Source organism: Shewanella sp. 5_MG-2023 (genome assembly GCF_030547465.1).
GTDB lineage: Bacteria > Pseudomonadota > Gammaproteobacteria > Enterobacterales > Shewanellaceae > Shewanella.
Map to the genome: position 1 here is coordinate 1 of NZ_JAUORC010000009.1, position 115343 is coordinate 115343.

Consider the following 115343-nt stretch of genomic DNA (forward strand, 5'->3'; position numbering starts at 1 on the left):
CAAATTTGCCGTCGATGTTGATCTGTCTAAGTTCTTTGACCGAGTTAATCATGATCTCTTGATGACTCAACTTAGAAGTAAGGTGCAGGATAAGCGTCTGTTGGCGCTTATTGGTAAGTACCTACGAGCAGGTGTGATGGTCAATGGCCAATTTGAAGCAAGCTTTGAAGGTGTGCCTCAAGGTGGTCCACTCTCGCCATTACTCTCTAACATTATGTTGGATAGTCTGGATAAAGAGCTGGAAAGCCGAGGGCATAAATTCGCCCGCTACGCGGACGACTTTATCATTTTGGTAAAGTCTATTCGAGCGGGAGAACGAGTACTCAAGAGCATCACTCAATACCTTGCCACTAAGCTAAAACTGGTTGTTAATGAACAGAAAAGCCAAGTGGTTAAGGTAAGTCAAAGCAAGTTCCTAGGCTTCACATTTAATCGCGGGAAAATCCAGTGGCATGCTAAAACATTGCACATTTTCAAACAAAAGATGAGACGACTAACGAACCGAAATTGGGGCATTAGTATGGAATATCAGCTGTTTAAAGTGCGTCAATATATGCAAGGCTGGATCAATTACTTTGGCATCGCTAATGCTTATCAAGGGTGTGTCGATTTAGACCATTGGATCCGTCGTCGCGTACGTATGTGCTACTGGCGTCAGTGGCGAAAACCACGGACTAAGGTGCAAAACCTACTTAAACGTGGCGTCAAAATTCAAGTGGCCGTTGGTTGTGGTATCACAAGCAAAGGCCCATGGAGAAGTTCAAAAACACCAGGGATCCAGCAAGCGTTGAGTAATGAGTATCTGAAGAAAGCAGGATTATATTCACTAAGAGATGGATGGGTCGCAGTTCACTATCCTAACCAGAAAGTTTAGTTAGGTGTTCTAAATGAACCGCCCTGTGCGGAGCCGCATGCAGGGTGGTGTGGGGGCTGGAGGTTAGATACCTCCGGCTACCCGATTATAAGCCACTGGCACAACATTGTTTTTAGGCTTTAAACCAAACAAAAACCTTAAAATATTTGATGGTTTAATAAGATACCAACAAATTAGGGAGGTAACTAAAAAGGATAAAGCGAAAAGAGAAATAACCTTTAATAATATTGGTGCTTGCCATGCGATGACATAATAGCCTATTACCACAATTACGGTTTGGTGAAAGATATAAAAAGGGTAGATTAACTCGTTACTAAGACTTATCCATTTTGGTGTTTTTGTAAAATAGAATTGCGCATAACCTAAAATAGTTAAGAATGCAGACCATGCAACTAAGCAACAAACCAACCACCAAATAGACCAACGCATATCTAGTGACAAGTACTCACTTAAGTCAGGGGAGTAATAATAAGAATAAAAAAGTATCGTGCTAAATACTAACAACAGTAAATTATAAAATCGTTGGTCACATATTGCTTGCCAAATAATGTTGCTACGAACAAAGAGCATGCCGGAAATAAAAAAGAAAAAATAGAAAGCTGAGGAAGATAAATTTTCTATCTTTTTATCTTCAATTGGAAAAGTTAACGAAAAATACACTTTTATTATTATGAGTAATGTTACAAGTAGATATAGCCCTATTTTGTATTTTGACAATTTTTGTACAAAGTTAATTATTGATGCGCCTAAAGATGAGCTAAATAATTTGTTTAATGGGATAGCAAGCAAGAAAAACACAAAGAGATACTCTATGAACCAAAGGTGATTAGTTTCGAATTTTAAAGCAAGAGATGGGTATTCTTGCCAATATGATTGCATCTCAACAATATTTTCCATGTAAACTTGTGGAGGAATCACTAACAAAGAGCCAATCAAAAGGGGAATAAATAATCTTAGAAATTTGTCCTTGACAAATTTCACTACCGTTACCTTTGATAGCAAGATAACAGAGCCAACACCTGAAATAAAAAATAAGATTGGCAATCTAAATTGTTCAAAATACACCATGATATCATCGAGCATTTTGCTCGAATCGTTATTCATAATGTGCCAACCATCTCCATTAAAAGGCATGCACACATGATGAAGGAATACTGCAAAAATCAATATCACTCGTAGCCAATCTAATTCGGAAAACCTTACAGTGTTTTTCAATTCCATTTGATAACCTTATAATTTAACAGGTGCCATAATCTGCGTGGCTTATAACGCCGCAATATGGGGCGTCTTAAGCTTGGCTAAAATTAGCGAAGAATGAGCGTCAGCCAAACTTAAGACGTCCCATCCATAATTGCCTTGTTATACGGCTACTTACCACCTGCAATATCTACAAATGTACCAGTAACAAACGATGCCTCATTTGATAGTAGAAACGCAATCGAAGCAGCAACCTCATCAGGCGTACCACCACGTTGTAAAGGTATTAATGACTTTACACGATCAACTCTATTGGGTTCTCCACCATCTCCATGCATGTCAGTATAAATAAAGCCTGGTCTAACACAATTTACTCGAATATTTTGATTAGCAACTTCAAGCGATAAACCCGTTGTTAAAGTATCGATTGCGCCTTTTGATGAAGCGTAATCTACATACTCTCCTGCGCAGCCTAACCTTGATGCGGCTGAAGATACATTAACAATTGAACCACCATTTTTCATTCGGTTGATTGCTTCACGGGAGCATAGAAAATAACTTGTAATATTTGTAGTGAGTATTTTGTTAATTCTGTCTGCCGTCATTTCTGAAACACGCATTTGCGGTAATAATATACCAGCGTTATTTACCAAGTGTGTAATTGGACCTAATTGGTTATCAATTGTATTAAAAAGGCGAATTACATCATCTTCTTTTGAAACATCAGCTTGTACAGCGATTGCTGTACCGCCATCTTGAATAATATCTGTAACTACTTCATTAGCTTCAGATTCATTTGAGAGGTAATTAACACAAACAGCATAATTCTGCTTTGCTAAATATTTGGATGTTGCAGCACCGATCCCTCGACTACCGCCTGTAACTAAAACTATCGGCTTCATCAATACTCCATTTGCCGTATAACGCCTCGCTAAAGCGCGCGTATTTTTGCGTCGCCTTTCAGCGACTTGTTATGACTTTCGACCCATTTACCTATATTTGAGATTTGAGTCTCTAAGTCTTTCTTTAAATGAGGTGCACTACTACTTGTCCAAGTATCATCACACCAGTCACAGCTATTATAGAGATTTCCTAACCAATCAGGATAGTAAGCAACGTTATCGGGCAGCCCCCTAGAAGCACCCAAAAAACCACCATCAATTTTACCAACGACTCTACAAACATCCATTGGAGTAACTTCATCATTTAGATATTTAGTAGCTACTTTTATTAAGTGCTTAGCTGCCAAGATTTCAGCACTAATGGATTGCGGTGAAAAATCAGAATCCATTGATTTAGACAATTTTAGAAGAAGGCTTTCAAATTGATATTTATCAGCGTCAAGCAATTCAAATACTTCTTCAGGAATATCATCATTATTCTCAATGTATGAGTAGGCCCATTCCTTGATATATTCAAGATCAACTTGGTCATACCAACACTCAACTAGTATTTCCTGATAATTTTTCATAATTCAATTTGAGTCATAACAGCTTATTCAATAGCAGCACAATAATGTTCCAGGCTGCTCAATTCAAACTTCAAAGATACCATCGCTAAGTTATTGTTGTAAATCGAATATTTTCGCGAATACGTAAATAATGCTCAAAATACTGCCGGAAAAAGAATGCGTCTTTGTTTACGAGGTCTATACAACACTTTAAAAAATTTCGCAGTAGACTGATATGTATGGGTTTTCTAGAATGTTACAAAATTATCGATGCGTAAAAAGCTCATTTTACGCATCCTTTGGCGCCAGAATTATCTCAATTTGGAGAAAATCAGTTATACCTGTATAGGCAACCAGTCATTTGGACGACAAGTAAGGCGGTCATAATCGATTAGAAAAAGTGTAGTGGTATAGCGAATTTGGCCACTCTATTGAAGGTGATATTAGATTATTGAGGGTAAATACAAATGACTAAACCTCGAGAGATATCCATTTCAAACACATATCGGGGCATAAATGCGTTACAGCCACCAACTTTATACTTCGTTTATATTGGCTCTTTTTCAGTAGTCCATTACTTCAGTTTAATCTATTGCCTGCCGCAGGTGCTATATAGAATATACGAATGTCGCGATCACATAGTCAATGATGTTCCCTACATCATAATGACATCTAACCCATATCCCTATGGGTTAGATGTGTAACAGCGACCTTATGTGCAGATACAACTGCGAGACGCTGCACTCTTTATATAAGTCAAAAGGCCCATAAACTTTGCCACAACAAATGCCTGTTTTGGTCATATTTGTTCCCGACAAATAATGACTGTTCCCGCCATCCTTGGCAGTCAGAAGCTCGCTGCTGCATCAACACAGGGGTTATTATCTCTTCGATTTGACTGCATTCGTGGCAATAAAAGAGCTAACGTTAGAAATCTATAACATTAAAAGTCTAAAAGACTCAATTTGAATTGAGGTCATCGAGACTCTTTATTCCGAGAACTCGTGAGCTTGGCATGGAAGCCAATTCAAATTGTAATACTTCATCTAAACAGCAACATTGCCCTGCTTATAACACCTTAAAGCATCATCACCAAGAGTCAGCCTCAAAACGAGCCACTCTGGCTTCAGCCTCTGTGCAGCCGGTGCCTTGTATCAACTCAGCTAAGGTGGTACTCGGGCGTTCAGTGAGCAGGCGCACCAGTTTTACGGCTAATGGTTCTAACTTGTCACTATGTTCAAGCAGTGCGATGTTTAGCTTTTTAATCAGGTAGGCAAACTCATTATTAGTTTGCCCTGATAACTGTGCGGCAAAAGACTGAATATTAATGGCATCTCCCACGAGTTGCCAATTGCGAGAACGACGCACTCGCTTAAGCTCACAACCATATTGCGTAGCCATATCTTTAGCCTGCTTGGCGGCGCTGCCACCGATGCGATGAATAAGCGAAGGCAGTGCAATGGTGATATCTTCATTCATAGGAGGATTGGTTAATACTCATTGAGGGCCTTTGATTAATAATGAATCATACCCCAATAACACCAATCTAAACATGAGAAAGCAGCTTGGCGAGTTAAAGTGCACTACTTTTTCAAAGACTTAAGCTGACCTGTTTAAGTTCAGATAAAAAAACGCCGCATTGCTGCGGCGTAAAGGAGGTTGGAACGAAAAAAGCTTAACGCTATATTCAGACCTCTTGGCCCAATAGCGTAATTAAAACTAGCTAGCCATGGCTAAAGAAGGCTTGTTTTCTGGTAACTTCACCATGAAAGAGATGACGGTTGATAATACGATAAGTCCTAGCATTAAGTAGAAAGTCGGAACAAAGCCACCAAATAACGAAGCGACAATAGAGCCAATGATGCTGCCGATACCAAAGCCAAGATAAATAAAGCCATAAATTTTGGTTAAGTTGTTAAGGCCAAAGAAGTCACTCACTAGCGATGGGAACACAGTAATGGTGCCACCAAAACTAAAGGCGATACAGGCAACGGCTAAGTAAAAGCTCCACGCATTTAAGTGAACAAGTAACAGTGAACCGACACCCGCTAAACATACAATAAGCGCAATGCTGATGACTTTCATGCGATCCATTTTGTCAGATAACACACCAAGAACTAAACGACCTGAAAGGTTAGCCACCGCAATCACTGCCACTGCAGATGCTGCTGTTGCCATACTTAAATGTACGTAACCTTCGCCAATGTCTTTTGCCACACCAATCACGTATAAGCCACTCATACAGATGGTTAAAAAGATTAATGCTAGTACCCAAAACTGTGATGATTTCATTGCTTGCGCCAGTGTAAAGTCTCTGTTTGCAACGCTGTTTTCTGCGGTTGAGACTTCTTGAAGGGGGGCATCTTTCATCATTAATCCACCCGCAATGACTAGCACCATGGCAATCACAGCCCATGTATCAAATGTCATCGCCAAACCTGAATGGGTCAGCATATACATGTTGATGTATTTAAAGCCTAAACTGCCAAGGCCATAAGCACCAATAGCACAAGCAGACACTAAACCTTTACGTTCAGGGAATAATTTAACGCAGTTAGATAGGCTCATTAGGTAACCGGTACCATCAGCAAAACCCACTAACAGGCCACCACATACATATAGCATTAATAGGCTATCTGCATGCGCAGTAAGAAATAAGCTCGCGCCGATTAATAGCCCAGCACCAATGGTGACATTACGAACCCCAAAGCGCTCTTGTAACTTGCCTGACACTGACGAGGCCACGGCTAGTGATAAACTTAAAATACCGAAAGTAAACGCCACATTACTCACTGGAAGCGACAGTTTCTCAGCTAACGGGGCATTGAATAAGCTCCATGTGTATACCGAACCCAAGGCGAACTGCGCCAAAATTGTACCAATAAGCGTCATAATACGTGCTCGGTTTGATATTTGTGCTGACATAGTGTCACTCTCCACAGCAATAATTAATGATTAATTTAACAATATGGTGGTCAAAATACGGCTTTTTGAGAGGAAGACAAGAGTCTGAATTAACTAAAACATGAGCTGTAAAATAGCGGCATCAAATGCAATATATCGGCATGAAATGCATTTATGGGGGTTAAATGCTGAGTGAGCTTATCTGCAGTAGCAAGGGTGGTTGCATCGTTTTTTGAGTCGTCTTTATGGGTAGGCGGTGTTGAATAGTTCGTTAGCTAGCCAATGACAGCAGCGGTTATAAGTTCATCAGTGCTCGAAAGGTTTTTATGTTACTGCGACTCACCAGCACTTCACCGTCAATATCGCGCAGTTTTAACAGATAGGTGCTATTGGTCCAAGGGATGATCTCACGAATTTTATCGATATTAATGCAATAGGATCGATGGCAGCGAAAAAACGATTCGCTCGGTAAAAGTTCCATCAAATCAGTAATGGTATAAGGCACATGAAACGCCCCTTCGCGAGTATATACCTCAGTGATTTTTTCGTTGGCAACCGCATAATAAATATCATTAATATAGCTGACCACAATGCGGTTATTTTGGGTTAAATTAATGGTCCGATTAAGGCTGCTGGCCTTAGGCTTGGGCTTGTCGGTATTCACTGGCAAAGACTCGACATTGATATCTGCCGCTGGTAGGTGTTTTTGAGCTTGCTCAAGTTTTTGCAACACCCCAATAGCCCGCTGCTCATTAAAAGGCTTGAGCAAATAATCAAATGCTTCTAACTCAAAGGCATCTGCGGCGTGCTCTTTATAGGCAGTCACAAACACGATATGCGGCTTTTCAGAAAATTGATGAATGTTTCTCGCCAATAACATACCGTCAATGGATGGAATATTAATATCAAGAAATATCACATCCACTTTATTGCTTTGCAGGTATTTAAAAGCTTCAAGACCATCATCGAAGGTCGCTACCACTTCAATCTGACTATGGGTTGCGATCAAATAAATCAGCTCTTCTCGTGCTAGGTATTCATCTTCTACAATCAAGGCTTTTAACATAGTCCCCCCTATAGTCTTCTAATGAATGAAAAAAGACATCTCAGTGCCTTTTGTCAATGCAGTAATCTCTAAGCCAGCACCATAGAGTAGCTTTAACCTTTGGTGTACATTCATCAAGCCGATGCTCGTGCTGTCTATGGTTCCTTGGTGCAACTTATCAATCAAAGCCGGATCGATGCCAACCCCAGTATCACGAATGGTAATTTTCACCCGATCATCTTGCTGCTTTTTAACCGTAATCAGCACCTCACCAGGATAAGACGCAGGCTGAATGCCATGTAAAATGGCATTTTCCACCAGCGGCTGTATCAGTAAGCTTGGCACACAAGTGTGTACATCATCAATATCAAAGCTGACGGTTAATTTAGGCCCAAATCTCGCCTGCTCAATCGCGGCATAATCCCGCACCTGTTGCAGCTCTTCTTGGATATCTATCAGCTCATCAGTGTGATCTAAATTAAAGCGCAAAAAATCCGCTAGTTTGGCGATCAATTCTCGAGCTTGCTGAGGCCGAATACGTATTAACGTAGAGATAGCATTGAGGGCGTTAAATAAAAAATGCGGATTAATTTTACTTTGCAGCGCCGAAAACTCTGCTTTTGAGGCCATGGTTTTTAACTGTTCGATGCGCGACACTTCCATTTGGGTAGAAATCAGCTGCGATAATCCCACCGCCATTTCCCGCAGTGAAGACTTAATTTGATAAGGCTCACGGTAAAATATTTTTAAGGTACCAGTAACGACATTGTTCTCCATTAATGGAATGATTAACAATGAATGAAAGTCATGGGCATCAAGGTTATTGCTAATAATTTGTTTGCCTGTGGCAACGGCTTGCTCGGTCATCTCGTTAATTTTATTGTGGGGCTCTAGGTAGTTTTCTTGACCTATACCCACATAAGCCAGTACTGAGGTGGTATCAGTTATCGCCACCACATCCGCTTGTGTATCAAGGCGGATGATCTGGCAAACCGCAATTAACGACTGACGATCATTTTGACGAAAATAAGGTAAGGTTTTATTGGCAATATCTAAGGCCAATTTTGCCTGCTGCGCAGCAATCCAATCTTTTTCATCGTCAATATCTTGCACTAACTTGATAATCAGCCCAATGGACACAGTGCCCAATATCATCGGCAAACCAATGTGACGCACAATCACCATTGCCTGCTCATAATCATCTGAAAACACCACAATCAGCACCATGGTCAGCACCTCGCAGATAACCCCCGCTAAAATGCCATACCAGGTATAGTGTTTTTTATCGACACCGACATGTATCCAACTTGCCAGAAAGCCTGCAAAAATACTCGATATTAAACAGGCGGTTGAAGTCGCGCCATCAAGATCAATTAAGTAACGATGCAGCCCTGAGATGATACCTGCTGGGATCCCCACCCAAGGGCCAAAAAGGATACCGCCAGATAACACTGCAATAATACGCACATTAACCAAGGAGCCATCGACCTCAATGCCGGTGTAGGTGCTCATAACCGCAAATAAAGTAAATAACAGCGACATCATCGCCATCTCAATCGGTTTTCGATTTGGTTTGGTGATGATTTTTTGAAAGCTGCGGGTGCGAGTGAGCAAAAACAGCAGCATCAGCATTAAGGCTGCCCGTTCAAATACGGCGATTAACATCATTAATTGCTCGGTATACATAGCAGCGCCTCTAATAAACCTAATTGATAGCAATAGGTATAAGAATTATATGATGAAATTTTTACAATGCCAGTATTTGACCTTAAAGGTAATTGTAGAAAGGTTTATATCGATTAAAGAAGTTTAAAATTTTCCAAGCTTAAAACGCTTGCCAAAAAATACCGAACGAACTGAAAATTGCTACAAACCAAGAAACCGAGCGCAAAGTCGATAGTCCTTTTAAATAAAGTAAATGGTAAACCACTCTGGCTGCCACATGCACCATAGCTAAGCTAGTGACGGTTGCATTAACATTATCGGTTGCGATCGCGGTTAAACTACACAATCCAAAAACGATCAAAGATTCAAAGGCATTTTGATGCCCAGCAACTGCCCTTGCGCCAAAACCAGTTAACTTGGCTTGTTGCGCCCGAGGGTGATCGTTGTCATAGCCGCCCAGTTTTGCCATCGCAACGGCTACTGGCCCTTTAGCTAAATAAGGTAATAAGATTGTGATAAACAGACAAATTAATAACGTTTGCATAAAAGGTGTCCGAGAAAATTTAATGAGGTGAGTAGCTAGTAAATCATTAATTACTTTTTTAGCCCAATGTTTTATTCAGCTAATGTTTTATAAATAATTGATTACCCATGGACCATTCCACCCTGTAAAACCGTTACTACTAACTTATGCACAGTCATCAGAATTTATTTTAAACAAAGTGATTCATTATTAAGCCTTTAAAATCAGAAACACACCTTGGTTAAATTAGCTGTCAGTCATAACAGCCTAGTAACAGCTTCACCAATGCAACTGATACAGCGCCCTGATTGAGGTTACTAAAGGTAATCCTCCAGCAATGAACCCCAGCCTACTGACAGCATAAATCTAACCATTTTATGCACAATATCGATAAGTTATACTTTAGCTAAATTCTTTAGCTCAAAGCTTTAGATCAAAGCTTTAGCTGAGTGCTCTGTTCACTGCAATTTGTGCCACTGTCACGATCGCAACCCTTCACGCGTTCAGGGTTTGTCAGTCATTGCTAATAAATAGATAAACCATTGGCAGATTATGACTCTAATACTCGCCACCCTAGCTGTATCATTATCAAACAACAACAGTTGTTTTTATGCACATTTTTTAACTACTTATTCCTAAAAATCTTTTGACACCTTTGTTAATGAATTGTTAAGTTAGAGCTTGTACTCCAGCTGATAATGAATTGGAGTGACAAAAATAACCTCATGAAAAAGAAGGCTAATTGATTAGTTACTTTTAACCATCGTGTATGTAATGACGTTTATTTCGTGATGGATAATAATAAAAACACCCACAAGGAAGCGCTAAATTATGAACAGATTACTGGTTCTCATTTTACTCTTTGTCAGTTTACAAGTTTCAGCTAAATCGTTACCACCGATACTCGATCATCTGCCTGTGTGCACGCCAACAGTGATCGATGGCATCTATGTGGAAAATACCCTTAAAAATAGCTCAAATGATAAATTAATAGAAACCAGCTTTCGCCTGATCCAGAAAAAAGCCAAACAAAAGCGGGTCGATGCCGTCATTATTACTAATTTAATTGAAGCCAATAAAATTATTATCACTGCTGACTTAATTGATTTTTGCGACGAAGATGACCGGTTATCTTCGGTGAAAACTGCTTATAATCAACTTAGTCGTAAACCCATTAGCTTAAAAAAACCGGCGCCAGCCACTAAGGTTTCAACAGCAGCAACGACCAATCGCATTACAGCTAAACCCAAAACGACCACTGCGCCACAAGTCACTTTAGCGCAGTCACAAATTAGCCCTGCGATTACAATACTGTCAGAAAAAGAATTATCTAGCCTTGCAAGAGAAGCAAGCTTTCCTTCAACTAATGTGACTCTATCTAGCGCCTACGGGGTTAGCATTGATGATTCAACCCAACGTCTGATTGAATTACTAGGTCCTGCCAGCGCTTTATTTACCCTAAAAGATCAATCCCAAGCATGGCTATATGGCCGCGAGCTGTGGTTTATTATCGACAACAATAAAATTCAGCAAATATCCTATAAAGATCGCTCATTACTTAACTACAATGGCAAAAATTTAATTAGCTACAACGAAAGGTTTGATAATAACTGGCTGATTGATGATAAAGCCGGATACCGTGATGAAGTACTGCAAGTGCGCAATAAGCTTGATTATTTAAAGCAAACCAGTACTGAAGAATATATCGTCTCCAATCATAACAACTTACTGACGTTAGAGTTTGATGAGTTTTCTTCTATCACCAGCGATGAGCCTGAATTACTGCTCACAGGTTTCACCTTTAAATCAAGAAAATACAGCCGTGATAATGATGAGATATTATTTTCGGAGCTCAATAGCCAAAAGTTAACTGAAGTACTTTTACCTACTGAGAACAATCAACCCAGCACGCTCGATGCGCTAGTTAACCGTTTTGTGCCTAATGTTATTCAATTTTCAAACAACGGCGTTTGGAGTTTAGTGTCAAAAAATGTGCAGGTTAAGCATTACAATAATGTCATTCAAAAAGTAAAACTCTCTGAGAGTATTAACTACCCTATTGAGTCTGATGAGCAGTTTATGGCTTATTTAAAATCCATTAATATCCCAGCCACCCGTGAAGCTATGTTGGCACACTTTAGCGATCAAGCCAGTGCATGGTATGAGATCATTAATGTCGAAAGTGATGACTTTGTATTAAAAGCCGAGTTCACCTCTGAAGATGATGATGCGATGTTGATTTCATTGGAAGTTGAGTATTTATAAACAGCTCTTATACGTAGCACTTATCAATAACAATCATCACTCGCTTAAACAGTGATATTGTTATTAATACTATGATTAACACTTCAAAAAAGCCCAATAGAGACTATCTATTGGGCTTTCTTTATTCTTACCGTTATTAACTAAGTACGACTACTCATTTGGCAGCCACAATTTAACGCTTAAGCCTTTCTCTTTACGATTTTGCATGGTGATATGGCCACCATGAGCTTCAACTATTTCGCGGCATAAGGGCAAACCAATGCCTGTGCCCGATTGTTTAGTTGAATAAAACGGTAATAAGGCTTGAGATAACACCTCGCTAGACATACCTAAACCGTTATCTTCAATGGTGATCACCACCCCAACTAGCGGATGACTGACCTCTAGAAACGCCACCGTGACCCCATCTTTATCAGCCCCAGATTCTTGGGCATTTTTAAGCAGATTGATTAACACTTGCTCTAATTGCACACAGTCTAAGGCAATGGCTTGTTGCGGCAATGCTGAAGTTAAACTGAACCGATACTGCTGGGCTAACTGCTCGATTAAATTGTCCCAATTAACTGGCGATCTTTTAGGTAAAGGCAGCTTGGCAAATTGGGCATAATGGGAAATAAACTGGCTTAAATGGGCGGTGCGATTTTCGATGGTATCGAATATCAGCGCTAATCTTTGGTTATCAAAATCTTTGGTTAACACTCTGCCAGAATTGACCATTGAAGCAATAGGCGCCACAGAGTTATTCAACTCATGACTGATAATGCGGATGACTTTTTTCCACACCGCTACTTCTTGGCGATTAAGTTCTTTGGTTAATTGTTTAAGTAAAATTAAATGGTGACGTTGATTATTTTGATTAAATTGCCCACGGGAGATATGCCATGTTTCGATTTCACCCGCGCTATCATCGCTTAACCCTTCGCCATTGGCATCAATGGAAAACAAGCCTTCATGTTCACTCTCTAATGCCTGCTTTAACGCGCTTGGTAACACTGCAATCAGCTCTGAAAGCAACATGCCTTCAATTCTAATCCCCTGATTAAATAAGTGTCTGGCAGCATCGTTAGCATAAATAATTCGCTGATTATCATCCACCAGCAACATGATGTTAGGCGAGTTTTGTATCACTTTATCGAGCATTAATTCACGCTGATAAATAAACTGCCGCTCTTTTCGCAGCTTGGCCGAGGCTTGATTGTATAAATCGGCCAGTTCATTAAGTTGCGGCTCAGCATATTCAGGTAATGACACACTAAATTCATTATCTTTAAAGTTAAGTAAGCCGACTTCTAATGCTTGTAAGCTTTCGCCCAGTTGACGAGTCAGGTACATACTGATGAGAAAACACAGGCCCAAGCTCACAGCCACCGCGGCCCATACTGACTCATCCCCAAGCCATTGCCACAGACCGTAAGCCAGCAACAACGACACTAAGGTGCAGGCTAAATTTGACAGTACCAGTTTGTTCCGTAGGCTCATTTAAGGTTTGTTCTCTAAGTTGATTTTCATACTGGTTTTCCATAACCACGTTGCTGAGCAAAATTACTTATTCACTGACAAGCCATACTTTTCCATGCGCCGATACAGTGCTTGGCGGCTTAACCCCAGTGCTTTAGCGACTCTGGAAATAACCCCACTGTGCGCCACTAACGCTTGTTCAATTTGTTGCTTATCAGGCTCTACAGTGGTGTTTGTCGACGTAACTGTGTGGTCTTGAGTTTGAAACTCTTTAGTAAGAGGTACGTTGTGCGATGAAGTCTTTGTTAGTGCATTCTGCTCTGTCAGCGTTTGCAACATTGACAACCCCAAATCAGCACAGCTTAGTTGTGATGATTTAGCCAGTAATACCGCCCTTTTACAGACATTTTCAAGCTCACGTACATTGCCCGACCAAGGATGATTTAACAGCGCTTGCTGCGCCTGTTTATCAAAGCTAAATGTCTCCCCGACAAAGAAACTGGCTAAAGGTAATATGTCATCAATGCGCTGATTAAGCGGCGCTAACGCTAGTTCAATAACATTTAAGCGATAAAATAAATCTTCTCTAAACTGACCATTAGCAATGTCTTCGGCTAAGTCGGCATTGGTAGCACTAATAACACGGACATTAACCTTGCGAGTTTGATGACTGCCTAAGCGCTCAAACTCGCCGGTTTGTAAAACCCGCAATAACTTCACTTGCCCTGATAAAGGCAAGTTACCAATTTCATCTAAAAATAAGGTACCACCATCAGCGGCCTCAAAACGGCCAATACGTGCTTTATTTGCGCCAGTAAAAGCCCCCGCTTCGGCGCCAAACAGTTCAGCCTCTAATAAATCCATTGGTAAGGCGCCAATGTTCACTTTGATAAACGGCTTATCTTTTAACAATGAATTGGCTTGAATAATGTCAGCTATTTTATCTTTACCTGCGCCATTGGGCCCGGTGATCATCACCGACACATCAGAGCGCGCCACTTGCAGTGCTAAGTCAATGCAACGTTGCATGGCGCCGCTGCCAAACACCATACCGCATAAATTAGCGTCTTTAATGGCGCTCATGCGTTCTGAATCAAGCCTAGACAATTGATTATTCTGTTTTGATAGGTGATAAATTGATAACAAATTACTGATGCTATTTAGCAGTTTGGCATCATCCCAAGGTTTACCCATGTAATCAGCAGCCCCAGCTTTAACCAGCTCAACCGCGGTTTCTAGCTGAGTCCAGGCGGTCATTAAGATGATAGGTAAATTGGGTTGTTGTTCCCGTAAGGTATAAAACAACTGGCGGCCTTCTTCACCAGAGGTGGTGTCCTGGGTGAAGTTCATATCCTGGATAACCAGGCTGATATCTTGCTCTGCAACAATCTGCAAAGCCTGCTCTGGGGTTTCGCAGCTTAATGATTTATAGCCATGAATATCCAACATTAATGTCAGAGCGCTACAAATGGCATGATTATCATCAACGACTAAAATACTATCCATGTGTGTTCATTGTTCTCTTTTTTAGGGATACCCTTATGGGGTTCAAACTACCGTAAAATAGCCTCATTTACGAGGGTATCTTACGGTTTACTCGAGCATTCAGTTTAACTAGCTTGCCTACACGCTGCGGGTTGCCATAGCAGGTGAAATACTTGAGGCGCGAACGGCAGGAATAATAACAGCGAGTGTCGTCACCAACAATAAACCCACCACAGCAGAGATGGGGTAAACACTGGGCAGCGTAGGCAGGCTATATAGCGTCATTAATTGTTGACCTAATTGCATCGCCAGTAAGCCACCGATAATACCGCCAGCAATACAAATCAAGTAGTTTTCCACCATAAAGTAACTGACTATATCGCGCTTTTTAGCCCCTAATGCACGGCGAGTACCAATCTGTTTAGTGCGGCGCTGAATGTTAAACATCACCATTCCAGTCAAACCTAATGCAGTAATCAATAGCAATAGCACCACCATCATACTCAGCACTGTCGCCATTAAACGGTGATTACTATAGGTCTGTTTTTTAAGGTCTGACAGCGAGGTAAAATCAGCAATAACCCGATTCGGGTTTTCAGCATGAAAAGCCTTGGTGATGACCGCTTCCAAATCTGCTATATGCTCTGGTAATGCTCGCACCATATAGGTTTTATTGGCACTTTGACCACCAAAATCAATATTTTGCATCACACTGTATTCAAAGTTATCACTATTGATCCAAGCGCCTTGCAGCTTTTCAATCACCCCGATAATTTCAATGGGACTCTCACCTTGATACATGACTTTACCAATGGGTGATTCATCGCCCCAAATCGCTTTGGCTAATGGCTGAGACACCATCGCCAACATACCGCTGTCATCTAAACTGTCATTCATTTCTTCAGGTCTAAAATTACGTCCTTGAACGAGTTTAGCTCCCATGGTATTGAGCAGGTGCTCACTGCCTAAATAAAAAGCAAAACTAGGCGTTTGTTTAGCCGTTTCAGCATCGGGGCCATCGCTATAAATATCTGACCAACCGCTATTACTTAATGGCATCATATTGGCAGATGATGCATCGATGACATTAGGCAAACTGCGTAATATTTGTTGATCAACCTTGTTTTGTTCAAGGTTATCAATGGCTGGGTCAAAGTTATAAACATTAAATTTAAAGATTTGCTCTTCAGCGTAACCAGAGTCGCGCTGCATCATGGTTAAACGTTCATGAATGATAAAACTGGCATTAGCCACAATCGCTACTGAAAGCATGATTTGCAGTAACAACAGTACAGGCGCGCTCTTACTGCGCAATAAACTCGATATAATCGGTTTGATATGTAACATGTCGAATTCCTTTTTTGTTGGCTATTGCGCTTTTAAGTACACACTTGGTTTAGTACGGCACACCACCCATGCAGGATAAACACCCGCTAACACCGCCGTTGAAATGGCAATTAATGGGGTAATAATCCACATAGTGCTATCAAGTCCTGCCACACTGGCATCAACATTAAACTGTGACTCAAGCAGGGTTAATGCTCCCCAAGCCCATAACAGCCCAACCACACCACCGATAAAGCCAATAATGCCCACCTCAACCATATATTGGCTGAATATTTGTCTGCGGCTAGCACCAATGGCGCGGCGTACGCCGACTTCTGGGGCGCGTTTTAAAAATTTAGTGAGTAGTAAACCTAGAATATTGACTAAACATACCGTCAAAAATAATACACTCAACCCGACGAGTATTTTGTTATCCCGTGGCACAACTTCACTATCCACTAACCACTTCTCAATATCGCTAATTTGCACAGCTTCAGCTGGGGTTTTGGCGGTATCAGTAAAGCGGCCAAAGCTGCGCTGTTGTTCAACATACTGGCTAAGCCAACTTTTATACTGCTGCTTCTCTGCATCTGTTTTTAATAGCGCCCAAAAATGAATCCACGCTTTTTCAGAATTTAATCTATCTTGATAGGTCACCATCGGCTCAAATTTCCAGCCACTGGTATTACCCCAGACATCAAATTCTTCTAGCGGGGTTATTGAAAATGGAATGTAGATTTCTTCAGCGTCACTAAAAGGTTCATTGGTTGGGTCGTAATATTTAGGTTGCGGATTCCAGTCCTTAATGACTCCAACGATTTGATATGGCTTGCGGTTTAAGTAAATGGTTTTGCCGACACTATTAACCCCATCAAAAAAGCTTTGATTTAGTTTCTCGCCTATCACCACTTGATAAGTAGGCTGAGCATCGACACTCTTGTCCCAGCGATCACCGTATAAAAAAGGCACCTCAAAAATAGTAAAAAAGTCACTATCGGTAACCCGCACACCTTTCAATACTGGCTGTATTTCTGGATCCTCTGACTGCATGGCCAACCCTGTTCGAAATGAGGCTGCCTTTATCGCTAACTCATTATTATTACGAAGGTTGATCACATCGGTATAAGTGAGGTTAGATTGAAAATCATCCCATGAATCTAATCCTTGGCTCCACAGCTGCACCGAGTTAATTTGCTCGCTACGCTCCCCTGCGGGGTTATAGGACATGGTTTTATAGACATTTAAGGTGGTGATGGTAATACCAATGCCAATAGATATGGCTAATATCATTAGCAATGACAACATGGGTGTTTTCTTGATGCTGCGCCAAGCAAGATCGCAATAGTATAAAAACATAGTGACTCTCCTACTCGGTCATTAAGCGCCGTTAGCGGCTTTTTGTAAGTCGGCTACCACACTGTGGTCAGCTTGTTGATACATCGAAAAATCACAAACCTGGCCATCGACAATTTGGATATTGCGCTGAGCGCGGCGAGCAAGTTCGGCATCATGGGTTACCATAATAATGGTGGTGCCTGACTGATTAATATATTCTAATAACTCCATCACTTGGCGCGCCATTAAGCTGTCTAAATTACCTGTTGGTTCATCGGCAAGTAAAAAGCGTGGCTCACCTGCCAGCGCGCGAGCAATAGCAACCCTTTGTTGCTGTCCGCCAGATAGTTGCGTCGGTAAATGCTTCATTCTGGCAGCAAGACCGACTTGTTCTAATGCTGATTCCACACGGCGCTTGCGCTCAGCCTTATTAAAGCCACGATAGCGCAGCGGTACTTCAACATTTTCAGCTAAATTCAAATCAGGAATAAGGTTAAATCCTTGGAAAATGAAACCAATTTTTTCATTGCGAACTTGGGCACTTTTATTGTCATTAAGGTTTGATACATTGACGCCATCAAGGTGATATTCGCCGTCAGTAAAACCTTCAAGCAAACCTGCAATATTCAAAAAGGTGGTTTTACCTGAACCTGATGGCCCTGTTACAGCAACAAACTCACCTTCTGCCACTTCAAGGTTAAACTCCCGTAATGCATGGGTTTCGACTAAGTCCGTTTTAAATACTTTGCTAATATTTTTCATTGATAACATTGTTGTATTTCCTTGTTTAACTCGGCGGTATTTCATACCACTTCAAGTTCAATTAATTTGTTTAACCTGCCATATATGATCGATATGGCATGATTGAATAGGCGTTAAAAAATCACCACTATCTGTAATACTGAGGAGATGTCGAGCTTGATGAAGGCGTTAACTAAGTCATTCTGAACCGCTTCAGTCGCGCTATCTGACACTTGAACGGTTAAATCAATGAGCTGAAAAGTGAATGACAACCAGTCTAGGCTGGCATCTATACGATAACTCACCGCTAAACTTAAAAGCATCAAAGCCATCACGCTAATAAAGGGTCTAGTTTGTAATTTTTTCATGGTCGTATCCTTACCGAGCTTGGATTAAATTTGTTGGATAAAATTTAAGTTTTTATAAATTCTGATTATCTAATTTGAGCTTATCTAAGCTGAATAGTGTCATCGTTACTAAAAGCTTCGGTGCCTGAAATTACCCACACATCACCTTCTTTACCGCCTTCAATCACTTCCACCTGACTCATACTTCTCACACCTAAAGTCACGGCCGTCTTTTGGGCTATATCATCAGTCAATAAATAAGCTGTTGAGCCACCGCGATTTAAAAAGTCGCCGCGCTTAACCATTAATACATTGGGGCGGTTTTCCAGTAATACTCGAGCCGATAAGCGCTGATTTTGACGTAATGACAATTGCTCATCAGCATCAAAGCGAACTCTGGCAGTGACTTCACGGTTACGCACTTCTGGTGAGATTGAGGACAATTGCCCCATGACATTGATATTGCCAAAGCTCAGCTCTACATCCATGCCGATACCTAAGTCATCAGCATAAGATTCAGGTACGGCGAGCTCTGCTTCAAAGGCACTTAAATCCACCACGGTTAAAATAGGTTGGCTGGCACCAATACGGGCTTTTTGCTCCACCAGCCAGTTACCAATAATGCCTTTCACTGGGGCTTTAATGTTAAGCGCACCAAGTTGACGGGCTAACTCCTTGACCACTAACGCTTGTCTAGACACTTCTTCGGCACGATTTTTAAGCTCAAATGCTAAGGTATCGCCCATTAAGTCAACTTCGGCAATGGCATGTTGATGCAGCAATTTTGCTTTGTGCAGATCATCCTTACCCTTTTCAAAATCGATTCGACTAATCAAACGGCTTTCAATCAGTTGATCGCCGCGGCGACTTTCACGATCTGCCGCCTCTAAGTCCACTTTGGCCATGTCTAACACTTGGCTAACTCTGAGTTGTTCTCGGCGAGCATCTAACTTGGCCCGTTCTAAATTACTTTCCATTGCCCCATACAATGATTGCTGCTGCTCATAAGAATTTTGTAACTTAGGGCTTTCTATTTGAGCAACCACTTGACCAAGTTCAACGATATCGCCAGGTTGGCTCAGCATAGTCACCACACCTTGTTCAGTGCTATATAAAACAGGTGCATTAGCAGCAACGATTTTACCGGTGGTGGCAATATCACGAACCAAAGTGCCGCGAGTCAGTGTCGCTAGCCTTAAGTCAGTTGCATCAATTGAGCGAATATTATTGTCATGTCCTAAGCTTGCCCACACCAACGCACTCATCAACAAGCCAAGGGTACCAATCACTAATGGCATTTTTAGCTTATTGGTTAGCTTTGGCTGAATAACCTTATCTTGTCCGCTGGTATCTTTAATCATCGTCTTTCCTAGAATGTGTTAATGCATGCGCTAATAGATGCTGCATTTATGATTCATATTGCATTGGATATAGCACAGGCTGTGCCATAAATTAAATAATGATATTAATTAGATGCTTAAGATATTTTAATTATACGACCAACAATCGAAAGTGTCCGCGGACACCCTGTAAAGTGTCCGCATTAAAATGAGAAGTGTCCGCATTAAAATGAGAAGTGTCCGAAAACAAAAAAGTGTCCGCGCGGACACTTTTGGGCAATCTATATTGAACAGCTTAATTCAAGCCGCTTTAGGGCTGACGCACTTTATCCAATGCACTACACAAGGCTTCAACACCTAAAATAGCCCGTGGTGAGGCGCGATGCAGTACATCAGCATTGAGTTGATAAATGTGCTGATTTTTAACTGCGGGTAATTCTGGCCACTGTGACCAATCAACACCAATAACGTTGCCCTCATCTTGGCTTTGTAAAATCACTTCTGCCATGGTGAGCAATACATTCTCAACGCTTACTTGCGGGTATTCACTGGCTGCATCGATAAAAACATTTTCACCATGACAAGCTTCGATAATATGCTCTATCCAACTGCCTTTAGATACTGTCATTAACGGCGTTGACCACAACTGGTAAAACACTTTTACTGGCGACTTTAATTGATTTTCAGCGCGGATATCCGTTAGCTGCTGACGATAGTTTGCTGCGACTTTCGCCGCTTTATCTTGATTACCCGTAAGCTCACCCAATTGTTCTAATTCATTGGCTACATCATCAAGGCTTTTAGGATCGCTATTAAACACCTTAAAGCCTAGCTGAGTTAGCTGGGTGATATCGTCCATTTTATTGCCGCTATTCCACACCACGATTAAGTCAGGGTTTAGCTCTAACACTCGCTCAATTTGAATACCGTAGTAACCACCGATACTGGGAATAGACTTTGCTGCCTCTGGAAAATCAGTATGATCAGTAGTGGCAACAATAGACTCGCCAGCACCGATGGCATAGAGCATTTCAACCGCGTGGGGCGAAAGCGCTATGATACGTTTAGCGGGTTCGGCTTCTTTTGTCTTAGCGTCTAAAAAAGGACTTACCACAGTGGTGATGATAAAAAAGATACTGATGGAAATTCGTGACAACATGCTTTTCCTTTGAAAAAATACACTGGGGTTATTGGGTCAATGCTATCCCAGACTCTATCTGCAACCGACTATTACTTCAAACAACTCAGTCAATGAGCTACTCAATGAGTGTATCAGGCCAACCGTGAGTATCGATGTAAGCTTGTAAGTTTTTAGGTCTATATTTCATGTCAGCATCCCATCTTTGTTTCACTGATTGATGTATCCAAATAGGTTTCTCGCAGTCAGTTAGCGGGCGATGATATTCACCACGAATACGATACACATGCTTTTTAGACTTATGCTTGGTCGCCATAGGATTAGGGCGCAAACTGTCATGCAAATGGGTCTCAAATGCTAAGTCAAATTCACTGGCTTGTTGCATCATCCATTTAAGCGCGATATCCGATAAACAGCTCTGATCATCATCAGGCTTATAACTGCCGCCTATATTACTGTGCACCCCTGCAAACCACACTTGTTGAATATTCATGTTGCTGCGAGGCTGCCAAATGGTGGGTCTAAAGTCGTCACGCACTTCATCAATGGCCAAAGCATGGCGCGCTACGCTAACATTACGCCCAAGCTTAGTGTCGTAAAACTCATCTTTATCTTCAAATAAGCCTAAAAATGAGAATGGAATTCCCATGGCGCCGACGGTATCCCACACCCCAACAAATTTGACCTGCCTTGATGGGTAACTGTATTGCTCACGAAAAGCGATGGATTTTGCGCCATCAGGCTTATAAGGTTTTGATTTGGATTTATAGTGCTCAAACGCCGCTTGAATTTGATTGGCATCGGGGCGCTTTAGAATGCCGCAGTTATTAATTAAGCCGCATAAACTGCGCACGGTATAAGCGCCGCGGCTAAAACCAAACAGATATATTTCATCGCCTTCGTGGTAGTTTTGTACGATATAGCGATAACAATCCATAATGTTCTTTTGAACACCACTGCCGGTTATGCCACCAGATACTGAGTCATAATATGAGCCGACGCCCCAATCGTAAAACACCTGTTGCGCCACTCCATCATCGGCAATGGGCTTAATGCCTCTGGCAATACGTAGCACATTGGTGGGAAAGTCTTTTTTAAGATCTTTCTCTGGACGGTTCCAGGTGCCATCGGCACAAATAACAATACGTTTTTTCATCATTTCTTCCTTGAATTACAGTAAGTGAGTGCTAAGCAATTAAATAGTATTAACCCTTACTACCGAATAAAGCTTCGACCTTTAGACAATAGTCAGCCAGCCCTAACAAGGTTTACTCTAACTCAGCTATAAAGTGAGATGAAGCTTATCTGAAGTTTAGTTTAGCAACTCACTTATTGACCCATAGACAAAGGAGTTTTTATGTTAACTGCGGATCAATCTGCATTAGTGATTGTGGATGTTCAAGGTAAGCTTGCACAGGTAATGCAGCAATCTTCGGCGCTGCATCATCAGCTCGCTATCTTGATCCAAGGGGCACAATTATTTGATATCCCAATTTTATGGCTGGAACAACTGCCCGATAAATTAGGCCCTACCACGGCGCAATTGAGCGAGCATTTGTCTAAAACAACTCAAGTGATTGCTAAATCTCACTTTAGCGCATGGCAGTGTCAGGAATTTCAGCAGCAGTTAACGCGTTTAAACCGCAATCAGATTATTCTCGCTGGTATTGAAACCCATGTTTGTGTCTATCAAACCTGTCAGGATTTGCTGGCTAATCGCTATCATGTGCATTTAGTTGCCGATGCCGTGTCATCGCGCATTGAGGCCAATAAATCCCTCGGAATTGAAATGATGCAAGCTTTAGGTGCTAAACTCACTAACACTGAATCTTGCTTATTTGAACTGCAACACCAAGCTACAGGTGAGCGCTTTAAGTCTTTACTTAAATTGATCAAGTAAACAGGCCATAAAAAATACCATAAAAGTGAGGCCACTCTGCAATAAAGAGCACTTAGTGCTCTTGTTACTGCCATCATAATTTTATTTTAAGCTGTTATTTTATCAAGCAAAAAACGCCTAAATGGCTCTATAACGGCCATAACGCGATATCGCTTAACTGCCGATATCACAGTTACAATCCTCTGTATGACTAATATATTTGTTGAAAATATAACCTGTGTATTTTGTATTAAGCTAAACTTACTGATAGTTTTATGGGAAACACAGTAATTCTGTTATTATTTGCACCCAAATAATCATAATTTAATGGATTAGCACTCGCCTATCCAAGTTCATTCGCCACAGGTAAAAATATGATTAACCACTTCACTGTCCTCGGTGTCAAAGCCAGTGCCAAAGAAGACGAAATAAAAAAAGCTTATAAACGTTTATCAAATAAGTTACATCCCGATAAACTGCTTAACGCGTCAGAAGAAGAAAAACATCAAGCAGCCCTGCAGCTACAAAGGGTTAAAAATGCCTATGATATTTTATCTGACAAAAAATTAAGAACTGCATTTATTAAAGATTTTAATAATGTCATCGTGACCAATCCTACAGCGGCAATGACCGAGCTGTGGGACCAATTTTATTCTTGAGAAACCCATGAGCCAAACACTGAATATCTCACGCATCAATGAGTTAAAAAATAATGCCTATGACAATATCGAATCGTACAACGATCCCGATACCCCTGATGCATTAGCTAAATTTACTAACTCAATGAAAGAGATTTTATTAGCCGATCCGTCGATGCTAGCCGCGGTACCCGAGTATTTACCGGTTGCCTTATTTAACCGTATTCGTTTCTCAGACGAAGCAAAAATCAAATGGGCCGGCTGGATCGATAGCGCGGTAATGCCAAGCTGGGACGAGTTTAAAGTCACCATACAGTTTAATAATGCTGATGTGCCTTTAGTACTTGCCGTGCGCAAATATTCAGAAGAGCTATTAATTGAAAGCTGCGCCGTGGTGTATCTGCTTAATACTCAAGATAACGTAGTTGCACCGACTAAATCTTTTGCTACATCTGAAGGTGGTGATAGTGACGATGGCTATGATCCTTATAACAACGATGACGAGCAAGAAAGCGAAGATGAAGAAGGTTATTACGACCAATATGATGATGAGGAGCGTTAATGAACAATCTTATTGAACTTGCCGCAGAAGAGATTAAAGCACTCGCTGATGTCGAGCCACAACAAGCCAGTAAGCGCTTCGAAATCATTGCTAACACAATGAATGATGAGCAGCTTGTTGATGTCATTGAGCATATGGATATCGTTACCTTAACTCAAATCAACAGTCATCATGATATTTCTTGTCCGTCGATCATGTCTGAGCTGATGACTCCAGAGCAAATCCGCGACATAGTGTGTCAGCAACCTTTGTATTGGGAAGAGCAAATTAAAACCAATGTTGATGAATTAATGCATCATACCTTTGAGTTTTTAACCTACCTTATTCGTATTCAGGGCACTGAAGAAAAACAAGCCGCCATTTTAGAATGTATTGCTGAAGATCCTGCTGGGCTATTTTACTTATCAATTCCCTTTATTGAATTGATTCTGGCGCCATCAGGCGAAACAGACCACAACACCATTTTTGATTCTTACGATGACGAAGATGATGGTGAAACAGTCGGTTATGACACCTGGCAAACCGATGAAGAAGCCCATAGTCTGGCGATGGATGACCCGCGCAGTTTATTAGCCTTAATTCATCAAATTACCCCAGATGTCGCTAAATCGATAAAAAACCTACTGCGTAATGAAAGTTCTGGTTGGGAACAAATCATCGGTAAATTCGTTAATGAGCTGGTGTTACAAGCAAAAGATAAAAACCAAGTGGCTGATGAGTACGCTGAAGTCGATGATATGTTTACTTTTCTTGATTAAGGAAACCAGTTAATGCAGTTAGCATTACGTGATAACAATCAAGGCCCATACTTTAGTCGGGTACTTGAGTATGGCCGCCGTGAAGCACTATTAACCGATGAGCATGTCACCCAAATAAAATCGAAAGCGATTTTAATGAGTCTTAAACTTGCTGATAAGTTTTATAACAAGCACAAAATGCATTTGCTGGAGCAAGCAGCCCATGATGTCATTGGCGTGGTTAGCCTAGGGCTTATTGCACTAACCGGTCACGAACCCGTTGGCTCAATCAACTTGCTGAAAACCCCTGATGGCATAATGAAATGCTTTCAAAAAGGCTGGAGCATGTTGACCACTGTGAGTAAGCATATGCATGGCAGTGAAAAATCACTCTATGGTGATATCAATCCAATACTCATGGAAAAAATCTCGACCCCGCCAGATACAGATGAGTGGCTAGGTTGGCAAGATTATCAAAAAGCGCTTACTGACCACAGAAGTCAAGAAGCCACGAAAGTATTGCTTGAAACCTTTTACGCTAAAACTGAACTCGATCCATTATTTAGTCTTGGGCTTGAAAGCGTGCTGGCTGAAGCCGTGCTTTATCGCATGATGTTTGATGATGCTCGTGTACGTGAAGACATGAAAAAGCGCCTGCGTAAAATTGCGTTAGACGATAAGTGGTTTAGTGTTGAAGTGCTCCAAATTCACACTGACCGAGCGCTGTCACTCTTGCCAGAACCACTCGCAGACACCATTCGCCAAGACTTAGGTAAGCATTTTTACCAAGAGTTATTGCGAACGCTTAAGTTTGCCAAAAAATACCGTGAACTTGCCCTTGGTGATGCCAGTCCTGAAAAGCTTGAGCGTTACGAGCAAAAACATGGCCTACAAAGTGTGTTACTCGGTTGGCAAGACACCTTTGAGTTTTAGTGACACCAAAGACACTAAATAGCGCAATATTAAAGGGTAATAACATTACCCTTTTTTTATGCTTTAAACTTCTGATCTGAATATAAATTTCCAACGTATTATCTAACTCAGTATAACGCGAGCAAGTACCGGAGTTGCCCATGAATAGAGATGTTACTGACAGAAATAGCGCGAGCAGTGTAGCCAAGATCCCCAGTAGTCGTTTATCTCGTTTAGGTAAAATGGGCTCATTAGCATCAAGGGTTGCTGGCAACGTACTGTTTGAAGGCGCCAAACAGCTCAGTAAAGGTCAATCACCTCAGTTGCAACAGTTGGTACTTACTCCCAAGAATATGACTCAAGTGGCTGAAAAGCTCGCTCAACTTCGTGGCGCGGCCATGAAAGTGGGTCAGATGATCTCTATGGATAGTGGTGATTTACTGCCTCCAGAAATCAGTGACATCTTAGCGAAACTCCGCGATGATGCTAAAGCCATGCCCCATAAACAACTGGTTGCGATCCTCAAACAACAATGGGGACAAGATTGGTTAGCTCCTTTTGCCCAATTTGAATTACGCCCTTTTGCAGCCGCCTCTATTGGCCAGGTACATTTAGCCTATCTAGACAGTGGTGAAAAACTAGCAGTTAAAATTCAATATCCCGGTATTAAAGACAGTATCGACAGCGATATTGATAATGTCGCGAGCCTGCTAAAAATGGCGCAGTTAGTGCCCGACCATGTGCAATTTGATAAGTTACTCACTGAAGCTAAAGCACAATTACACCACGAAGCTGATTATCACTACGAAGCTATTTTACTGCAGCAATACTACACTTGGGTCGCTGATACGCCACACTTTGTGGTACCAAGAGTTTATTCGCAGCTTAGCACCGACAGTATTTTAGTGATGCAGTTTATCGAAGGCGTGCCAATAGAATCTGTGCTCAATATGGCGCAAAGCATTCGCGATAAGGTCGCCACCCGGTTACTCAGTCTTTTTTTAGATGAGCTGTTTACCTTTAAGTTGGTACAAACAGATCCCAACTTTGCCAACTTTATGTACCAAGCAGATCCTGACAAAATTGTGCTGTTAGATTTTGGTGCTACCCGCAGCATTTCTGATGATTTATCCAGCGGCTATAACATGTTAATGCAAGGCGCTATGACCAGTGATAGTGCACTCATGACCCAGGCTGCAGCGCAAATTGGTTTTTTTCAAAAACACATTACCCCAGAGCAGCAACAAGTCATTGTCGATATTTTCCATCAAGCCTGTGAGCCATTACGATGTGAAGGGGAATATGATTTTGCCAATAGTAATCTCGCTAAACGCATTACCGACTCAGCCAAGGCCATGAGCACCAAACAAGATGAATGGCACACACCGCCAACCGATGCGATTTTTATCCATCGCAAGTTAGCCGGTATCTACTTACTTGCCTCTCGCATAAAAGCAAAAATTGATGTCAGGCAGCTGTATTTAAGCCATCAAAACAACATCTAGCATTCGCACTTAACGCTGACGTTTATTGCCAAAAGGCTTGTTTAATAATAAAACAGTCCCATATAAGAAAGTGACGTTTATTAAAAAATTTATAAACGCCTTATAATTCAACAAGGAGAGTGACATGTTCAGCCACATCATGATCGGCAGTAACGATATACAAAAATCAAAAGCATTTTACGATGCCACCTTCGCCGTTTTAGGTTACGAACCTGGGGTCATCGATGATAAAGGTCGTTGTTTTTACTTCACTGAAAGCGGTATTTTTGCCATCACTAAACCCATCGATGGCGAACCTGCAACCCACGGCAACGGCACCACTATCGGTTTTAGTGTTAAAGATGCTGCTCAGGGCGATAAATGGCATGAAGTCGGCGCCGCTCATGGCGGCACACCTTGTGAAGAACCGCCTGGAGTACGTTCAAACCCTGCGATGAATTTGTACCTTGCCTATTTACGCGACCCTGATGGCAATAAAATTTGTGTACTGCATCGACTTCCAAAATAATCGCAGTCGTAAATACAAAATAGTAACGACTGAAGTTATTTCTACCGCACGATAAACACTGAAAAATGACTTAAAGTCCAACAATCACATAGCCTTGATACTCGCTATGTGATTGTAAAATTGTCAAAGGCTGACATCAGCAACTCAAATAGCGTCTCTCACTCAAAATAGCTCATAATGCCGCTCAACAAAGGCCCTCATACTGAAGCCTATCAACCTCAAGCGCTACCTGTGTAAAATTAGCCACAATAGTAAGCGGCTACACTATCTTAATAGACTGCACCATCTTAATAGCAATAGGGTAAACTCTAGCCTGTAACCACTTTGACAGAGACTGCATGATGAAATTGGCCATAGCATTATTCCTCGCTTATATTTTACTGTTAGTGCCCAGCACCCACGCTAGCCAAGAACAGTTTAAAAGCGCCACTAATCAGCTTGAACCAACAAAAGGCCAATTATCAGTCAAGCCATTAATCGACAATGTATTTCAGTTTACCTCTTACTTCCAAACTCAAGATTACGGCTTTGTATCAGCTAATGGCTTAGTGGTTATCGATGGCTCAGAGGCCTACTTGATTGATACCCCATGGACAGAAAAAGATACCATTCAACTGGTGCGATGGATTAAGCAACAAGGCTTTACGCTGCGAGCGAGTATTTCAACTCATTCCCATGATGATCGCGCAGCCGGAATTGGCTACTTAAATACCATAGGGGTTGATACTAACGCCTCTGAATTAACCAATTCATACTTAAAAGCCAATAATAAGCCTTTAGCAAAACAGGCTTTTACAGGCGACAAGTTGCAATTAGCCCACAAGCAGATTGAAGTAAAATATCTCGGTGCAGGCCATACAGAAGATAACCTCGTGGTGTGGCTGCCTGAGTCGAAATTACTATTCGGCGGATGCCTAATAAAAAGTCAAGCTAGCAAAACTATGGGCTATATTGCACAAGCGTCACTTTCTGAGTGGCCAAATACCCTAGATAAAGCCAAAAGCCGTTATAATGATGCAATCATTGTGGTACCAGGTCATGGCAACAATGGCGGATTAGAACTACTCAAGCACACCCAAGAGCTGATTAGTAACCATTTAAAGTAATTTATTGAAAAAGAAGCTGTAGAAGATGCCAACTGATAATAACGCAAGCCATTCCACTACAAACCAGCACTGCTTTGTGCCATTTAACACCAATGTAGATGGATATACATTGCCGGAAAAATTTACATTCCCCTTTTATTATCAGCCACACCCATTAGCGATTATCGCCGCCGAGCAGCTACAAGAGCATTTACAACAGCAAACAGATTGGCTGCATAATTTTGGCATTACCGATAAAGAACATGATCAGTCAGCACCAACTGAAGCATTGCTTAGAAGAGAAGCATCAAAACACCTTCCTGCCATAGGTAAAATGTTTGGGGTATTAGTGGTCAAAAATACTCAGGGACAACTGGGTTTTTTAGCTGCTTTTTCAGGTAAATTAGCTGATAAAAACCTATGGCCACAATTCGTGCCGCCAGTATTTGATATGCTCAGTAAAAATAGTTTTTTCAAACAAGAAAATATCGAAATCAATCAACTCAATGCCCAGCTGGTTGAGTTAGAAAACGATCCATTATTACAGCAGTTGACCACTAAACTAGCGTTAACGCAGCAGCAAGCTGAAAATGCCATCGCGGCGCAGCGATCGCAAATGATCGAAAACAGAAAGTATCGCAAAGCTCAGCGAGCTCAAGCGCAAAGTCTCAATGAAACTGACTTTAAAACCTTATCAATTGAAATGAGCAGACAAAGCGTTAATGATAAATATTGCTTAGCAGAGCTTAAAGAGCATTGGGAGCTGCAAACTAAACTGGTTGCTGAGCCATTAGCTGAATTAGAACAAGCTATTAGTGCTATTAAACAACAAAGAAAGCAGCTATCTAATGGGCTACAGCATAAGTTATTTAGCCACTATCAGTTTTTAAATGCCCTAGGTGAGAGTAGTGATCTTAATAAGATTTTTAATGATGCGCCCAATCATTTACCACCTGCTGGAGCTGGTGAGTGCGCCGCGCCTAAACTGCTACAATATGCCTTTAAACATAATTTCACTCCTATCACTATGGCTGAGTTTTGGTGGGGCATGTCGCCCAAATCTGAAATTAAACAGCATAAAAACTATTACCCTGCATGCCATGGAAAATGCCGCCCAATTTTAGGACATATGCTTAAAGGCCTACAGGTTGATGAAAATCCACTACTTAGCAACCCTGCTGAAGGGGTCGAGCTTCCCATCGTTTACCAAGACGATCATATTGTGATCGTGAATAAACCAGCGGAGTTTTTATCTGTGCCTGGTAAAAATATCACCGACTCAGTATATAGCAGAATGAAGCAAGCTTTTCCCCACGCCACTGGGCCACTCATAGTACATCGCCTAGATATGTCGACCTCAGGATTAATGGTTATTGCGCTGTCTAAAGAAGCCAATAAGCATTTAGTGCAGCAATTTATCAGTCGTACTGTCACCAAGCGTTATATCGCTAAGATCGATGGGGTCCCACAGCTTGATCGCGGCGATATTACACTGCCATTAAGAGTAGATTTAGACGATAGACCAAAGCAACTTGTCTGTTATTTACACGGAAAAAATGCACAAACCCATTGGCACAAAGTACAGGAATTAAACAACTCTTGCTTAATTCACTTATTCCCCAAGACAGGCAGAACTCATCAATTAAGAGTCCATTGCGCCCACGCCAAAGGCTTGAACATGCCAATTTTAGGCGATGATTTATATGGAAAAAATGCACAAAGACTGCATTTACATGCTCAATTGCTGTCGATTATTCACCCTAATACAAATCACAGAATAACCTTTGAAGTTAATGCTGACTTCGAATAATCACAATATAAAACAATAGTTTTAAACAACTGAATGAATTAGTGTCAATTTTCTGTCTATTTGGCACTGATAAAAACTCTTAAAAATCCCCATTTCCAAGTGGAAATGTTAATCAATATCAGTTAATGTAATAAGTTCGTACGATATGCGATTTAATTGATAACAACCCAATAAGCTAACGTTTTCTACGTTATAAATTTTAGCCTTCCTACAAGCTGTTGATTAAATTAATAAAACTTTGGCTTACTGCACTATTTAAGGAAAAAAGTGGACTATGAAAGAGTGGTATTTCTCAAATAATGGTGAGATCAGCGGACCATTAAGGCTGGCAGAATCAAATAAGTTTATTGCGTCAAATCCAAATGTTTATGCTTGGCATCCTTCTTATGCGCAGTGGGTTCCTGTAAGTGATATAGAAGAGTTCGATGTTATTGGCTCTCCACCACCTGCACCGGCGGAAATCCCGCAACAACTGATAGAGCATTTCACAGCTAAAGAGCGTGAGCTAAATGCTGCGCTAGGCCGAATAGATAATACGATTCAAACTATCAGTAGTTCAATGGCAGATATTGATCGCGACACCAATCGCTTTAAACAAACCACCAAAGATTTAAACGATAAAGTAGAAGCAACGTTAAAAAGCGTTAATGAGCAATATGCTGCATTACAGAAGACTCTTGCTGGTGTTAACTGATTGAGTAAAGAAACCTTATTACTCTGATTTGCATATAACATTTGTTTATAACTAAAACATTAAGAATACGATTATGAAAAAATGGTTTTTTTCCAAAAATGGCAAAATAACTGGGCCATTTACAGAAGTTGAAGCAAAAGAATTTTTACTCAGTGATGGTAACTGTTATGGATGGCACCCATCATTCACTCAATGGAAACCTGCAAGCAGCATTCCCGAATTTGCCGCCTTTGTTCCAGCAGTGACACCACCAGCTGAAATACCTCAAGCATTAATCGCCGAATTTGCAGCTAAAGATAAAGCATTACAAGCAAAAATACTTAGCATGGAAGAAAGCGTTATTTCTACCAAGGCCTACCTGCTTGAGTTTGAGCAAGAAATTACTAATTATAAAAAATTAACGAATAATCTAAATGATGAAGTTAAAAATAATATTAGTCCTTTTGAAAACAAATATAATTCGCTACAAAACTCATTTGACGAATTAGTTAGTGCGTTATCAATTGCTAAAACTGAAGTTAATGAAGCTGTTACTGAATTTAATCAACGAGTCAACAAACGGCTTGCTGAAAGCGGCACCGATACTAAAGCCGTTACCGCAGCTCCTGTAGCTAAAGATGCTGCAGTAAGTTCGGCAGCTTTATCTGTTGATAATGTCTCTGCAATCAGTGATCAAATTCAAAAAGCACTTGCTGAAAGCATGATGTCAGCAGTAGAGGACGTCAACAACTCAGAACTGACAGCGAAGAAATCGTTAGATCCTGTTGCCGTAGCACCTAAAAAAGCTAAAGCAAAAATTGATAAAATAGAATTCTCTGAAGACATCGCTGAAGATACTCAATCTGAAGCTGAAGAAAAAGCGGCTGGTCTATCTGGCGTGAGTAATATCTTCAAATCTGTCTTCAAGGGGGATCCTAAGACACCGCCAAAAAAGTCAGAAACGCCGGATGATGCAGATCAGCTGGTGAAATCAACGAATGCTAACAGCAATGATAAGAAAGCTACTGATAAAAAAGAAGAAGTTGTAGAAACTGAAGATGAAAAAGAAGCCAGAATGAGACGTCGTAGAAGACGTACACATTACATTGCTTCTTAACATTTACAGCTACTGAGGTAATGATACTTAACTGCTGATAGTTGCACCGAATTGAATATCAAAACGGCCTATTTATTAAATAGGCCGTTTTTTATTGAATCGAGTTCGTTGGAATAGTCTTAACAGAGGTGACTCACTGCAGTATTCAGCGACTCAACTTTCCGAGTTGAACATTTGCAATGATTACCACTGTAATCGAATACAAAAATGTCCGCTCACTGCTGCAATCACCTTGTAAATGTCGCTTGGATATTACTCACTGCATATGTTGGCAAAGGTTGCTTGAGTTAACGTTTGCAAATCTGCTGGCGCCAATGAGATTTCTAAGCCCCTGCGACCCGCGCTCACGTACATGGTATTAAGCTCCTTGGCAGAGCTATTTATCACGGTTTTTAAACGCCGTTTTTGTCCTAATGGGCTCACTCCACCAAATACATAACCGGTGGTTTTTTCCGCTAGCCCTTTATCCGCCATGACCGCTTTTTTACCACCAAGAGCTTTAGCAAGTAATTTAAGGCTCAACATTGATGTCATGGGCACAACCGCAACGGCCAATTCCTTGCTGTCTATTGTAACCACTAAAGTCTTAAACACTTGGCTCGCTGACACGCCAAGTTTTTCTACCGCTTCATCACCATAGGACTGGGCATTACTATCATGCTCATATTCATAGATAGTGTGAGGAGTTTTATGTTTTTTGAGGGTGTTAATCGCTGGGGTCATAGTGTCTGTAATAAATCCGTAAATAAGACCACCTAATGCTGTGATCTTTTAGCTGTTAGTATCTGTGATTTGTTGATATTCAAAACTGGTAATTTCAAAAGGATTGCCATCGGGATCTGCAAAGTAAATTGACCAGGTAATTTCATGATCGCTTTCAGTATATTTTATCTTATTCTCAGCAAGTTTTTGTTTCCACATCTGGTAATTATTAGCATCCACCCCAAAAGCGACTGTGGTAAATTTAGGCTTAATACTTTCAAAAAGCGCTAAATGAATATCACCATGCTCGATAGTTAGCGGGCCGTCGCCTTGACTCCAAAAGGCTAACGCTTCGACCAGCCTAAAACCCAGCACTTGTTGATACCAAGCGAATGCCTTTGCCCTATCCCTGACATAAATATGAATATGGTCAACCCGAGTCAGTTTAGGGCCAGTTTGACTGAGTTTTGGCTCATTAGAAACAGACATATTAACTCCGATTAATCCACGTTGGTGCACCAAACTCAGTCAATTGCTTATCGACTAGCACAATTGCATCATCATCTGAACAACACAGCAATGGTTGCTGTTTAGCTAATGGCAGCGACTTAAACAGTGATTGCGTTTGTGCGTCATTAATCTCTGTGGCCGATAGGTGCGGCACAAATAAAAATGGCACTAAGGCTAAAGCGCTGGTATCAATTAATCCCACTTGATTACTATCACCACATAAAGGCGCTGTATCAATTGATGGCGTCATTATCATCGCCCCAGCACTGATCCCAATAATCGCAGTACTAGTTCCTGCACTGTGTTTTACAGGACGATCAATTCTAAGGCGATCAATTTCCGGGCTATCTTGACTTATATCACCCAGTGCCAGTTGATAGAGTAACTTATCTAGCCCACGCTGCTTTAACCAGTATAGGAAACGATAAGTATCGCCACCGGATAAATATATTAGCCCTGCTTGGCGTAAAATACGTTCCGACTCGGTGGTATAGCCATCTTCAAGATCAATATAGTTAACCTTGTCAAAGCCAAGGCCCTTAAACATGGCAGCTACTGGCGCAAAATAGCTTCGCTGAGCATCTGGCTCAGATGCTATATAAACTACGCCAGCTTGCTTTTCAGCAATCGACAATGTCGCCACCATAGCTGCTATCGCTTGCTGGGATGCTATTGATGTTGCATCACTTAATAATGCTAATTTCATTGATCTTGTAAGTCCGTTTACTGTTTTGCATTTATGTCACATTTTGCCGAATAGCTAGACTGCTTAGTCGTCTGCTAAAGCATCAAACTGCTGTCTTTTCTCGTCCATAAACTGCTGCATCGCTGCAGGATCTTGCATCAAATGCGCCATTTGCGACATCACTAACATGTGTGGGGCATCTTGCTGCTGAAACATCGCCATAGCGTGCATTTTACTTTGCGCGACCATTTGCTCGAATGTCTCTGCGCGAAATACTTCATCACAAGCGCCACCAAGCTGTTTACAGGTCATTTTTTTCATCATTATCTCTCTTTTTAATTTATTAAATTTCTATTGTATTGAGCACTTAGGCTTACATAATGTTACCAAGGGATCAGTAACAAATAAATTTGATTAATAATCAAACCCTAGCTGCGCTTTAATGCCATCATTAAAAGCGTGTTTTATCGGTTGAACTTCGGACACTGTATCGGCAAGTTCAATGATTTCACGATGGCAGGCACGGCCGGTAATGATCACATGTTGCATGGCTGGGCGATTTTTTAACGCATTCAGTACCCGCTCAACCTCTATGTAGTGATAGCTCACCATATAAGTTAACTCATCTAATAGCACTAAATTAACTGACTCATCTTGTAAGAGTTTTTCAGCTTCAAGCCAGGCTTCCATCGCCGCTTGAGTGTCTTTTTCTTTATCTTGGGTTTCCCAGGTAAAGCCTGTGCCCATAACATGAAACTCAACCCCTGCGCCTTCTAACAGATTGCGCTCGCCACAGGCCCAAGTGCCTTTGATAAATTGCACTACTGCGGCTTTGTGTCCATGGCCGACGGCGCGAGCAACAGAGCCAAAACCTGAAGTCGATTTACCTTTACCGTTGCCCGTCAGTACCAGCAAAATGCCTTTTTCATCTTGGGCGGCAGCAATTTTAGCATCGACACCTTGTTTTACTTTTTGCTGACGCGCTTTATGGCGATCGGCTTTAGTGGCATCGATATTACTAGTTTGGCTCTGGTTTTCGTTCTGGTTTTCGTTATCACTCATGAGAGACTTCCTGTTAATTTATCCATATCTAAATGCGCTTCAAGCACATCTGCTAATCTTTCTAATTGTTGTTCGCGTATTTGGTTTATATCAATGCTTTTGGCTTGAGCAAGCCCTGCCCACTGCAATATAAGCTCACAGGCATCTGGGCTATCAAATAAACCATGAACATAGGTTGCCAAAATTTGGTTATCATCACTGAGTAGGCCTTCTGCGTACTGCGTATCAGTCTGCTGTGATGTGAGCCTGATAGGCGCTGGCAAATCTGCAGAAGTTAGCTTTTGAGTCACGCCGCAGTGAATTTCATAACCTTCAATGCTTGCTTTAGCTTCATTAAGCGCTAAGTGACCACTTACTTTACATAGGGTTTTATCTGCCGTCAGTGTGGTTTCAATCGGCAGTAGACCTAAACCTTTACTGCTACCAGCCACATCTTCAATGGCATCGGGGTCATGAATATATTGGCCTAACATTTGATAACCACCACAAATGCCTATGACTTTACCGCCATAACGTAAGTGCTTATTAACCTCAAGATCCCAGCCTTGTTGACGCATAAATTCTAAATCTGCTCTGACATTTTTACTGCCTGGTAATATGATTAAATCCACTTTGGGGAAATCTGGATTACTGGATTGGGTTTGCAGGCTAAGATAATGAAACTCAATGTAAGGGTTCAAGCGTAAAGGGTCAAAGTCGGTATGATTACTGATCCTTGGAAAAACTAACACCAGCACTTTGAGCTTATGATTGATAATGGCTAAGTCCTTTTCCGAACCTATGACTTTCCCATGGGAGTCAATCAGCGCATCTTCAGCATCTAAATGTAAATCATGTAAGTAAGGCAAGACCCCAAACACCGGTTTTTGGGTGTAGTTTTCCAGCCAGTCGATGCCAGGTTGTAATAGGCTAATATCGCCACGAAAGCGATTAATCACAAAGCCTTTAACTCTTTGTTGCTCTGATTCACTGAGCAGTGCCAAGGTGCCCACAAGGTGGGCAAATACGCCGCCTTTATCAATATCAGCAATAATAATGACAGGGCAATCGACCGCTTCAGCAAAGCCCATATTGGCGATATCCCCTTCGCGCAAATTGATTTCTGCAGGGCTACCTGCACCTTCAACTACCACCAGCTGATATTGCTGGGTCAAGCGCTCAAAAGACTGTAATACCGCATCCATAGCGAGGGTTTTATAGTGACGACTTTCAGGGCCAAAAAAGGCTTTCGCCTCTAATGTGGTCAAGGCTTTACCGTGGATAATCACTTGAGAGCCAGTATCACTGCTTGGCTTTAATAATACTGGGTTAAAATCCGTATGCAGCTCAAGCTTACACGCCACGGCTTGCAATGCTTGGGCACGGCCAATTTCGCCACCATCTGCGGTAACTGCGCTATTCAATGCCATATTTTGCGGTTTAAATGGCGCGACCTTAATACCTTGACGAGCAAACACCCGGCATAGACCCGCAACTAGGGTGCTTTTACCCGCATCTGACGTGGTGCCTTGCACCATTAAGGTTTTAGCCGCTCCGGCTTGATAGTTATGGGCAGATTTGGCCGTATTGTTAGCGCTAGTCTTAGTTATAGTTTTAGTTTGAGTCATGGTTGATTTTTATCTGTCATTTAAGCAGTTACAGCTATGCAGTGATATTAGAGAAAATGAATAACGTATTGGCATTTTTATCAATGCATATCCGATCTTTGTTGTGAGGAATTAGCCTAAACACCCGCTTAGCGTTTAAGTTCAACGGGCAAACCTGCAACCACTAAGGTGACCTTGTCAGCAATTTTGGCAACGTCTTGGTTTAACCAACCGGCTTCATCGGCAAAACGGCGGCTTAATTCCCCAAGTGGCACAATGCCCGAGCCAACTTCATTACTGACCAATATCACCTGCGCTTCAAGGGTGGGTAAACATGCCAATAACGCCTGCTTTTGCTGTTGCCATAAATCATCAACACCATCACGGTGAGTCTCTTCACTGGCCACTAAATGATTGGTTAAATACAGCGTCAGGCAATCGACAAACAGTACCGTATTCGGGGAGTCATATTTTACTAAGGTATGAGCGACAGCCAACGGTGTTTCAATCAACTCCCAATCAATATTTGAATCGTCTCTATCTTGTTTGTGACGTAAAATTCGCTGCTCCATCTCATCATCAAGTGCGGTTGCTGTGGCGATATAGACGCAACGATGCCCTTGCAAAGCAAAAGGCTCAGCAAGGGATTCACCATAACGGCTTTTACCTGATCGGGCACCACCAAGAACCAGATGGATCATGCAGTTTTTCCTTTATTAACATTCATCTAAGCTAAAAAAACTCTTCAAAAACTTAATTTAAACCTATAACTAAAATAGCGCCATAACAAACCAGTTCAGCAATCTGTTGTGCGGCCCCTAAAGTGTCACCGGTATAGCCGCCAATTTGACGATTTCCGCCCCATATCAAGACTTGTCGTAATAACACTAATAGCAATAACAACCCAAAGGCGATTACACCGTTTAAGCAGGCCAGTACCACAAAGCCACTTAAGCATAGGATCAATAGGTCATTGATGTGCTGATGCTGCGCCAGAGGTTTTGATTTGCTGCCATCATCTTCAGTAACATATTGGCCTGAAAAGATAATGCTCCCTGCAAGTACACGGCTTAAACCATGGGCTACAACAATCGCTATGACCGCATTAATCGGGCTATAAAGGGCAATTTCGACTAACAATTGCCACTTTAATAATAGGCAAAGTACCAAGGCTAAGGTGCCATAAGTGCCTATTCTTGAATCTTTCATAATGCGCAGTTTGTCAGCTACTTTCCAGCCACCACCAAAGCCATCAGCGGTATCAGCAAGGCCGTCCTCATGAAAGCCTCCAGTAATTAATACGCCAGTGATCATCGCCAAGATCACTGCTACGCCATTAGGCAAAACAAACTGACTAGCCCAAAATACCGCTGCGCTTAAGCTGCCAACTAATAGCCCAATTACGCCAAAATAGCGACTAGCTTGATTGAGCTTTTCACTGTCAAACTCAACCCAAGCAGGCACAGGAATTCGAGTAAAAAAGCTTAACGCAATAAGCAATAAATTCAGTTGTTTTTTTAGTGTACTTCCACTTTTAGGCGCTTGATAATCAGTTTCATCAGACTGATTTTTTGCCCCCTCCGATGACGACTGTTGCTCCATGACGTTTCCTTTAATTGGCTATTACAGCTAATTGCCTATCACAGCGTTAATATTTTCTGCTCGATTTACTTCTCGATTTACTTCTCGATTAACAACGCAATTACACCACTGACTTTACGCCGGCATTTTCAAAACTAGCCATATCATTGTAGAAGTTCACCGCCGCTTCAATGATTGGCAGTGATAGCGCAGCGCCTGTACCTTCACCTAGTCTAAACCCTAATTGCAATAGTGGTTTAGCATCCATTGCGGCTAGCATTTTAATATGGCCTTGCTCATCTGATTGGTGAGCAAAAATTAAGTAATCTTTTACATCAGGGTGTAATTTAACTGCGGCTAATGCCGCTGCGGTTGCAATAAAGCCATCAATAACCACCAGCATCTTTTTCTCAGCGGCCGCTAAAATAGCGCCTGTCATTTGCACAATTTCAAAGCCGCCAACACAGGCAAGTACATTAACCGGATCGGTAAATTTACTTCTATGCAGGTTAAGCGCTACCCCCAATAACTCGGTTTTAAGGGCAAAGGCACTATCATCAATCCCCGTACCTCGGCCGACACACTCTTTAATATCTAAGCCTAATAATGCGGCCATAATCGCCGCAGCTGACGAGGTATTGCCAATGCCCATTTCACCAAGCGCAATCAGGTTACAACCTGAATCATAGTGACGTTGCACCACTTCACTTGCATAGCTAAAGCCATCTTTAACCGCTAATAAACTCATGGCCGCTTTTTGATGAATTGCTTGAGTGCCATTGCCTAAACGATGCTGAGTAATACGAGGGTCATCAACTGGCTGCAACATGCCGCAATCAATCACTTCAAGGTTTAAACCCATTTGACGGCAAAAGACATTAATCGCAGCGCCGCCATTGGCAAAGTTAGCCACCATTTGTTGAGTAACTTCACTGGGGGCAATCGATACCCCATGAGCAGAAATACCATGATCGCCAGCAAACACCAACATAGCAGGCTTATTAATACTCAACTTATGCCTAATATTGTACTTTGGTTTCATATTAGCTTGTGGCGACAGTTGCACTTGTGCAATCTGCATTGCTAGCGTTTCGAGTAACCCTAGCGCCCCTAGCGGCTTAGTTTTCTGATTAATTTTATGCTGTATTTGATCATCAAATTTATGACTAACTGGATCTACCGCAAACATCCCTTACTCTCCAAAACTGCAATCTCATCGACGATGACGTAATACAAAAAGAAAAAATACACTACCAATTGCGGCAGTGATAATACCTACCGGCAACTCTTGGTTGCCTAATAAACAACGGGCTAATACATCAATCCATACCATAAATATGCCGCCGACTAATGCCGTCATCATAATAGGTTGTTGCCCAGGATAGAGCAGCCGCACGGTATGAGGGATCATCAAGCCAACAAAGCCAATGCCGCCGCAACTTGCCACCAGCGTGGCGGTAATTAATGAACACAAAATAAGCATTGCTAAGCGAATTTTGGCGACGTTAACCCCTAAGGAGTGCGCCGTTTCATCCCCCGCTTGAATGGCTAATACCTGACGCTTAAAAGCTAAAATAATTAATATGCTGCAAACTACCACCACAGATGGGATAACCAGGCCTGCCCAGCTAGCTTTAGCAAAGCTGCCCAAACTCCAAAATAATACTGAAGCCGCCGCTTGAGGGCTTGAAAAATACAGTACCAAACTGGTTAGCGCGCCGAACATGAAAGAGGTGGCCACCCCAGACAATAGCATCCGCTCAACTTGGCTAGCACGACCAAAACCAGATAAACCTAATACCAACAGCACAGATAAACTCGAACCAATAAAAGCGCCAATTGGTAAACTAATGGATGACCAAGACCACCAGGCATCATTACTGAATAAGCCTGAACGTAAAATGGCATTGGCAAGATGACCAGAAGACTCTGCTAACCATTGCAGCACTAAGCCTTGGCTGCCAAAAAAGCTCAGCACTAATACCGCCCCAAATGACGCCCCAGAGCTAATACCAAATAAATAGGGATCCGCCAACGGGTTACGTGTCACCGTTTGCAATACACTGCCCGCAAGCGCCAAACCTGCGCCTGCCACAAAGGCTAAAATAATTCTTGGAAAACGCAGCTCAAACACAATCCGCTGCGTTAGTGAATCTGTTTCACCTGTACCTAATGCCAGATTAGCAAACAAGCTAACGACTTGTTCAAAACTGATATTGGCTGCGCCGAAACTTGCCGCGGCGATTGGAGTAACTAAGGTCACTATGGCAGTAACAAACAGCAGTAGCTTATGCTTAAAACTTAAACTCATCTGCTTTGCTAGCTTCACTGATTGTGTGGCATCAATGGCTGTCATTTATCGCCCTGCCCGTGGTTTGATTGGCCATGTTTTTGTTCAGAGCTTGGATATGCGTTTTGCTGCGAGCTTTGACAAGTGTTTTGATTAGCATTGTCATAATGACTTTGATAACCATAAAAATAAGTAATTAACGGTTTACCGTGCTGTGGGTGACTTGATATTTGGCAGCAAACATCAAACACGTTCCCCAAAATGGTTTCTGTTAATACTTCATCAGGTAAACCTTGAGCGATGCACTTTCCTTGATCAAGTAACAGCAATCTATCGCACATTGCGCTGGCTAAATTAAGATCGTGAATAGAGGCAATCACGCTAATGCCAAGTTGCCTAACCAACTCAAGAATTTGGATTTGATAGCGAATATCTAAATGATTAGTCGGCTCATCAAGGATCAATAACTGCGGCTTTTGCACGATAGCCCGTGCAATTAATGCCCGCTGTTTTTCACCGCCAGATAACTGCTCATATTGCTGCAAGGCTTTGTGCTCAAGACCCACTTTAGCCAGCGCCTTGGCAATATCATCTGCATCTGCTTGGGTATTGGTTTCAAAAAGGCCTTTATGGGGCGTTAAGCCCATAGAAACCAGTTGATGGGTGGTCATATCAAAATAATGGGGTGACTCTTGCTGCACAACGGCAACCTTAGTGGCCAATTGTTTATGAGAAAAACCATTAATATTGTCGCCAAATAAGCTGATTTTGCCAGCATCAGGGGTGATATAGCGATACAAGCAGCGCAGTAAGCTGGATTTACCCGCACCATTAGGGCCAATAAGCCCTAGCATTTCACCACGTTGCAAGGCAAAACTGACTTGAGAAAGGATCTCATTGTCTGCAACTGACCAGCTTAGCTGATCAACTGTTAATGCCGCAGTAGTCAAGATACTACCCCTGCGGTTATCCAAGAGGCATGTTTAGCCACATCTGGGGTTTTAATACTGATCACGATACAAACTCCGCCTGAGTTACCCGCTCAAGTTGTTGTTAGGTGCTGCTAATTCAGCAAGAAAAACTAAGCTAGGTATCTGACTTAATGGCATTCATTAATCACTTATCTTACAAGTGATGAGATGCTATTTTACAGTTGCGGGTACAGTTCGAGCTAAACAGCATTTAGGCTAGTTCTCGATTCCCTACTCATTTAGCGAACCGCTTGATACTGGTGTTGCTTAAAGCATTTCACACAAGCACTCAACTGCAGCTAAATTGACTTAATTTGAAATTTTATTGCACTTAATAAATGCGGCTTATATTGTACGGTATATCTGCCTAAGTGAAGTTAGTTTTTTCTGCTAATTTTAGGCTAAAACTAATTATTCCAGTTTAAACGATAGACGGGTTTAGTCGATTTATCATCAGCTTCAGGCCAAAACACATCAATGGTTACCGTCGCGGCATAATCTATATTCAGTTGTCCATATAGCCCTTTACAGCGCTCAAGCCCTAACACCAAAGCGATAATATGACGGATAACTCCACCGTGAGTCACTACCAGAGCAGTGGCTGATGCTGTTGCCTTAGCACTATTAGCCTCAGCAGTATGAGCTTCAGCCAAGTTGTAAGCTTGCAAGGTTATTTGCGCAAAAGCCTGCGCCACCCTTTGTTCAAATTCAGCCATGGGCTCAGCTTGGGGCGCGCCATGCTCCCAAGGGTTATCCCAATAGGCATCTAACGCTTTAGCGCTATGCTGATAAAGCTCTGCAAAGCTTTTTCCGTCCCACAAGCCAAAATCAATTTCCTGTAATTGAGACATTATCTCAACCTGTAAAGCTAAATCAGCACTCACTTGGTTTAACTGCTGCGCTAATTCAGCGGCAAACGCATGGCAGCGCACCAAAGGCGAACTGTATAGCTGCAGTGATGGCAAACAACCTAATAGCCCTAGCTTAGCCGCACTCTGGTGCATGTTCGTTAGCCCCAAATCAGTTAGCGCCACATCGGTTTTACCCCGCAAAATACTGCCGCCCTCACATTGGCCATGGCGTAACAATATTATCTTAGCTTGCTTCATCTAAGGAGACTCCATCGGCCGTTTCAATTGGCTTATGTTTTTAGTGTGAGCAATGGGCTTGCTCTTACAATCTATTTAAACGTATTATGGACGTCTATACGTTTAAATGTCCAAACAAAATATTTTAAGATGAATTTTATTACAGGGGATTTCGCATTATTCTGCCCTATAAAAGCATAAATAAAGGTATGCTTATTTCATCTAAAACCGTTAACACAATCCACTAACTACTTAAGTTAGCGTGTTATTTAACGCTCGATTAAGTGATTAGCATAAAAGCAATTAAGGTAATACGTTATGGCGAAGTCGACTTCCTACAGTCAGGTACTTGAACAACTTACAAATACGCTAAAACAGCGCATAGTTATCCTCGATGGTGCCATGGGCACAATGATTCAAGACTACAAACTGGAAGAAGCCGACTATCGTGGTGAGCGTTTTAAAGACTGGCACTGTGACGTAAAAGGCAACAACGACATGTTGGTGCTAAGCCAACGCCAAATCATTAAAGATATCCACACTAAATACCTGTTAGCGGGTGCTGACATTATTGAAACCAATACCTTTAATGCCACCACGATTGCTATGGCCGATTACGACATGCAGTCGTTGTCAGCAGAAATTAACCTTGAAGGCGCCAAAGTTGCCCGTGAAGCCGCTGATGACGTTACTGCGCAAACGGGTATTAAACGCTATGTTGCAGGGGTGCTTGGGCCAACCAACCGCACTTGCTCTATCAGCCCAGATGTAAACGACCCCAGTTTTCGTAATATCACTTTTGATCAATTAGTCGAAGCCTATGTTGAATCAACCCGTGCATTAATTGATGGCGGCGCAGATATCATCATGGTCGAAACCATCTTTGATACCCTCAACGCCAAAGCCGCATTATTTGCCATCGAATTAGTGTTTGATCAAATTGGTGATCGGCTACCTGTAATGATTTCAGGCACCATTACTGATGCTTCAGGTCGTACCCTAACAGGGCAAACCACCGAAGGCTTTTACAACTCACTGCGCCATATCAAACCATTATCCATTGGCCTTAACTGCGCCCTTGGCCCAAAAGAGTTGCGTCCCTACGTTGAAGAGTTATCACGGATTGCAGAATGTTATGTTTCTGCCCACCCTAACGCTGGCTTACCTAATGAGTTTGGTGGTTACGATGAAACCCCAGAAGAAATGGCCGAAGTGATCAGTGATTGGGCACGGGAAGGCATGCTCAATATTGTGGGTGGCTGTTGTGGTAGTACACCCGCGCACATTAGCGTTATTCGCGATGCCGTTATCAGCCATGAGCCACGTGTCATACCTGATATTCCCGTTGCCTGTCGCTTATCAGGGCTTGAGCCATTAACCATTGATGGCAACTCATTATTTGTTAACGTCGGCGAGCGTGCCAACGTTACAGGTTCAGCCAAGTTCCTGCGCTTAATCAAAGAAGAAAAGTTTGAAGAGGCCCTAGATGTCGTGCGTGAGCAAGTTGAAAACGGCGCACAAATCATCGATGTCAACATGGATGAAGGTATGCTTGATGGCGTCGAGTCGATGAAAAAGTTCTTGAACTTAATCGCCTCAGAGCCTGATATTTCTCGGGTGCCTATCATGATCGACTCATCAAAATGGGACGTGATTGAAGCTGGCCTTAAATGCGTTCAAGGCAAGTCGATTGTTAACTCCATTTCGATGAAAGAAGGTGAACAAGCCTTTATTCAGCAAGCCACCTTAGTGAAACGCTATGGCGCAGCCGCTATTGTGATGGCATTTGATGAAGATGGCCAAGCCGATACCCGCGCCCGTAAAACCGAAATCTGTACCCGCGCCTATCGCATACTGGTTGATGTGGTTGGCTTTGCCCCAGAAGACATCATTTTCGACCCGAATATATTTGCCATTGCCACCGGCATTGACGAGCACGATAACTACGCCGTCGATTTTATTGAGTCCATTAAAGACATTAAAGCCACTCTACCCCATGCAATGATTTCTGGCGGTGTGTCAAACGTCTCGTTCTCGTTTCGTGGTAACAACCCAGTCCGCGAAGCCATTCATGCGGTGTTTTTATACCACGCGATTCAAGCGGGCATGGACATGGGTATCGTTAACGCAGGTCAGTTAGCCATATTTGATGACATCGACAAAGACTTAAAAGAAAAAGTCGAAAATGTGGTACTGAATTTACCTTGCCCCGTTGCCGACTCAAGCAATACTGAGCAACTACTAGATGTTGCTGAGCGTTTTCGTGGTGACGGCAAACAAGTGGCTAAAAAGGAAGACTTAGCTTGGCGTAGTCTGCCCGTTAATGAGCGCTTATCCCACGCCTTAGTGAAAGGCATTACTGAGTTTATCGACCAAGACACCGAAGAAGCGCGCGCCGCTGCCACCCGCCCACTTGATGTGATTGAAGGGCCATTAATGGATGGGATGAATGTGGTCGGTGACTTATTTGGCTCAGGCAAAATGTTTCTGCCGCAAGTCGTTAAATCGGCTAGGGTAATGAAAAAAGCCGTGGCTTATTTAAACCCATACATTGAAGCGGAAAAAGTTGAAGGTCAATCAAACGGTAAAATTTTAATGGTTACCGTAAAAGGTGACGTGCACGATATCGGTAAAAACATTGTCGGCGTGGTGCTAGCCTGTAACGGCTTTGAAGTGTTCGACCTAGGCGTCATGGTGTCAGTTGAAAAAATCCTCGAAGCCGTAAAAGAGCACAATATTGATATTATTGGTATGTCAGGGCTTATTACCCCAAGCCTTGATGAAATGGTACATAACGTCAAAACCTTCCACCGAGAAGGGTTAACCATTCCGGCGATTATTGGTGGTGCAACCTGCTCGAAAATTCATACCGCAGTAAAAATTGCCCCACATTATCCACATGGTGCAATTTACATTGCCGATGCCTCGCGCGCAGTGCCTATGGTGTCAAAACTGGTAAATAACGACACTCGCCAGCCCACCATTGATGCAACCTATGCTGAATACGACATCATGCGTGAAAAGCGGTTATCACAAACCAAACGCAAAACCATAGTGTCAATTGACGCTGCCCGTGAAAACCGCTGTAAACACGATTGGGATAACTACACCCCATTTAAACCGAACAAATTGGGCCGCCAAGTATTTGATGATTACCCACTAGAAGATCTAGTGGATCGCATCGATTGGACGCCGTTTTTCAGAAGCTGGGAGCTGCATGGTCACTTCCCTGAAATTTTAGATGACAAAATTGTCGGTGAAGAAGCCCGTAAGCTCTATGCCGATGGTAAAGCCATGCTTGCAACCATCATCAGTGAAAAATGGCTTACTGCCAAAGCGGTCATTGGCTTATTCCCTGCCAATACCGTTAACCATGACGACATTGAGCTATACACAGATGAAACACGCACCACGGTTGAAATGACCACCCATCACTTGCGGATGCAGCTTGAACGTGTGGGCAATGACAACTTCTGTTTATCTGATTTTGTCGCGCCAAAAGACTCAGGCGTCGCCGACTACATGGGCGGCTTTGCTGTCACCGCAGGCCACGGCATTGATGAACATGTGGCACGTTTTGAAGCCAACCATGATGACTACAACGCCATTATGCTTAAGTGCCTAGCCGACCGTTTAGCTGAAGCCTTTGCAGAGCGTATGCATGAACGGGTACGAAAAGAGTTTTGGGGTTACGCTGCAGATGAAGTATTGGATAACGAAGCCCTTATTCGTGAAAAATACAAAGGTATTCGCCCAGCACCTGGTTACCCAGCCTGTCCTGATCATACTGAAAAAGGCTTGTTATGGGATTTACTAAAACCCGATGAAACTATCGACCTTAATATCACTGAAAGTTATGCCATGTTCCCAACCGCTGCGGTATCAGGTTGGTACTTTGCCCATCCTAAATCACGTTACTTTGGCGTGACCAATATTGGTAAAGATCAAGTTGAGGATTATGCTGAACGTAAGGGAATGAGCTTGGCAGAAGCAGAGAAGTGGTTATCACCAGTGTTGGACTATGACCCTGAATAGAGAGTGATGTTGAGTAATCACTGGTTACTCTTTATTAGGATTCCAAACTTCGTTTGGATGTAGATCGCAGGGTTCCATCCTGCACTGGCCAAGATGGGGATCAACAGCAATCCCCCTCTTGAATCACCCCTGCCGCCCCAACCAAGTTGTGCTTTCAAAGCGAATAAGCCTCATACTCCAATCCTCATGTTAAAAATAAGACCTAACGGCTCAGATGGGTATCTGAAGTAAATGGATGTACTCATGTCGCAGTAGCATGGATGCTAAAGCGCGACCATGTCCCCCTGAGCCTTAGCCATCATCTGATAGGCAGGATGCCTGAATGTCTTGAAGTGCATGGATGCACGAGAAAGACCATGATGGCTATACGGTATTTTTATCTACGTATTTCAGCAACTTGGAATGGGGGTAGTTGGAGACTGCGGCGGTGTTTGGATTAGTTTATTCTGACCCACCATTAACTATGGGTGTCTATGTACTTACATCTCGTTACACAACGAACGGCTTATAGAAACTATCATGGTCGGAATCGTCAACACTTTCACCCCACTTATCTTTCAATGCCTTATTGAGCGATCTCTGCGTTAGATTGTAATCAGCATGATTCTTAAATGTGCATTTTTTAAGTAATGAAAAGTCAAACAGAGGAGTTAAGTCAAAGTCTTCAACCAAGGTATTGCCAAAGCCAAACCATTGTAGTTGTTGCATATGCCTAAATGCTGATAAGCTTCTAATTGGCCTACACTTAATCAGTTCAAGTGAAAAGATAGCATGACAGTTTTGGAGTGCGTTGTAAGACTCTATTGCTTTGGTACTGATGAATTCAAGACATCGAAGTTCTTTAGCGTCTAGCAATGCATTAATACAGGTTAATTTAGGGGATCTATCAATCATCAGCCACTGTAAATTTTGACACTGTAACCCATTAAGCGTCGTTAACTTTAGAGCATCGACTAGTCTTACTTTTTCAAGCTTTGATAGATTAGATAGCAGACTAAAGTCCACTTCTGACCAATTATTGATTCTTAACTGCTTCAAACTATATAGCTGACTGATTGAACTTTTAAAGCAGTTACCTTGAAACTGTAAAACCTCCAGCTTTTTAAAACAGCTAATGTCGAAATCAAGGTTTTTGTCACCACTTACTCTTAACACCTTCAAATTTTTAAGGGCAGCAAGAGACTTCCAGTCAACATTCTGCGCTGAAACCCTCAATTTTTGAATGCTATCGCTAAAGGAATGAATAAAACTCAGCGAGCCAAAATCACCAACATCTAATGTTAATGCTGTTATATTTCTATCTTTAATATCTGCCAGCAGCGCTTCAGTGACTGAGCCTTTTATATATAGATTAACTCCTTCTTTGTTATGATTATCTACATATAAGTCATGGACATTGGGAATTCTTGTTTTCATATTCATCACTTTCAAAAGTCTAATGTACTTTCTTACACTATCAAGTTGCGCACCGCTTGGCACGGTATTGAAGAAGAACCTCAGCTGATCTGAAACATTAGCATCTTCTGCAGTTACTTGGTATTGATATTGATTATTAACACTTGCCGTTGTTATCAACTTTTTCAAATAAGTGGGGTCAGAGTAAACTTAATCTAAACCCCATCAATTCAAATGAAGTCAGACGCTGAGTAATTCCCCGTTGGAAGTGTCCGAATGCGTTAAGTGAATTGACGTGAGCTCGGCATGGATGCCGAGATAGCCTCAGTTGAGCCATGGATGGCGAATCTGAGGCGGTAGTCAATTCACTTAAATTAGCATTAGGAATAACACTTCGTCGGGGCGCTGGGGGTTATCCAAAAGGGGAACAAGCGCTTTTCCCCTTTTGGTCTGGTGTGGGCGAAGCGTCACGACTTACCTTGGCCGTAAGGCCAAAATAAGAAGGGTCAGATTTTGACCCTTCTTATTTCTACTTCTTTCCATATCACTACTGATTAAGCTATTTTTGAACATAAAAAAGCGTCTCATTAAAGGCGCTATTTTTGTATTTGCGGTTTGCTAATTAAGAGTTAGCTAAACTCACTATTTAGGTGGTTAAAATGACTAACTGTTTATTTATCACACAGGTGTAAATTGAATATGTTTTGATTTGCTTTTGATTAAAACTATTTAAAATCATTTTAAATTAGTCAGTTAAGCGATTACCCCAAACTTGGCACGCAGCTTGTAATAACCTAGGTGTACCCCATAATTGAAAAGGAATACACCATGTTTAACTCAACCTCAAATACAAATTTAGTAGCTCGTTCAGCATCTACAAAAACTAACCGTACATTTAAAAAATTAGCGTTAATTGCCGTTATTGCAACAGCAAGTATTGGCGCTCAAGCAAATGAATTGAGTAGTGCTGATGTCGTGAGTGCATTAGAAACACGTTTTACTGAAGCAACCACAGAAATGCTACAAACTGCGAAACAAGAAATTACTTTGAATCTGCATAGTAAAATCGCAGAGCAACTATTTGAGCTAAGTACCTCTCTTGAGTTGACTGAATCAGTAACAGAGTCAGATACAGCATTAGTAAGTAATGAGGACTAATGAATGGATTTAATGATGTTACTTAATTTAGCAGACCCATTAATCTCATTGCTTCTGCTTCCCGTTATCAGCTTTATTGTGTGTTCGTTGTTGATATGCGGGTTGCAGTGATACCAATTTAGAAGCATCAATGTTATTTCCAAAGAGTTTGTTTCACTGGAAATGGTGGGAAAAACAGCATGAACTTAACATGCCACTCATTGTTAAAAAGTAACGTAACGACTTTATACTTGGATTGCGATGACTTATATGGCTATTCAAATTCAAATGAAGTCTGACGCTAAATACTCCCCCGTAAACACTTAACATGTCTGTTAATTAGGTGGCCATGTTAATTATAACCGCATTAAACGCACCTTTAAAATGCGCTTAGGCCATGGTCTAGGTTTTGAGTTTGGTCTTATTTTTGCCACACAGCCCTGAGGATGACTGATGTGAAGTGGTCAAGTTAATCACCTATCAAAAAAGCATTTGTAAATCCGCTAGCCTTTGCCTAGAGACCTTAAAAGCTTATTAGATTTTGGCTTTATTTTCGTTTTGTGAACTATGCACCTTTGTTCAGCGCACACTTGTACCCATAATGCCTTATCAGCGATATTGACCATTGGAGTTTGCGATGCAACAGATTAATTGCCCACAGTGCAGCCAAAAAATCGACCTTAACCAAGTGACTTGCCCACAATGTCATGCCGCGCTAGGTTTAGATGCCCTCGGTGGCGTCGACCCAGATGTTCGCATCAAAAATCAGAAGCTTGCAATATGGTTTAGTGTGCTGTTTGGAGGCTTAGGTTTGCATAAATTCTATTTAGGTCAGTATCTCAAGGGTAGCTTGTACTTAGTGTTTAGCTGGACACTGGTGCCTATGGTAGCTGGCTGGGTTGATGCGATTCGCACCTTGAAAATGAGTCCATTTAGTTTTCAGCAGCGTTACTCACGTAAAGCGAGTCAGTACTCCGCTTAACTAAAACTAGCTTATCCTCCTAAATGAGTAGGGAGTTGCATATTGCTCCCTATTTATAAAACTCGATTTATAAAATCCTATTGAATAGCTTCCTATTAATAATGCCACAGTCTCGTGAGCTTTAATGATTTAAGACGTCAACGATGACATCGCTAAGCCACATTAACGCCGGGGATTTCTCATAGGTTTAGTGTGAAACTTCTTTTGCAAAAGGCTGAAAATCCCCCTTACTGGGCTGCTACAACAATATTCCAAGCTGTTTTACATTTTATCTATCACTTTTTAAGGTAGTCACTCACTTTATTCTTTTGTCATTAATGATAACTTTAGCAACCAAGAACCACTACCCAACAGAAATGAGAATGACCATGAACACCAAAGAGCGCATTTTTCACAGCGTATTATTTGAAGCGATTGCTTTAGCATTTGTTATCGGCGCCGCAACTTTATTTACTGATGCGGGCCCAAAGTCTGCTACAGGCTTAGCGGTAGGCTTATCGCTAATTGCAATGAGTTGGAATTATGCATACAACTTAGGCTTTGACCATATATTTGGTCATAACCGTATTAAACGCACCCTTAAAATGCGCTTAGGTCATGGTCTAGGTTTTGAGTTTGGTCTTATTTTTGCCACACAGCCCTTTATGATGTGGGTGTTGCAGTTAGATTTCTGGACGGTGTTTATGATGAACATTGGGGTGGTGGTATTCTTCTTGATATACGCGATTATATACAATTGGTGCTATGACCAACTTCGAGCGCGTATTGTCTCCGCTCGCGCTGCAGCCAATAATGCTGCCGTCAGTTAAGCTAGCCCAGCTTTAGGTATATGAAACGATACTTAGGTTAATCCCAAGTTCGTCAAATAAAGCAATAATACTAGAGTGACAGTCTATATCGGCGTTAGGTGCTAGGAGTTAAGAATTAAGAATTAAGAGATAGAATCTAGAGTCAAGAGCGACAGAGTTCGCTCTTAACCTCATGCTGAAAGATGCACTGAATAGGCTTAACAGTCCGTTTTGATTAATGTTCCCGCTGTGTTAATAGCGCCTGTTACGCCATCTAAAATGACGATATAGGCATCTAACTCGACACATGCGATGAAGAATAAACTTTATTGTTATTGAACCTCATTCAGTGGCATTTCTAGCGCCCCACCATTGCCTGCTTTAACCACCTTATAAACACCAAGGGTACATATTGGCAGCACATAAACACATGCAAATCCGTAAGACATCAAGCTGTAACCTTTACCTATGAGATCGACAATGCCTATGGTGCCAAGCAATGCAGCCAATGACACTGTACCGAAGGCGATGAGCGCTCTTAACCAAGGCTTTGCATTAGCCTCATCACTGGTGGCAGGGATACGTTCAATAACACTTTGCACTAAGCCGACACCGGTTTCGATAAGCGTGCCAAACAAAGCGATGATAAATAGCATTAACAGCCAATCGGGGGCAAATTGCTGGATCATCCAATAATTGGGCAGCGGTTTATCTAATACATCAGGATAGCCAACGCTGTAACTTAAGTGGAACAGCAACGCCGGGATCATAATAGCAACTGCGGCAATCGCAGCTGACACGAAAGCCTGCTGCCGAGTTACAATATCGCGGGTAGAAAATAATAACCCTGGGGCAATCGCCAAGTTATACATCGCATACAATGCGCCGCCAAACCACCAGCTTGGCTCAATATCCGTTAGCGCAGTAGCGGCTAATAAATCCGTATCAGATTGGCCAACCACAATGACGAAATAAGTAATAAATACCCCGTACATCAGCACTGACCACAAGGCTAACGCCTTCTCAACCACCAGTCGCCCAAAAAGCACAAACAAAGCTACCAATATTGGCATTAAAATTAGCCCTATTGTGGCAGGCACATCAAAGCGCTCTTGCAAAGTGTTACCCGCAGCGGCGCTCACCACCCCCAGCACTAACAAAAACAGTAAGATGTATAAGATTTCAAATACAACCCAAAAAGGCCCAATTAATTTCTTAAAGAAATGGCGATAATCATAAACCTTAAACACCCGTGCAAATTCAAAGGTTATTCCTAATACTATTGCAAAAATTACCGTTGCCGTGCATATGGCTAATACGCCTCCCATTTGGCCGTATTGGGTAAAAAACTCGATAACCTCTCTGCCCGTCCCATAACCACCACCAATAAGCACTGACAGAAATACCGCTGCGGGGATAAAATAAATCTGTATTACCTTAATCATGTTTGAGTCCATTATTATTTTATGAGTCAGTTGCAGCTGACTTTCTCCGTCTTAAGTTCAACTTTGTTATCGAGTTCTCGTTAGCACAAGAACTGCTAAGCTAAATTTTTATTATTTTTTAATCACATATTTTAAGGTAAACGTCATTTAACCTTTATGCAACAACTAGCGTTATTGATAAAAAGCTTAATCTGCGAGACAGTCTGTAACCCTCCCTTGAACTCAATAATTTTGAAGCTAGTCTGCTAAAACGATGGCATGTGGAGTATGGCGTAAGGTGTGTGGGTTAAGGTTTATGGAGTAAAGATTGAGGAATAAGTTTGTTCAGCCCGAAATACGAAAGCGATTGTATGAAAAGAATACCTCAGAAAACGCTATCGTCCTGCTTGTTATAAGTTTGCGGTCATAGCGCTAAATTAACCGCAAACTTGATTACGGCCGTTATTTTTAGCTTGATACAAAAGTTCATCAGCTTCATTAATGAGTGCGCGTAAGCTTTGCTTCGTATAACAACTCACCCCACAGCTAATGCTAAGATGAACAAGTTGCGAGTCGAGTTTAATTGGCGTTGAAGCAACAGCCTCACGAATATCGTTAGCAATGACGAGCATGTCATGTTTAAAATCGTGCTCATCATTAGAGCGGCTAGCAACAGTATCGCTAAGAGGCGCTTTGATTAACATAAGAAACTCTTCACCGTCCCATCGAATTACTGTGGTTTCAGGCGAATTTGATTGCTTAATAATGGCAGCGATATGTTGCAAGACCAGATCTCCAACGCCATGACCGAATTGATCATTTACACGTTTAAAGTGGTCAACATCCAGCATGATCACCCCAAACTCAATTTCGCCATTTACCGCTAATACCATGTTTTCTACCGCGATAGCCGCGCCTTCACGGCGATTATAAAAGCCTGTTAAGTCATCAAAAGTGGCATGTTGAGTCAATTTGGCTACTAAGGCTTTTTGTTCGGTTATATCGAATATTACTCCGATTAAACCAGCCACATTACCTTCCGCATCAAAAAAGCTGGTTTTGTGAAATTTTACAAACACAATATCTCCGCTATTGGTGCGAATTTCTTTTTCATAAATTTGCACCCCAGGATTATCAAACAAGGCTTGATCCGCTTGTTGGTAACTATCCGCCAAGGCTTTATCAAACAATTGATATACGCTAAACCCCACCAGTTGTTGTCTCGATATTTTTATGAAGTCTTCAAAAGCCCGATTACAGCCCAAATAAACCCCATTCACATCTTTGTAAAAAATCGGCACCGGAAGCGTATCAATCGTAAACTGCAAAAGAGGGTTATCCGCGCTAAAAAACACCAATAAATCGTGTGGAGCTAAGGGGTTTGTTAAGGCCATATCTACTCACTAGTAAAAAATCATGCTCTTTGAGTATAGACATGTTAGCTAACACTTTCCTCAAGCCTGCAATTAATGGCAATTTAGCAGTCCGTTAAAAACTAAAATGTTTAGGGCTTATTTATGGGCAACTATTAGAGGGGATGTCAGGGGACAAAATGAATGATTAGAGTGTCACTGGATAATTAAAATATAATCATTAACAACAAAACTCAGGGGGATCTGACTGTGACTCCCCTGATCGCTTAGCAATGTTCAACTCGCATATTTAAAAGTGGTACTTTACCAATAAGCTAGTCACATTTTGATTGGTATTAAAGCCCGAGCTGCTCTTAATACCGTACTTGTTTTTCCAATAGTCATATTCAATACCCACATAAAGTGCACTATCTCGCATACCGACTTGCTTACCTAAATCATATTTAAGTTGTGGATTGAAATGAAAGTTCTTTTCATAACTGCCATCAGAATCAACTACCCAATCAATAAAACCATCAAATACGATATTTGAATCGCCTACAGGCCAGGTGACTTTCCAGGCAGGGGTGATTTGCCAAGTATCACCATCGCGGCCATCGGGGAAGCGGCGATACATATTAAGCTGAAAAAAATCAAAACCAGGAATGGCTAAATCAATACCTGCACCAATTAAAAATGATTCAACATCGCCTTCGCCAAACTCAACGGTGGTTGCTAGCAGTACATCTTTAACAACCCCCATTTCAACCGGTTCACCAAGCATTTTACTGAAGCTAAAGCGCGGGCTAAATTCACCATAATAGGCGCTTTTACCGTTTAAAAAGTCTTCTTCACCATTGTATTTAGTGAAATCGACAAACATAAATAAATCGCCAACACTCCAACCGCTAACATGTTCAAAAGTCAGTGTTTGTTGAATTTCAGGATTAACCTTAAAGTCGTCACCATATAGGTAAGTTAAACTATTGTCTTGCCACTGAACCACGTCATTGGCAGCAGCAAATGGTGCGTAACTCGCTAACAAGGCTATAAGCAGGCGTTTCATATTACATCCTTTTAAATAAGTTTAATTTTTAAAAACCACTCAGGTAGTTAGCTTGAATGATTTCTACATGAGTCAAATAGCTTCTCATTCGCGATAAAACATCTTTAAAACTTGACTGTGATCATCGTCATGGCGACAGCAATGACGCTACAAATAACTGAGTAATACCTGCACTAATGACCTGCTCTAATGACCTGCTCTAATGACCAGCCCTAATGATAGTGCAATACTCGCGTAGCAAATATGTCAGTAATACTTAAGCGTTACACTGCCAAATGACTTAATGAGTGAATTCTGAATAAAAAGCTTTTTAAAACCACCACTATCGCGACAAAAGCTCAATTGAACTGAATAGCTATGCCGATGATATTCTTAAGAGTATAAAGCCTTACTCCGCCAATAACTATTTGTGTTAACATCAAATAACCATAATTTTAATATTGATATTCCGCGAATTAATGACACAAATGCCAAATTGTTTAATTAACAAACATACCAACTCTATAGGCAACACGTCTTTAAGCCTTATTCAATTTAGGCTATTAGTCATTATTGGCACTGCTTTACTTGGCAGCTTTATGGTCGCAGATTTAGCCTTAGTACCTGATACACTAACCGAGATATACATCACTTCTCGTTTATACCTGCAGTTACCTGTCTGTATTGCTTTTTTATTGGCCTCTTTTCACCCGCAATTTTCAACGTTCTACCAAATGGCACTTGCCGTCACCATGCTGTTGCTCATCTTTATCAACTATTGGCTAATCCTAATGTGTTGGCAAATGGAAGCCTTTGCCTTTCCTTATGAAGGCACTGTTATGTATAGCTTATTTACCCTATTCGTATTTCGTTTATCATTTAAATATTCAGTCCCTTATTCATTAATAGTACTGTTAGGTTTTGCGACCATCGTACTCAGTGAGCCTATTTATGGTAATAAAACTGTCGTCAGCTTAGGCTTTGTTGTCGTAGGCTTGATTGTTGGTCTGCTGGGAGTATTACAAATAGAACGGGCATTAAAACAATTGTCAAAAGCCAATAAAAAATTGAATCGATTAAGTCAGATAGACCATTTAACCGGTATATATAATCGCCGGACTTTTGAAGCTCGCTTTTCAGAGCAACTCAGTTTGCACAACAGAGCAGGAAATTGTATTTGTGTATTTATTATCGACCTTGATTATTTTAAAGGTTACAACGATGGCTATGGCCACGTAAAAGGAGACAATATTATTAAGTTGCAAGCCAGTAACTTAACTAAAGTCTTCCGTAGATCATCTGATATTGTGGCGCGATATGGTGGTGAGGAATTTGTGGTGGTTTCAACGCAAGTGACACAAGAGCAATGCCTTGAGCTTGCCAATAACATCATCAACCAATGGCAAGAATTAAAAGAACCCCATGGTAAGGTGGCAGGGCAACATTATGTGACTTGCTCGGTGGGATTCTATTTAGAACAAATTAACCCGGATTCAGACAAGATCTCGATGGTTAAAAAAGCCGACAAAGCGCTTTATCAAGCCAAAGAAAAAGGCCGTAATTGCTTTGTGCAATACACTCAATAAGCAGTAAAGCTGAGTGACAGCGTCTCAATACTAAAAATCAATCCTCACAAGAACTCATCGTCACGACAAGGTTAACTACCATACACTAAGCGTTAATAATGCATCATATTTGGGTACCATTTACTTCTATAGAAAGTAAATAATAACTACCACTTAGTATTGTTCAGCTATATTTATACTTCTAACTCATTTGCCTCACATCATTTGCACCACTCAATTTGCCCCGATATTCCAATAAGGTGATTCAATGGAGAAATTAAAAGCATTATTAGGTACTGTGTGGCGAGTAATTAAAAAACCCAGCATTCACTACAGCCTAGGCTTTTTAGTTATCGGCGGCTTTATAGCGGGTGTCATATTTTGGGGGGCGTTTAATACTGCATTAGAAATGTCGAGCACTGAAGAATTCTGTAGTAGTTGTCATCAAAATGTTTATGAAGAAATGAAACCTACCATTCATTTCACCAATCGCAGTGGCGTAAGAGCGACTTGTCATGATTGTCATGTGCCCCATAAATGGACTGATAAAATAGCCCGAAAAATGCAAGCTTCTAAAGAAATTTGGGCAGACTTAGTCGGCACCATTGATACCCCTGAAAAATTTGAAGCAAAACGTCGTGAGCTTGCTGGACATGAATGGCGTCGATTAAAAGCCAATAACTCACTTGAATGTCGAAATTGTCATGAATACGATTATATGGACTTCACTCGCCAATCAGATAGGGCAGCTAATATGCACTCAAAGTATTTAGAGAGCGGCGAACAAACCTGTATTGATTGCCACAAAGGTATTGCCCATCAACTACCAGATATGGAAGGCGTAGAAGGCTGGTAACTTTATCCTCCAAAGACGGTTATATATTGCGATAAGATGAACATGTATGACCACCGTATACCAAAGGTATATCACCAAACACACTGGAATATAGGTAATCATTGCCGTTAATCATATAGAACAGCGCAAATTAAACACGACGCCACTATCTCGACAAGTAGATAAACAGTAAACCCATTTTAGAGGGCTAACTCAGTTTCATTTCGGCAATATTGGGTCGAGAAAGTCTGGTTAATATCCGATAAAGATAGATAACCACAACACATAAAACCACCCCTATCATAAATAGCCACGGGCCTCCGAGTAGGTCAAGAATGATCCCTCCTCCTAACGGCGCCATGGCAAAGCCTATTTCACTGAAAGACGCTGCGCCAAAATAAGCGCCTCGAAGATGTTGCGGGGCTAAGCGATCAATATGCACATTCATGGTCGGAAATAAAATCGTCTCAGCAAGACTCATCACTACCACGGCCCCTATCCAGCCCCAAAAAAGGTCTACTGGATTTAAAGCTAGCCAAACTTGTGAGCACATTAATAGAATTAATCCAAATTGAATTCGCTGAATTAAACTATATTTAGCCATCAGTTTTAATAAGATAAACTGCGTAGAAATGATCACTAATGCATTGGTAAAAATCATACTCGATATCAAAGCCAATAAATCAGGTGCCCCTGCGCGAGTTAAGTATTGAATCAACGAGCTGTCCATTTGCGAGTAGATGAACATGCATAAAGTATTGGCCAATATTAGACATTGAAACAATTTATCTTGTTTTAAAATGGCAAAAACTTGCTGGCGAGTCTCTTTTGCAACAGGCTTTGTTACACCCGAATGAGCCTCTTTATCAGCGGTATTTTTAGCGGAATCAATATTTGATTGATGACTAAAACCCCAATAAAGCATTATCAGTAACACCACAAAGGCACCGGCTGTTATATAAAAACTCGATTGCTTACCCGTTAGTCCTAACCAAATGCCAAGCATAGGCCCAACAGCGCAGCCGACATTGACGATGAAATACAATGATTGCATCGCCAATTCCCGTGTTTGCTTATCATGGATTATGTCACCGATAACGGCAGAGGTGAGCGGTCGCCATATCGAGGTCGCGATTGAACATAAGGTCATCACCACCACATAACCATTAACGCTGTCGACTTGTGCTAGCAATGAAAATGAAATGATATAAAGCACACCAGTCATGTACATCAGTTTGTGCCGACCAATACGATCTGACAATGCACTACCGATAAAACTGGTGAATACAGACACCAATGCAGCACTGGATAAAATCAATCCCACTTCTGTGGCACTTAACGCAAACCTGTCATATAAAATGACCGCGAGAAACGGCCACACCATATAATAGCTGCCACGAGTAATAAACGAGCCAAACAACAATATCCACATGAGTAATGGAAACTGCTTAACACGGGCTATAGAAACATCGCTTTGCATTGTAAAACCTTTAAAGGAAAGCCTAAAAGAAGTGATCTTGACCAAATCTAAAGAGTTGGCGCCTTTAAAGCAACAATTGCGTAACAAGATGCGCTGGTTATTACGAATACAGCCGTGTTTGCATAGCGGACTCTAAAATGGTCAAGCAAATTAAAAATAATAAAGAGCAATTCTATTAAATTAAGCTGAACGCCTAGGGGCATGATGAAAATAGCTTAAAAACTTAAGCTTATTTATCCCTTCCATCGACAGTTTATAATGACCAATAATTGACACTAATGGGGGATATTGTTAATTTACTTGTCAGTGACGAAGTGAGGCTTTAATTGCATAGTTTCAGATGCTTAAACCTTATTTTGCTTAATGGATTATAAACACACAAGGGAATGCCCAATGAAAAAAATACTGCTATGTACATGTATATTAGCTATGACTGCCTGTAAAACTACTGATATCCGTAATATTGCTGACTCAGTTTCAGACATTGCCGGAGCGGCACAAGGTAACTCAACGAGTGTACCAACTAACCAAGCTTATTCGCACCCGACTCAGCAATACGCAAAAACAAGTCAAACATTCCGTATAACCAAACCGACAAAAATGAACCCTGAAATTGGTCAAATTCGTCCATTACGCACAGAAAAAAACCCTCAAGGCATGACCAAGGTTCGATTCGAAGCCTATCACCTTGATAGTGGCGCGCCGATGCAGAGCAATCAATACCTTTATCAGGTTTCAGCCGAAGGGTGGTTGAGTGAAGAACCATTCGTGAACTTTAATTCAAAATTAGTCACCATCAATAGTGGTAATTACTATATCAAGGCACAGGCCGATACCGGTAAATTTTATGCTTCTGGAATGGTGACTTTAGAGCGCGGCGTAACCAATATTGTTAGTTTTGATCTTCAATAAGTAAATTTAAAAATTGGCGGGTATTAAGTCCTTTCAAATTAGGCTTTTATTTTATCAATCAACAATTTTGCCAAAACTTGAGCTTGTAACAATAAATGACTTACAAGCTTAGATAAATCATTTAAGGGCTAATACCTTTTCAGCCCTTAAATGATTCGATTCATTAAACCACTTTAATTTCAGCAATCATTGCTACATGCTTCCCACAATTGCGCCGACATTCATTAGCAAAAAAGTGCAAAAATCAAGCTTTCAGCACTAATGCCACTTGGCTAAACTCAATCCCTTGCCAACCATTAAGCATAAATTGACGAATGTTTTGATGATCTTTTCCCTCAGGCATGGCTAATACATCCCGATAATATTGACCAAATAATTGCAGCGTTTGAGGCTGGGTTAAATGGTGAATTTGCGCAAACGAAAACAGCTTACAAGAACCTGAGTTTTCGCCAGCGTCATTAGCTTGTTTACCATTAGTAAAAGCGCTTGGAGTGAAATCATAGTGAGCATCGATGATTGCCATCGTAGCTTCAAAGCGAACGGGTTCAGCAGTTGTTTGAGACAGTGTTTCGATAAAGCTAACAACATCAGCTTGAGTATTTGTCAGTTCAGTCATTTTAAATCCTGTATTGTTGTCATAAACAGCGTGAAAAATCCTATAAACATCATATAAAAAGATTAACCCATCGTCCTTATAAAATGCGTAACTTACTCGTCCAGCAGCAAATGCCCCACTTTCACCCAAATCAGCGTATCTTGTTCAACATAGGGATTATGCTGACTTAAATGCGGGCTGCGGATCCAAGTTCCTGCAGGATAACGACCTAACTCGTCAATAAACTCACCGCTAATAACGTAAATTTCTTCACCACCAAAATGACGATGAGGCTGAAATTGGCAACCTGCAGGCCAAAAAACGAATGCTGTTGATTCGGTAAGATGTTGATGCAGCGGCATCACCTTTAAATCACCTTGCCCAGCAGACCATGGTGTATTGTTAGTATCGATACGAATTTGAGCGCTATCGGAGGCTTGAAATTGATGTAGCTTTACCAGTAACTCGCAGCCTTGTTCACTAAATGGCGCATGACTAAAGCCTTCAGGGTTACGAATATAACTGCCAGCGGGATAATCGCCGCTTTCATCTGAAAATATCCCACTGAGTACCAGTATTTCTTCACCTAAAGGATGCGGATGCGATGCAAAGCTTGCTCCAGCATCATACTTCACCACACTGGTCGCATGACCACGCTCAGCTTCTTCTCTGGCCAATCTTTTACGCCATACCCCTTGAGCTGGGCTTTTATCCCATTGAAGCTTATTGGTATCAATAACAACCCGCTGACTAAAGTCCATGTTAAGCATAGTGATTTCCTGCTGAATTTATATATCAGTGTAATAGGACTTAAACGAAATAAATAGCTAACAAATCATTAGCTGATAAATGAATAGCAGGGAAATAAAAAACCTGCACTATCGCTAGTGCAGGTTTTGAGGGAGTTTCAGATAATTTCCAGCTAAGTGATAAAGTTAAGCTGAAGTGTTATCGCGACTTCAATACTGTTTAAACGCCGCTTTTATTAAAAGGCATTATTATTTAAACGGCACTATTATTTAAACGGCACTGGACGCGGTGTATTCGCATTTGAAGGCGGTAAAATCGGCAACATAATTTGTGGCTGCTCACCGGTTAAACTGTTCAAAAACTCAACCATTTGTGCAGTTTCTTTAGCTGACATTTTTTGCCCTAGTTGAATGTCGGCCATGGTATTAACCGCTTCATCTAGGTTCCATACGCTACCGTCATGGAAGTATGGGTAGGTAAGCTCGATGTTACGTAGGGTTGGTACTTTAAAGACGAACTTATCAGCTTCTTTACCGGTTACCCCTTTACGCCCTTCTGCTGGATTGTCTGTGTGGAATGGTTTAATTAAGCCCATTTTCATGTACATAGTGCCGCCAACCGCTGGGCCGTTATGACACGCGACACACCCTTTGTCTTTAAATAACTGATAACCCGTTTGTGCATCTGCAGAGATGGCTTTTTTATCGCCTTCTAAATATTTATCAAATGGGCTATTTGGGGTCACTAAGGTTTTTTCGAATGTCGCTATGGCATCTGTAATACGGTCGATGTTAACTTCATTTGAACCATAAATGTCATTAAAACGCGCAACATATGCAGGCATTGAAGCGATAGTATCTACAGCTAAATCATGGGTATAACCCATTTCTTTTGGATTATCGATAGGACCTGCAGCTTGATCTTTTAAAGTTGCAGCACGACCATCCCAAAATTGCGCCAGCATATAATCAGCGTTTAAGACTGTAGGCGAGTTAATCGGCCCTTGTTGCCACTCATGACCAATCGATGTAGGTAGAGCATCAACGCCACCGAGCGATAAGTTATGACATGAGTTACAAGAAATAAAACCAGACATTGATAGACGTGGCTCAAAGAAAAGCATTTTACCTAGCTCAACTTTTTCAGGCTCGGTGATCACCGCAGGCTTAATGACTTCAATGGGCTCACTGGCCTGAGAAGTTGAAATAGAAAATATCGATGCTAGCATTACAGCAACGGCGGTCAGCTTAGTCATAGTTAATAACCTTGTACTTTATATGGTTTAATTATGGTCATCATAATCGCTCGCTCTCAGGAGTTAAAACGGTAAAATCCGATTAAGCCTATCGCGATTACAAATGCTATTTATGCGATTTAAATCACTGTTTATTTTACAAAATAAAGTAGGTTAACAACTTATTCGATTAACCAAACTGCACCCCAGACAAAATAGCGATTAAGATCGTCATAAGTCACACTACGCTGTATCAAAATAACCTCTCATATTGATACATGTCGCTTTTTAAGCCCTCTTTTTGAGGTTAAAAAACATTGTTCTGTTACTGCCTTGATGGGAAAAACGGCATCAAACCTAAATTCGCTTCCCCCCTCCCCGTATACGAATAAATCAAAAGTTAACCGCCGCTGTGCTACAGTTAAACGATTGATAACAAGCTTTTAAAACTGCTTAAAGCAAGGTTATATTCGCCGTTTGCAAAAGGATAATGCGATCAATGGACATTAAGTTGCCAATACTCTCAACTGCATGGCAAAAAATAAAAGCGCTAATAGGCTTAGCGCACAATACCCAGCTAGATGAAGATAATATTGAAGGGAAACTGTCACTTAAAGCACTAGCGAATCATTACCCCAACAGCAGCTCAGCCTCAGAAGCTGAGCAGATATTATTGTATAGCCCTTTAATTGCTGGCGTTGACACCATCATAGGCCGTGATGCTCAGCGCCAAAAAGTGACCGATGCCATTGAGCGCTGGCAACAGAAAAAAGGTGAACTCACCGCGGTAATCGGTCCATTTGGATCAGGAGTGAGTACCCTGCTGAATCAATTTCATCAGCAATATGGCCATCACTACGACATCACCTATCTCAGTTTTTACCATGGGGTATTATCCACTAAAGCGGCCATTGCCAATTTATGTTACTGCTTCAACATTACTGATGAACCCAACTCAATCACCGCCGCTATTACAGTTATTAATCAGCAACCCCAGCAGATTATTATTATTGATGATTTACATAAGCTAATGCTCAGAATGATGGGTAATTTCCAAGCCTTAGTGACTTTTGCCACTATTTTAATGGAAACCCGCCAACATCATTGTTGGATATTAGGCTGCGAAAGCTTTGTCTGGCATCGGCTGTCCTCGCAGTATTCCATTACTAACTTTGTAAAGTCGATTGTCAAAATGGATTATTTTACACAACAAGAATTGAGCGAAATACTGAAGCAAAAAACCGATAAGATTCCGCTAAAAATCTGTGAACTTAGCACAGAAGAAGCCAACAATAGTGCCTTTGATAGCCTATGCAAGCAATTGCACCAAGCCAGTGATGGGCACCCAAAACTGGCCAGCGTATTGTTACACGCCGCCATGGTAGATGATGGCAATAGCCCGATGAGTTTGAGCCCCATTAGCTCGCCGGATTTAAGCTGCTTGAAACAATGCATCGATGAGGACTTATTTAGTTTAGCTGAGCTATACGTCCATGGCGGTTTACGGGTTTTTCAACACGCCGACATCTTTGCCACCAGCATAGAGCACAGTTCATTAAAGCTTGAATACTTAGCCCGCCAAGGACTGGTGAAAGTCCATTATTCAAAGCAAGACTTTGCCCAGCATTATTACTTTATTACCCCGACGTTAACCCGCATTATTGCAATGCATTTACTCAATCATAATAAACTCTATTTGTAGGAGCTAAGCGCTATGGAAGACTCTCGTAAAGCGTTACAGGCGATAGTGGATATTATTTCATTTGATAAACTATTTACCTTTGCTCTTGTATGCTTTTTTGCATGGCTGATATTGGTATTAAGTCAATTTGCCCTTAAACAGCTCACCCAGCAACTGCCTAAATATCGGCTATTGTGGAGTCGCTTATATCCCTTTATACGATTAATTATTTGGGCGAGCGTCATTGTCTATACCATAGTGGTCATCATCAACCCTCACGAAAATCTCATCCTCGCAGTAATTGGCTCAATTGGTATTGTCTTGGGTTTAGCGACTCAAGAGCCCGCCAAAAATATGATTGCAGGGCTGATTATAATGGTAAATCCACCTTATCGAGTCGGCGATATGGTGACACTGTCAGGCCATTATGGTGAAGTCATTAAGCTCGATTGGAGCGTCACTTGGCTGCGCACCTTTGATGATAATACCGTCATGGTGCCCAACGCTGAGGCAATTAAATCTGCGGTATCCAACGCCAATAGCGGCGCACTGGATGAAATGGTGGTCGTTGGGTTTTGTTTACCTATTGAGGTTGACCATCAAAAAGCCATGCAACTGGCAAAAGAGGCCACCCAATGCTCTCCCTACACCTTTTTAAATAAACCGATTATTGTCAATATAGCCAGCCACTACGACTACGGACAACACCTGATCATGCTAACCGTTAAGGCCTATGTCATGGATATCAGGCTAGAGCGTAAATTTAGCAGTGATATCAATCTTCGAGTGCTTAATGCCTTTAAACGCGCGCAGTTTTATCCTGTAACGAATAGTGTTGCTGACAGTTAAATAAATTCAGTGATATCAATTTACGGTCGATCAATGCTATTAAACACGCACAGCTTTATTCTGTAACGTCCTGTAATGCCCTATAACAAATAGTGTGGCTAGCAGTTAAATAAAATCAGTGATATCAATCTTCGGGGTTCAATACTTTTAAACACGCGCAGCTTTATCCTATAACGTCCTGTAACGAATAGTGTTACTGACAGTTAAATAAAATCAGTCAGTAACGTATCTGCTATGGCTTTGCATTTGATATACTTAACCAAATTTATTACTTACCATTGGTAGATTGCCACCTCAGGATGTTGATATGACCCAAGACGAAATGAAAAAAGCCGCTGGATGGGCTGCACTTAAATATGTTGAAGAAGGTTCAATTGTTGGTGTTGGAACAGGTTCAACGGTTAATCACTTTATTGATGCGTTAGCGACAATGAAAGATGACATTGAAGGCGCCGTATCAAGCTCTGAAGCCTCAACCCAAAAACTAAAAGGTTTAGGCATTGAAGTATTTGATCTCAATAGTGTCTCAGATCTATCTGTGTACGTTGATGGCGCTGATGAAATCAATGACCATATGGACATGATTAAAGGCGGCGGCGCGGCATTAACCCGTGAAAAAATTGTCGCGGCTGTGGCTAAAAAGTTTGTTTGTATTGTTGATAATACCAAGCAAGTTGAGATTTTAGGTGAGTTTCCACTGCCTATTGAAGTGATCCCAATGGCGCGCTCTTACGTTGCTCGTGAATTAGTAAAATTAGGTGGCGATCCGGTTTACCGTGAAGGTGTCGTCACTGACAATGGTAATGTAATTTTGGATATGTACAACTACCGCATTCTTGATCCTAAAACCTTAGAAAAGCAATTAAATGAAATTGTTGGTGTGGTCACTAATGGTTTATTTGCTAACCGCGGTGCTGATGTATTGCTGGTTGGCAGCCCAGATGGCGTTAACACGATTGTCGCCAAATAGTCCTAAAGGCTAGTTGCTTAAGTCCGGTAATTAAAGTTAATCGCACTGATAAAATGCTCAATTCACCATTGGGCATTTTTGTTTTTATAACCATAAAGCCCTTAAAGTTGTGCCAAGCCCCTATCCTACTTGCTTCCACTTAAAATTTTCACTTTAACCTTTCACACCTAAGCTTACTCAAGCAGATGCTTTTCAGCATTTTGACTCCCCATTGTAATCAAAAAAATATTTTATTTAATCAAGTAAACCTTTTAGCAACTTGCTAATGTCTAATCTAGTAACTCACATCACATTGGAATAATTGGTGAACTTAACCTCAAGCAATATCACAGACATTGATAATCAACTCAGCAGTAATACTCGCGCTGCTGAAGCTGGTGAAATCAATAATGCCTGCTTAGATGACGCTTTAGTGGCGAAAGCTAAGGGCGGCGATAAAGCAGCGTTTAAGCTACTTTATCAGCGCCATCAAGGCCGTGTGTATGCAATTTGTTTGCGTTTAAGTGGTAGCGCTGATCATGCCGATGAAATTTGCCAAGACTGCTTTGTCAGATTATGGCAAAAGCTAAATCAGTTTAATGGCGATAGTCAGTTTACGACTTGGTTATATAAGCTGTGTGTCCACCAAGCTATTAACAGCATGAAAGCAAAGCAAAGCTTTTGGCATCGATTTTTACCAGAATCGAGCTTGAGTGAGCATCATCAAAGTCTCAGCGAAAATCATCAAACGCAAAACGGCCATCAAGAGTATCACCGCCTTGATAAATTAATTATGCAACTGCCACAACGCACCCGCGTGGTGTTTGTACTGTGCGCAATTGAAGGTTATCAACATGATGAAGTTGCGCAGATTTTGGATATTGCCGTTGGCACCAGTAAAGCCCAATACCACAGAGCAAAGCAGATGCTACAGGAGATGTTGGCATGAAAAATAGCAATCAGCAGCAACAATTAACAAGGCTTATTGATAGCTTGCCAAAAGAGATCTCACCAAACAAAGATCTATGGCAAGACATTGAGGCGAAAATAAGCGCCCCAACAAATTCTTCAGTGCCAGCAAAGCAAACTGATGCTGCAACTCAGTACCGCAGCGCTAACTCGCAATACTGGCGACATCTTGCCGTTGCCGCCAGTATTAGTTTTGTATTGGTATTAGGCTGGCTATTAACAAGCCCTACAGCACAAAAGCCAAGCCTTGAGCCTATCACCGTCACAAATGCCCTTAGCAATCAGTCTACTGAAGATTTAATTGCCTTGGTTGATCAAATAGCCCTGACCCATCAACAGCAAATTAATGGCTTTGATGACAACAAATATACTGTTGGCATGCAGCTTGATGACCTTACTAATCCATTCAATAAGGGTTATAGCGAATTGCAGCTTGCATCAAAAGAGATCCAAAAAGCCCTTAAAAGCGATCCCAATAACAAGCAAGTGTGGGATTTATGGTTATGGGTAATGAAGCGCGAAATACAGCTGTTACAACAGCAACAACGCACCCCAATTAACACGACTCCATCGACTCAAGGAAATTCCATATGAACAATCAAACTAGTCAGTTTATCAGCCGACTTATCATTGGCGGCAGCCTGCTATTCACAACAACACTCATGACATCAACAATGGCCTTTGCAGCACAATCCGTTGAACAAGAAATGACGGTTAATGCGAAACCACAAATTGAGCTAAAAGTGCAGCGCGGCAAAGTAGAGATCATCGGCTGGGACAAAGACCTCATCACAGTATCCGGTCAGTTAGATGAATTGTCTGAAGGGTTTATCTTTGAGCAAAAAGGCAATCAAATCACTATTGAAGATAAGCTACCCAACAGCTATCGGGGTCATGATGAAGATGGCTCAAATTTAGTCATCAAATTACCCATAAAGCTAATGCTTGAAGCTGAAGGGGTTTCAGCAGATTACAAGATTGAAAATCTGTCAGGCGAAATAGACTTGGCATTAGTCAGTGGTAACTTAAAAGCTAACCACATGGATGGCGACATAAAACTACAAACAGTGTCAGGCAATATTGAGTCAGACAAGCTCAATGGCAAGCTTGAATTAGAAACCGTTTCTGGCGATATCAAGGATAAAAGCTCTGCAGGCAAAGCTCAGTATCGCCTCGTCAGTGGCGAGTTAGAGTCTAAAGATAACCAAGTCACTAAGCTTAGTATCGATCAAGTATCAGGTGATATTGAAGGCAACTTTAGCGCGGTAGAAAAAATCAAAATTGTCAGTGTCAGTGGCGATATCGACATCAGTTTAAGCGCCAAAGTCACTAAGGCATCATTTGATACGGTTAGCGGTGATGTTGAAGTCAAATTCACTCAAATGCCTAACCTGACATTTGAGATTGATGGTGGCCCAGGTGGCGATATTAATAACGAATTAACCGATGATAAACCGCTAAAAACTAAGTATTCAGCAAGAGAAAGCATCCAATTTACAACCGGCGATGCCACAGGTAAATTTAGCGTTAATACCATAAGCGGCAATATCGAATTGAAGTAGCGTTTTTATCTTCATGCTGCAGTTACAGGCGCTAGCATGGGGATCTTAAGTCTGATATTACTCGGCACATTAGGCGCTAAACGTCGCCGTAAACTACACTAGGATAGCATTCCAAACTAGTGCTTGGGCCTTCTACAAAGAAGGCCCTTTTTTTTCATTTAACGCCAGCTCACAACCTAACCCGAATAGCAGCTATAAACCCGTCGAGATTGTGACAATTCACTCGTATAACATAGTCATTCGTTTTACATAATCACTCGTATTACATTGTCACTCGTAGCGCTAATAATTCTGACAACCTTGTATAATCTAAAATAATCATCTTGCCTCTGACTAAATCAATATAGCCATCTTCAGCCAACTTATTGAGTACTTCATTGACTCGAGGGCGACTTACATTGGCAATTTCACTCAGTTGCTGCTGGGTGATTTTTAGTTCAATAACGGGCAAATCAATCATGCGTTTAGCACGTACTAATTCTAATAAAAAATGAATGATACGTTCTTCAATACCATAAAATGACAAGTGCATACCTTGAACCAGTTTAGGGGTATTACGGCGCATAATGCTATAAATAAACTTATAAATCTCAGGGTTAATGTTAGCTAACTCAGTGAGTTCACATTTAGGGAAAAACAAGCTGTTGATCGGTTCCAGTTCATTGGTATAAAGACTAATTTTAGGGAAAATCTCAACCGCTACAGCCCCAACCCACATTTCTTTACCAAATATAAAACTCGCTAAAGGGCGGTTATCAGCACTGGTGGTGGCAAATGTACCCAGACCATCGATACAGTAAAAATACCCCCGTTCACTGTCATCAGCCAGTAAGTTACTGTATTTCTCAATGCCTTGATCATCGACAGCAATATCCATGATCTCAGCTTTGGTTCTTTCGCTCAATTCACAGGGCCAGTTTATTTGTTTACGTAACGCGAGTGTCATTTATTCTCCAGTCAAACATTTCAGCAAGCGTTAAGCAGACATAACTTGTTTAAAGCTATTAAGCATTGAGCGATCTGTACGTGCTTTTTTTAATTTTCTAATACTTTCTTTTAATGATTGCTCTGCCAAGCGGCCAAATACACCATCATATTCTTTTTCATCAATTTCTTTTTCTGACTCAGCCTCATCTGCAATTTCTTGGGCAACACGGCTTAACTGCATCCACGCATTGGCAATATAAAAACCATGAAACTCCGCCTTGGGCAGTAATTTTTGTGCACTCGCAGGCATTGCTTGCCAGCTTTTAGCAAATAACTCAGCCTTGTCTTCAATTAGCTCATTAAACAAACCTTCATAAGCCTCAAGTAAAGTCTCTGGTAATTTATCCATCGGCAGCACTTTATTAGCGACATTAAAAGAAATCTGCTTTGCTGTTGCTTTATACTCTTCGCTTAGTTGACTCATTAGTTTGTTCTCTATTTCAATGATTAAGTTAGCGCCATGAATTCATGTGATTAACGCAGTTTGAGTAACTAAGTCGCATTAACAGCACTTAAAATGGCACAGGCATAAGGTTTCTATCGCAGAAAATACTGCCATTAAACCTTTAAGCTTTATGTTATTTAGCAACAGACTAGTATAAACGATATTATCAACGCCTTTATAGGTTATAGACATATATATTGGTTGTTTTTGTGAAGCTGCAAATACCTACCCAGTCAATAATGTGATCTTATCCAGTTAGATTAAAAGTGGCCCGTTAAACACATAAAATGAATGCAAACAACTTGACTCATGAATGATGATGCTTTTAACATTTATCGACTCTTTTTAAGGTGTTTTCACTATGGTAAACACAGTTAACGAACTATATTAGCAACAGCTGTTTTTAAAAGATGAAATAAACAATTAATCAGATTACCTCACAGTGCATTTAAACAAAAAAACGCGAGTAAATATTAACAAAAGCACAGGCTGAAGTGTTCTTTGTGTGACACATACTTATTTATTTACCCTTTTAAACAGAAGCTTAGCCATAACAGCGCTACTTATTCAGCTTTGATTGAACAAACCAAAATTTCTGTCATAATGTTGTGAAGCCAGTAAGTTAAATTAGCAATCTTTGATATAGATCTTATCTCTTTTTTTATTAACTTTTATGCCTGCTTAACGATTTATGCAGCTTTACGTAATTCGACATACCTAGATAGCTGCACCAGCAATAGTTACCAAGCTGATAACAATAAGTTAGTAAAGTTAAGTAAATTTATTGATACTCACCTGCAGAAAAAAGATATTATTGATCCTAGTGGCTAATTGAACTTTTTATATTGTTATCAAATACTAAATAATAAAATACAAAAATATTAATTCAGGGAAAAGTTGCATGGCCGATATTAAGCAAAGCGGCCAATTTTTAACCTGTAGCCTAACAATAAAAAGCACTGAGCACTGTTTTGCTCAAGTTGATTAGCACTTTTGTAAAAGTTGTGCTTAAAAGGATTGTTGCGAGTTAACAAGCCAGTTTACAGCCTTAGTTAACAAACAAAAACAGCATGAAGGAACTGCGTAAAGCAAGTATAAAAAATTGCATAATAATTATAATTCAACAATTAGCGTTTTTAACGGCCTTTACTGTCACAAGGTGAGTCGTTACATCAATCAGCTGCTGTTATTGTTGGTATTAGTCGGTTTACTGAATAGTGCTTCAGTGACTGCTTTTACTTTTGATAACAAGGCAGCTGATGACTTGTTCCATCAATTAAAAACAGAACAGATCACAGATTTACTTGTCATAGAGCAAACATTACTCAAACTCGAGAACATTATTGCCAGTAACGATATTGAGCGCCAGCAGCTGTTACTTACTGAGCAATGTAAAACCTTTAGCTCCAGTGACAGTGAGCAAAACAACAACTTTATTACCACGACAAACAACATTGAGCAGCAATCTTTTTTTAGTCCACAAATTCCAATTTTACTGAATTTATGTCGTTCAAAAGCATTCAGATACCTTGACCAACATAGCAGCGCGATTAAACTAAATCAGGCTGCACTTGAACAAGCCTTAGCACTAAATGACAAGCATATCATCGCCAAAGCCCATAATAACATTGCCAAACAAGCACTTTATCAAGGTCAGTTTTCCAAAGCGATTGATAGCTTCACTCAGTCTTTTGAGCTCAATCAACAAATAGGCTTACAGCATGCAGCTAGCTTAGACTTACTGAATTTAGCAGGTATTTACCGGCGCTCAGGCGATAACGAAAAAGCACTTTATTACTACAACAGAATAAAGGGTTACCTTAATAAAACCAGAGACTTAATGTTACTTGCCAATGTTGAAAACTCACTCGCTTATATAGAATTAGATCGCGGTGAATATCAGCAAGCACTGGAATACTTTGAAAAAGTCTATCAGGTCATCGAGGGGATCAATGATCCGCTTTACACCGCTAGAGTTGCGATTGATATGTCAGCGCCGCTGATTAAACTTGGCCGATTAGCAGAAGCAGAAAAGTGGCTAAATCAAGCTCGACCTTACATGACCCCCGAGATGTACTCTCACTATGGTTACATGCATAGTTATTATTTAGAGCTGCGCATGTTACAAGGCAACTATGCTAGCGCCTTTGAGCATTTCAATGCAGCAACAGCTAACTTTCAAAAGTATAATATGCAAAAAGGTTTAGCTATTAGTTATCAGTTAGCCAGTCAGTTATTTGCTATCCAAGCTGATTATAAGTCAGCTAACTACTGGCACCATCAGTTCTTAAGCATTCATAAACAACTCGATCAGTTAAGGCTGGACACCTATAATTCCGACATGAGACTCAAGTTTGACTCAGATAACCTAGAAGATAAACAAGCACAGTTAATTGAGTTCCAAGCGCTTAAAGACATTCAGCTTAATGCCGTAAAAACTCAGCAAAAATTACAATATACCGCCCTAGCAATGACACTTATCTTCTTGTTAATATTAATTATTTTAATTGTTAAGCTGCAAAAAAAGTCACAGCAATATCGACAAATAGCATTAAAAGATCCACTCACCAACATCCCTAATCGCTTACATGCCTACGAGGTCATGCAAAAGCTGCTAAAGCAAAAAGTGCAATTTTCTATCTTACTTATCGACGTAGATCACTTTAAGAGTGTCAATGACCGATTCGGCCATGACATCGGTGATATAGCACTACAACTCATTGCTCAAACTTGTCAGCAAAATTGCCGCGAGGAAGATACTGTGGCGCGTATTGGTGGTGAAGAGTTTCTGATCATTATGCCAAAGACAAATATCGAGCAATCGATGATTTTCGCTGAGCGAATTAATCATAAAATGAAACTTGTGAACTCACCGCAGTTAAACGATAACTTGATATTTTCAGTCAGTATCGGCATTACAAGCGTGATTGATGAAAGCAGTATTTCTACTATTTTGAAAAAAGCTGATATTGCCCTCTATGAGGCAAAAAATGACGGCAGAGACTGCTATAGGCATTATCAATATCTCCCAAACATCATTAAAGGAGAGCATTGATATATGCACAGCGGCAATCAAAAAAGCCTTTTTCACGGCATTAATAAAAACCTGTTTATCCAAATGCTAGTTCGTAAGCCATTGCTCATTATTGGCTTAGGTTTAACTATGCTCAGTATGAGTTTCTCAAGCTTTGCCAAAATAGAAAATCCTGAGTTTGATACACTCTTTAACGCCGCCGATCAAACCGATATTAACGATCCTAGTTTTCCGAAAATGGTTAAAGACCTTGAAAGCTTGCTCGATGTAGAAGATATCGAACGCACTTACTTGTTACTGCCTAAACAGTGTCTTAGTCATAATGTTTTCCATGGCGATGAAAATAAATTAGCCGATCAGTTCATTATTGATACCTTAAAAACTTATCCAGCAATGCCAGCAAGCACTCGAATAGAGTTAAAGCTCTGTGAAGCAACTATCATGCGTTACCGCGGCGATACCTCAGCGGCAAATGCCCTTATTCGTGAAAGTTTGTTAGCAGCAGAAGGGATTAACAATCGCCGCTTAATGGCTGATGCCTATTCACAGCTTGGTCAAATCGCCTCCTATACCGCTGATTTCGCGATGGCGCTGAAAAACTTATTATTGGCTCATGAGCTGTATAAAGAGTTTGATTTACCCACTAGACAGCACCTCAGCCTACTAGATTTAGCGGTCACTTATCGCCGTATGGGCGAAACGGACACCGCCCTAAAATATTATCTCCAGCTTGAGCAAGCCTTTACCAAGAGCAACCAGCTTGATTTAGCCATGATGGTAAAAATGGACATGGCCTATGCCTATGAAGATTTACGCCAATACCAAAAAGCTGCCGACCACTATTTAACCGTATTGGACCATTTTCAGACTATCTATACCGACCCTACATACCCTGCACGGGTCGCTGTAGATATGTCTTACCCACTTATTGAACTAGGCAAATATCAACTCGCCCTTGATTATCTCAAGAAATATGAAGATGTCATTGGCCCTAATGTAGATACTCATTATAGTTTTATGCAATTGTTCTTTGCCCAAGCTAAACATGGGTTAGGGCTCGAAGAGCAAGCAATACCGTACTTAGACAAGGCCACCGCAGGGTTTGAGCGCAATCACAATAAGCGCGGCCATGAAATGCTACTCAAATCAAAAATAGAGATATATGAATCCTTACAAGATTGGCAGCAAGCCTATGACGCACAAATTAGCCTGTATGAGATACATCAGTTAATTGATAAGGCGATGGAAAATCAAAGCAGCACTGAAATGCTAGTCAAGTTTGATAGTGAAAAAATTGAAGCTGAAAATGCTAAATTGATCGCATTCCAATTACTGAAAGAGCAACAGTTAGTCACCCAACAAGACAATAAAAGATTACAAATTATTGCACTAATACTGGGCGGTGCGTCATTAATATTACTGTTTATATTTACTCTCTACTCAAACAAGAAGTCGAAACAATTTAAACAGTTAGCATTGACCGATTTACTAACCCAGTTGCCAAACCGCCTTGCCTTGTATCAACAGGCAAATCAATTATTTAATAATGCCTTAATCAATCAGCAAACTTTGGCTATTGTGTCTTTTGATATCGATCATTTTAAGCAAGTAAATGACACCTATGGTCATGATGCTGGTGATACTGTCCTTAAAACATTAGCAGAGATCTGTACTAGCAAATTACCAGCAAACGCAGTCATTGGTAGAGTAGGTGGTGAAGAGTTCTTAGTGTTATTACCGCAAATTCGCTCCACTGCTGCGATATCACTAACACAAGCGATCATCGAGCACGTATCAAGTCATGATTTCTCAGCAATTAACCCCGAGCTAAAGGTCACCGTCAGTGCCGGGGTGAGCACTTATTATGATGAACAAACATTATCTGAACTGATAAAAAAATCAGACATGGCGCTTTACCAAGCCAAAAGAAATGGCCGAAATCAGCTATCGCACTACCATGATGACTCACAGAGGTTATAATAAAACAGTGGATCACTAACCTAGCGTAAATAGCTGTCATCATGCCTAATTCAAATATACCTCCTAATGCTAATCCAGCGGCTAATACTAATCCAGCGGCTAATACTAATACAGCGCTTAATGCTAGAGCAAAGGAGTCTGCCACAACCCCCTCAGGACTATTACAGCCATTAGCGCATAGCCTTTCAGCCACTGAGATGGCGGAGTTAGCTTACTTAATAAAGAGCTGGGCGTTTGAATTAGGGTTTTCTCAGCTTGGGATCACCGATACCGATTTAAAAAGCGAAGAGAGCAAGTTACAACAATGGCTCGATAATGGTTATCACGGGGAAATGGGCTATATGGCCAGCCACGGCATGATGCGCGCTCGCCCCCATGAGCTTCACCCTGGTACCGTTCGCGTACTCAGCGCCAGAATGGACTATTTACCGCCACAAGCGGGCTTTGCCACTAATTTATCAGACCCAAACTTAGGTTATATTTCTCGTTATGCAGGCGGCAGAGATTACCATAAACTGATTCGTAAACAGCTTAAAAAACTCGGTGATAAAATCGTGTCACACTGCCATAACTTAGAGCTTGATGGCATTGATTTCAGACCGTTTGTGGACTCTGCCCCAATCCTTGAACGGCCATTAGCGGAAAAAGCAGGTCTTGGCTGGACAGGTAAACATTCATTATTACTAAACCCTGAGGCTGGCAGTTGGTTCTTTTTAGGCGAAGTGTTAATTAACTTACCTTTGCCTGTAGATATTCCTATCCACCAAAGCTGTAATAGCTGCGTAGCCTGCATAAAATCATGCCCGACTAATGCCATATTAGACAACAATGTCGTCGATGGTCGCCGCTGTATCTCTTACCTCACCATTGAATTACAAGGCGTGATACCTGAAGAATTTCGCCAAGCCATTGGCAATCGCATTTATGGTTGTGATGATTGCCAATTAGTGTGCCCTGTTAACAGTAAAGCGCCGCTAACTCAGCAAACTGATTTTCATATTCGTAAACAACTGATCCAACCTGATTTACTAAGCTTGTTTGCTTGGACTGAAAAGCAATTTCTATCACTTACAGAAGGCAGCCCTATACGTCGAATTGGCCATAAAAGCTGGTTAAGAAACATTGCGATTGCCTTAGGTAACGCGCCGTTTAATCAGCAAATTATTGATGCGCTTAACCTACGCAGATGTAGCGATGAAGTCGATGAAATGGTCATAGAACATATTGATTGGGCACTAGCGCAACAAGCACTTAAACAGCAAGATTTAACCCCTGACGATAAAACAAAAACGGCGCCTAAAAGTCATTTAAGCCGTAAAACCTTGCGAGTGATCCGCAGTGTTGAAAAAGGCTTACCTAGAGACGCTTAAACCTTTTACTTATTGTCATCTTTCAGACACCACGTCTTCAATGAGGTGATTTCTGATCTAAAGTAAAACCGACTTTAATAGTGACTTGCCAGTGAGCAATTAAACCTTCTTCTAGGTGACCTCTGGTCTCAACAACCTGAAACCAACGTAAATGTTTAAGCGATTCATTAGCTGCTGCAATTGCATTTTTTATCGCATCATCAGAGCTGATAGGTGACGATCCTGTTAACTCAATAATTTTATAAGTGTGGCTCATTTATGACTCCAGTCATTTTAAACTCAATCAACATAGAAATTCAGTAAAGCAATACCAGTCTGAGTATAGATAAGCCTAGCAAAACTGCGTAGTCGCAGATTAAAAACCTCAAAAAGCCCTCTCTCAATGACCTTTAAACTAGTGATCACTTATTAAAGTCACTTTTTATAAAATCAAAAGCTGTAATTTTCACGTCAAAACAATCACAAAAGTTAACAATGAGACTACATTTTCGTAAATAAATTACACAGGCGTCTGGACGTCTAGAAGTTTGTTGTGATAGTCTTGATACAAGCAACCGAATTGATTTCACCCGTAAGTTGAGCAAAATTCATGTGAGGATTATATGATAGAGCTGAGACACCTTCGAACTCTGATGGCACTTAAAGAAAGTGGTAGCCTTGCTGGTGCTGCGAAAAAACGCTTCGTAACTCAATCAGCGCTATCTCATCAAATAAAAGAATTAGAAACACGCATTAATTCGTCTATTTTTATTCGAAAGAGCAAACCATTATCTTTTACTCAAGAAGGCACTCGACTACTTAATTTGGCGGAGGAAATTCTCCCTAAAGTGATGGTGACAGAATCAGATCTGAAAAAAGGCCTTGATGGAGAGGCGCAATCTTTAAAATTGGGCATTGAATGCCATAGCTGCTTTCGCTGGTTAATGCCGGTGACCGAGGCCTTTAAACAAATCGCACCAGATGGCCGTATTGATTTATCTAGCCGTCATTTATTTGATTCATTAAATGCCTTAGCGCTTGGTGAGTTGGATATTGTACTCACTTCAGATCCAGTACCAGGGCATGCACTTGCCTATCAACATTTGTTTGATTTTGAAGTGAAGTTAGTCGTTTCAAATGAGCATCCTCTAGCAAAACAGCCATTCATTAAACCTGAGCAGCTCGCCAAGCAAACACTGATCACTTACCCTGTTCCATTGCAGCACCTTGATATTTATAAGCACTTTTTAGAACCTGCTGGTGTTGAGGTGGGTGAACAAAAGCAATGTGACTTAACAGCGATGCTGCTTCAACGTATTGCTTGTAATGATGGCGTAGCGGCGCTGCCAAGCTGGTCAATTAATGAAGGCCATGGACTTAACTTAAGTTCTGTAAAACTTGGCAGCGAAGGCTTAAAAAGGCCGTTATTTGCAGCCTACCGCCTTAATACATCCAATACCCATTTAATTCAAAAATGGCTAACCTTAGTGGCTGCTGAAGGGCTAAAGTTACAAAGATTAAGTCAAAAGCACCAATCGCTCTTAGAATGTGCATAAACAAGTTGTGAAAAATCCATAAAAAATGCCACGATTAAGGTGGCATTTTTTATGTCATGGGATTAAATCAACTCGCTATACTAGCTTCATTAATTAGATTTATTAATTGGGTTTATCAATACATTACGTTTGCTCAGCACAGCTCTAAGCACTAAGCCTGCAGAGTTTACATTGCTCGTTTGGTTAATATTATGGGCCACCATAAATTCATTGCGTAACTCATCATCTAACCCAAGAGCCTCAAATGCTTCTATAGATAAACTTTGTTGCTGGGTATCAATGAGCTTTTTTATCACCTGTAATGCTATGGGTTTTTCTGAGGCGGCATTTAAAAATGCAAACGCACTTAAGGTAATCACTTGACCAAATACACTAAATAGCGCCAAGGTTTGCAGTTCATCTGCATCAATATCTATAGCTTGTTTATTGTCTTCAAGCTCACGTAAATAATGCACTGCATCGGTAGCGATATTTTCAGTAAGCGCCCAATAGCCCTTAACTAATTTACAATATGGTTCAGGTAATTCATCTAAGCGTTCTTTTAGATAAAATGAGAAGCTATAGCGGTAAATATTGACTTGGCCTAAACGGATAAGCGCATCTTTTATACTGCGATTTTTTGTCGCGATTACGCCACCAGCTTGAGCGGTATTACTGCGCCAAAGTAAATGAGCGGCAAGCGCGGGATCGCTGGCAATGATATCGATAATAATGCGGATATCTGCTTCATTAATTAAGGCCTTTTTTAAAGGGATCAAAATACCACGGCGCCCAATGACTTGTTCTTCGTTGCCAATAATAGCTTTTACTTGAGTGAGTACCTGCTGCTCAAGGTAGGTCATAAAGCGATGCTTCCCTGTATAATTCTTCGTTCTCGATTAACGAATTTATCCATAGAAACCCTACAAAGGTCAAGTGATTAATGCTGATTAAGACAAAAAGCCGACAAGTGCTTTGTCGGCTTTAGTATCTTCAGTGTAATTAGCTAGATAACAAGTTATTATCGTCTAAAAATCAGACGCTTCGCTTATTATCTGTTAGTTCATTACAAAGGGATTTTAAAAACGATAACCTAAGGTTAAGCGAATTGAGCGACCATTACCCGAGTAATAACCGCTGCCGCCCCATTCCTCAGGAACATAATAGCCAGCACTGACATATTGCTTATCTAACAAGTTGTCAGCACGTAAACTGGCACTCCACTCATTACGGGTATAGTTAATGGCTAAGTTAGCTAATACATAACTGGATAACTTAGGGTCAACATTGGCATTATCACCTTCAATAAAGCGCTCGCCAGTATAAATACCTTCAGCAAAAACCTGCCACTGTTGGGCAATATCATAACTCACATACGCACGGGCATTATGCTCCGCAACCCAAGAAAGCGCCTTGCCTTCGTTCTCGCCTTCGGTAAATTCAGCATCAATGTAATCATATGATGCGCCCAGCAACCAATCTGCAGCGATTTGCACATCATAAGCGGCATTAACGCCAAAACGAGTTGAAGCATCAGCATTAACGTTAGCACCGCCGCCCTGTGGACCATCAGTGCGCCCTGCGTCATATACAATTTCATCTTCCAAATCTAAACGGTAAAGGTTTAATTTGAAGGTTTGTGTTGTAGTGGTCCAGTCCCAACCTGCTTCATATGAGCGGCCGGTTTGTGGATCAAGACCAAGGGTGGTAATTGGGGTATAGGCTTGCTCATCCACTTTGGCAAAACGGAAATTATCATTGGCGCGAATATAAAAACGATGCGCAAGGCTTGGACGATAATTTAACCCTAACTCAAATGCATGGGCATCATTATCAAGCTCAACACCATTTGCGTATGATAATTGATCTGTTAAGTCATCTGTCACTTCACTGTAACGCCCACCAACTACATAGGATAATGACTGCGTTAATGGCACTGAGGCTTGCACATAAGCACTGGTCACTTTCTGTTCATTATTACGTTGAATGTAAGCAGTATCAAAATCGGCCTCACCGATACTTAAATCAACCCCAGCAATAATGTCTAAATCACCATTATCTAGCTGATAATTTGCTGTGGCTTTGGGTGAAAAGCTTAATAAACTTCGCTCGATACGCCCAGCACTGCCCCAAATAAAGTTAGTGGTTAGAGTATCAGAGTAAGTTAAATCAGTGGCCAAAGCCCATTCTTTAGTTAATTGGTACTCATAGCCACTGCGCAGCGCTGTGGTCATTTCATGAACATAATCATCATCGGTAAAAGGTGCGGCCTGAGTTGGATCTTGCAGATACTGCTCCAGTGTTAGCGCACCAGGGGCCTGGCGATCATTATCGAAGTAGCTGGCTTCAACAAAGAAATTTTGTAAATCAGTTTGATATTGCAAACGGCCTAGAATTGAGCCTGTTTCACTGTCGTTATTATCGCGATAGTTATCACTTTGATTGTAACTGCCGGCCAAGTAATAATGCCAAGCGTCATTAATTTTGCCTGAAATATCCCCTTTAGCTTCATAAGTATCAAAGCTGCCAGCACTTAATTGCAGTCCGCCGCCGTCTTTATTAGGCGCTTTAGTGATGATGTTAATCACCCCGCCAACAGCTTGATCGCCATAAAGTACCCCAGCACTACCTGATAATATTTCCACCCGCTCAACTTGATTTAACGGCACTGCATTAATGCTAGGAGCCGCAATATCAATATTGTTTAAGCGGCGACCATCAATCAAAATTAAGGTATTGCTGGCGGCTTGAGACGCTGAAAAACCGCGCATGGCAAAAGTCGTACCTGAGTTGTTATCAGACACTTGAATACCCGCTTGAGAACGTAATAACTCCGTTAAGCTCACCGCACCACTAAGCTGAATATCAGCTTGGTCGATCACATTTACATTCGCTGCAATATTAAGAGGATTTGCATCTTGACGACCAATAACCACAATTTTTTCAACCTCTGCATTGGCAGAATTGTCTGTTGTGGTGTCAGCGTAAACAACTGAGGTTGTTGAAGCAGCTAGACCAAATACTAGGCTTAATGCTGATGCGATTTTTGTTAGATTTGTACCCATTTACCTTTAACTCCTGAAAGGAAAAATGGGGCATATTTGCCGCAGCGCATCGTACTCGTAAATTTATCTGTTAGCGATAAGCCATGATTATTTACAAGCAACGAGCTACATTTCGAGATCTGCCCACCGAAATCTCAAAATCATCTATAGGGCCGGTCTCCGGACTTAGGTTAAAGTAGCAAAGCTACTGACGAACATGAATTTTTAACGTTAAATAGCAGCTTAAATTTCACAGCTACAAGCTTTATCGCACTCAGTCCTCACCATTACCGTTGCGGGGGCAGTACTAGATTTTCACTAGTTTCCCGATTATCCCGTGTCATACACAGGCACCACTATAAATTGACGATAAATTATATAAATTTTTGATTGCTACGACTTAAAGCAGCCATATAACAAGCTGATATAGTATAACGTGCTTATGGGGATTTTTGATATAACGAAAATGAATCAATCATATTATTCAACTTATTGAAAAATAGTCTGAATAATATGATTACTCATTAATAGCTCGCTTACTGATAAGCGGATTGTTGATAAACCAATTATTGATAAAAAGAAAATTTCTAGAATCGTAACTGCTTAAAATTCGACATAAATTGACGATGATTGGTCGATTTTAATGGCGCTGAGTTTTTATTAAAAACATCGCCGCGCATAGACTTATGCATAAAGTACAAGTCTTCAACGCCTTTAATTACGGCGTAATAACCTATTTCACCTTGCTGTTTAACTGAGCCACCTTGCTGTAAAAAGTTAGCCATAACGGTACAGCCGATAATGCCGTGATACGCTTCTTGACCACCCATCTGGGTTTTTCCAAGTTGCTCATAAACCACCTCACCTTGGCAGCTGTCTTGGTAGGTGCTAGCAAAATTATTTAAAAATCGCTCAGGCTCGATATTTTCTGCCAAGCCCTCAAAGCCTTGAATACAGAATAAATCAGACCAATTATTTAAACTTTCCCCAGCAGGAACAAACTCAGCTTTATACATATTCCCTTTGCTAGAATTAAATGCCATATTCCAGCCAATAGGCAGCTCAAAAGACACACTTTTGGAAAATATTGATAACTCTCTTTTTGCAGCGTTAGTTGCATCTGCTGATTGATTGGTGGTGCTATTGAGGTAAGACTGTGACTCTTTGGCCATTACTTTATTTCCAGGGCCTAATAACAACAGCCCTGAAAATATTATTGTCGTAAAGCAAGCTTTCATACCTAATTCGTCCTTGGTATTGGTGCTGAAAGGTGAAGTTTGGTTTATTCAAAAATAAATACGGCAAACCTTGTCACCAAGTTGTTGCATTACTGTAATGTTTTAACGCTTAATCTTCAACAACATCTGCGCTATCGGCAGCATCTATTTGCTTAGCATCATCTGATAATGCATCTGCTTCATCGGTTAATGCTTCTGCAGCAATTGCATCTGCAATTGATTTAGCCTTAAGTTGTTTTTCTGTTTTACGTTTATTGCGTTCAGCTTGCGTGGTTAAAAAAGCGGGAAGCTCTTGCTTACCCCAAGCTTCAGCCTCGGCTTCTGATGCAAATCCGTCATGACTTTTAGACACAATAGTCTTAGTTGCAGTCATACGACGAGTGATTTCAGTTTTCCAAGTTGTACCAACTTGTTTTACTCTAAAATCATATTTTTTTGCTTTAGTCATTTTGGGCTTTTTCCTACAAATTTATCGCCACGCATCGCGCGTGATAATGGTTATTGAGTAATAAGATGACATCACCTGATTACTTTACTAATTGATTTGATCCAACGATCATCATTTCACATTTTAGGCAATCGAAAACCAGCTTTAAGCGGTCTTTGCCAATATCGAGCACCATTGGGTCAGCTTTAATGCCTTCAACTTCTTTAGGGCATAAATTAAAGCTGTAACGTAAGCAATGCTTAGTCACCATTAATGGTGCATCGGTTAATAGTTTGTTTTTCTCGTAAGTGTCTTCAATTTGAACCACACCGTGTTGCTCATAAAATTCACGAGACTTATCGTTTGCAACATTAGATAAAAAACTTAAATACTTTTGCGGGAAACGCGCTGACTTATCATGCTCAGCTCGCTGTGGTCGCTGGTAGCCTTTTACTCTGGCGTCATCAAAGGCGGCAATGGCATCTCGCCTTAAACCATTAATCACTGACGCTGGTAAAAACCAACGATTAGCACATTCAATCGTTAACTGCTGTAACTGATAGTCACTGTTACCCAGTTTGCCGAGCTGCGTTCGCAGGCTTGCATCTGCTTTAGCGTAATCTTTCGCCGGCTCTTTTACCCACTCAAGCTCTACTGTAACGCTATGGGCATGCTTGTCACTGATGGTCAGTGAAATGCCTTGCGGCGTATCAGCCAATACCATATCAACCGCAATGTTACGGCTAGCAGAGTCTTTTGATAGCAAAGCATCAAATTGATGATCGAAGTTTCTAAATAACTCCACACCGACTTTTAAGTCTTTCGACACATCGGTCAGATATAAAGTATTACCATCAGCGCGGTTAACCCTTAAGCCTTTGGTTTTGTTATCAGATAAACGCTGCTTTTGATAACCATCAATAAAGAAGCACAAGCCATCACCGTTATTAAACTCAACGGCTTTACCCGCTTTACTGCTATCGACTTTAATAAAATCGCGGCCAACACTGGTGATAACCCCCACTTTTTCACCAATGTACTTTGGCGAGCTAAAATGCTCAATTTGCTCAGTACGTTGATTAATAAAGTAATCTGTCTTACCGCGGTTAAAGCTTTTTTCAGGATCTGGCGTAAAAGTAAATTCGCTTCGACCATGAGACATTGACTCAAGATCGCTGCGGCGATCAATAATCGCATCTAACTGCTGGCGATAATGGGCGGTGACGTTTTTAAGATAACTAATATCTTTTAAACGGCCTTCCACTTTAAATGATGTTACGCCTGCATCAATTAATGCTTCTAAATTCTCAGTTTGGTTGTTGTCTTTTAATGACAACAAATGCTGATTTTCAGCTAACACTTCACCATCACGGGTGGATAAATCGCAAGGCAAACGGCACATTTGTGAACATTCACCACGGTTAGCACTGCGATTAGAAAACGCATGACTGATATTACATAAGCCGCTATAACTGACGCACAATGCGCCATGAACAAAGTACTCAAGCTTAAGTTGCGTACTGGCTGCAATTTCTTTAATTTGCGGTAAATTCAGCTCACGGGCTAATACCACCTGTGAAAAACCGACCTGTTCTAAAAACACTGCTTTTTCTGGGGTGCGATTATCCATTTGGGTACTCGCGTGCAGTGCAATTGGCGGTAAATCTAACTGCAACAAGCCCATATCTTGAATAATTAATGCATCCACACCTGCTTCGTATAATTCCCAAATAAGTGCCTGCGCTTTGGCAATTTCGTCATCCATTAAAATGGTATTTAACGCTACAAACACTTGAGCATGATAACGATGAGCAAACTCTGCCAGTCTGGCAATGTCTTCCACACTATTACCGGCATTATGGCGTGCACCAAATGCAGGTCCGCCAATATATACAGCATCAGCACCATGACGAATAGCTTCAATGCCGTAATCAGCATTTTTAGCGGGTGCCAGTAGTTCAAGCTGCTTTTTCTCTTGCGACTTGCTCGCTAGAGATTGAGAACCTAGAGATTGAGTATCTATAGGCTTATCAGTGGTTTGTTGTGGGGAAAATATCTCAACAGAGCTCATAATGGGCAGTATCTTTTCAGGGTAATAATAAAAAATGCATCAAGAAGGTGAATTAAACACGGACAATAACCACGTGTCAGGCACTCTCTTGACGCACTGTTGAACTGCTAGTTTAGCAAAAAATAACCAATATCGATGCTTTTACTTAAACAAATGCTGAATATTATGAAAATCAGTCTTACCTTCTGCGATTTCTTGCGGGTTTAAACCTGACACTTCATGAGGAAAAACAAGCCATTCATCAGACTCATGGATAAAATAATCCGGCTTTAAATCGACGGCGGTATTCTTTGGTTTGTAATAAGGACAAGCCACACGAATATCGGTTGGGATATTTTTGCGCATGAATTTTTGTAACTTATCAATTAAGGCATCAACACTGCGGCCAGAATCAAATACATCATCAACAATTAATAGTCCATCGTCAGCATTAGCATTTTCAATAATGTAATGTAGACCATGAACTTTGATTTTCTTACTTTGCTTATCAGTACCAATACCGTAATAAGATGACGTTCTTACCGCAATATGATCGGTTTCAACATTCTTAAAATCATAAAATTCTTGCACTGCAATACCGATTGGAGCACCGCCACGCCAAATCCCCACAATAAATTGCGGTCTAAAGCCACTATCGTACACTTGTGCTGCTAATTTGAATGAGTCTTCAAGCAACTGCTGTGCGCTAATATAATGTTTCTCTGTCATTGGATAAGGCCCCTATTATTTTATTGCGGCGGATTTTATACCAATTATAGGTAACTTGTCTGTGAGGAAGAGAAATATTTATTAAATAAGCCTCAAGCCGCACAATGAGCACTTGGCATAAAATCACCCAAATAGAATAAGTATCAACTGCCACTCATCAAAGTGCCAGTGTAAATAGTCACAATTAAGCGGGCTATAGTGACAAAAGTGACAAAAGTGACAAAGAGACAATAGTGACGACAGTGAGCGATTTCGGCAAGTTTGTGAAGCTTGGCAAATTCTGCGTACTGAGTCGTTATAAAAGCTAGTTTAAATTGCAGTGCTTTTTACTAAAAAGCACTAGGCCATCACAGTTTTAACACTGACACTGCTAACGGATTCAGTCATAATCGCAGCTAACTTTATGGCAATTAAGCAAGTGCTTAAGTTGCTTGAGTTATTTAAGTTGCGTAAGCTTAATTATCTCTCGCGATATATCGCCAACATCACCCCACTTTGTCGAGGCATACATGGTAAAGATTAAACATATTGCATTCACGCTGGCTGTTGCTGCATTCACATTAACCCTAACGGGCTGTGGCAAACCTGCTGATACAACGGTTACAACTGCAGAAAAAACTGCTGTTGAAACGGCTGTAGAAACTGTTGAAAAAGCGGCAGAAATTCCATCTAAATTTGTTGAAGGTGTACATTACACTCAAATTTCTGATGCACCAGCATCAACTGAACCTAAGGTTTCTGAATTTTTCTCTTTCTACTGCCATAACTGTTACAACATGGAAACCCAGTACCTGCCAGAAATTAAAGGTAACTTGAATAAAGAAATTAACTTTGAAACCAAGCACGTTGACTTTATGAACAGTGATATTGGTACTGAAGTCATGCGCGCTTTAGCCGTTATTCATGAAGTGGGTAATGCGGATGTATTAAATAAAGCCATGTTCCAAGCGATTCAAGGCGAAGGTGGACACCACGACCACAGTGCTCCAGGTCATAGCCATGACGAGCCAGAAATCAACAGTCGTGACGATATCAAACAAGTGTTTGCAGCTCACGGTATCGATAGCGCCGCTTATGACAAAATTGCTGACAGCGAAGCAACTGACAAAAAGCTAGCTTTATGGCGCCAACAGCAAATCATGTACCGCGTTCAAAGCGTACCGACTTTCATCGTTAACGATAAGTATGCTATCAACATGAATGAAATGCGTACTCTTGGCGATCTAATTGACGTGATGAATTACTTAGCATTAGAAAAGAAATAAGCTACAAAGAATCATTGTCTAAGTACAATCTTTAGCGTATTAAAAAGCCCAATCATGATAATCATGCTTGGGCTTTTTTAGGTTTGTTATAACGTAAAATTGTCACTAGCCAATGGTATATAGATTGAATTAATGACTAAGAATTTCTCACCATATCAATAATATGAAACATGGCAAACACGATATGTACCATCAAGAAACCCACAAAGCCTTGGGCAAAAAGAATGTGGTATTTACGCCACATTAATGCATCACTGCTACCTTGAGTGGCAAACCATGCGATGCCGGTAATACTCACTAGCGCCATTAAAATCAGCCCTATTCCTTCAACAATACTGAAGATACCTTTGCCTCCAGAGCTCGGTAAAGTGCCCTGCTTTAACTGCTTAATTTCATCTACACATTGGGAAAAGTCTAATCTTAACCACGGAAAGAACTGACGCCAGTGGCCATTTAACAGATTCTTCAGCATAAATAACAAACCAAATATAGCTGCCACTAAGCCTAGATACACATGCAAACTGTCCCAAATACTGGCATTAGCTCTTAATTGCCGACCGATTAGGATCCATGGGCTAGTTACCACCAAAAATACGCTTAGGGTTATCACAATAACATGCAGTTTTTCGGCAATAGCACTAACCAAAGCAGATGACTTTTGACTCATGAATTTACCTTCCTTTTGCAATGATAAGCACTTAACTTATTCTCAGTCTTAAGCTCGTTAAGCGCTATGAATTTGGTCTACATAGGCATCTACTTTTTCCCAGTCGGTGTACTCAACTTGGGTATTAGGATCGGTAGGCCCTTTGGTCATCCACATGATAAAGCGAATAATATTACGATCCATTGGGCCATAACCTTGATAATCTAAATTCCCCCCAAACACTTCCAGTACTTTGGGTTGCCAGTCACTTTGTTTCAAAAAGGCTTGCATATACATGTTGGTATCAGGGGTGTTTTTACCTGGCTTTCTCGCCACTAAACTCACTGAGAAAAACCCATTAGGTTTACTATCTAGTATCGCTTTATTGTTCGCCGTAAACGTATATAACTCTGCTCTATGCTTACCATGACGAATACTGGCACCGATAAACACTTTATCAAATGCGCTAACATCCGGTTTATCTTGCAGCGCTGCTAAGGTGACTGTGTTGCCTTTAGCGATGAGCTTTTGCTGCATGTAATCGCAAATCTTACGGGTTTGACCGTGAACCGTTGAATAAATAATTAAAATGCTACTCACGTTAACCTCAATTTTAAAAAGTGTTATCTGTCATTAACTTCATCTTAATTGAATTGGCGCAACAATTACATGGATCAGATCACGACAAATTAGTCGCAACACCCATTAATAATCAAGACTTTTGGCTGGCTCACAAAATGCGGGATAAAGTCTAAGCTTCACTCACTTATGTTTTTTAATTTGTAAAAAATACAAATCGAAGTTAGCTGCTATTAGCACTACGACACCTATTCAAACTGACCACCTAAGGCACGCATATCGCTAAAGCCCAAGCGATAGCTTCCTAATAGAGAGCATTTTACACTTAGCGCTAAACGGCAAATTATGTAACTATGTGGCTAAGATTGAGAGACAAGGAAAAGTGACCTTAATGCCCGCAGTTTCAGACAAAAATCCGCAGCAATTATTATTGTGGATGACCTTCATCATGTCGATGGTGTTTGCCGTATGGCAAGCCTTACTCAATAACTTTGTTATCGAGAAAGCGGCATTTACTGGGGCTGAAATTGGCATGCTGCAAAGTTTGCGTGAAGTACCCGGCTTTTTAGCCTTTACCGCTATATTTGTATTACTGCTAATTAGAGAGCAAACCTTCGCGCTGTTGTCACTGGCGGTATTAGCCATTGGCATTGCTATAACTGGCTTTTTCCCCAGTGTATTAGGGCTTTATATCACCACAGTTTTAATGTCGATTGGCTTTCATTATTTTGAAACCGTTAATCAATCTTTGACACTACAATGGGTCGATAAACAACACACCGCAGAGTTTTTAGGTAAAGCATTAGCGTGGCGATCTGCGGCTGCGTTACTGGGTTATGGCAGTATTTGGCTGGTAATGACTTGGCTTAAACTCGATTATGTGTGGATGTATGCCATCATTGGCGGCTTAGGCTTAATTGCGGTTATCATGATGAGTCTGTATTACCCACATTTCCCTATTGCTGAGCCGCAGCACAAAAAGCTTATCTTTAGACAGCGTTACTGGCTTTACTACGCACTGACGTTTTTATCAGGCGCCAGAAGACAAATCTTTATGGTCTTTGCCGGTTTTATGATGGTGGAAAAGTTTGGCTATTCAGTCACCCAAATCACCTCACTGTTTTTAATCAATTACGTGGTTAATTTGCTATTTGCCCCAGCTATCGGCCGCTTTATTAGCCGCATAGGTGAACGTAACGCCTTAGTAATTGAGTACCTTGGCTTAATTATTGTTTTTGCTAGCTACGCCGTAGTTGAACATGCCACTATCGCTGCTGCGCTGTATGTTTTTGACCATCTATTATTTGCTATGGCTATCGCCATGAAAACCTACTTTCAAAAAATTGCCGATCCTAAAGATATTGCCGCTAGTATGTCGGTAAGCTTTACCATTAATCATATTGCCGCAGTGATTATTCCGGCACTGTTAGGCATATTATGGTTAAGCTCGCCTCAATGGGTATTTATGATTGGAGTCGGCTTTGCTATATGCTCGTTAATATTGGCATTAAACATCCCGACATCTCCTGCTGCTGGCAATGAAACTAATTGGCGTTTTGTAACAAAAACATCAAAACTCAAAACACCATAAAACAATAAGAATAAACAATAAGAATAAACAATAAGAATAAAAAAATGGCAAACATTCAACCGCAAATCGCTGAAGCCCAAGTCTCCACTAAGGCCTCAACTAAGGCCTCAACTAAAGCTTCGACTAAGCCGCTAAACTCAGCACAGGCAAACGACAACGGCGCTAAGGTTTCAGCAAGTAAAAAAGCGCTTTTGCTGGGTAAAGTACTGGGATTAGCCAGTGAAGAAGATTATCGCCCTTCCAGTGCATCCATTGCTGAGCGAGCTGAGTTTCGACTACGAAAACTACACTCTCAGCATCAGCTTAATCTGGAAACCATCTTTAAATTGGCTCTCACTTATACGCCTACAGATGTGACAGGAGAAGATTTAGACCCTGATTGGAGTTACCAGTTTTTTCAAATGGCTGAGCAAATTAATAGCCGCAGAATGCAAGATTTATGGGCACGCATTTTAGCCAGTGAAATAGTTAAACCGGGTAATTTTAGCCTAAGAACATTGGCAACCCTTAAACAACTGACCCAAAGAGAAGCCCATATTCTTGAAAAAGCCTTGGGAATGTCAGTAAAACTTAATCACGAAAGCCGTTATAAACTGCTCAGTGGCTACCGTATACATGGCGGTATCAAACAATATTTTAGAAAATCGACTCTGATGAATTTCGGGCTATCGAAATATGGTTTGCCCTATTCGAGTATATTGACCTTAATTGATGCGGGAATACTTCACAGCAGTGAATTTGAAACTGGCACCTTAGACAAAGGCGTTAAAATTCAATTAAATATGATAGACAACAAAATAGCTATTGAGCCTAATAGCAATAACTTACTATTCAGTTATTACCGTTTTACCCCCATTGGAGATGAACTCAGCCAATTGGTTCATCCTAAGGTTGATAGTGCTTTTGTAAAGGATTTAACCGCACTACTTAGCAGAGACTTTAAGGTAGAAAGTTAATAGCAGCTATATAGATGCGAGACTATTTAAAGTCTTTAGTTGAGGCGACTGTGGCTTGAACATCCGCTTGCGTCTCACCATGCTCATAAAGAGAAGAATGCTGAGCTTTATGCATCGAAAATAAAAATTGTCTGAGGGTTTCTCTTGAGTCTTCTCCGACAATAATTGTTGCTGCAATAACGCCATTGTCTGAGCGAACTTTTTTATATTCAATATCAAAACTAATTTCATGGGTAAGCACCAAGGTGCCACGCCTAGGTTTGCTTGACTCGATAATCTGCGGTGCATCTAAAGTGACGCCAGTGCTTGAAAGCGACAACACATCAATGGCTAAATTTGTATCAAAATCAATAATTCTGACATTATCTAGCTCTTTCATGCGCCAGCTTCTATCTGCACCTCGGGTATCCACGACTTCAGGGATCCCCAGTTGAGACACAAATTGGCCCAGTTCATCCATTTTTAAAGAGAAAGGAAACCATAAACGGTAGTGACCAATTTCAGCTAGTAACGTCATCTGAGTTTTCCCTAACAGGCTGGCTAAAGCCTCGGGCATTTCAGTGGTCACAGCAACGGAATCAGTATCACTTTTACTAACAATAGGAGACTGCTTGGCAAAAAGTTCACTGAAACAGGCTAACTCTTCTTTGGTTAATGTTGAAGTCATTGTCAATCCTCCCTGATGTTTATACTTTAAGATAGCCTAAAAACATTAACACGCAAGCTACATTTATTCAAACATGTAGAAATGTTCAGTTTTAATAAAAACCAATAAAATTATAGGCTTTCAACATTTACCCTATACCTAGAAAGAGTTAGCCACCTACTTGAAACCAGCTCGTGATTCAACGACTTTCGAATCAATTATCTCAAGCATACTCAAGTCATCCACCCACTGTGAGTAAATCTAGCGCCAGCTATTTAGCGCCATATCATTTTCAAAATAATCTTGGGAAAAATAAACAAACCACAATTAGGTTGCACGCAATATAATTTAGGTTTATTGTTACTCTTAGTTAAGTTGCGCACAACCTAAATTCAAGTGTGCGTATCAAGATAATGATTTTAATTATGTAATTTGGAGTAATAATGGACATCATTTATTCAGCATCAGCAAAAACTACCGGCGGTCGTGATGGACGCTCAGTATCTTCAGACAACAAACTTTCTGTTGAGTTAAGCACGCCAAAAGAATTAGGTGGCGCAGGCGGAGAAGGAACCAACCCTGAACAACTTTTTGCTGCTGGTTATTCAGCCTGTTTTATTGGCGCGATGAAATTTGTTGCGGCCCAAGATAAGAAAATACTCAGTGCTGATTTGTCAGTAGAAGCAACCGTGGGCATTGGCGCAAATACCCAAGGCGCTGGGTTTGCCATTGAGGTGGCACTTCGCATTGATTTACCAGCAATGGATAAAGTAGCAGCGCAAGCCTTAATCGAAAAAGCTCATCAAGTTTGCCCTTATTCCAATGCAACTCGCGGTAACATTCGCGTTGAGCTGTCACTGGTTTAAGCATAAACAGCTGTTGAGACTATTGCTCTAAACACTGATCAAAAAGCCCCCAAATTACTCATTTATAGCGTAATTAGGGGCTTTTTGTTTAAATGATTTAGAACTTTTCGAGTAAATTTTCAGAGAAGTCCGCTGTCGTTATTTCAAGGTTTAAATCGGCAAGTTTTGATTCGATAGCACTGATATCAGCTTGAAGTGTGGCCAGTGTCAGGGTGTTATTGTCTAACTCAAACACTTGCTTTTGAGTCGTCAAATAAAACAATAAAACCGTTAACGCATCTGGATCATTGTCCCTAGCGGCCAGTTTGATTTTAGCCAGTTTGCGATAAATTCGATTATGCAGTTGTTTTAACTTCCATACCCAGTAAATCTCTTTTAGGTATTCATGCTTCTTATAAAAGTTCATTACTAAGCTGCAGGTGAGTACCGCGAGGATAACGCCTAACAAGTTTAGGTGAAAGTGCCCAGTAGATTCACCACTGGCCACCGTTTTATTACCAAAAAATTCAATTAGCACGGTACCAAAACCGAGAGATAATAGGGTTAAACTCGCCACTAATGACACTAGAACCACATTCAAACGTTGACGATATAGCGCCTTATCAACCTTCATTAACTGCATGCAACAACCTTAAAAAAATATGATGACTTATTTTACACTGAATAAGATCGCAAAGTAGCCATTGCTAAGGCTATTTTAATTAGGGAGTAAACCTTTGTCGTGTTAGTAGCAAAACTTCAGCCTTAGTTTTTAATGTGCACGCGTCAACAGCCTATAGCCAATATTTTCAGATTTAACTTAACCACTTAGTAAAATGCTACCTAGATGATTTTATGATAAAAAACTTTCATCTTGGTTTATTTTGACTAGGCTTAACATTAGTAGTTATTTTAACCAATTAGAAAAAATTAAAAACAACCAGCTCAGTTGATAAGTCTTAAAAGACACATAAAAGCCAAAAGATGAATTATAGATGCCTATTGCTGTTGCCTGTCATCAGCTTGAAAGAAATTATTGTCATAGTGCTTCTAAGTATATCGTTGCAGAAAGGGATTTATAGATGGATATCAAGGGGAGCTTAGAGTGTAACCAGTTAATTAAACGCTATATTGCCACCAGAGCCGCCACAACCGAAATATGCGCCCCGTTAGAAATAGAAGATCTGTGTATTCAGCCCTGCGCCGACGTCAGTCCACCTAAATGGCATTTGGGACATACTACTTGGTTTTTTGAAGAGCTAATATTACGCCAGTTTGTTGCAGGTTATCAGCGCTTTGATGAGCATTTTAGCTTAATTTTTAACTCTTACTATAAATCAGCAGGCCTGCATTGGACCCAAAAAGATCGCGGTAACTTGTCTAGGCCTACGGTAGCACAAATAGCCCAATACCGTCAGCAAATTGATGAGCTAATTCTAAGCTTACTCAATGCTGGGATATCAGAAGAAATTGCTACCATTATTGAAATTGGTATTCATCATGAGCAGCAGCATCAAGAGCTTCTGTATATGGACATTAAGTATATTCTGCATTGCAATCCCAGCAGTCCTCGCTACAGCAAAACACCGTTAATGAGCGCACAAGCGGTCACTGGCTCATGGCACACTTATACTCAGCAACTGGTGGAAATTGGTCATTGTGGCGAAGGCTACGCATTTGATAATGAATCACCGCCTCATAAAACTTACCTGACAGATTTCTCAATCTCTGACACTCTTATCACTAATGGTGAGTATTTAGCGTTTATTGAGTCAGCAGGCTATCAAACGCCAAAATACTGGTTAAGCATGGGCTGGGATTGGCTTAACGAGAACGGTATTACATCGCCTTTGTATTGGCGAAATCTCGATGGAAAATGGTTTGAATACACCCTTCATGGCCTAACACCTTTAGACTTAAGTGCCCCTGTGGTTCATGTCAGTTATTTTGAGGCCAACGCCTTTGCCAATTGGCGCCAATGCCGCTTACCCACAGAGCAAGAGCTAGAGCATTATTTACGCAGTAGCGACAATCAAGCCTTAATCTCAGCCCAAGGCCTGCCACCAGCAAGTTATCATCAACCTCAGTTACACCCCATCAATGCAGGTGATACTTCAGGTCAAGTCTGGTGTTGGAGCCAAAGCCATTATTCAGCCTACCCCGGCTATAAGCCCTTTGAAGGCAAGTTAGAAGAATACAATGGCAAGTTTATGTGTAATCAGTTTGTGCTTAGAGGCGGCTGTATTGCCACACCGCCACATCACTATCGACATAGTTATAGAAATTTTTATCAACCACACCAGCAATGGATGTTTTCAGGGATCAGATTAGCAAAGGATATCGTGTGAAGATTTCTAAAATTGATTATAAAAGTGACAATATTGACGCAATAAATAAAGAGCAATTTGCGATTGATGTATTAACTGGCCTTAGCGCTAGCCCAAAAACCTTACAAGCTAAATACTTCTACGACGATACTGGCAGTAAGATTTTTCAGCAAATTACCCAACATGAAGATTACTACCCCACTCGCACTGAGTTTGAAATTTTAAACACCATCAAACATGAACTGGCGGAGCTTATAGGTGAACAGGAAATTGATATTATCGAACTCGGAGCAGGCGACGGTCATAAAAGCCAATTAATCATTGATGGGTTCGTGGATCACAACTGTAAAGTCAATTACTACCCCATCGACATTTCAGAAGAAGCCATGCTGATGTTAGAAGACAACATTTGCGATCACCCTAATGTTGAATGTCACGGCATAGTAGCGGAATACTTTGAAGGCTTAAGGCTGGTGAGAGAAAAATCGACCAACAAACAACTGGTATTGTTTTTAGGCTCCAATATTGGCAATTTTGATCGAGTTCAAAACCAAGGCTTTTTACGTCGTTTGTGGATGAGCATGAATGCTAGCGACTATGCACTGGTGGGTTTTGACCTAAAAAAAGATGTCGATATACTGACCCGAGCTTATAACGACTCCAGTGGACTCACCAAAGACTTTAACCTGAATTTATTAACGCGGATCAACAAAGAGCTTGGGGCTAACTTTGTAGTGGATAATTTTCAGCACTTTGGCATTTACAGCCCCCTTCTGGGCGCTATGGAAAGCTACGTCATCGCCTCAAAGCCACAAAATGTCTATATTTCGGCGCTAAAAAGACAATTTCATTTCGACGCCTTTGAACCGATTCATTTAGAGTACTCCTTTAAGTTTCTCAAAAGTGATATTGACTTTATTAGCCAACATACCGGTTTTGAGGTCATTAAACACTTTTCAGATGAGCGCGACTATTTCATTGATTCATTGTGGCAAGTTAACAAGTAACCACCCTATTTTAATACTATGACGTCATCTTGCGATAACAACCGCGGCAAACTAGGCTTTGGCAGTGGCGATTTAATACCTTGCATGAAAGAGACTTAAAACCATTCAAACTCAGGAGCGAACAATGCCCCAAGATCTTCAAGCCAATAAACACAATGCTATCGCATTTTACCGCAGCGCTTATTTAGGCGACCCAGTTAAGGCCGTTGAAAAATATGTTGGCGCAGAATACATTCAGCACAATCCGATTGTGGCAGATGGTAAACAGGCTTTCATCGATTACTTCATTGAGATGGCTGAATATAAAGGAAAAACAATTGAGTTTGTCAGGGCCATAGCAGAAGATGATTTAGTGGCGCTGCATACCCATCAAGTGTGGCCTGGTAACGATCAGTATGTCACCATGGATTTCTTTCGATTTGATGACCAAGGCAAGATAGTCGAACATTGGGACTCTATTCAACAAATACCCGCTGAATCAAAACATAGTAATACAATGTATTAAGCCGTCATTAGGCGTAAATTAAGCTATTTCTTGCTTATCTATAGAAGTCTTTCAAAACCAGTAAATCATTAACGTGATAGCTTAACCATCAAACCTAAATCGACTAATAATTGCTAATAATCTTATGAAACTTGAAGAAATTTACCGACAAGACCTTAGTTTACTTATCGCCTTACAAATCTTAGTCGAAGAGTGCAGTGTTACAAAAGCAGCAAAACGGCTGCACTTGAGTCAATCTGCCACCAGTCGAATCTTAAGTCGCTTGCGGGAAATGCTCAACGACCCTCTCTTTTCACGGGTCGGCCAACAATTAGTACCAACCCAATATGCTCTAGATTGCTATCAACAGCTGCAAGGCCCTACAGGTCAATTACTACAACTGCTTACCCCCAGTGAATTTATTGCCAAAGAATGCCAACAAAAATTCACCATAGCTACCACTGACTTTGCCGCACAAGGTCTGCTGCCACTGGTGTTACCTAAGCTCTATCAACTAGCACCCAATATTGGCATTGAGGTCATTCCGGTGCAGCATCAATACCTTCAATCGCAACTGAGTTTACAAGGCGCTGACATGGCAATTTGCCGCGCCATAGGGCAAACAGAGCAATTACAACAAACAAGGTTAGGTTTAGTGGGCGTTAGCTGTTTAGTATCCAATCACCACCCTGTGGCAGATAAAGCCCTATCACTAGAAGATTACCTACACTTTCCCCACGCTACCATTGCCATTAGTGATGGTGTTAAAGCCATTGTAGACTCATCTATCGCGCAGTTCCCACAACGTAAAGAGTTATTAAGGGCACCGAATTTAGACAGTGCACTGGCATTGCTTGAGCTGCATCCATTAATTATTACCTTGCCAGAAGGCATGGCTGAAATCGCCGCAGCCAAACACGGTTTGATTGTAAAGCCACTGCCATTTGCAATAGCGCCACTAAACTACAATTTATTTTGGCATGCACGCTGTGAGTTAGATAAAGGCCAGTGCTGGCTAAGGGATAAAATAGTCGACTTAATTAAGCCTTTGCTTATCAGTAACAGGCAAAAATGAGCACTGAAAAAAGACACAAAAAAGCGGCTATTAAAGCCGCTTTAAGATCTTTTAAATAAATGCTTGAGCTAAAAAAATACTCTTTACATGAATAACGTTCAGTTAATAAATTATTGGCAATTAACCAATACCCGCCCCGTCACCTTACCTTTAACAATCTGCTGTGCAAATTCTGGTACTTGCTCAAGAGCAACAGTTTGACAGGCTTGCTGATAAAAGCTGTCTGGCAATAAGGCTATGACTTGCTCCCATGCCTTCACGCGTTTTTCGAACGGGCAAGCAACAGAATCAACACCCAACAAGTTAACTCCACGTAAAATAAACGGCATCACAGTGGTTGGTAAAGCAAAGCCACCGGCTAAACCACAAATAGCGGCACTACCACCATAATTGATTTGGGTTAACGCGGTAGCCAACACTTGATTGCCGACGGTATCAACCACCCCAGCCCAGCGTTGTTTATCTAAAGGACGACCCGCTTGTTCAAACTCGCTTCGGTCAATCACTTCACTGGCACCAAGCTGTTTAAGCAGCTCACCATTAGACTCAACACGGCCAGAACTTGCCACAACGCTATAGCCAAGCGCTGACAGTAACGTCACAGCAACAGAGCCAACACCGCCACTGGCACCCGTTACTAGCACTTCACCTTGCTCAGGTGTAACACCAGCCTGCTGTAATGCTTGCACACACAACATCGCTGTTAACCCTGCTGTACCAATCATCATAGCTTTAGCAGCATCAGCATTTTGTGGCATAGGCACTAACCAATCAGCTTTAACACGAGCCTTCTGGGCCATACCGCCCCAATGGTTTTCACCAACGCCCCAACCCGTTAGGATAACGTGATCACCTGCTTTATAACGCGGATCTGCAGACTCACTCACCACACCCGCAAAATCAATCCCAGGCACCATAGGAAACTGACGAATAATTTTGCCTAACCCAGTAACAGCTAAGCCATCTTTGTAATTTAGCGATGAATAACTTACATCAACTAACACTTCACCTTCAGGAAGATCTGCAACAGATAATTGGCGAACCTCAGCTTGGGTCTGCTTATCATTTTGGGTTAATACAAGTGCGTTAAACATGGTGGCGCTCCTTACATTTTAGATAAAATTATCATAGTGTAAAAACCACCATGAACACACTGCAAACTTTGCATGCCACACATGCACAGGAGTCATACACAAAGGCCGGTGTTGAGATGGGCATGTTTGCTGATAGCTGTTAGCTGTTAGCTGTTAGCTGATCACATATCATTTGCGAGCAAAATAAACCATCAAATGAGTATAGGTGCAATTCAGCGTTAGTGAGGGAGGAGGAGAAATAAAGAAAATTGTAGCCTTAAAATGCCCTCAAATTAAAGCCTCATAGATATAAAACCACTCTGCTTTTATCTTGTTAAATATAACAAAACAGGCAAGTTTAATTCTTAATAACTCCTTTAAAACGCGCGAAAGTATTCATTTGTTCGGACGCATTAAGGGGATGATAGTCTTTATTATTTGCGATCAATGTGTATTTACCTTGTGATTGCTTAATTACTTTTCTAAGTAAATACTGCGGTTCCCCTATATCATCTAGTAACTCAATTGCTAGGATTTGATTTGAGATTGAGCCAGCACTAACTGGCGTGATCCATTCAAATAGCAATAGGTCACCATCAAGTATGGGGGATTTCCCACCATTCATTGAGTTACCTGATGCTTTTGCAATGAAGTGTTTATCTGGGTTATTTGTTCCGTATTCTGTGGGGATTTGTATAAAACTTACCTTATCAGCCGTACTGGTTTTAAAGTGACCGCAAGCAATTTTAAGATCTTCAAAAAACGGTAATGAAACTAGGTTTTGATTGTCGAGTTCTGCCTCAAGATTTGGCAGGTTTAAAGTAGCGATATCTTCTTTGGTGATTGTCATATCAAGCTTATTGTAATAATGGCTAAGATCCTCCCGCATTTGAGTGGTAATCGCGCTCAAATCTGATTGTTTGAGTTTGTCCCATAACACGGTATCAAATGCGATCAAATTCAACTCTTGGCACTGATAAAAGAAACGCTTACGTTCGAATTTTTCAAATGGATTGATAAGAATATTACGCTTGATATACGCCGAATCCAATAAATTTTCACTGATATTAAGTGGGTTACCGCCTTTCTCTGCTTTACCATATTTACTCAATAAAGATTCATAGAAACCTGCATATAAACCAGCAACTACATCTAAATCCAATTCGCCTTGTTTATTACAGTGGTTCGCCATGACAATAAGCAAAATAATTTTGTATGAGAAAGTATAATCACGTTTTTCAATAAACTCGATAAAGTCAGCCTTTCGAGTATCCTGTGTTCTAAGTGGAATATTTTTGGTGATTCTTATTTTTTCAAGCTGTTCGAAGCTAAAGTAATTAAGATTTTTACTACCAAATGGAATCGTTTTATCGGCAACCAAATCACCTTTTTTCATCCAAGCTTTTACTGTACCTGTTGAAATAAATAGCTCTCTAGCTAGCTGCTCTTCATTTAGTAGGTCTCTAAACTCTTTTTCAAAATTAAAGATATTAATCGGTTCGATTCTTCGCTCCGACTCCCATAATCCATCTAAAATAATTAATTCATTCTGAGATGTCCCTTGAACATCTTTTACCAGATCACCAAAAGGTTGATAGTGACTCAAATTAAATAAGCCATGTAATGACCAAGGTGTAATAGCTGCTCCATAACTATCAACCACATCAATTACATATAGCGCTTCTTTGCCTGGATAATTTCGTGTTCCTCGTCCTAATTGCTGGGTATAAAGTACTTTCGACATTGTTGGCCTAGCCATAACAAGAATACTGGTTTGAGGCGAATCCCAGCCTTCGTTTATTAAATCGCAAGCACATAGCATTTGAACCTCACCCCTATGATATAAATCTAGGCCAGTACGTTCCTTACCACTTACCGAAGCCGCTTTTATACCTGATTGATTTAATAGCTTGGCCATTCTTTGGGTGTGTTTAATATCGACACAAAACACTATGCCCTGCTGTGTGCTGATAGATTGTGCTTGTTGATTAAAAAAGTATTTAAGTAAAACATCTGCAATCAGTTGGTCACGCGAAGGGATGATCACAGTTTTCTGTAAATCGGTTTTAACGAATTCTTTGCCGTTAAATCTTACCTTCGAAAAATCAATATTTGATTCTAATCTGAAAGCTCGAATTTGCGGCACTAACTTTTTCAAAATAGCTTGTTCTAAGGTCATCTCAACTTCGTAATGACCAAAAATATCGCTCAGAGAGCGCTTATCAAGACGCTCATCCGTAGCAGTTAAGCCCAAAAGACTCTTAGGAGAAAAGTAATTTAAAACTTGGCGTAAACCATCTGCAGCAGCTCTGTGCGCTTCATCAATAAGAATATAATCGAAATGGTTTCTAGCGAGTTTACGATAATGCCGTAATACATAGGCACTAGTTTGCACTGTAATATCGAGTTGTGAATTGTTAAGTAACTCACCAACCCTTATCTCTGGAATTTGTGCCTCTAACCTTTTAATTAGCTGCATTTTTAGCGCAACTGTCGGCACAACAGCTAACACTTGTTTGGCATTGGATTGCTGTAATTGCTGCCTAACATCTTCAATAAACACTTCTGTTTTACCCGAACCAGTAGGCAGTACTACTAAAAATCTATTCTGGCCTGCTTTTCTTTTTTCAATTAGGGTGTTTACAGCATCCTGTTGATGGGCATATAAACTAAAATCAACGGAACGTTCAGCTCTATATAATGGAGATTTTAAGAAATGTTCAGATTGGCCAAAATAATCTTTCATTTGGTCTTCAAATTTAAAAGAATCACTCATGCCCCTATCTGACCAGCGATATACAAGGTAACCATCATTTACTAATGAGTTTTGTTTAAATAGTTGCGATCGATATTGCTTCTGAGAGACTATCCGAGATAAGGGATGATGATAGGTTTCACCATTTAGCTCTATCGCTATAGGTGATGTTTTACGATGCAAAATGTAATCAATAAATCGCTTATGTCCTTGCCTATCAATATAAGGAGCTTCCGCTTGCAAAGCATGTATAGATGCTGGCCCAAACACACTCTCAAATATTTCTGCAAACTTAAATTCGGGGGGAGTAGGATCGATATGTTGTTCCTCACGATTCGAGCCAAACTTTTTTAGTTCTATGCTCTCAATTTCGGAGGATAAAAAGTGGCTTATATCATCAATTAACTGCTGTATTTCAAGTGCACAAAAACGGAGTAACCCTTGATAATGGTGCATCAGCTGATTCTGATAGCTAGTGTAATCAACATAATGAAAATCAGAAGGTTGAAGGGAATATAATGAATTATCGACCAAAATTGCTGAAGGCTGATTCCGCAAATTAGAATCATTATTGCCGATAAAAGTATATAAGCGGCCAACATCAACCACATTTTCTAACTTATACCCAAAACTAGCTAAAACCTGATCAACTGCAATCCCATCAAGCCCCATTGCGATCGCCTTTAATAAGAATTGCATTAAGCCACTTTTCATCCTGTCGGTCAGGCCGAGCATCATCAGTGATCCAACTTTTTACAACATTAAAATCACTTCCATCTATGAAATCGTTAAGCCTTTTTTCATCTGCATTCGTGAAATAACGCCCGCCTCTCTCTACATCACTAACACCATACTTAAAAGAACAATAAAGATAACCACCATCCCTTAAACTTCTAGATAAATTAGCGAATGAAGCTGGCAGTAAATTACTAGCTACATGTAATAAAGAGGCGCAAGCCCAAATACCATCAGCCAATGATGAAGCTTTAAAACAATCAAAAGTGTTTAGTTCAACATCAATCCCCGTTAGTTCAGATGCTTTTTGCACTAAACTCTCACTTGCATCAAATGCACTCACTTCGAAGCCTTGCTTTAAAAAATACAAGCTATCTCGTCCGCTTCCGCAGCCAGCATCAATAATATGCCCATTCGGCTTTAATAGAGGAATGAAGATTTCGTACAAAAGGGATAAATCTACATTGACGGTATCATTATAAAATGATTCAGCATTAATGTTATAAAAGTTATTTATCATAGGCTTGGATTGTATAAGCAATTTTCAACAGACTACCATAAGCAGCAAGATATATTGTATTTCTGCATCAAGCAACTTAACTCATAGCAAATATTAATTAAGAAAGGTAATTGAAATTGAAGGCTGACACGTTAATCGAATAAATGTTTAAACTAACTTATTGATGTTGGACTTTGAACGTTAAATAGCAATCAACATATCACTTTTGTTAATATTCAAAAATAATTAAATTGATTAAAAGCCAGAAAAGACAAAGGCCTAGCATTTCTGCTAGGCCTTCTAAATTTGGCAGGGGTAGCAAGACTCGAACTCGCAACCATCGGTTTTGGAGACCGCTTAAAGACCAAATGTTGTTAATCGACACTAAATAGCAAACTTCGATATCAAACAAAATAAGCTGAATAAACAATAAGTTACATCAATCAAAATGAGTAAGCGTTCAAAACCAACTTAACCCCATTTAAGGCTATTTACGAGGCTTTATGTCACGTTTTGGTCACCACTGTCAGTATAATATTTATACTAACTTTTACTCATAATAGGAAAATAGTTACTCAAAAAACGAAGACAAATAAGGTAGCGAGCTGCACGATTTTAGCCACGACTTTTAATTTAATTTTATAAGGAACAGGCCATACATTTATATTTAATTTACATCTAACCTGTACATTAAATTATAAAACCCCATATCAAAACTAATACTACAGATAAAAACATCCAGTAAACGGCCACCTAATTTAAATAATATAAAAACATCCAGCAAACGGCCACCTAATTTAAATAATATAAAAATATCCATCTTCACAACCAAATAAAATTCAATTATCGTATTTACTAATATCATTGTAACCGTTAAGCGAACCACACTTAGCATCAATCATTAATCTGACAATTTTAAAATACCTGTTCAAAGATAAATTATGAGCAGGTGATGAAAACGTATAGAACAATTAAACAGTGACAGCAGCTATTACAAAAATGTAGCGCATGTAACGTTACCAATATTGAATTCAGTCAACTGCATAATGTCTCTATTGCAACCTTTTATAAACAGCGCGTACTATTTCCAGTGCAGCAGATTGAAGCAAGCTTGCCAAAGTAAACGCTGTTACCACATCAGAGTCACGCTTCGCCCAGAGTTAACAAACGACAGAAGTTTGTGCTTAAATTCATCAAAACGCCTTGAGGTTCGATACTAGTAAAGGCCAGGCTACCAGAGTATTTAACGACCTGTGACATTGTAGCCATTATTAAAGGGTTAACGTGGTGAAGATATTTGTCGACGGACTCACCGTCTATTTATGTGCGGAGCTGGGTGAATTTCGCAAATCGATTAATGGCTTAGCGGCTCTGGTGGAGGCCTAACTGAATTGCCCTTACTCACTGGATCATTATTTTCTTATAATCAAAGGGCCCAACCAAATAGAGAACGATGTTGAACACCTAGGCGTTGTCTGAAGGTTTGTTATTCGTTCATCAATGCCTGTGAACTTTAGTCATACAATTCATTGCTTGCAAACAGTTAGTGCATTCCTGTTTATAAAAAAAGTACTGATAAAAAATCAGTACTTTTATTAAAAGTTTCCGTTCCTAATTGATTAAGTATTTATACTTATTGAATTAATAGTTGAACTTCTACTCGACGATTTCTTGGGTCTGAAGGTTCCATACCAGAAAGCGGTTTTGACTCACCGTATCCAGCAACGACAATTCGTTTAGAGGTATCAGCATCAAGCGTTCCAATAAGTTCACGTCGAGCCTCTCTTGCTCTAGCGGCTGATAGGGTAAAATTATCATCATACACTGTGCAGAACCGTTTATAATCCGTCACAGGCCGACTTACAGGAATATTATCCGTATAACCTTCAACTAAAATCATAGCTTTAGGATTATCAATTAAGAATCTCACTAATTCGCTTTGAATGGCATTTACTGCCGCTGTTGCTTCTGGGTTTAAACATGCACTTCCCCTTTCAAACACACCATCTCGTAGTGTCAGTCTGTTGGTATATTTGTCCAAAGCAATTAAATTAGAAGTATCTGAATTTTTCAACATTTCACCTAATAGCTTCGTTACCTTAAGCACTGGATCGTCTTTTTTTTCTAGCGCCTTAGCTAATTCTTCTTGATAACGAAGATCACTGACACTTTTTTGTAATACTGCCACCACTAACAGCAACATGACTACTGCCATTACTCCTGCCATGAGATCTGAAATGGCAACCCATTCACTTGGTTTTTCTTTCATGTCTACTCATCATGTTAAGTTAATCATGCAACTTCTGAATTAATTTCAGGGTTATTCGTAGAGAGTGCAACTCTTAGGTCTCCCACCGCTGTCAGTAATAACTGTTGATTTAGCGGTATTTCTGAAATTGGGCTCAATATGGACATTAGCTGTTGCTGTGAATTTGGATATTCTTCCAAATGTTCTAACAGAGACGATAACTCAGTAACAGAATTGATGATCTGTTCAGCCTTTTGAATAGACATATCAAGCGCATTGCCTAACATTGAGTGGTTGTTTTTTATACTTGCATTATGCTCAGCTGCATCTTGTCTTAATAACTTAACCTCACTAATAAACTCTTGTTGTTGCAACTGTAATTTATCTAAAGGTTCCAGACTAGCTAGTAAATGATTTTGATGACGACTCATTAACTGTAATGGCTCTAATGCTGCCGGTAAAGTAGCTAAATTGCCGATGACTTGCTCCAAAGAAGTTTCATTTCTTTTAAGTGACTCACCTATGCTCCGCATTTGTTGACCCGAGGTTGAAATAGCACTTAGTCCCGCCTCAATAGGCTTACCAAGTTTACTTACAATCTCTGTCGAGGTTGTAATACTTTCATTAAGCGTACTACTTGATAACGTAAATTCAACTGCGGCCTTTTTCTGGATATGGAGCGCTTCATCAATTGATGTTTTCACATCTCCCATTGTTTCTTTTACATCTGTTGATAACACACCAAGAGCGGTGGATATTTCGAGGGTAGCCTCGCCCAATTGCGTGCTACCGCGTTCAAGAGTTAGCGACGCTTCACTGCTCATATCCTTAATAGCAGAAGACAGATCACCACGGACATTATCGAGCACTTCAGTAAATTGACTGTTGAATGAATCAACCGCATTGACTAAATCACTTGCTGCATGCCCTACTTTATCTGCACCTTGAGCCATCCTTTGAGCTGCGCCAGCCATGTTTTCAATCACTGATTGGCTATTCACTGTAAAAGACTGCATTGCTTCTTTGGTTGCTTTAGTTTCAAGACGTACAGAGTTAATTTTTTCTTGTAGCCCATTGATACTACTATTTATAGATGTTTGAGTCTGTTGATGAACCTGAGTCATTCTATTTTGTATATCGTTAACGCCAGCTTTAATTGTTTCGCTTGTATGCTGTTGAACTTCAGTCGATTTGTCCACTAAAGTTAAAATGCCAGTTTCTATGCATGTTTGAGTCTGCTTATTTGTATTTATGAATACCTTTTGCAACTGTAAACTATCCTGCTCTATTTTGGTTTGAGTTGATAAATGAGCATGGGTAATGCATTGCTTTAATGAATCAAAATTATCACTCAAGAGTTGTCTATTTTGGTGGTTAATTTTTTCATTTTGCTCAAGTAATTGATCTAACTTAACGGAAAAAGCGTTAGCCACACTTCCAGACACATTACTTATTTCAGAAAATAAAGCCCCTTGTTTTTCTGCTGCCTGAGTAAGTTCAACACTCTTTCGATGTTCTATCTCAGTTTTAACTTTATCAATGACCCAAGTAAGACGTTTCTCATCAAAACGAGAAAATTCACTCCAAACTTTAAGCAGAATAAAACCACTTATTCCCCATGTAGATGTTTTAAATTTAGTGCCGAGACCATTAAGAAGTCCCAACAGATGCTGCATACTATCTGTCGCACTACTTGCATCTAACGCATTGGGTTGACTCAGAATATTAGAAGCATGATTTAGTGCAATCCCAAGTCCTAGAAACGTGCCAAGTAAACCAATGATTAATAGTAAGCCAGGCATGAGTTCGACCATTTTTTCAGGCGCTGTAGCAACGGCATGCCACAGATCCGTCACGCTACCATGTTCAATATCTAAATCATCAGACGTATCATCTGGTGTACCTCTATGCCACTTCTTCTCCCAAGATTTTGGTTTTGCGATAAGGTGGGCACTAACAATGGTACAAAACATCATAAAGAGAATGATGGACAAAAAAACCGCTTGCAGTGGGTCGCTTAAGTCCGGTATTAAAAAGTCTAAAACTGCATCTAAATTCATACTGCAACCTCAAGAATAGTATCCATGCGCATTTTGGATTCTTGCTTGAATATATTGGCATAGTCGTTTAAAAGGGATTGATCATCTGAAGTTAACTCGTTAAATGACTTACTATGCTCAGCACAATCAATCAGCAATTTACCAATTTTTTGGCCATCCTCAAGTAAGTAGCTACGATCTTCTTGTTCTATCTGCTCTTCCGTTTTCTCGAGTAATTGAAGGAAACCTTCTGCTGCACCAACATAACGTTCAATATCAAGTTGTTCTTCTGCTAGTTTATCGAGAGATAACTTATTATTAGGCACACTTATCTTTAGCAGTGCTAACTCATTTGTTTCCTCTATAGAAAGTTCATCTTGAATTTTACATGCCAGAGTCAAACGCTGAAATAGCATTTTGTCTTTCGCATAAGCTCTGTTCGCGATATTCCATTCTTTATCAAGAACCTCTGCATTTTTTGCCCAAGACACGATGAGCTCTTCAAAAACAAAAGGAGCCAGTTTTTTCCCATGAAGTCTTGTCAAGACACGGTCTAAGCGCCCTGCTGCATTTTTATTTAATTCTGGATTAGCCTTTATTAAATCTGAAGCGATTCTAATCAAGAACAAATCATCAGAACTCAAATCATCAACACTTTTTGCAGAATGAAGCTTGTCATTAGCAATAGACATCAGTTTTTGTGTGGCTCTCAGACGTAAATAATGTTCGAAATCTGTTGGCTCAGCATCTATTGCCTGTGCTAACTCCGCTTTTGCGATTTCAAAGTCATTGATTGCTGCAGCTAATTCAAGGTTGTGTCTTTGCTCCTCAGGTATAACTTCATCCTCAGCAAAACGGAACTCTTGCTGATGCTCTTTAGCTTCTTTCAGCTCTTCATCATTGAGCACATCATTTTGTTGTTTACTCGTTTCTTTATGCGCATGTTTTTTCTTGTCAACTGTTTCAGCCTTGTGCCACCGTTGAGCTAGTTTAATAGACCATTTTATTGCTGCATCTATTTTCTTTGCAATTGGTGATTTTTCAAATGCAGTTAATGCACCTAAGCCTTTTTCTAATAAAATCAATGCAGTTTTTAACCAGGGATATGGTGCAACTTTAGCCGCTGCTAACAATACGCCACGTATTTTGTTTACAAAAGGTTTAACAGCTTTCCATGCTTTTTTTACGCTACCTACAAAAACCTCGGCTTTATCTGCCATCCAACCAATAGCCTTACCAGCAACACTTTTAACTGTTTCATATGCCGAAATAGCAACATCCTTTACTGTACTAACAGCCGAGCTAACAAAACTTCCTACTGAACTACATGCATCAGTGAACCAACCCATTTCTTCTCTCCATTTAAGATTATTTTTATTCTGTAAGTCCGAGTAGTCGCTGACTAACTTCGATACCAGTTACATTATTATTCGATTTTTTTACTGCATCCTTTCTGCTTTTACCCACATTCCTATTTGCAGCAAAAACATCTTCTATCGCTGTCTCAAAGTGCTTCCACTTAACCTTTGGTTCGATATCAGATTCGACTAATGCACGAGGAAAAGCAGTACGTAAAACAGTTCTTATTTCACGGCCAGATAAACCATCAGATGCAATTGAACAACGTTCAATTATCTCATCGCGCTCTTCATCTAACGGGATACCAGGAACCAACATCCGCTGCCACAGTAGTTTACGACCTTCGGTATCTGGAATTTTGAATTCAATGTGATAGCGAATTCTGCTGACGAAAGCACTATCATAATTTTTAGCAAAATTAGTAGCGAAAATCACGATACCGTCAAAGCGCTCTAATTCCATTAATAATGTTGACCGCATAGCATTAATTTCATTATCGATACCTTGAGTAACCGAAGATAATCGAGCCCCAAGTAAAGTATCAGCTTCATCGAAAAAAATTACCGCCCCTTCCAACGCTGCAGTTTTGAATGCTGCCGATATATTTTTGGCCGTTTCTCCTACATATTTACTTTCAACTTCGGATATACCGATGTGAAAATACTTACGTTCTAAAGTTCCAGCAAGGGCTTCGGCCGCCAACGTTTTCCCCGTTCCTGGTGGGCCGTACAAATTGAGTATCATATTACGGCCCATAGGATCCACAGCTTCAAATCCCCAATCTGTATAGATTGTTTTATGGTGACGCATAGCACCAATAGCCTCTTCAAACATTCTACGAGTTTCTGGTGCTAGTACTACATCTTCCTCTAAATTAATCCGTGGCGTACGTAATTCGTAAGCAGATGAAATATCATTACTTATTTTAGGTTGTTCATCCATTAACTAATGTTCCTATTAACTTTCAGGTGGCCGATGATGTTTGTTAAGTATTTTAATTCTGCAGTAAATTAATCATCTCTTTTAGGCACATAAATATAATTACTAGCGCGATTGGCAAAGGTCGCCGCTTTTTCTAGTGCCTGAGTGTTTTATTACTAATAATTTGAATTATTGGTGCAGAGGCGCGTACATTCAGCTTTAAAAGGTTAGTAAAATCCATCTATTAAGAGTCCATAATATCATTCCCTCACAATGTAGCCCATTCTACTTCTTTGTTAAAGATTTACGAGATCATTACGGGGGTTACGTGTATCAATTTGCATCACACGCACAACTTTACTAACAAACACCCCAGAAGTGTAACTGCAAAGCTAAGGAGGAAAAGCATTTTTAACGCTAATTAACTATGCAATCGTATTAAAATTAAGGATTGTAAGATAATAAATCTCATTTTAAGACGTTTATGAACACAGCTTTTGAAAGTCATTTATTGACAACGAAGAAGAATTCTCTGATGCCAGTATCAAAGTGTAACATTAGCTATATTTACTTTTAAATCAGCATCCTTTATTTTGTATATATATCATATGGTTTAAATGAAGTTGATTTAATATGGTTTCATTATTATCCCCAAAAGAAGCTAGAAAGATAAAATCAATCAAAATTCATCCTGCTGCTAATTCAGCATTTGAGTTTGTTAAATCACTGGAGTTTCTATTTTCTGATGCCATTAGAAAAGACTTATTCAATGTAGATATTTTGAATGAGGGGGCTATTTTTCGAGGGATCGTAATTGAAACCGAACTTCATATTTTTTCAGGTTTTGAATCAATAATTTTCGACTTAAATAACTTAAACCTTGCAACTGCTACCACCCTTATCCACAAAGATATCACTAAAAGTGAAATTGAATTATTTGCATGGAAGGCCGTAATATCTAACTGTCTGTTAAACTCAGTATCAAGCGAATACTTGGATTTAATTCATACAAATATTAACGAAAGAATTCCGAGTTCAGTATCAAATATATTGTATTTTAAGTCTCATTTAAGCGAAGTTTTATTAGCTGATATGACTGGAAAAACGAAAGACACCATTGCAAAGCAAAAGTCTCGTCACAATCAGCCTCAACAAGGAAATCCAATCTCTATTTTTGAACAAGTGATTGAAGAGGTGAATCACTATTAACTCTCAACCTTCAAGGTTCGATGCTGAAACAATCAAAAATGCCTTAAATAACGCATTTCCTGAAGAGTTAATTGCTTATCACAGCTGTATTGCTGATGAGATCATCAACCTGATTGGAATCTTAAGTGAGCAATATCAGCAAGAGTTTCCAGAACTATCATTAATAAGAGACATCGCAAAGCTAAAAACAACAACGTCACCAACCACGCCAGAAATACATTATCAAAAGCTCACAAGTCTATATCAGTCATTAAAAAGGAATAAACAGCTCGAACAGCATTATTTTTCAGCTTTTATTGCGAGCATCATGCACTCCCCATCTCAAGAGCACCAACAATTTAAACAATATAAGGCCTTAACTTTGTTAGTTTGTGCAAAGCTCTACATGATGGGCCGGCATGAATCTGCGATCAAATCAGTTTGTAATGAAATGAGGCAATGGTCCTTAGGTAAAAGATATGAGCTATCTAATGACCTTCCCGATGTCATTACTCTCGAAATGAACAAGTTATTAGAAATTCTAGACGCTAAAAGAAAGCAAAAACTTGAAAAATGGAGCAGCTCTAGAGTAGGAAGACAAATTTCTAATATTTATGTCCCGTACAATGATAGCCATACCAATAATAATGGCATTATACGCAATACCATGCTTCGAGAGCCTGGAGTGCAGTCGACAAGGCTTATTAGCACTTCAATAGAAGATGATAGCGGTGATACTGTTACCGAATTCAAACAAGTAAAATCTAGTGACGAAGGCTGGGCAATGGAGGAATCTGCATCGGAGCAGAAAAGAACAGCTCTTCTAATATCAATGAAAAAGCCAAGTGAAAATGGGTATGCTGTACAAAAGTTAAGGGCTAAAGCGACAAGTAATAGATTGCTAAAAACCAACATGCGGCTACCGTGTGATATATATCAAGCCACGAAGTTTGAAATTAGTACATTACTAAAATATTGTATGGATGCTCGTAAAGTTTGTGAAAAAACACGTTCCTTTATTTTAGCATCTTTGACATTAGGTACATCATTGCAATGTGTTAGCCAGCGGGATTTCAACCACTCAAAAAACACGCTAGAATTTGAACATATACTACCAACCCAATCTCAACGTAAACGCATAATCAAATTAATATCTCCGATTCATACACTGCTTGTTATTCAATTACCAAACGATATCAAAACTCATTTATTGAATGATTTAGAGCAATCAACATTAGATAAAATATCCACTCTACTAAAGCACATCAACAAGCAGCATAGAACAAGTTTAAGCCTGCAAAAGATCTCGAACTACTTGGCTCAAAAGCTAAAACAAGAATCGATAGATCCAACCATTGTCGCATTAATTCAAGGTCAAACAGCTGATGTAACCCCAGCGCTTTCATATACACACTTAGCAGAACAAACAGTAAACGAAACATACCAGCGTTTTTTAAAGTTCTTAGAGAAGCTTTCAAGCAAATCAGCAAATAAACTGAAGTTTGACTATTCAATAGAGCATGAGAAAAACAAAGCGATTGGGAGCCCGCTTGTTATAGACGATGAAATTCTGGCTAAATTCTTTAACACCATAGAACAAAATATATTGCACATTTCAGATATTTACTCTCATAGTCGACATAACCTCATCACTTACTATGTGCTATTCACTCTTGCAATATCTTCTGGCTACCGCCCTGTTACTGGCTGGCTTGGAAAAATCACTGATTATAATTTATTAAATCTAACCTTGTGGATCTCTGATAAAGAAATGCATCAGGACATATCAGGTAGAGTGATCAAAATCCCTGAGATTGCGGTTAGTATTTTAGAGCACTACAAGCAATACTTGAAAGCTGGGAAAGTTGAGTTTATGAACCGAAAAATAGCACTTTCACAACGCTATGATCATGCAATCACTGGCGAGGCGCATTTGTTTTTCTTTATCACTGATAACGAAATAGAAGAGGTAACGCCTAAAACAATGACTGACCACTTTGATCGTGTACTTCCTCTACCATTGAATTGGCATCGCCACTATATTAGGTCGTTACTTGTTCGTGAGGAAATAAACCCAGAATTAATCGCAGCTTGGATGGGACACGCTGAGTTAAATGAACCAGCATTTACACGGTTTTGTTCATACTCCATCAATGACTTAAGTATCATTAGCGACTATATAAACAAAAAATTGGCCTCTGTAAATTGTAGGGCTATCAACTTTGTCTAAATCCATTGGTGTAGAAAAACGTAATAAAGACAGAGAGCGCCATCGACGTAATCTAAAGATTAAGGCAGATAAACTTGTTGAAAAACACTTTCCAAGTGGTGCTGCATTTCCCCTCCTTCAGGATTTCAACCTTAAGTGGGATCAACTAATTGATGATTTACCAAAAGTATTTACTTCAATAAGAGATCTAAAATCAGGTTTTAATCGATGTAATTCAGTCGTAACTAAACGAGCAGAGTCTGACAATATCAACGTAGCCATGCCGTCTGTTATCGTAACGCAAAAAGCTGAAAAAACGATACACTCTCAGGCATTAATACGAGATGGGCTAGTATTTCAAAACCTCTATAACCGCTGGTTTACAGAGCTATCTTTAAATGGCTATTCCGATAGTATTGCTGAAGCTTATCGGTCTATTATCTTTTCAATTATTTGCCACTCAGGTTGCCTTAATCATCATTTAATAAGAGCCTTATCTGCGCAATTAAACACCCGGCTCAATATTTCAACTATCAATAATTTACCCTTTGTCAGCCTAATAATTGATGAGAATGGTTACCATACAAATGTTACAACCGAAGAATGTAAAACAACAGAGTTAATCTGGTATTTATCTCCACTCACAATTAGCTGCATTAGGCACTTTCTGCAGCTAAAAAAGCATAACCCACATACTCACTGGCAAGCACCCACAGACAATAAAACTATTCATGCTTTGCTTATAGATGAGTATCAAGACAAAGAGCTTCTCCCTACCAACCTAAAAGGGTTAGTCAAATCAGCAATATCTGTCATACAATTTTTACCTAATGTCAGAATAAATCAAGCAATGCTTGAATATGCAATGGGAAGAAACAAAGCTTATAGTCTACCTAAAGACAATTTAGCGAGGTTAGTTACAACACCTATTGCAATTCACCCAAAACTTAACTTTTATAGTCCACTTAGGAGCATCGAACCTCAAGGGTTACGTAATACAAAACCTGCTTTGCCATATTCAAAATTCTTTCAGACACTATCCCAGACCTTAAAAGAAACAGGTAATAAAAAGCTGACATCAAAATCGTTAAAGCAAAATTTAAACACACTAGAAAGCACACTTAAACTATCAATTTCTCAGGAAGTGCTAATAAAATGGTATATCCATAAACTAAAAACATGTAAGCCATCAACCATACGTACCTATCACTCCACCCTATCAAGAAAGTGGCTTTATAAAACAGAATCAATTGATCTATCAAACGCGGATGAGCAAGATTTTCAAGACCTATACAATGAACTGATTGGGCTCACCAAAGGCTTACCAGCCAAAACTCAACTTGCTGGCCGGTTGAGTGATTTCCATGCCTTTAATGTTCAAAAATTTGAATTTCCTCTGCTACTAGAACCCATTCAAAAAGGGTCAAAACATAAGCTTCATACTAACGCCGGTTTTGTTGATGAAACACTATTTAAGGCATTACTGGATACTGTTGATGAGATAAATGATTTAGACTTTAAAAATAAAGCGACCTTAAAAAGTTTATTAATTATTTCGTATCGCTGCGGATTGAGGATTAGCGAAGCCATCAAGCTTAGATTTAAAGACATAGAAAACTCTCAAGAGGGTTGGATCGAAATAAGAAGCAATAAGTTTTCTGATAACAAAAGCGCGTCATCCCTTCGAAAAGTGCCGCTTAACGCTTTATTACTTGAACATGAAAAAGAGATTATCGACGAGTCACTAAAAATAGCCAGACAAGAGCAGTCAACAGCACCTGATACTCGTTTAGCCTTTACGATTGGCCAAGATACAAATAAACCAATAGATAAATTTCTGTTATCCAACTTCACCAGTACCGCACTAAGGCAACTTTCAGGCATAGATAACTTGGTATTCCACCACTTAAGGCATAGTGCATTATCTCGATTACAGTTAATTTTTGAATTAGGTGAAAGCAGTGCTAAACATCCAGAAGTAGTCCCTTATTCAGCCAAACAAATCCTGAAGATAATTGATATCTTAGCGGGTAAAACTCAACGCAATAAATACTATGCGATTGCTGCTTTTGATGGACATTCATCTCCTGAAACCTGTTTTAATCATTACTTCCATTTTTGTGATTTAGCACTTTACTCTAACTTGCTTTCAATGGAGCTAAAGACCACTAAAAAACAGTTACTTAACTTAAACCTTGGTTCACGTAGGAACTTGAGTCATCAGGCCAAATTAAGAGGCAAGGATGATCATTGGACTGTTTCAAATTTTCTTGATTACACCATGAAAAAATTAAATATTGCCCCTATTAAGGCTAGAAAGCCAAAGCAATTAACCACTATTCAGCCAGAACCTAACCGTAAACCCATTGTTAATATTGATACTTGCTACCATATTTTAAAACAAATTGAGCAAGGTTTAGATCCTATCGAGTTAGCTTTTAAGTATCATATTGAATCAAGCGATATTAAGAGGTGGCACAAAAATGCTACTGAATTAATGGCAATAATGACCAACTATGACAACCCAAGATTGCAAACTAAAAGTACCGCTCATACATTAATCCCTTCTATGCCTAAATCAACGTCTGAATTAAAGTGGCTTTCATCAATCATCACCAAAGTGAGACAGCAATTTCCAAACGATAAGCACAACATAAAATGGGCACTAGATTACGCTTTAAATAATAAAAATAGCAGTAAATCTGGTATCTACTTTTCAACGCCTAAAGAGTTAGAAAATTTTATTGAAGCATTCTCTTTTGCCATACCTAAAAGTAAGTGGCGAATACAAACTCTTTCAATAAATCAAAGCCCTATGCGACAACTATGGGAAAGTGCTTATCGCGGCATTCAAACTCAAACGAGTAAGCTATCATCCCATAAAGGGCGTCAGGGAAAAGGTGCTGTATGGTTGGAGCTAAGGCATTCTGATGAGAAAGAAATAATGAAAGCAAGGAAGCAAAAAAAATACTCTTCAAACACCATTATTTTTCTAATTCATATGATGGGGATAATGATGAGAAAATAGTTAAGCGGATTAAAATATTGAATACCCCCAGAATTTCAAGAAGCTAAGCGTAACAGTGTGGTCAACATTACAGTCTCATGCTTATACCAAGGCAACTTAATGATAATGATTATTATCATTAAGTTGGCAAACCATTGGAAAACCAATATATTTCACTACTAAAACTGGCTAAACCTCACGATAACCGTAAGCTACAGCCACTTCACGACAGGCGCAAAACTGGCTCAACCGGGTGAACCAAGTGAGCTTAGGCTAATGCCACTATATTGCGTTCAAGTATGAGCATAATGATTATCATGAAGTCTCATGATGGCAGCTTCTTTGTTTGCTGCTTAGCTCTCTTAATGTCACGAACCCAAATTACAGTTTTGTTCGTGACTTTTGTCTCAAACAAATCAATAGCGCCAAAGAGATCACTTAATTTTTTAAATCCATAGTTTCGCTGATCAAAAGATGCTTGATTAGAAATATGCGAACCAATTGGGCCGAGCATAGCCCAACCATCATCTTCTTCAAC

General features: G+C 40.5%; 99 protein-coding genes, 2 pseudogenes and 2 riboswitches (1 of these 103 running past the window's edge). Of the genes and pseudogenes, 42 read left to right on the plus strand and 59 right to left on the minus strand.

What is annotated here, in order from left to right:
• A partial coding sequence (locus Q4557_RS06635) for a reverse transcriptase domain-containing protein (protein ID WP_303411547.1) occupies positions 1 to 874 on the plus strand: 874 nt, incomplete at its 5' end.
• Positions 875 to 937: 63 nt separating this feature from the next.
• Here the strand turns inward: Q4557_RS06635 and Q4557_RS06640 are convergent.
• The 8 genes from Q4557_RS06640 to Q4557_RS06675 form a co-directional block, all read right to left on the minus strand.
• Complete coding sequence (locus tag Q4557_RS06640) at positions 938 to 2095, minus strand: acyltransferase (RefSeq protein ID WP_303411549.1); 1158 nt, start codon at positions 2093 to 2095, stop codon at positions 938 to 940.
• A 146-nt stretch (positions 2096 to 2241) separates the two neighbouring features.
• The gene (locus Q4557_RS06645; protein WP_303411551.1) at positions 2242 to 2973 is read right to left on the minus strand and encodes an SDR family oxidoreductase; all 732 of its coding nucleotides are present in this window, start codon (positions 2971 to 2973) and stop codon (positions 2242 to 2244) included.
• Between the two features lie 29 nt (positions 2974 to 3002).
• Positions 3003 to 3542 (minus strand): hypothetical protein, encoded by a 540-nt coding sequence (locus tag Q4557_RS06650; RefSeq protein WP_303411554.1) that lies wholly within the window; start codon positions 3540 to 3542, stop codon positions 3003 to 3005.
• A 1068-nt stretch (positions 3543 to 4610) separates the two neighbouring features.
• Positions 4611 to 5000: a ribosome recycling factor family protein gene (locus Q4557_RS06655; protein ID WP_303411556.1), complete on the minus strand. Its 390-nt coding sequence runs from the start codon at positions 4998 to 5000 to the stop codon at positions 4611 to 4613.
• 240 nt (positions 5001 to 5240) lie between these two features.
• Complete coding sequence (locus tag Q4557_RS06660; protein ID WP_303411558.1) at positions 5241 to 6446, minus strand: OFA family MFS transporter; 1206 nt, start codon at positions 6444 to 6446, stop codon at positions 5241 to 5243.
• Positions 6447 to 6720: 274 nt separating this feature from the next.
• Complete coding sequence (locus Q4557_RS06665; RefSeq protein WP_303411560.1) at positions 6721 to 7491, minus strand: LytTR family DNA-binding domain-containing protein; 771 nt, start codon at positions 7489 to 7491, stop codon at positions 6721 to 6723.
• A gap of 18 nt (positions 7492 to 7509) precedes the next feature.
• Complete coding sequence (locus Q4557_RS06670) at positions 7510 to 9156, minus strand: LytS/YhcK type 5TM receptor domain-containing protein (RefSeq protein WP_198589937.1); 1647 nt, start codon at positions 9154 to 9156, stop codon at positions 7510 to 7512.
• 139 nt (positions 9157 to 9295) lie between these two features.
• On the minus strand, positions 9296 to 9679 hold the full coding sequence (locus Q4557_RS06675) for an MAPEG family protein (protein ID WP_303411563.1): 384 nt from the start codon (positions 9677 to 9679) through the stop codon (positions 9296 to 9298).
• Positions 9680 to 10489: 810 nt separating this feature from the next.
• Between Q4557_RS06675 and Q4557_RS06680 the strand changes: the two genes are divergently transcribed.
• Positions 10490 to 11923, plus strand: coding sequence for a hypothetical protein (locus tag Q4557_RS06680; protein ID WP_303411565.1), 1434 nt, complete (start codon positions 10490 to 10492; stop codon positions 11921 to 11923).
• A gap of 150 nt (positions 11924 to 12073) precedes the next feature.
• On the opposite strand, the gene Q4557_RS06685 is transcribed toward Q4557_RS06680, so the two are convergent.
• The 9 genes from Q4557_RS06685 to Q4557_RS06725 form a co-directional block, all read right to left on the minus strand.
• Positions 12074 to 13402, minus strand: a complete 1329-nt coding sequence (locus tag Q4557_RS06685) for a PAS domain-containing sensor histidine kinase (protein WP_303411567.1) — start codon at positions 13400 to 13402, stop codon at positions 12074 to 12076.
• A 63-nt stretch (positions 13403 to 13465) separates the two neighbouring features.
• On the minus strand, positions 13466 to 14887 hold the full coding sequence (locus Q4557_RS06690; RefSeq protein WP_303411569.1) for a sigma-54 dependent transcriptional regulator: 1422 nt from the start codon (positions 14885 to 14887) through the stop codon (positions 13466 to 13468).
• A 117-nt stretch (positions 14888 to 15004) separates the two neighbouring features.
• The gene (locus tag Q4557_RS06695; protein ID WP_303411571.1) at positions 15005 to 16213 is read right to left on the minus strand and encodes an FtsX-like permease family protein; all 1209 of its coding nucleotides are present in this window, start codon (positions 16211 to 16213) and stop codon (positions 15005 to 15007) included.
• 21 nt (positions 16214 to 16234) lie between these two features.
• Positions 16235 to 17548: an ABC transporter permease gene (locus Q4557_RS06700; protein WP_303411573.1), complete on the minus strand. Its 1314-nt coding sequence runs from the start codon at positions 17546 to 17548 to the stop codon at positions 16235 to 16237.
• A gap of 21 nt (positions 17549 to 17569) precedes the next feature.
• On the minus strand, positions 17570 to 18298 hold the full coding sequence (locus Q4557_RS06705) for an ABC transporter ATP-binding protein (protein ID WP_303411575.1): 729 nt from the start codon (positions 18296 to 18298) through the stop codon (positions 17570 to 17572).
• A gap of 104 nt (positions 18299 to 18402) precedes the next feature.
• Positions 18403 to 18636: a hypothetical protein gene (locus tag Q4557_RS06710; RefSeq protein ID WP_303411577.1), complete on the minus strand. Its 234-nt coding sequence runs from the start codon at positions 18634 to 18636 to the stop codon at positions 18403 to 18405.
• Between the two features lie 80 nt (positions 18637 to 18716).
• Positions 18717 to 19976: an efflux RND transporter periplasmic adaptor subunit gene (locus Q4557_RS06715; protein WP_102476311.1), complete on the minus strand. Its 1260-nt coding sequence runs from the start codon at positions 19974 to 19976 to the stop codon at positions 18717 to 18719.
• Between the two features lie 289 nt (positions 19977 to 20265).
• Complete coding sequence (locus Q4557_RS06720) at positions 20266 to 21114, minus strand: cobalamin-binding protein (RefSeq protein WP_102520134.1); 849 nt, start codon at positions 21112 to 21114, stop codon at positions 20266 to 20268.
• Positions 21115 to 21211: 97 nt separating this feature from the next.
• On the minus strand, positions 21212 to 22249 hold the full coding sequence (locus Q4557_RS06725; RefSeq protein WP_102438640.1) for a DUF2235 domain-containing protein: 1038 nt from the start codon (positions 22247 to 22249) through the stop codon (positions 21212 to 21214).
• A 201-nt stretch (positions 22250 to 22450) separates the two neighbouring features.
• Between Q4557_RS06725 and Q4557_RS06730 the strand changes: the two genes are divergently transcribed.
• From Q4557_RS06730 to Q4557_RS06780, 11 genes are all read left to right on the plus strand, one after another.
• Positions 22451 to 22993 carry a hydrolase gene (locus tag Q4557_RS06730; RefSeq protein WP_102531967.1) on the plus strand — a complete coding sequence of 181 codons (543 nt, stop codon included), beginning with the start codon at positions 22451 to 22453 and terminating at the stop codon, positions 22991 to 22993.
• Positions 22994 to 23346: 353 nt separating this feature from the next.
• A complete protein-coding gene (locus Q4557_RS06735; protein ID WP_102531968.1) occupies positions 23347 to 23631 on the plus strand; it encodes a J domain-containing protein in 285 nt (94 codons plus the stop codon).
• 7 nt (positions 23632 to 23638) lie between these two features.
• Positions 23639 to 24172 (plus strand): hypothetical protein, encoded by a 534-nt coding sequence (locus Q4557_RS06740; protein WP_102531969.1) that lies wholly within the window; start codon positions 23639 to 23641, stop codon positions 24170 to 24172.
• Positions 24172 to 24930, plus strand: a complete 759-nt coding sequence (locus Q4557_RS06745; RefSeq protein ID WP_303411586.1) for a hypothetical protein — start codon at positions 24172 to 24174, stop codon at positions 24928 to 24930. Before Q4557_RS06740 ends, Q4557_RS06745 begins: the two co-directional genes overlap by 1 nt.
• Positions 24931 to 24942: 12 nt before the next feature.
• Positions 24943 to 25842 carry a hypothetical protein gene (locus Q4557_RS06750; RefSeq protein WP_102520135.1) on the plus strand — a complete coding sequence of 300 codons (900 nt, stop codon included), beginning with the start codon at positions 24943 to 24945 and terminating at the stop codon, positions 25840 to 25842.
• A 140-nt stretch (positions 25843 to 25982) separates the two neighbouring features.
• Positions 25983 to 27326 carry an AarF/ABC1/UbiB kinase family protein gene (locus Q4557_RS06755; protein ID WP_303411588.1) on the plus strand — a complete coding sequence of 448 codons (1344 nt, stop codon included), beginning with the start codon at positions 25983 to 25985 and terminating at the stop codon, positions 27324 to 27326.
• A 124-nt stretch (positions 27327 to 27450) separates the two neighbouring features.
• A complete protein-coding gene (locus Q4557_RS06760) occupies positions 27451 to 27834 on the plus strand; it encodes a VOC family protein (RefSeq protein ID WP_102438649.1) in 384 nt (127 codons plus the stop codon).
• Positions 27835 to 28172: 338 nt separating this feature from the next.
• Positions 28173 to 28940, plus strand: a complete 768-nt coding sequence (gene bla / locus Q4557_RS06765) for a subclass B1 metallo-beta-lactamase (RefSeq protein WP_102438651.1) — start codon at positions 28173 to 28175, stop codon at positions 28938 to 28940.
• Between the two features lie 25 nt (positions 28941 to 28965).
• Positions 28966 to 30729 carry a pseudouridine synthase gene (locus Q4557_RS06770; RefSeq protein WP_303411591.1) on the plus strand — a complete coding sequence of 588 codons (1764 nt, stop codon included), beginning with the start codon at positions 28966 to 28968 and terminating at the stop codon, positions 30727 to 30729.
• 274 nt (positions 30730 to 31003) lie between these two features.
• Complete coding sequence (locus Q4557_RS06775; RefSeq protein ID WP_102438656.1) at positions 31004 to 31423, plus strand: DUF4339 domain-containing protein; 420 nt, start codon at positions 31004 to 31006, stop codon at positions 31421 to 31423.
• A gap of 73 nt (positions 31424 to 31496) precedes the next feature.
• Entirely contained in the window at positions 31497 to 32519 is a 1023-nt protein-coding gene (locus Q4557_RS06780) for a DUF4339 domain-containing protein (protein ID WP_102476307.1), read from the plus strand.
• A gap of 252 nt (positions 32520 to 32771) precedes the next feature.
• Here the strand turns inward: Q4557_RS06780 and ybaK are convergent, their stop codons facing one another.
• The 12 genes from ybaK to Q4557_RS06840 form a co-directional block, all read right to left on the minus strand.
• Positions 32772 to 33242 (minus strand): Cys-tRNA(Pro) deacylase, encoded by a 471-nt coding sequence (ybaK, locus tag Q4557_RS06785; protein WP_102520138.1) that lies wholly within the window; start codon positions 33240 to 33242, stop codon positions 32772 to 32774.
• 48 nt (positions 33243 to 33290) lie between these two features.
• Positions 33291 to 33710, minus strand: a complete 420-nt coding sequence (locus tag Q4557_RS06790; RefSeq protein ID WP_102438662.1) for a VOC family protein — start codon at positions 33708 to 33710, stop codon at positions 33291 to 33293.
• 1 nt (position 33711) lies between these two features.
• On the minus strand, positions 33712 to 34437 hold the full coding sequence (locus Q4557_RS06795; protein ID WP_303411596.1) for a Type 1 glutamine amidotransferase-like domain-containing protein: 726 nt from the start codon (positions 34435 to 34437) through the stop codon (positions 33712 to 33714).
• 63 nt (positions 34438 to 34500) lie between these two features.
• A complete protein-coding gene (locus Q4557_RS06800; RefSeq protein WP_303411598.1) occupies positions 34501 to 34740 on the minus strand; it encodes a hypothetical protein in 240 nt (79 codons plus the stop codon).
• 90 nt (positions 34741 to 34830) lie between these two features.
• Positions 34831 to 35478 (minus strand): cob(I)yrinic acid a,c-diamide adenosyltransferase, encoded by a 648-nt coding sequence (gene cobO / locus Q4557_RS06805; protein ID WP_102520140.1) that lies wholly within the window; start codon positions 35476 to 35478, stop codon positions 34831 to 34833.
• A complete protein-coding gene (locus tag Q4557_RS06810) occupies positions 35475 to 36995 on the minus strand; it encodes a cobyric acid synthase (protein ID WP_303411763.1) in 1521 nt (506 codons plus the stop codon). The genes cobO and Q4557_RS06810 overlap by 4 nt, the downstream gene beginning before the upstream one ends.
• A 218-nt stretch (positions 36996 to 37213) precedes the next feature.
• The gene (gene cobU, locus Q4557_RS06815) at positions 37214 to 37765 is read right to left on the minus strand and encodes a bifunctional adenosylcobinamide kinase/adenosylcobinamide-phosphate guanylyltransferase (RefSeq protein WP_303411600.1); all 552 of its coding nucleotides are present in this window, start codon (positions 37763 to 37765) and stop codon (positions 37214 to 37216) included.
• A 52-nt stretch (positions 37766 to 37817) separates the two neighbouring features.
• Complete coding sequence (locus tag Q4557_RS06820) at positions 37818 to 38666, minus strand: adenosylcobinamide-GDP ribazoletransferase (RefSeq protein WP_303411603.1); 849 nt, start codon at positions 38664 to 38666, stop codon at positions 37818 to 37820.
• 100 nt (positions 38667 to 38766) lie between these two features.
• Positions 38767 to 39834, minus strand: coding sequence for a nicotinate-nucleotide--dimethylbenzimidazole phosphoribosyltransferase (cobT, locus tag Q4557_RS06825; protein WP_303411605.1), 1068 nt, complete (start codon positions 39832 to 39834; stop codon positions 38767 to 38769).
• Between the two features lie 24 nt (positions 39835 to 39858).
• A complete protein-coding gene (locus Q4557_RS06830) occupies positions 39859 to 40956 on the minus strand; it encodes an iron ABC transporter permease (RefSeq protein ID WP_241904041.1) in 1098 nt (365 codons plus the stop codon).
• Between the two features lie 41 nt (positions 40957 to 40997).
• Positions 40998 to 41885: an ABC transporter ATP-binding protein gene (locus tag Q4557_RS06835; protein ID WP_102438676.1), complete on the minus strand. Its 888-nt coding sequence runs from the start codon at positions 41883 to 41885 to the stop codon at positions 40998 to 41000.
• Between the two features lie 117 nt (positions 41886 to 42002).
• Positions 42003 to 42175, minus strand: a riboswitch (cobalamin riboswitch).
• A gap of 138 nt (positions 42176 to 42313) precedes the next feature.
• Entirely contained in the window at positions 42314 to 43015 is a 702-nt protein-coding gene (locus Q4557_RS06840) for a histidine phosphatase family protein (RefSeq protein WP_303411608.1), read from the minus strand.
• Positions 43016 to 43312: 297 nt separating this feature from the next.
• On the opposite strand from Q4557_RS06840, the gene metH reads away from it, so the two are divergent.
• A complete protein-coding gene (metH, locus tag Q4557_RS06845) occupies positions 43313 to 47029 on the plus strand; it encodes a methionine synthase (RefSeq protein WP_303411609.1) in 3717 nt (1238 codons plus the stop codon).
• Between the two features lie 489 nt (positions 47030 to 47518).
• Here metH and Q4557_RS06850 read toward each other — a convergent pair whose 3' ends face one another.
• Positions 47519 to 48613 carry a hypothetical protein gene (locus Q4557_RS06850; protein WP_303411611.1) on the minus strand — a complete coding sequence of 365 codons (1095 nt, stop codon included), beginning with the start codon at positions 48611 to 48613 and terminating at the stop codon, positions 47519 to 47521.
• 639 nt (positions 48614 to 49252) lie between these two features.
• On the opposite strand from Q4557_RS06850, the gene Q4557_RS06855 reads away from it, so the two are divergent.
• From Q4557_RS06855 to Q4557_RS06865, 3 genes are all read left to right on the plus strand, one after another.
• Positions 49253 to 49582 (plus strand): hypothetical protein, encoded by a 330-nt coding sequence (locus tag Q4557_RS06855; RefSeq protein ID WP_303411613.1) that lies wholly within the window; start codon positions 49253 to 49255, stop codon positions 49580 to 49582.
• A 616-nt stretch (positions 49583 to 50198) separates the two neighbouring features.
• A complete protein-coding gene (locus tag Q4557_RS06860; RefSeq protein WP_102440481.1) occupies positions 50199 to 50543 on the plus strand; it encodes a TM2 domain-containing protein in 345 nt (114 codons plus the stop codon).
• 368 nt (positions 50544 to 50911) lie between these two features.
• Complete coding sequence (locus Q4557_RS06865; RefSeq protein WP_102440480.1) at positions 50912 to 51352, plus strand: PACE efflux transporter; 441 nt, start codon at positions 50912 to 50914, stop codon at positions 51350 to 51352.
• A gap of 311 nt (positions 51353 to 51663) precedes the next feature.
• On the opposite strand, the gene Q4557_RS06870 is transcribed toward Q4557_RS06865, so the two are convergent.
• The 3 genes from Q4557_RS06870 to Q4557_RS06880 form a co-directional block, all read right to left on the minus strand.
• Positions 51664 to 52776, minus strand: coding sequence for a hypothetical protein (locus Q4557_RS06870; protein WP_303411616.1), 1113 nt, complete (start codon positions 52774 to 52776; stop codon positions 51664 to 51666).
• 416 nt (positions 52777 to 53192) lie between these two features.
• The gene (locus Q4557_RS06875; RefSeq protein WP_303411618.1) at positions 53193 to 54149 is read right to left on the minus strand and encodes a GGDEF domain-containing protein; all 957 of its coding nucleotides are present in this window, start codon (positions 54147 to 54149) and stop codon (positions 53193 to 53195) included.
• Positions 54150 to 54417: 268 nt separating this feature from the next.
• Positions 54418 to 55173, minus strand: a complete 756-nt coding sequence (locus Q4557_RS06880) for an outer membrane protein OmpK (RefSeq protein ID WP_102440477.1) — start codon at positions 55171 to 55173, stop codon at positions 54418 to 54420.
• Positions 55174 to 55640: 467 nt separating this feature from the next.
• Here Q4557_RS06880 and Q4557_RS06885 point away from each other — a divergent pair, with 467 nt between their 5' ends.
• Positions 55641 to 56738, plus strand: a complete 1098-nt coding sequence (locus Q4557_RS06885) for a GGDEF domain-containing protein (RefSeq protein ID WP_303411620.1) — start codon at positions 55641 to 55643, stop codon at positions 56736 to 56738.
• Positions 56739 to 56985: 247 nt separating this feature from the next.
• Complete coding sequence (locus Q4557_RS06890) at positions 56986 to 57573, plus strand: NapC/NirT family cytochrome c (RefSeq protein ID WP_102440475.1); 588 nt, start codon at positions 56986 to 56988, stop codon at positions 57571 to 57573.
• Positions 57574 to 57760: 187 nt separating this feature from the next.
• On the opposite strand, the gene Q4557_RS06895 is transcribed toward Q4557_RS06890, so the two are convergent.
• Positions 57761 to 59032, minus strand: coding sequence for an MFS transporter (locus Q4557_RS06895; protein ID WP_303411624.1), 1272 nt, complete (start codon positions 59030 to 59032; stop codon positions 57761 to 57763).
• Positions 59033 to 59425: 393 nt separating this feature from the next.
• On the opposite strand from Q4557_RS06895, the gene Q4557_RS06900 reads away from it, so the two are divergent.
• Positions 59426 to 59944 (plus strand): hypothetical protein, encoded by a 519-nt coding sequence (locus Q4557_RS06900; protein WP_303411626.1) that lies wholly within the window; start codon positions 59426 to 59428, stop codon positions 59942 to 59944.
• A 244-nt stretch (positions 59945 to 60188) separates the two neighbouring features.
• On the opposite strand, the gene Q4557_RS06905 is transcribed toward Q4557_RS06900, so the two are convergent.
• The 3 genes from Q4557_RS06905 to Q4557_RS06915 form a co-directional block, all read right to left on the minus strand.
• Positions 60189 to 60560: a HopJ type III effector protein gene (locus Q4557_RS06905; RefSeq protein WP_303411628.1), complete on the minus strand. Its 372-nt coding sequence runs from the start codon at positions 60558 to 60560 to the stop codon at positions 60189 to 60191.
• Positions 60561 to 60652: 92 nt separating this feature from the next.
• A complete protein-coding gene (locus tag Q4557_RS06910; RefSeq protein ID WP_303411630.1) occupies positions 60653 to 61309 on the minus strand; it encodes a cupin domain-containing protein in 657 nt (218 codons plus the stop codon).
• 245 nt (positions 61310 to 61554) lie between these two features.
• Entirely contained in the window at positions 61555 to 62544 is a 990-nt protein-coding gene (locus Q4557_RS06915; RefSeq protein ID WP_303411632.1) for a cytochrome-c peroxidase, read from the minus strand.
• Positions 62545 to 63022: 478 nt separating this feature from the next.
• Here Q4557_RS06915 and Q4557_RS06920 point away from each other — a divergent pair, with 478 nt between their 5' ends.
• The 7 genes and pseudogenes from Q4557_RS06920 to Q4557_RS19930 form a co-directional block, all read left to right on the plus strand.
• The gene (locus Q4557_RS06920) at positions 63023 to 64225 is read left to right on the plus strand and encodes an ATP-binding protein (protein ID WP_303411634.1); all 1203 of its coding nucleotides are present in this window, start codon (positions 63023 to 63025) and stop codon (positions 64223 to 64225) included.
• Positions 64226 to 64237: 12 nt separating this feature from the next.
• Positions 64238 to 65053 (plus strand): mechanosensitive ion channel family protein, encoded by an 816-nt coding sequence (locus Q4557_RS06925; RefSeq protein WP_303411636.1) that lies wholly within the window; start codon positions 64238 to 64240, stop codon positions 65051 to 65053.
• Between the two features lie 307 nt (positions 65054 to 65360).
• Complete coding sequence (rpiA, locus tag Q4557_RS06930) at positions 65361 to 66023, plus strand: ribose-5-phosphate isomerase RpiA (protein ID WP_303411639.1); 663 nt, start codon at positions 65361 to 65363, stop codon at positions 66021 to 66023.
• Between the two features lie 382 nt (positions 66024 to 66405).
• Positions 66406 to 66951, plus strand: a complete 546-nt coding sequence (locus Q4557_RS06935) for an RNA polymerase sigma factor (protein ID WP_102440488.1) — start codon at positions 66406 to 66408, stop codon at positions 66949 to 66951.
• On the plus strand, positions 66948 to 67565 hold the full coding sequence (locus tag Q4557_RS06940; RefSeq protein WP_102440468.1) for an anti-sigma factor: 618 nt from the start codon (positions 66948 to 66950) through the stop codon (positions 67563 to 67565). The genes Q4557_RS06935 and Q4557_RS06940 overlap by 4 nt, the downstream gene beginning before the upstream one ends.
• Positions 67562 to 68533 (plus strand): DUF4097 family beta strand repeat-containing protein, encoded by a 972-nt coding sequence (locus tag Q4557_RS06945; RefSeq protein ID WP_241903591.1) that lies wholly within the window; start codon positions 67562 to 67564, stop codon positions 68531 to 68533. Before Q4557_RS06940 ends, Q4557_RS06945 begins: the two co-directional genes overlap by 4 nt.
• Positions 68534 to 68563: 30 nt before the next feature.
• Positions 68564 to 68635 (plus strand): annotated as a pseudogene (locus tag Q4557_RS19930) (GlyGly-CTERM sorting domain-containing protein); the annotation flags it as partial.
• 160 nt (positions 68636 to 68795) lie between these two features.
• Here Q4557_RS19930 and Q4557_RS06950 read toward each other — a convergent pair.
• Both Q4557_RS06950 and Q4557_RS06955 read right to left on the minus strand, forming a co-directional pair.
• A complete protein-coding gene (locus Q4557_RS06950; RefSeq protein ID WP_102440467.1) occupies positions 68796 to 69479 on the minus strand; it encodes a Crp/Fnr family transcriptional regulator in 684 nt (227 codons plus the stop codon).
• Between the two features lie 30 nt (positions 69480 to 69509).
• Positions 69510 to 69944 carry a DUF3069 domain-containing protein gene (locus Q4557_RS06955; RefSeq protein ID WP_102440466.1) on the minus strand — a complete coding sequence of 145 codons (435 nt, stop codon included), beginning with the start codon at positions 69942 to 69944 and terminating at the stop codon, positions 69510 to 69512.
• Between the two features lie 1180 nt (positions 69945 to 71124).
• On the opposite strand from Q4557_RS06955, the gene Q4557_RS06960 reads away from it, so the two are divergent.
• The 3 genes from Q4557_RS06960 to queG all read left to right on the plus strand — a co-directional run bounded on the left by Q4557_RS06960 (position 71125) and on the right by queG (position 76349).
• Positions 71125 to 73020 carry a tetratricopeptide repeat-containing diguanylate cyclase gene (locus Q4557_RS06960; RefSeq protein WP_303411647.1) on the plus strand — a complete coding sequence of 632 codons (1896 nt, stop codon included), beginning with the start codon at positions 71125 to 71127 and terminating at the stop codon, positions 73018 to 73020.
• A 3-nt stretch (positions 73021 to 73023) separates the two neighbouring features.
• Entirely contained in the window at positions 73024 to 74979 is a 1956-nt protein-coding gene (locus tag Q4557_RS06965) for a tetratricopeptide repeat-containing diguanylate cyclase (RefSeq protein ID WP_303411649.1), read from the plus strand.
• A gap of 197 nt (positions 74980 to 75176) precedes the next feature.
• The gene (gene queG, locus Q4557_RS06970; protein WP_303411770.1) at positions 75177 to 76349 is read left to right on the plus strand and encodes a tRNA epoxyqueuosine(34) reductase QueG; all 1173 of its coding nucleotides are present in this window, start codon (positions 75177 to 75179) and stop codon (positions 76347 to 76349) included.
• A gap of 37 nt (positions 76350 to 76386) precedes the next feature.
• Here the strand turns inward: queG and Q4557_RS06975 are convergent, their stop codons facing one another.
• Positions 76387 to 76605 carry a dodecin gene (locus Q4557_RS06975; RefSeq protein WP_076541563.1) on the minus strand — a complete coding sequence of 73 codons (219 nt, stop codon included), beginning with the start codon at positions 76603 to 76605 and terminating at the stop codon, positions 76387 to 76389.
• Between the two features lie 346 nt (positions 76606 to 76951).
• Between Q4557_RS06975 and Q4557_RS06980 the strand changes: the two genes are divergently transcribed.
• Complete coding sequence (locus tag Q4557_RS06980) at positions 76952 to 77884, plus strand: LysR family transcriptional regulator (protein ID WP_303411652.1); 933 nt, start codon at positions 76952 to 76954, stop codon at positions 77882 to 77884.
• 89 nt (positions 77885 to 77973) lie between these two features.
• On the opposite strand, the gene Q4557_RS06985 is transcribed toward Q4557_RS06980, so the two are convergent.
• The 6 genes from Q4557_RS06985 to Q4557_RS07010 all read right to left on the minus strand — a co-directional run bounded on the left by Q4557_RS06985 (position 77974) and on the right by Q4557_RS07010 (position 85351).
• Entirely contained in the window at positions 77974 to 78726 is a 753-nt protein-coding gene (locus Q4557_RS06985) for an HDOD domain-containing protein (protein ID WP_303411654.1), read from the minus strand.
• Positions 78727 to 78942: 216 nt separating this feature from the next.
• Positions 78943 to 80928, minus strand: coding sequence for a TonB-dependent receptor (locus Q4557_RS06990; protein ID WP_102476284.1), 1986 nt, complete (start codon positions 80926 to 80928; stop codon positions 78943 to 78945).
• Between the two features lie 132 nt (positions 80929 to 81060).
• Positions 81061 to 81280: riboswitch (cobalamin riboswitch) on the minus strand.
• Positions 81281 to 81494: 214 nt separating this feature from the next.
• Complete coding sequence (locus tag Q4557_RS06995; protein WP_133126429.1) at positions 81495 to 82079, minus strand: hypothetical protein; 585 nt, start codon at positions 82077 to 82079, stop codon at positions 81495 to 81497.
• Between the two features lie 175 nt (positions 82080 to 82254).
• The gene (locus Q4557_RS07000) at positions 82255 to 82593 is read right to left on the minus strand and encodes a DUF3622 domain-containing protein (RefSeq protein WP_102440458.1); all 339 of its coding nucleotides are present in this window, start codon (positions 82591 to 82593) and stop codon (positions 82255 to 82257) included.
• 79 nt (positions 82594 to 82672) lie between these two features.
• Complete coding sequence (locus Q4557_RS07005; protein ID WP_303411661.1) at positions 82673 to 84643, minus strand: U32 family peptidase; 1971 nt, start codon at positions 84641 to 84643, stop codon at positions 82673 to 82675.
• 141 nt (positions 84644 to 84784) lie between these two features.
• A complete protein-coding gene (locus Q4557_RS07010) occupies positions 84785 to 85351 on the minus strand; it encodes a phosphoribosyltransferase (protein WP_303411663.1) in 567 nt (188 codons plus the stop codon).
• 509 nt (positions 85352 to 85860) lie between these two features.
• Between Q4557_RS07010 and Q4557_RS07015 the strand changes: the two genes are divergently transcribed.
• Positions 85861 to 86616 carry a thiol:disulfide interchange protein DsbA/DsbL gene (locus tag Q4557_RS07015; RefSeq protein WP_303411665.1) on the plus strand — a complete coding sequence of 252 codons (756 nt, stop codon included), beginning with the start codon at positions 85861 to 85863 and terminating at the stop codon, positions 86614 to 86616.
• 136 nt (positions 86617 to 86752) lie between these two features.
• On the opposite strand, the gene Q4557_RS07020 is transcribed toward Q4557_RS07015, so the two are convergent.
• Both Q4557_RS07020 and hemG read right to left on the minus strand, forming a co-directional pair.
• Positions 86753 to 87283, minus strand: a complete 531-nt coding sequence (locus Q4557_RS07020) for a cytochrome b/b6 domain-containing protein (RefSeq protein WP_303411667.1) — start codon at positions 87281 to 87283, stop codon at positions 86753 to 86755.
• 57 nt (positions 87284 to 87340) lie between these two features.
• Positions 87341 to 87862, minus strand: coding sequence for a menaquinone-dependent protoporphyrinogen IX dehydrogenase (hemG, locus tag Q4557_RS07025; protein ID WP_303411669.1), 522 nt, complete (start codon positions 87860 to 87862; stop codon positions 87341 to 87343).
• Positions 87863 to 88232: 370 nt separating this feature from the next.
• On the opposite strand from hemG, the gene Q4557_RS07030 reads away from it, so the two are divergent.
• The gene (locus Q4557_RS07030; protein ID WP_303411671.1) at positions 88233 to 89432 is read left to right on the plus strand and encodes an MFS transporter; all 1200 of its coding nucleotides are present in this window, start codon (positions 88233 to 88235) and stop codon (positions 89430 to 89432) included.
• A 44-nt stretch (positions 89433 to 89476) separates the two neighbouring features.
• The gene (locus tag Q4557_RS07035; protein ID WP_303411673.1) at positions 89477 to 90388 is read left to right on the plus strand and encodes a TIGR03899 family protein; all 912 of its coding nucleotides are present in this window, start codon (positions 89477 to 89479) and stop codon (positions 90386 to 90388) included.
• A 22-nt stretch (positions 90389 to 90410) separates the two neighbouring features.
• Here Q4557_RS07035 and Q4557_RS07040 read toward each other — a convergent pair whose 3' ends face one another.
• Positions 90411 to 91055 carry a hypothetical protein gene (locus tag Q4557_RS07040; RefSeq protein ID WP_102436156.1) on the minus strand — a complete coding sequence of 215 codons (645 nt, stop codon included), beginning with the start codon at positions 91053 to 91055 and terminating at the stop codon, positions 90411 to 90413.
• A 422-nt stretch (positions 91056 to 91477) separates the two neighbouring features.
• Between Q4557_RS07040 and Q4557_RS07045 the strand changes: the two genes are divergently transcribed.
• The gene (locus tag Q4557_RS07045; protein WP_102436154.1) at positions 91478 to 91900 is read left to right on the plus strand and encodes an organic hydroperoxide resistance protein; all 423 of its coding nucleotides are present in this window, start codon (positions 91478 to 91480) and stop codon (positions 91898 to 91900) included.
• 97 nt (positions 91901 to 91997) lie between these two features.
• Here the strand turns inward: Q4557_RS07045 and Q4557_RS07050 are convergent, their stop codons facing one another.
• The gene (locus tag Q4557_RS07050; RefSeq protein WP_102436152.1) at positions 91998 to 92522 is read right to left on the minus strand and encodes a DUF3087 domain-containing protein; all 525 of its coding nucleotides are present in this window, start codon (positions 92520 to 92522) and stop codon (positions 91998 to 92000) included.
• Between the two features lie 439 nt (positions 92523 to 92961).
• Between Q4557_RS07050 and egtB the strand changes: the two genes are divergently transcribed.
• The 4 genes from egtB to Q4557_RS07070 all read left to right on the plus strand — a co-directional run bounded on the left by egtB (position 92962) and on the right by Q4557_RS07070 (position 96772).
• On the plus strand, positions 92962 to 94227 hold the full coding sequence (gene egtB, locus Q4557_RS07055; protein ID WP_303411677.1) for an ergothioneine biosynthesis protein EgtB: 1266 nt from the start codon (positions 92962 to 92964) through the stop codon (positions 94225 to 94227).
• Positions 94224 to 95213 carry an L-histidine N(alpha)-methyltransferase gene (locus Q4557_RS07060; RefSeq protein WP_303411679.1) on the plus strand — a complete coding sequence of 330 codons (990 nt, stop codon included), beginning with the start codon at positions 94224 to 94226 and terminating at the stop codon, positions 95211 to 95213. The genes egtB and Q4557_RS07060 overlap by 4 nt, the downstream gene beginning before the upstream one ends.
• Before the next feature lie 124 nt (positions 95214 to 95337).
• Positions 95338 to 95718, plus strand: a complete 381-nt coding sequence (locus tag Q4557_RS07065) for a nuclear transport factor 2 family protein (RefSeq protein WP_303411681.1) — start codon at positions 95338 to 95340, stop codon at positions 95716 to 95718.
• 124 nt (positions 95719 to 95842) lie between these two features.
• The gene (locus Q4557_RS07070) at positions 95843 to 96772 is read left to right on the plus strand and encodes a LysR family transcriptional regulator (protein ID WP_303411683.1); all 930 of its coding nucleotides are present in this window, start codon (positions 95843 to 95845) and stop codon (positions 96770 to 96772) included.
• Between the two features lie 110 nt (positions 96773 to 96882).
• On the opposite strand, the gene Q4557_RS07075 is transcribed toward Q4557_RS07070, so the two are convergent.
• The 8 genes from Q4557_RS07075 to Q4557_RS07110 form a co-directional block, all read right to left on the minus strand.
• Positions 96883 to 97866, minus strand: a complete 984-nt coding sequence (locus tag Q4557_RS07075; protein WP_303411685.1) for an MDR family oxidoreductase — start codon at positions 97864 to 97866, stop codon at positions 96883 to 96885.
• A gap of 337 nt (positions 97867 to 98203) precedes the next feature.
• Positions 98204 to 101299 carry a DEAD/DEAH box helicase family protein gene (locus Q4557_RS07080; RefSeq protein WP_303411687.1) on the minus strand — a complete coding sequence of 1032 codons (3096 nt, stop codon included), beginning with the start codon at positions 101297 to 101299 and terminating at the stop codon, positions 98204 to 98206.
• Positions 101262 to 101855, minus strand: a complete 594-nt coding sequence (locus tag Q4557_RS07085) for a bifunctional 2-polyprenyl-6-hydroxyphenol methylase/3-demethylubiquinol 3-O-methyltransferase UbiG (protein ID WP_303411689.1) — start codon at positions 101853 to 101855, stop codon at positions 101262 to 101264. Before Q4557_RS07085 ends, Q4557_RS07080 begins: the two co-directional genes overlap by 38 nt.
• 646 nt (positions 101856 to 102501) lie before the next feature.
• Entirely contained in the window at positions 102502 to 102654 is a 153-nt protein-coding gene (locus tag Q4557_RS07090) for a hypothetical protein (RefSeq protein ID WP_303411691.1), read from the minus strand.
• Positions 102655 to 103467: 813 nt separating this feature from the next.
• Entirely contained in the window at positions 103468 to 104103 is a 636-nt protein-coding gene (locus Q4557_RS07095; RefSeq protein ID WP_303411693.1) for an OmpA family protein, read from the minus strand.
• Positions 104104 to 104126: 23 nt separating this feature from the next.
• Positions 104127 to 106142 carry a hypothetical protein gene (locus Q4557_RS07100; RefSeq protein ID WP_303411695.1) on the minus strand — a complete coding sequence of 672 codons (2016 nt, stop codon included), beginning with the start codon at positions 106140 to 106142 and terminating at the stop codon, positions 104127 to 104129.
• A complete protein-coding gene (locus Q4557_RS07105; protein WP_303411697.1) occupies positions 106139 to 107470 on the minus strand; it encodes a hypothetical protein in 1332 nt (443 codons plus the stop codon). Before Q4557_RS07105 ends, Q4557_RS07100 begins: the two co-directional genes overlap by 4 nt.
• A 25-nt stretch (positions 107471 to 107495) precedes the next feature.
• Positions 107496 to 108422 (minus strand): ATP-binding protein, encoded by a 927-nt coding sequence (locus Q4557_RS07110; RefSeq protein ID WP_303411699.1) that lies wholly within the window; start codon positions 108420 to 108422, stop codon positions 107496 to 107498.
• Between the two features lie 612 nt (positions 108423 to 109034).
• Between Q4557_RS07110 and Q4557_RS07115 the strand changes: the two genes are divergently transcribed.
• The 3 genes from Q4557_RS07115 (at position 109035) to Q4557_RS07125 (ending at position 114826) form a co-directional block, all read left to right on the plus strand.
• A complete protein-coding gene (locus tag Q4557_RS07115; protein ID WP_303411701.1) occupies positions 109035 to 109610 on the plus strand; it encodes a hypothetical protein in 576 nt (191 codons plus the stop codon).
• A gap of 307 nt (positions 109611 to 109917) precedes the next feature.
• Positions 109918 to 111819: a hypothetical protein gene (locus tag Q4557_RS07120; RefSeq protein ID WP_303411703.1), complete on the plus strand. Its 1902-nt coding sequence runs from the start codon at positions 109918 to 109920 to the stop codon at positions 111817 to 111819.
• Positions 111812 to 114826, plus strand: a complete 3015-nt coding sequence (locus Q4557_RS07125) for a site-specific integrase (protein WP_303411704.1) — start codon at positions 111812 to 111814, stop codon at positions 114824 to 114826. The genes Q4557_RS07120 and Q4557_RS07125 overlap by 8 nt, the downstream gene beginning before the upstream one ends.
• 304 nt (positions 114827 to 115130) lie before the next feature.
• On the opposite strand, the pseudogene Q4557_RS07130 reads toward Q4557_RS07125, so the two are convergent.
• Positions 115131 to 115343 (minus strand): annotated as a pseudogene (locus Q4557_RS07130) (OST-HTH/LOTUS domain-containing protein); its annotated part runs 216 nt beyond the window's last position; the annotation flags it as partial.

Coding starts and splice junctions, on each gene's coding strand:
- Q4557_RS06895 (WP_303411624.1), bottom strand. CDS start 59,032: ATGCAAAGCGATGTTTCTATAGCCCGTGTTAAGCAGTTTCCATTACTC.
- Q4557_RS06735 (WP_102531968.1), top strand. CDS start 23,347: ATGATTAACCACTTCACTGTCCTCGGTGTCAAAGCCAGTGCCAAAGAA.
- Q4557_RS06675 (WP_303411563.1), bottom strand. CDS start 9,679: ATGCAAACGTTATTAATTTGTCTGTTTATCACAATCTTATTACCTTAT.
- Q4557_RS06690 (WP_303411569.1), bottom strand. CDS start 14,887: ATGGATAGTATTTTAGTCGTTGATGATAATCATGCCATTTGTAGCGCT.
- Q4557_RS07105 (WP_303411697.1), bottom strand. CDS start 107,470: ATGGGTTGGTTCACTGATGCATGTAGTTCAGTAGGAAGTTTTGTTAGC.
- Q4557_RS07090 (WP_303411691.1), bottom strand. CDS start 102,654: ATGGATATTTTTATATTATTTAAATTAGGTGGCCGTTTGCTGGATGTT.
- Q4557_RS06945 (WP_241903591.1), top strand. CDS start 67,562: ATGAACAATCAAACTAGTCAGTTTATCAGCCGACTTATCATTGGCGGC.
- Q4557_RS07015 (WP_303411665.1), top strand. CDS start 85,861: ATGGTAAAGATTAAACATATTGCATTCACGCTGGCTGTTGCTGCATTC.
- egtB (WP_303411677.1), top strand. CDS start 92,962: ATGGATATCAAGGGGAGCTTAGAGTGTAACCAGTTAATTAAACGCTAT.
- Q4557_RS06925 (WP_303411636.1), top strand. CDS start 64,238: ATGGAAGACTCTCGTAAAGCGTTACAGGCGATAGTGGATATTATTTCA.
- metH (WP_303411609.1), top strand. CDS start 43,313: ATGGCGAAGTCGACTTCCTACAGTCAGGTACTTGAACAACTTACAAAT.
- Q4557_RS06910 (WP_303411630.1), bottom strand. CDS start 61,309: ATGCTTAACATGGACTTTAGTCAGCGGGTTGTTATTGATACCAATAAG.
- Q4557_RS06760 (WP_102438649.1), top strand. CDS start 27,451: ATGTTCAGCCACATCATGATCGGCAGTAACGATATACAAAAATCAAAA.
- Q4557_RS07085 (WP_303411689.1), bottom strand. CDS start 101,855: ATGATAAATAACTTTTATAACATTAATGCTGAATCATTTTATAATGAT.
- Q4557_RS06980 (WP_303411652.1), top strand. CDS start 76,952: ATGATAGAGCTGAGACACCTTCGAACTCTGATGGCACTTAAAGAAAGT.
- Q4557_RS06720 (WP_102520134.1), bottom strand. CDS start 21,114: ATGTTGTCACGAATTTCCATCAGTATCTTTTTTATCATCACCACTGTG.
- Q4557_RS07070 (WP_303411683.1), top strand. CDS start 95,843: ATGAAACTTGAAGAAATTTACCGACAAGACCTTAGTTTACTTATCGCC.
- Q4557_RS06875 (WP_303411618.1), bottom strand. CDS start 54,149: ATGGCCTTAACAAACCCCTTAGCTCCACACGATTTATTGGTGTTTTTT.
- Q4557_RS06755 (WP_303411588.1), top strand. CDS start 25,983: ATGAATAGAGATGTTACTGACAGAAATAGCGCGAGCAGTGTAGCCAAG.
- Q4557_RS06745 (WP_303411586.1), top strand. CDS start 24,172: ATGAACAATCTTATTGAACTTGCCGCAGAAGAGATTAAAGCACTCGCT.
- Q4557_RS07045 (WP_102436154.1), top strand. CDS start 91,478: ATGGACATCATTTATTCAGCATCAGCAAAAACTACCGGCGGTCGTGAT.
- Q4557_RS06915 (WP_303411632.1), bottom strand. CDS start 62,544: ATGACTAAGCTGACCGCCGTTGCTGTAATGCTAGCATCGATATTTTCT.
- cobU (WP_303411600.1), bottom strand. CDS start 37,765: ATGATCCATCTGGTTCTTGGTGGTGCCCGATCAGGTAAAAGCCGTTAT.
- Q4557_RS06855 (WP_303411613.1), top strand. CDS start 49,253: ATGTTTAACTCAACCTCAAATACAAATTTAGTAGCTCGTTCAGCATCT.
- Q4557_RS06900 (WP_303411626.1), top strand. CDS start 59,426: ATGAAAAAAATACTGCTATGTACATGTATATTAGCTATGACTGCCTGT.
- Q4557_RS07020 (WP_303411667.1), bottom strand. CDS start 87,283: ATGAGTCAAAAGTCATCTGCTTTGGTTAGTGCTATTGCCGAAAAACTG.
- Q4557_RS06725 (WP_102438640.1), bottom strand. CDS start 22,249: ATGAAAAAACGTATTGTTATTTGTGCCGATGGCACCTGGAACCGTCCA.
- Q4557_RS06860 (WP_102440481.1), top strand. CDS start 50,199: ATGCAACAGATTAATTGCCCACAGTGCAGCCAAAAAATCGACCTTAAC.
- Q4557_RS06680 (WP_303411565.1), top strand. CDS start 10,490: ATGAACAGATTACTGGTTCTCATTTTACTCTTTGTCAGTTTACAAGTT.
- ybaK (WP_102520138.1), bottom strand. CDS start 33,242: ATGACCCCAGCGATTAACACCCTCAAAAAACATAAAACTCCTCACACT.
- Q4557_RS06985 (WP_303411654.1), bottom strand. CDS start 78,726: ATGACCTACCTTGAGCAGCAGGTACTCACTCAAGTAAAAGCTATTATT.
- Q4557_RS07040 (WP_102436156.1), bottom strand. CDS start 91,055: ATGACTTCAACATTAACCAAAGAAGAGTTAGCCTGTTTCAGTGAACTT.
- Q4557_RS06820 (WP_303411603.1), bottom strand. CDS start 38,666: ATGGAGCAACAGTCGTCATCGGAGGGGGCAAAAAATCAGTCTGATGAA.
- Q4557_RS06990 (WP_102476284.1), bottom strand. CDS start 80,928: ATGGGTACAAATCTAACAAAAATCGCATCAGCATTAAGCCTAGTATTT.
- Q4557_RS06830 (WP_241904041.1), bottom strand. CDS start 40,956: ATGAGTTTAAGTTTTAAGCATAAGCTACTGCTGTTTGTTACTGCCATA.
- Q4557_RS07065 (WP_303411681.1), top strand. CDS start 95,338: ATGCCCCAAGATCTTCAAGCCAATAAACACAATGCTATCGCATTTTAC.
- Q4557_RS07050 (WP_102436152.1), bottom strand. CDS start 92,522: ATGCAGTTAATGAAGGTTGATAAGGCGCTATATCGTCAACGTTTGAAT.
- Q4557_RS06905 (WP_303411628.1), bottom strand. CDS start 60,560: ATGACTGAACTGACAAATACTCAAGCTGATGTTGTTAGCTTTATCGAA.
- Q4557_RS07110 (WP_303411699.1), bottom strand. CDS start 108,422: ATGGATGAACAACCTAAAATAAGTAATGATATTTCATCTGCTTACGAA.
- Q4557_RS06795 (WP_303411596.1), bottom strand. CDS start 34,437: ATGAAATTAGCATTATTAAGTGATGCAACATCAATAGCATCCCAGCAA.
- Q4557_RS06650 (WP_303411554.1), bottom strand. CDS start 3,542: ATGAAAAATTATCAGGAAATACTAGTTGAGTGTTGGTATGACCAAGTT.
- Q4557_RS06640 (WP_303411549.1), bottom strand. CDS start 2,095: ATGGAATTGAAAAACACTGTAAGGTTTTCCGAATTAGATTGGCTACGA.
- Q4557_RS07075 (WP_303411685.1), bottom strand. CDS start 97,866: ATGTTTAACGCACTTGTATTAACCCAAAATGATAAGCAGACCCAAGCT.
- Q4557_RS06965 (WP_303411649.1), top strand. CDS start 73,024: ATGCACAGCGGCAATCAAAAAAGCCTTTTTCACGGCATTAATAAAAAC.
- Q4557_RS07035 (WP_303411673.1), top strand. CDS start 89,477: ATGGCAAACATTCAACCGCAAATCGCTGAAGCCCAAGTCTCCACTAAG.
- Q4557_RS06775 (WP_102438656.1), top strand. CDS start 31,004: ATGAAAGAGTGGTATTTCTCAAATAATGGTGAGATCAGCGGACCATTA.
- Q4557_RS06665 (WP_303411560.1), bottom strand. CDS start 7,491: ATGTTAAAAGCCTTGATTGTAGAAGATGAATACCTAGCACGAGAAGAG.
- Q4557_RS06890 (WP_102440475.1), top strand. CDS start 56,986: ATGGAGAAATTAAAAGCATTATTAGGTACTGTGTGGCGAGTAATTAAA.
- Q4557_RS07100 (WP_303411695.1), bottom strand. CDS start 106,142: ATGAATTTAGATGCAGTTTTAGACTTTTTAATACCGGACTTAAGCGAC.
- bla (WP_102438651.1), top strand. CDS start 28,173: ATGATGAAATTGGCCATAGCATTATTCCTCGCTTATATTTTACTGTTA.
- Q4557_RS06740 (WP_102531969.1), top strand. CDS start 23,639: ATGAGCCAAACACTGAATATCTCACGCATCAATGAGTTAAAAAATAAT.
- Q4557_RS06870 (WP_303411616.1), bottom strand. CDS start 52,776: ATGATTAAGGTAATACAGATTTATTTTATCCCCGCAGCGGTATTTCTG.
- Q4557_RS06800 (WP_303411598.1), bottom strand. CDS start 34,740: ATGATGAAAAAAATGACCTGTAAACAGCTTGGTGGCGCTTGTGATGAA.
- Q4557_RS06955 (WP_102440466.1), bottom strand. CDS start 69,944: ATGAGTCAACTAAGCGAAGAGTATAAAGCAACAGCAAAGCAGATTTCT.
- Q4557_RS06780 (WP_102476307.1), top strand. CDS start 31,497: ATGAAAAAATGGTTTTTTTCCAAAAATGGCAAAATAACTGGGCCATTT.
- rpiA (WP_303411639.1), top strand. CDS start 65,361: ATGACCCAAGACGAAATGAAAAAAGCCGCTGGATGGGCTGCACTTAAA.
- Q4557_RS06920 (WP_303411634.1), top strand. CDS start 63,023: ATGGACATTAAGTTGCCAATACTCTCAACTGCATGGCAAAAAATAAAA.
- Q4557_RS07115 (WP_303411701.1), top strand. CDS start 109,035: ATGGTTTCATTATTATCCCCAAAAGAAGCTAGAAAGATAAAATCAATC.
- Q4557_RS06730 (WP_102531967.1), top strand. CDS start 22,451: ATGTTAACTGCGGATCAATCTGCATTAGTGATTGTGGATGTTCAAGGT.
- Q4557_RS07000 (WP_102440458.1), bottom strand. CDS start 82,593: ATGACTAAAGCAAAAAAATATGATTTTAGAGTAAAACAAGTTGGTACA.
- Q4557_RS06660 (WP_303411558.1), bottom strand. CDS start 6,446: ATGTCAGCACAAATATCAAACCGAGCACGTATTATGACGCTTATTGGT.
- Q4557_RS06705 (WP_303411575.1), bottom strand. CDS start 18,298: ATGTTATCAATGAAAAATATTAGCAAAGTATTTAAAACGGACTTAGTC.
- Q4557_RS07005 (WP_303411661.1), bottom strand. CDS start 84,643: ATGAGCTCTGTTGAGATATTTTCCCCACAACAAACCACTGATAAGCCT.
- queG (WP_303411770.1), top strand. CDS start 75,177: ATGGCGGAGTTAGCTTACTTAATAAAGAGCTGGGCGTTTGAATTAGGG.
- Q4557_RS06715 (WP_102476311.1), bottom strand. CDS start 19,976: ATGATTAAAGATACCAGCGGACAAGATAAGGTTATTCAGCCAAAGCTA.
- Q4557_RS06750 (WP_102520135.1), top strand. CDS start 24,943: ATGCAGTTAGCATTACGTGATAACAATCAAGGCCCATACTTTAGTCGG.
- Q4557_RS06810 (WP_303411763.1), bottom strand. CDS start 36,995: ATGGTGCAAGGCACCACGTCAGATGCGGGTAAAAGCACCCTAGTTGCG.
- cobO (WP_102520140.1), bottom strand. CDS start 35,478: ATGAGTGATAACGAAAACCAGAACGAAAACCAGAGCCAAACTAGTAAT.
- cobT (WP_303411605.1), bottom strand. CDS start 39,834: ATGTTTGCGGTAGATCCAGTTAGTCATAAATTTGATGATCAAATACAG.
- Q4557_RS06655 (WP_303411556.1), bottom strand. CDS start 5,000: ATGAATGAAGATATCACCATTGCACTGCCTTCGCTTATTCATCGCATC.
- Q4557_RS07095 (WP_303411693.1), bottom strand. CDS start 104,103: ATGAAAGAAAAACCAAGTGAATGGGTTGCCATTTCAGATCTCATGGCA.
- Q4557_RS06770 (WP_303411591.1), top strand. CDS start 28,966: ATGCCAACTGATAATAACGCAAGCCATTCCACTACAAACCAGCACTGC.
- Q4557_RS06950 (WP_102440467.1), bottom strand. CDS start 69,479: ATGACACTCGCGTTACGTAAACAAATAAACTGGCCCTGTGAATTGAGC.
- Q4557_RS07120 (WP_303411703.1), top strand. CDS start 109,918: ATGCACTCCCCATCTCAAGAGCACCAACAATTTAAACAATATAAGGCC.
- Q4557_RS06670 (WP_198589937.1), bottom strand. CDS start 9,156: ATGTATACCGAGCAATTAATGATGTTAATCGCCGTATTTGAACGGGCA.
- Q4557_RS07080 (WP_303411687.1), bottom strand. CDS start 101,299: ATGCAATTCTTATTAAAGGCGATCGCAATGGGGCTTGATGGGATTGCA.
- Q4557_RS06685 (WP_303411567.1), bottom strand. CDS start 13,402: ATGAGCCTACGGAACAAACTGGTACTGTCAAATTTAGCCTGCACCTTA.
- Q4557_RS06710 (WP_303411577.1), bottom strand. CDS start 18,636: ATGAAAAAATTACAAACTAGACCCTTTATTAGCGTGATGGCTTTGATG.
- Q4557_RS06645 (WP_303411551.1), bottom strand. CDS start 2,973: ATGAAGCCGATAGTTTTAGTTACAGGCGGTAGTCGAGGGATCGGTGCT.
- Q4557_RS06790 (WP_102438662.1), bottom strand. CDS start 33,710: ATGTCTGTTTCTAATGAGCCAAAACTCAGTCAAACTGGCCCTAAACTG.
- Q4557_RS06865 (WP_102440480.1), top strand. CDS start 50,912: ATGAACACCAAAGAGCGCATTTTTCACAGCGTATTATTTGAAGCGATT.
- Q4557_RS06885 (WP_303411620.1), top strand. CDS start 55,641: ATGCCAAATTGTTTAATTAACAAACATACCAACTCTATAGGCAACACG.
- Q4557_RS06695 (WP_303411571.1), bottom strand. CDS start 16,213: ATGTTACATATCAAACCGATTATATCGAGTTTATTGCGCAGTAAGAGC.
- Q4557_RS07010 (WP_303411663.1), bottom strand. CDS start 85,351: ATGACAGAGAAACATTATATTAGCGCACAGCAGTTGCTTGAAGACTCA.
- Q4557_RS06995 (WP_133126429.1), bottom strand. CDS start 82,079: ATGGCCAAAGAGTCACAGTCTTACCTCAATAGCACCACCAATCAATCA.
- Q4557_RS06940 (WP_102440468.1), top strand. CDS start 66,948: ATGAAAAATAGCAATCAGCAGCAACAATTAACAAGGCTTATTGATAGC.
- Q4557_RS06700 (WP_303411573.1), bottom strand. CDS start 17,548: ATGTTTTTATACTATTGCGATCTTGCTTGGCGCAGCATCAAGAAAACA.
- Q4557_RS07030 (WP_303411671.1), top strand. CDS start 88,233: ATGCCCGCAGTTTCAGACAAAAATCCGCAGCAATTATTATTGTGGATG.
- Q4557_RS06975 (WP_076541563.1), bottom strand. CDS start 76,605: ATGAGCCACACTTATAAAATTATTGAGTTAACAGGATCGTCACCTATC.
- Q4557_RS06880 (WP_102440477.1), bottom strand. CDS start 55,173: ATGAAACGCCTGCTTATAGCCTTGTTAGCGAGTTACGCACCATTTGCT.
- Q4557_RS06840 (WP_303411608.1), bottom strand. CDS start 43,015: ATGAAGCAAGCTAAGATAATATTGTTACGCCATGGCCAATGTGAGGGC.